88 protein-coding genes and 2 tRNA genes are annotated in these 101,652 nt (G+C 37.7%); 59 read left to right on the forward strand and 31 right to left on the reverse strand.

The features are described from left to right. The first annotated feature begins 31 nt into the window (after window positions 1–31). A tRNA-Lys gene (locus tag WC743_RS19775) sits at window positions 32–104 on the forward strand. A gap of 149 nt (window positions 105–253) precedes the next feature. Next, a complete protein-coding gene (locus tag WC743_RS19780) occupies window positions 254–1,330 on the forward strand; it encodes a hypothetical protein (protein ID WP_373014801.1) in 1,077 nt (358 codons plus the stop codon). Window positions 1,331–1,372: 42 nt separating this feature from the next. On the opposite strand, the gene WC743_RS19785 is transcribed toward WC743_RS19780, so the two are convergent. The 7 genes from WC743_RS19785 to pyrE all read right to left on the reverse strand — a co-directional run bounded on the left by WC743_RS19785 (window position 1,373) and on the right by pyrE (window position 8,407). Next, entirely contained in the window at window positions 1,373–2,422 is a 1,050-nt protein-coding gene (locus WC743_RS19785; protein WP_373014803.1) for an acyltransferase family protein, read from the reverse strand. Window positions 2,423–2,567: 145 nt separating this feature from the next. After that, window positions 2,568–2,858 (reverse strand): hypothetical protein, encoded by a 291-nt coding sequence (locus WC743_RS19790; protein ID WP_373014805.1) that lies wholly within the window; start codon window positions 2,856–2,858, stop codon window positions 2,568–2,570. A 447-nt stretch (window positions 2,859–3,305) separates the two neighbouring features. Next, window positions 3,306–4,328, reverse strand: a complete 1,023-nt coding sequence (locus tag WC743_RS19795) for an LLM class flavin-dependent oxidoreductase (RefSeq protein ID WP_373014807.1) — start codon at window positions 4,326–4,328, stop codon at window positions 3,306–3,308. A 207-nt stretch (window positions 4,329–4,535) separates the two neighbouring features. Then, a complete protein-coding gene (locus WC743_RS19800) occupies window positions 4,536–5,351 on the reverse strand; it encodes a carboxypeptidase-like regulatory domain-containing protein (protein WP_373014809.1) in 816 nt (271 codons plus the stop codon). 29 nt (window positions 5,352–5,380) lie between these two features. After that, the gene (locus WC743_RS19805; RefSeq protein ID WP_373014811.1) at window positions 5,381–7,009 is read right to left on the reverse strand and encodes an ABC-F family ATP-binding cassette domain-containing protein; all 1,629 of its coding nucleotides are present in this window, start codon (window positions 7,007–7,009) and stop codon (window positions 5,381–5,383) included. 359 nt (window positions 7,010–7,368) lie between these two features. Beyond that, on the reverse strand, window positions 7,369–7,764 hold the full coding sequence (locus WC743_RS19810) for an SRPBCC family protein (RefSeq protein ID WP_373014813.1): 396 nt from the start codon (window positions 7,762–7,764) through the stop codon (window positions 7,369–7,371). A 1-nt stretch (window position 7,765) separates the two neighbouring features. Beyond that, window positions 7,766–8,407, reverse strand: a complete 642-nt coding sequence (pyrE, locus tag WC743_RS19815) for an orotate phosphoribosyltransferase (protein ID WP_373014815.1) — start codon at window positions 8,405–8,407, stop codon at window positions 7,766–7,768. Here pyrE and WC743_RS19820 point away from each other — a divergent pair. After that, entirely contained in the window at window positions 8,406–9,044 is a 639-nt protein-coding gene (locus WC743_RS19820) for an NUDIX hydrolase (protein ID WP_373014817.1), read from the forward strand. The two genes, pyrE and WC743_RS19820, sit on opposite strands and share 2 nt — an antisense overlap. On the opposite strand, the gene coaD is transcribed toward WC743_RS19820, so the two are convergent. From coaD to nudK, 3 genes are all read right to left on the reverse strand, one after another. After that, a complete protein-coding gene (coaD, locus tag WC743_RS19825; protein WP_373014819.1) occupies window positions 9,013–9,474 on the reverse strand; it encodes a pantetheine-phosphate adenylyltransferase in 462 nt (153 codons plus the stop codon). The genes WC743_RS19820 and coaD overlap by 32 nt on opposite strands. Before the next feature lie 68 nt (window positions 9,475–9,542). Beyond that, window positions 9,543–9,911 carry a DUF4406 domain-containing protein gene (locus WC743_RS19830; RefSeq protein ID WP_373014821.1) on the reverse strand — a complete coding sequence of 123 codons (369 nt, stop codon included), beginning with the start codon at window positions 9,909–9,911 and terminating at the stop codon, window positions 9,543–9,545. After that, on the reverse strand, window positions 9,908–10,486 hold the full coding sequence (gene nudK, locus WC743_RS19835; protein WP_373014822.1) for a GDP-mannose pyrophosphatase NudK: 579 nt from the start codon (window positions 10,484–10,486) through the stop codon (window positions 9,908–9,910). Before nudK ends, WC743_RS19830 begins: the two co-directional genes overlap by 4 nt. A 53-nt stretch (window positions 10,487–10,539) precedes the next feature. Here nudK and WC743_RS19840 point away from each other — a divergent pair, with 53 nt between their 5' ends. Continuing rightward, window positions 10,540–11,292, forward strand: coding sequence for a DeoR/GlpR family DNA-binding transcription regulator (locus tag WC743_RS19840; RefSeq protein ID WP_373014824.1), 753 nt, complete (start codon window positions 10,540–10,542; stop codon window positions 11,290–11,292). Here the strand turns inward: WC743_RS19840 and rsmD are convergent. Continuing rightward, window positions 11,289–11,828: a 16S rRNA (guanine(966)-N(2))-methyltransferase RsmD gene (rsmD, locus tag WC743_RS19845; RefSeq protein ID WP_373014826.1), complete on the reverse strand. Its 540-nt coding sequence runs from the start codon at window positions 11,826–11,828 to the stop codon at window positions 11,289–11,291. The two genes, WC743_RS19840 and rsmD, sit on opposite strands and share 4 nt — an antisense overlap. Continuing rightward, on the reverse strand, window positions 11,804–12,616 hold the full coding sequence (locus tag WC743_RS19850) for a DUF3822 family protein (RefSeq protein ID WP_373014828.1): 813 nt from the start codon (window positions 12,614–12,616) through the stop codon (window positions 11,804–11,806). Before WC743_RS19850 ends, rsmD begins: the two co-directional genes overlap by 25 nt. Before the next feature lie 64 nt (window positions 12,617–12,680). On the opposite strand from WC743_RS19850, the gene WC743_RS19855 reads away from it, so the two are divergent. Then, window positions 12,681–14,111 (forward strand): ATP-dependent RecD-like DNA helicase, encoded by a 1,431-nt coding sequence (locus WC743_RS19855; RefSeq protein WP_373014830.1) that lies wholly within the window; start codon window positions 12,681–12,683, stop codon window positions 14,109–14,111. A gap of 38 nt (window positions 14,112–14,149) precedes the next feature. Here WC743_RS19855 and WC743_RS19860 read toward each other — a convergent pair whose 3' ends face one another. Then, a complete protein-coding gene (locus tag WC743_RS19860; protein ID WP_373014832.1) occupies window positions 14,150–15,487 on the reverse strand; it encodes a sensor histidine kinase in 1,338 nt (445 codons plus the stop codon). 182 nt (window positions 15,488–15,669) lie between these two features. Between WC743_RS19860 and clpB the strand changes: the two genes are divergently transcribed. Together clpB and WC743_RS19870 are read left to right on the forward strand one after the other, a co-directional pair. Further along, a complete protein-coding gene (clpB, locus tag WC743_RS19865; RefSeq protein ID WP_373014834.1) occupies window positions 15,670–18,261 on the forward strand; it encodes an ATP-dependent chaperone ClpB in 2,592 nt (863 codons plus the stop codon). Window positions 18,262–18,517: 256 nt separating this feature from the next. Then, the gene (locus tag WC743_RS19870) at window positions 18,518–20,125 is read left to right on the forward strand and encodes a hypothetical protein (RefSeq protein WP_373014835.1); all 1,608 of its coding nucleotides are present in this window, start codon (window positions 18,518–18,520) and stop codon (window positions 20,123–20,125) included. 108 nt (window positions 20,126–20,233) lie between these two features. Here WC743_RS19870 and WC743_RS19875 read toward each other — a convergent pair whose 3' ends face one another. Beyond that, window positions 20,234–21,067, reverse strand: coding sequence for a hypothetical protein (locus tag WC743_RS19875; RefSeq protein ID WP_373014837.1), 834 nt, complete (start codon window positions 21,065–21,067; stop codon window positions 20,234–20,236). Between the two features lie 152 nt (window positions 21,068–21,219). Here WC743_RS19875 and WC743_RS19880 point away from each other — a divergent pair, with 152 nt between their 5' ends. After that, a complete protein-coding gene (locus tag WC743_RS19880) occupies window positions 21,220–21,564 on the forward strand; it encodes a phosphoribosylpyrophosphate synthetase (protein ID WP_373014838.1) in 345 nt (114 codons plus the stop codon). Window positions 21,565–21,615: 51 nt separating this feature from the next. On the opposite strand, the gene WC743_RS19885 is transcribed toward WC743_RS19880, so the two are convergent. Continuing rightward, complete coding sequence (locus WC743_RS19885; protein ID WP_373014840.1) at window positions 21,616–22,179, reverse strand: hypothetical protein; 564 nt, start codon at window positions 22,177–22,179, stop codon at window positions 21,616–21,618. A 71-nt stretch (window positions 22,180–22,250) separates the two neighbouring features. On the opposite strand from WC743_RS19885, the gene WC743_RS19890 reads away from it, so the two are divergent. From WC743_RS19890 to WC743_RS19920, 7 genes are all read left to right on the forward strand, one after another. Continuing rightward, window positions 22,251–22,556 (forward strand): DUF3175 domain-containing protein, encoded by a 306-nt coding sequence (locus WC743_RS19890; protein WP_373014841.1) that lies wholly within the window; start codon window positions 22,251–22,253, stop codon window positions 22,554–22,556. A 120-nt stretch (window positions 22,557–22,676) separates the two neighbouring features. After that, window positions 22,677–23,945 carry a M16 family metallopeptidase gene (locus tag WC743_RS19895; protein WP_373014843.1) on the forward strand — a complete coding sequence of 423 codons (1,269 nt, stop codon included), beginning with the start codon at window positions 22,677–22,679 and terminating at the stop codon, window positions 23,943–23,945. Between the two features lie 18 nt (window positions 23,946–23,963). Next, window positions 23,964–25,247, forward strand: coding sequence for a M16 family metallopeptidase (locus WC743_RS19900; protein WP_373014845.1), 1,284 nt, complete (start codon window positions 23,964–23,966; stop codon window positions 25,245–25,247). A gap of 179 nt (window positions 25,248–25,426) precedes the next feature. After that, window positions 25,427–26,896 carry an IMP dehydrogenase gene (gene guaB, locus WC743_RS19905; RefSeq protein ID WP_373014847.1) on the forward strand — a complete coding sequence of 490 codons (1,470 nt, stop codon included), beginning with the start codon at window positions 25,427–25,429 and terminating at the stop codon, window positions 26,894–26,896. 71 nt (window positions 26,897–26,967) lie between these two features. Continuing rightward, window positions 26,968–27,255 (forward strand): hypothetical protein, encoded by a 288-nt coding sequence (locus WC743_RS19910; RefSeq protein ID WP_373014849.1) that lies wholly within the window; start codon window positions 26,968–26,970, stop codon window positions 27,253–27,255. A 32-nt stretch (window positions 27,256–27,287) separates the two neighbouring features. Then, window positions 27,288–27,872, forward strand: a complete 585-nt coding sequence (locus WC743_RS19915) for a TIGR00730 family Rossman fold protein (protein ID WP_373014851.1) — start codon at window positions 27,288–27,290, stop codon at window positions 27,870–27,872. Between the two features lie 187 nt (window positions 27,873–28,059). Next, window positions 28,060–29,688 carry an acyl-CoA carboxylase subunit beta gene (locus tag WC743_RS19920; RefSeq protein ID WP_373014852.1) on the forward strand — a complete coding sequence of 543 codons (1,629 nt, stop codon included), beginning with the start codon at window positions 28,060–28,062 and terminating at the stop codon, window positions 29,686–29,688. A 1-nt stretch (window position 29,689) separates the two neighbouring features. On the opposite strand, the gene WC743_RS19925 is transcribed toward WC743_RS19920, so the two are convergent. Then, a complete protein-coding gene (locus WC743_RS19925) occupies window positions 29,690–30,832 on the reverse strand; it encodes an FAD-dependent oxidoreductase (protein ID WP_373014854.1) in 1,143 nt (380 codons plus the stop codon). A 117-nt stretch (window positions 30,833–30,949) separates the two neighbouring features. On the opposite strand from WC743_RS19925, the gene WC743_RS19930 reads away from it, so the two are divergent. From WC743_RS19930 to WC743_RS19965, 8 genes are all read left to right on the forward strand, one after another. Beyond that, window positions 30,950–32,125, forward strand: coding sequence for a dipeptidase (locus tag WC743_RS19930; RefSeq protein ID WP_373014855.1), 1,176 nt, complete (start codon window positions 30,950–30,952; stop codon window positions 32,123–32,125). Between the two features lie 80 nt (window positions 32,126–32,205). Continuing rightward, on the forward strand, window positions 32,206–33,162 hold the full coding sequence (gene trxB, locus WC743_RS19935; protein ID WP_373014857.1) for a thioredoxin-disulfide reductase: 957 nt from the start codon (window positions 32,206–32,208) through the stop codon (window positions 33,160–33,162). A gap of 163 nt (window positions 33,163–33,325) precedes the next feature. Continuing rightward, window positions 33,326–35,641: a family 20 glycosylhydrolase gene (locus WC743_RS19940; protein ID WP_373014858.1), complete on the forward strand. Its 2,316-nt coding sequence runs from the start codon at window positions 33,326–33,328 to the stop codon at window positions 35,639–35,641. 15 nt (window positions 35,642–35,656) lie between these two features. Beyond that, on the forward strand, window positions 35,657–36,361 hold the full coding sequence (locus WC743_RS19945) for a PliI family lysozyme inhibitor of I-type lysozyme (protein ID WP_373014860.1): 705 nt from the start codon (window positions 35,657–35,659) through the stop codon (window positions 36,359–36,361). A 377-nt stretch (window positions 36,362–36,738) separates the two neighbouring features. Continuing rightward, on the forward strand, window positions 36,739–38,793 hold the full coding sequence (locus WC743_RS19950; protein ID WP_373014862.1) for a BatA domain-containing protein: 2,055 nt from the start codon (window positions 36,739–36,741) through the stop codon (window positions 38,791–38,793). 28 nt (window positions 38,794–38,821) lie between these two features. Next, window positions 38,822–40,075 (forward strand): dihydroorotase family protein, encoded by a 1,254-nt coding sequence (locus WC743_RS19955; RefSeq protein WP_373014864.1) that lies wholly within the window; start codon window positions 38,822–38,824, stop codon window positions 40,073–40,075. A 6-nt stretch (window positions 40,076–40,081) separates the two neighbouring features. Further along, window positions 40,082–40,750, forward strand: coding sequence for a hypothetical protein (locus WC743_RS19960; RefSeq protein ID WP_373014865.1), 669 nt, complete (start codon window positions 40,082–40,084; stop codon window positions 40,748–40,750). A gap of 31 nt (window positions 40,751–40,781) precedes the next feature. Then, window positions 40,782–41,327 (forward strand): DUF4199 domain-containing protein, encoded by a 546-nt coding sequence (locus WC743_RS19965; RefSeq protein ID WP_373014867.1) that lies wholly within the window; start codon window positions 40,782–40,784, stop codon window positions 41,325–41,327. Between the two features lie 75 nt (window positions 41,328–41,402). Here WC743_RS19965 and WC743_RS19970 read toward each other — a convergent pair whose 3' ends face one another. Further along, window positions 41,403–42,395, reverse strand: coding sequence for a phytanoyl-CoA dioxygenase family protein (locus tag WC743_RS19970; RefSeq protein ID WP_373014869.1), 993 nt, complete (start codon window positions 42,393–42,395; stop codon window positions 41,403–41,405). A gap of 127 nt (window positions 42,396–42,522) precedes the next feature. Between WC743_RS19970 and WC743_RS19975 the strand changes: the two genes are divergently transcribed. The 29 genes from WC743_RS19975 to WC743_RS20115 all read left to right on the forward strand — a co-directional run bounded on the left by WC743_RS19975 (window position 42,523) and on the right by WC743_RS20115 (window position 77,142). After that, window positions 42,523–43,377: an AraC family transcriptional regulator gene (locus tag WC743_RS19975; protein WP_373014870.1), complete on the forward strand. Its 855-nt coding sequence runs from the start codon at window positions 42,523–42,525 to the stop codon at window positions 43,375–43,377. 218 nt (window positions 43,378–43,595) lie between these two features. Continuing rightward, entirely contained in the window at window positions 43,596–44,927 is a 1,332-nt protein-coding gene (locus WC743_RS19980) for a nucleotide sugar dehydrogenase (RefSeq protein ID WP_373014872.1), read from the forward strand. Window positions 44,928–45,047: 120 nt separating this feature from the next. Continuing rightward, entirely contained in the window at window positions 45,048–46,091 is a 1,044-nt protein-coding gene (locus tag WC743_RS19985) for an FAD-binding oxidoreductase (protein ID WP_373014874.1), read from the forward strand. An 8-nt stretch (window positions 46,092–46,099) separates the two neighbouring features. After that, entirely contained in the window at window positions 46,100–46,873 is a 774-nt protein-coding gene (rfbF, locus tag WC743_RS19990) for a glucose-1-phosphate cytidylyltransferase (protein ID WP_373014876.1), read from the forward strand. A gap of 3 nt (window positions 46,874–46,876) precedes the next feature. Next, window positions 46,877–47,971, forward strand: coding sequence for a CDP-glucose 4,6-dehydratase (rfbG, locus tag WC743_RS19995; protein ID WP_373014878.1), 1,095 nt, complete (start codon window positions 46,877–46,879; stop codon window positions 47,969–47,971). Beyond that, on the forward strand, window positions 47,958–49,013 hold the full coding sequence (locus WC743_RS20000; protein ID WP_373014880.1) for an NAD-dependent epimerase/dehydratase family protein: 1,056 nt from the start codon (window positions 47,958–47,960) through the stop codon (window positions 49,011–49,013). Before rfbG ends, WC743_RS20000 begins: the two co-directional genes overlap by 14 nt. Before the next feature lie 19 nt (window positions 49,014–49,032). Continuing rightward, window positions 49,033–50,850 carry a thiamine pyrophosphate-binding protein gene (locus WC743_RS20005; protein ID WP_373014882.1) on the forward strand — a complete coding sequence of 606 codons (1,818 nt, stop codon included), beginning with the start codon at window positions 49,033–49,035 and terminating at the stop codon, window positions 50,848–50,850. Between the two features lie 9 nt (window positions 50,851–50,859). After that, a complete protein-coding gene (locus tag WC743_RS20010) occupies window positions 50,860–51,744 on the forward strand; it encodes an acetaldehyde dehydrogenase (acetylating) (protein WP_373014884.1) in 885 nt (294 codons plus the stop codon). A gap of 2 nt (window positions 51,745–51,746) precedes the next feature. Beyond that, on the forward strand, window positions 51,747–52,688 hold the full coding sequence (locus WC743_RS20015) for an FkbM family methyltransferase (RefSeq protein ID WP_373014886.1): 942 nt from the start codon (window positions 51,747–51,749) through the stop codon (window positions 52,686–52,688). A 45-nt stretch (window positions 52,689–52,733) separates the two neighbouring features. Continuing rightward, on the forward strand, window positions 52,734–53,741 hold the full coding sequence (gene dmpG, locus WC743_RS20020; RefSeq protein WP_373014888.1) for a 4-hydroxy-2-oxovalerate aldolase: 1,008 nt from the start codon (window positions 52,734–52,736) through the stop codon (window positions 53,739–53,741). A 1-nt stretch (window position 53,742) separates the two neighbouring features. Further along, window positions 53,743–54,795 carry an NAD-dependent epimerase/dehydratase family protein gene (locus WC743_RS20025; RefSeq protein WP_373014890.1) on the forward strand — a complete coding sequence of 351 codons (1,053 nt, stop codon included), beginning with the start codon at window positions 53,743–53,745 and terminating at the stop codon, window positions 54,793–54,795. Between the two features lie 41 nt (window positions 54,796–54,836). Next, window positions 54,837–56,144, forward strand: a complete 1,308-nt coding sequence (rfbH, locus tag WC743_RS20030) for a lipopolysaccharide biosynthesis protein RfbH (RefSeq protein WP_373014892.1) — start codon at window positions 54,837–54,839, stop codon at window positions 56,142–56,144. Window positions 56,145–56,386: 242 nt separating this feature from the next. Then, window positions 56,387–58,906, forward strand: coding sequence for an SLBB domain-containing protein (locus tag WC743_RS20035; RefSeq protein WP_373014893.1), 2,520 nt, complete (start codon window positions 56,387–56,389; stop codon window positions 58,904–58,906). A gap of 8 nt (window positions 58,907–58,914) precedes the next feature. Further along, complete coding sequence (locus WC743_RS20040) at window positions 58,915–59,997, forward strand: lipopolysaccharide biosynthesis protein (protein ID WP_373014895.1); 1,083 nt, start codon at window positions 58,915–58,917, stop codon at window positions 59,995–59,997. A gap of 314 nt (window positions 59,998–60,311) precedes the next feature. Continuing rightward, a complete protein-coding gene (locus WC743_RS20045) occupies window positions 60,312–61,100 on the forward strand; it encodes a hypothetical protein (protein WP_373014897.1) in 789 nt (262 codons plus the stop codon). A gap of 54 nt (window positions 61,101–61,154) precedes the next feature. Then, window positions 61,155–62,600 carry a flippase gene (locus WC743_RS20050; protein WP_373014898.1) on the forward strand — a complete coding sequence of 482 codons (1,446 nt, stop codon included), beginning with the start codon at window positions 61,155–61,157 and terminating at the stop codon, window positions 62,598–62,600. Next, window positions 62,600–63,373, forward strand: coding sequence for a glycosyltransferase family 2 protein (locus WC743_RS20055; protein ID WP_373014900.1), 774 nt, complete (start codon window positions 62,600–62,602; stop codon window positions 63,371–63,373). Before WC743_RS20050 ends, WC743_RS20055 begins: the two co-directional genes overlap by 1 nt. 121 nt (window positions 63,374–63,494) lie before the next feature. Next, window positions 63,495–64,571 carry an EpsG family protein gene (locus WC743_RS20060; protein WP_373014902.1) on the forward strand — a complete coding sequence of 359 codons (1,077 nt, stop codon included), beginning with the start codon at window positions 63,495–63,497 and terminating at the stop codon, window positions 64,569–64,571. 7 nt (window positions 64,572–64,578) lie between these two features. Continuing rightward, window positions 64,579–65,664: a glycosyltransferase family 4 protein gene (locus WC743_RS20065; protein ID WP_373014904.1), complete on the forward strand. Its 1,086-nt coding sequence runs from the start codon at window positions 64,579–64,581 to the stop codon at window positions 65,662–65,664. Window positions 65,665–65,669: 5 nt separating this feature from the next. Beyond that, complete coding sequence (locus WC743_RS20070; RefSeq protein WP_373014905.1) at window positions 65,670–66,452, forward strand: glycosyltransferase family 2 protein; 783 nt, start codon at window positions 65,670–65,672, stop codon at window positions 66,450–66,452. A 1-nt stretch (window position 66,453) separates the two neighbouring features. Next, window positions 66,454–67,026 (forward strand): DapH/DapD/GlmU-related protein, encoded by a 573-nt coding sequence (locus tag WC743_RS20075; RefSeq protein ID WP_373014907.1) that lies wholly within the window; start codon window positions 66,454–66,456, stop codon window positions 67,024–67,026. Between the two features lie 9 nt (window positions 67,027–67,035). Continuing rightward, window positions 67,036–68,169 carry an NAD-dependent epimerase/dehydratase family protein gene (locus WC743_RS20080; RefSeq protein ID WP_373014908.1) on the forward strand — a complete coding sequence of 378 codons (1,134 nt, stop codon included), beginning with the start codon at window positions 67,036–67,038 and terminating at the stop codon, window positions 68,167–68,169. 1 nt (window position 68,170) lies between these two features. Next, window positions 68,171–69,184 (forward strand): hypothetical protein, encoded by a 1,014-nt coding sequence (locus WC743_RS20085; RefSeq protein ID WP_373014910.1) that lies wholly within the window; start codon window positions 68,171–68,173, stop codon window positions 69,182–69,184. Continuing rightward, a complete protein-coding gene (locus WC743_RS20090; RefSeq protein WP_373014911.1) occupies window positions 69,184–70,098 on the forward strand; it encodes an NAD-dependent epimerase/dehydratase family protein in 915 nt (304 codons plus the stop codon). The genes WC743_RS20085 and WC743_RS20090 overlap by 1 nt, the downstream gene beginning before the upstream one ends. A gap of 37 nt (window positions 70,099–70,135) precedes the next feature. After that, window positions 70,136–71,092 (forward strand): UDP-GlcNAc--UDP-phosphate GlcNAc-1-phosphate transferase, encoded by a 957-nt coding sequence (locus tag WC743_RS20095; RefSeq protein ID WP_373014913.1) that lies wholly within the window; start codon window positions 70,136–70,138, stop codon window positions 71,090–71,092. A gap of 62 nt (window positions 71,093–71,154) precedes the next feature. Then, window positions 71,155–73,092 (forward strand): polysaccharide biosynthesis protein, encoded by a 1,938-nt coding sequence (locus tag WC743_RS20100; protein WP_373014914.1) that lies wholly within the window; start codon window positions 71,155–71,157, stop codon window positions 73,090–73,092. After that, a complete protein-coding gene (locus WC743_RS20105) occupies window positions 73,093–73,734 on the forward strand; it encodes a hypothetical protein (RefSeq protein ID WP_373014916.1) in 642 nt (213 codons plus the stop codon). Beyond that, on the forward strand, window positions 73,731–75,425 hold the full coding sequence (locus tag WC743_RS20110; RefSeq protein ID WP_373014917.1) for a capsule assembly Wzi family protein: 1,695 nt from the start codon (window positions 73,731–73,733) through the stop codon (window positions 75,423–75,425). The genes WC743_RS20105 and WC743_RS20110 overlap by 4 nt, the downstream gene beginning before the upstream one ends. Before the next feature lie 13 nt (window positions 75,426–75,438). After that, window positions 75,439–77,142 (forward strand): capsule assembly Wzi family protein, encoded by a 1,704-nt coding sequence (locus WC743_RS20115; RefSeq protein ID WP_373014919.1) that lies wholly within the window; start codon window positions 75,439–75,441, stop codon window positions 77,140–77,142. Here WC743_RS20115 and WC743_RS20120 read toward each other — a convergent pair. The 3 genes from WC743_RS20120 to WC743_RS20130 form a co-directional block, all read right to left on the reverse strand. Further along, entirely contained in the window at window positions 77,139–78,203 is a 1,065-nt protein-coding gene (locus tag WC743_RS20120; protein WP_373014920.1) for a hypothetical protein, read from the reverse strand. The two genes, WC743_RS20115 and WC743_RS20120, sit on opposite strands and share 4 nt — an antisense overlap. 1 nt (window position 78,204) lies before the next feature. Then, window positions 78,205–80,466 (reverse strand): SLBB domain-containing protein, encoded by a 2,262-nt coding sequence (locus WC743_RS20125; RefSeq protein WP_373014922.1) that lies wholly within the window; start codon window positions 80,464–80,466, stop codon window positions 78,205–78,207. Between the two features lie 173 nt (window positions 80,467–80,639). Beyond that, window positions 80,640–81,872 carry a glycosyltransferase family 4 protein gene (locus WC743_RS20130; RefSeq protein WP_373014924.1) on the reverse strand — a complete coding sequence of 411 codons (1,233 nt, stop codon included), beginning with the start codon at window positions 81,870–81,872 and terminating at the stop codon, window positions 80,640–80,642. Window positions 81,873–82,259: 387 nt separating this feature from the next. Here WC743_RS20130 and WC743_RS20135 point away from each other — a divergent pair, with 387 nt between their 5' ends. After that, window positions 82,260–83,201 (forward strand): NAD(P)-dependent oxidoreductase, encoded by a 942-nt coding sequence (locus WC743_RS20135; protein ID WP_373014926.1) that lies wholly within the window; start codon window positions 82,260–82,262, stop codon window positions 83,199–83,201. Between the two features lie 16 nt (window positions 83,202–83,217). Next, window positions 83,218–84,321 (forward strand): glycosyltransferase, encoded by a 1,104-nt coding sequence (locus WC743_RS20140; protein ID WP_373014928.1) that lies wholly within the window; start codon window positions 83,218–83,220, stop codon window positions 84,319–84,321. On the opposite strand, the gene WC743_RS20145 is transcribed toward WC743_RS20140, so the two are convergent. The 6 genes from WC743_RS20145 to WC743_RS20170 form a co-directional block, all read right to left on the reverse strand. Continuing rightward, window positions 84,318–85,442 (reverse strand): glycosyltransferase family 4 protein, encoded by a 1,125-nt coding sequence (locus WC743_RS20145; protein WP_373014930.1) that lies wholly within the window; start codon window positions 85,440–85,442, stop codon window positions 84,318–84,320. The two genes, WC743_RS20140 and WC743_RS20145, sit on opposite strands and share 4 nt — an antisense overlap. A 2-nt stretch (window positions 85,443–85,444) precedes the next feature. Further along, window positions 85,445–86,143, reverse strand: coding sequence for a DapH/DapD/GlmU-related protein (locus WC743_RS20150; RefSeq protein WP_373014932.1), 699 nt, complete (start codon window positions 86,141–86,143; stop codon window positions 85,445–85,447). Next, the gene (locus WC743_RS20155; RefSeq protein WP_373014934.1) at window positions 86,133–87,527 is read right to left on the reverse strand and encodes an O-antigen ligase family protein; all 1,395 of its coding nucleotides are present in this window, start codon (window positions 87,525–87,527) and stop codon (window positions 86,133–86,135) included. The genes WC743_RS20150 and WC743_RS20155 overlap by 11 nt, the downstream gene beginning before the upstream one ends. A 15-nt stretch (window positions 87,528–87,542) precedes the next feature. After that, on the reverse strand, window positions 87,543–88,469 hold the full coding sequence (locus tag WC743_RS20160; RefSeq protein ID WP_373014936.1) for a glycosyltransferase family 2 protein: 927 nt from the start codon (window positions 88,467–88,469) through the stop codon (window positions 87,543–87,545). Continuing rightward, the gene (locus tag WC743_RS20165) at window positions 88,462–89,724 is read right to left on the reverse strand and encodes an oligosaccharide flippase family protein (RefSeq protein WP_373014938.1); all 1,263 of its coding nucleotides are present in this window, start codon (window positions 89,722–89,724) and stop codon (window positions 88,462–88,464) included. The genes WC743_RS20160 and WC743_RS20165 overlap by 8 nt, the downstream gene beginning before the upstream one ends. A 111-nt stretch (window positions 89,725–89,835) precedes the next feature. After that, window positions 89,836–91,926, reverse strand: a complete 2,091-nt coding sequence (locus WC743_RS20170) for a heavy metal translocating P-type ATPase (protein WP_373014940.1) — start codon at window positions 91,924–91,926, stop codon at window positions 89,836–89,838. Between the two features lie 118 nt (window positions 91,927–92,044). On the opposite strand from WC743_RS20170, the gene WC743_RS20175 reads away from it, so the two are divergent. Both WC743_RS20175 and WC743_RS20180 read left to right on the forward strand, forming a co-directional pair. Further along, a tRNA-His gene (locus WC743_RS20175) sits at window positions 92,045–92,118 on the forward strand. Window positions 92,119–92,580: 462 nt separating this feature from the next. Then, window positions 92,581–93,333: a carbonic anhydrase family protein gene (locus tag WC743_RS20180; protein ID WP_373014942.1), complete on the forward strand. Its 753-nt coding sequence runs from the start codon at window positions 92,581–92,583 to the stop codon at window positions 93,331–93,333. A gap of 243 nt (window positions 93,334–93,576) precedes the next feature. Here WC743_RS20180 and WC743_RS20185 read toward each other — a convergent pair whose 3' ends face one another. The 3 genes from WC743_RS20185 to WC743_RS20195 form a co-directional block, all read right to left on the reverse strand. Next, window positions 93,577–93,954, reverse strand: a complete 378-nt coding sequence (locus tag WC743_RS20185; protein WP_373014944.1) for a chorismate mutase — start codon at window positions 93,952–93,954, stop codon at window positions 93,577–93,579. 283 nt (window positions 93,955–94,237) lie between these two features. Next, window positions 94,238–95,287, reverse strand: a complete 1,050-nt coding sequence (locus WC743_RS20190; RefSeq protein ID WP_373014946.1) for a serine hydrolase domain-containing protein — start codon at window positions 95,285–95,287, stop codon at window positions 94,238–94,240. A gap of 145 nt (window positions 95,288–95,432) precedes the next feature. Then, on the reverse strand, window positions 95,433–97,130 hold the full coding sequence (locus WC743_RS20195) for a tol-pal system YbgF family protein (RefSeq protein WP_373014948.1): 1,698 nt from the start codon (window positions 97,128–97,130) through the stop codon (window positions 95,433–95,435). 374 nt (window positions 97,131–97,504) lie between these two features. On the opposite strand from WC743_RS20195, the gene WC743_RS20200 reads away from it, so the two are divergent. Continuing rightward, window positions 97,505–97,705, forward strand: coding sequence for a hypothetical protein (locus WC743_RS20200; RefSeq protein WP_373014950.1), 201 nt, complete (start codon window positions 97,505–97,507; stop codon window positions 97,703–97,705). Between the two features lie 156 nt (window positions 97,706–97,861). Continuing rightward, a complete protein-coding gene (locus WC743_RS20205) occupies window positions 97,862–99,247 on the forward strand; it encodes a tetratricopeptide repeat protein (RefSeq protein ID WP_373014952.1) in 1,386 nt (461 codons plus the stop codon). A 48-nt stretch (window positions 99,248–99,295) separates the two neighbouring features. Here WC743_RS20205 and WC743_RS20210 read toward each other — a convergent pair whose 3' ends face one another. Beyond that, window positions 99,296–99,988, reverse strand: coding sequence for a hypothetical protein (locus tag WC743_RS20210; protein ID WP_373014954.1), 693 nt, complete (start codon window positions 99,986–99,988; stop codon window positions 99,296–99,298). 486 nt (window positions 99,989–100,474) lie between these two features. Here WC743_RS20210 and WC743_RS20215 point away from each other — a divergent pair, with 486 nt between their 5' ends. Beyond that, window positions 100,475–100,852 (forward strand): hypothetical protein, encoded by a 378-nt coding sequence (locus WC743_RS20215; protein WP_373014956.1) that lies wholly within the window; start codon window positions 100,475–100,477, stop codon window positions 100,850–100,852. Between the two features lie 54 nt (window positions 100,853–100,906). Here WC743_RS20215 and WC743_RS20220 read toward each other — a convergent pair. Continuing rightward, window positions 100,907–101,652 (reverse strand): hypothetical protein (locus tag WC743_RS20220; protein ID WP_373014958.1); only part of this gene is annotated, 746 nt, incomplete at its 5' end.

A 101,652-nucleotide genomic window follows, 5' to 3' on the forward strand; every position in this document is an offset into this window, starting at 1 on the left:
TTTTCGTTTCTTTGCCATCCCACAAAACAATGACTTGGTAGCTCAGCCGGTAGAGCAACTGACTCTTAATCAGTGGGTCGAGAGTTCGATCCTCTCCCAGGTCACCTTTGAAGCCTTTCAGCGTAAGCTGAAAGGCTTTTTTTGTTAGGATAATGTTTGTATAATGTTGAGTTTGTGGCTATAATTTCATTATTAATTCTCATTGTAGTAATATGTAATTTATCTTCTTGTAATACCTTACAAGAAAAATTACATGAATTTCCAAGCCGTTAGTATTCCAAGTGTTATCGAGCGATATAACCAAACGCTGATAAATGTATCTTCCGATCCTGAAAAATGTATCCAAATTTATGATGCTTCTGCCGGTTACCTGATTGGCGACCTTGCACTTACACAAGGTTATGCGCCATATCGTAATTTAAATAGTTCACCTTCAGAGCTTGATTATCAGTTATTGGCTAAAGCGGGGCTGTTAGTGGCTTCGGGCGCAAAATCTGGTGAACTGGTGCTTACAACCGGATTCCCATACACAACATACGAGCTATATAAACAACAGGCGGTTGATTTTTTTACCCCTAAGGATGTATTTATCGAATTTAATTCAGATACCTATTCTACCAATATACATAAGAGAATACAACTTACAATTCGTCATTTTGAAGTAATGCCCGAAATATTGGGATGTATTATGGCTATTAGAAAAGGCCTTAAACAGCAGGGTAATTTTTTTGTAGTGAGCCTGGGCTATGGCACCTGCGAGACCGGGTTAAGCATGGATACAGGTTTAATTACCCGTACCTGCATGAGCGTAACCGGTTTGCGTTATGCCGTTAATAACCTTCATGCAGAATTAAGCAAAAGTTATAATTTGGGGATGAAGAACGAACATATGGTTAATCAAAGTTTCCAAAGTGGTAAAATAGTTTTGGACCGTAAGCGGAAAGACCTTGTGGAAATCCGACGGAATCATTTAGCTAATTATTATGATGAGGTAATATCGCCCACATTAAAAAAAGCGTTTATAGATGCTGATTTTGAAAAAGCTGACACATTATATCTTGTAGGAGGTGGAGCGAGATATCCCGACCTGGTGGATTGCTTTAAAGCGGAATTTGATGGTATAGCAGAAATAGTTGTCCCGGATGCGGCTGAGAACATGGCTAGCTGGGGTTATTACCTACGTTCTGCACAATGGTGCGGACCTGGTCTTTCAGGCCAGGCGGTTGGTTTAGATATTGGTAATGCTTATACAGTAATAACCAAAGCGAAACTTAAAGCTGAAGAAACCAGTTATAGAACAGAGAAACAGCCATTTATCCTGAAAGTATAGATATGTTGAATGCTTAAAAAACTGCCTTATTTCTATATTAAATTAAATTCCCCGGGAAACTTCTGGTGAGGTTTTAGGATTTTTTTTATTAGATGGAAATGTAAATAACCATGACAGGTAAGGTGTTTTAGATATCGGCCTGAATATTACAGATGGGATAATAATACCGGCTATTGTTGCTATAGAAATATTCATTACAGGATTATATATTTTGAATATCTTGAACAAAACAATTCTCATTCCGCTTATTACCAAAATATGTGAAAGGTATATGGCTAACGATAATCTTCCGACTCCAATAAAGAATTCTGACAGCTTTTTAGAGGTTGCCCAATGAGAAATTTGCATAATGAGCAATGATCCTGAAATAGCCACTATAATAAACAGGTAGTTATAATTGAAAGTGTGTGTTTGATTGGTTGCAAAATATAAATATTCAATAACACAAAAAGCAATTGCATTTACCAATAAATACATATTACTTTTTAATATTAGTAAAAAGCGGTTGTTGAACTGTGAAAATATAATCCCTGCATCAAAAAATATTAGGTTCTGAAAAATGTGTGCAAATGGTCCTAAAGTTGGGTTTAAAATAAAATAGCCCAGCCAAAGTATTAACGATAAAAACAGGCCATATTTTAAACTTATTTTAAAGCTGACAAAATTGATAATGCAGATAAAAAACAGGGCATACAAAAACCAAAACTGCGCCCTGGGTATAAATATGCACCATATTAACATATCCGGAGATGTTTTGTGGGTAGTGAGATTACTCAACAAAATTTCAACAGCGGTTTGCAACAATGACCAAACAACAAAAGGGTATACCAGGGTTTTAAGCTTACCTGGTATAAATCCTGCCTGATTTTTTATAAAGGAATTGTAGAAAGTGTATCCCGACAATATAAAAAACAGCGGCATGTGAAAGCTGTAAACAAATGTATCGGAGTTAAAATAATAAGTTGCGTTAAGCGCGTGTGCATCATATAACCCCCTTACAACATGCCCATATACAACCAATATAATTCCAATTCCTTTTGAACAATCAATCCATAATAGTCGTTTGGTAGTGCCATTCTTTTTAATTTCCATTTAGTTGTTATTGTAATATCAGCGGGTGTGCTGGTCAATAACATTTAAAACCAAGGCCTTGTTTGATACCCAATGAAAAATAATTAACTAGTAGAACATTTATGGTTGTATAAATATATAATTTAACCAATGGGGCAATGTTTTATCACTTGGAGGTATTGCACTGATTTGATGAAGCAAGCTTTATTGCCTTATTCAGTAGTTCGGTATTATACCTCTCCAGTAAATTTAAATACTTATCCTTCCAATGATCATCGCCACCGGTTTTATTGTTCACCTCCAAAAATACAACGGAAGACTTTGGCGCATACATTCCTTTAAAATCTTCACTGGTAAACAATAAAGGAAACTCTTTAGAAAAGTCATGCCTTATAACGTATCCTATTCGGTAAATTACATCCCATTTTAGTTCTTTTTGATTGAACCAATTATACATAGATCTCCGATTTACCTCCAAAGCTTTGGCTAAATCACTTATACTATATCCGTTTTTCCGTACTATGTATTCAACTATTTGTCCTTGATGAGTGTTCATTAAACTTTATAAATGAAACTACACTAACACAAATTAACACCCACTTTAAAAGACATACAACTTTAGGTTGTTAAATATTTATAGGTAATGATAATATTTAAATGTGCTGACATTTAGGCTATTATTATTAATTATTGGTTAAATGGCCTCATTTAAATTGTTTAGCTATTTAAAATGGTTGTATTACAATTAATACAGGTGTATAGTTTAATATATACACTAAAAAAGAGTAATTCATTAACTGAAAGGACTAAAGTCAATTTTTTGGGTATTTATTGTAACTCTTAATTTCAAAACCATCATCAAAGCACTCGCGGGCATTCATAACAAAACGCCATAAATACACCTTTACGCCCTATTTAGTAACGGCTTTACCTTTTCGCCTAATAACGCAATGGCTTTCATGATTTTTTCATGCGGCAGTTTGGCATTATCCATTTGAAAGGTAACCCGTGAAATACCGCCCAGTGCTTCGCTGTGCCGCATTATCTTAGCGGCTACTTCTTCCGGTCCGCCAATTATGATGGCGCCTTTGGGGCCGGATACGGCATCAAAAGCAGGGCGTGTTACTGGTGGCCATCCACGTTCGCGGCCAATTTTTGTGAAAGTTTCGGCATAGCCAGGATAATATTCTTCAATGGCCTGTTCTGTGGTTTCTGCTACATAACCAAGCGAATGCAAGCCTACTTTAAGTTTTTCGGATGCATGCCCGGCTCTTTTACCGGCCTCCCTATACAAATCAATAAGTGGGCGAAAACGGTGTGTTTCACCACCAATAATGGCTACCATCAGCGGCAAGCCAAGCACCCCTGCACGTACAAATGATTCTGGTGTGCCACCCACGCCCAGCCATACAGGTAATGGATTTTGAATAGGTCTGGGATATATACCTTGTCCGGTTAAAGCAGGCCTGAACTTGCCCGTCCAGTGTACGTGTTCATTATTTAAGATCTTTATTAACAGTTCCAGCTTTTCAGAAAAAAGCTGGTCGTAATCATGTAAATTAAAACCAAATAAAGGGAAGGATTCGGTAAAAGATCCCCGGCCAACCACCATTTCGGCGCGGCCGTTAGAGATCAGATCAAGTGTGGCGGCATTTTGGAAGACCCTTACAGGGTCGGCAGCGCTTAATACGGTTACTGCACTTGTAAGGCGTATTTGTTTGGTGCGTGCAGCAGCAGCAGCCAGTATCACAGCAGGAGCAGAGTCTAAAAACTCTTTACGGTGATGTTCGCCAATGCCAAATATATCAAGGCCTACGCGGTCGGCTTGTTCAATACGGTCAAGCAATTGGCCCATGGCCTCCGCATCAGTAATATTTGGCCCGGTGCCCTTAAATGCGGCTGCAAAACTATCAATTCCAATTTCCATAGGTATATATAATATTTATTGCAAAATACACTTAAATAAAAATAGTTGTGCTTGCCATTTAGCAAAATGACACCGGATAAACTTAGGGAGATAATGTATGCTAATGAGTATGTTAACCCGTAAAGAGCTTATAAAAGTCGAAGAATTTTTAACCTCAAACTTCGTATTTAATATCGGCGTTTAATATAATAATGTTGTTGTGACTGATTAATATTCGGCTAAAACATTAAAGCCAATACCGGCAATTCCCACCTTTTCCCATTTATCCTGGCTTGTATCGCGGGATATAATAGAACCGCTTAATAAACTTGCAGAGAACATAACTCCATGGCCGCGTGCATTTTGGATCCATTCAAGGCTTACAAAAAATTTGTCTTCAACTATAATATTATAGGGCTCGAGATTAAGATTTATCTTCTCCTGTCCTTTTCGTATCGTCAAAAAGATGTTTTGATTCTGTAACAGCTGGTCGGGCATACCGTCCTTCACAGTATAAAAATTAAGGCGAAGCATAACCGAATCAACTATTCCGCTTGCAATAGAGGCGTTAAACTGTTTAAGAAAGGTAGGAGATTTTTTTATTTTAATGATGGTTCCTATTTCATTACCAAGCCTGTTGCTCTTAAAACCGGCATTGCCAGATTTTGATTGTGTGGTATTGCCCAGTATAACTTGCTTCCATTTATGGTTATTTACCTTTACTTCCTTTAACTGGGTAATGGTTGGTTGCAGCAAAAGGGTTTTATATGAATCAGCATTTTTAACAAAATCTGCCACCTGATAGGTGAGCGGTTTATAGCCTATCATAGATAGTTTTAAACTATCGGCATCATGGTTAGCTAAATTAAGCTTATAACGGCCCGCACTATCGGTAACAGTACCTACACTTTTACCTATAATACCCACATTTACATAGGGCAGGGGCTGGTCGGTTTTAGAATCTTTAACTACACCGTCAAAAACCTGTGCATGAGCAAATAATGCCGGGAAAATAAATAAGGCAATAAAATATAAATGTTTCATGTAGTTATGACGCGCCGCTATTTGGTTCGTTACGCCATCGCGTACATTTCTTCGCGTTGTTTTTGAACTACTTCGCTGTTAATGTATTCATCATATGTCATAAGCTTATCAATTACACCGCCCGGGGTTATCTCAATAATTCGGTTAGCAACAGTTTCAACCAATTCATGATCTCGTGAGGTAAAGATAATATTCCCTCTAAAGTCTTTCATGCCGTTATTTAATGCGGTAATTGATTCCAGGTCAAGGTGATTGGTTGGTTCATCAAGCATCAAAAGATTGGCCGACTGTAGCATCATGCGACTAAACATGCAGCGCATTTTTTCACCGCCGCTTAATACATTGCTTTTCTTCAACACTTCTTCGCCGCTAAATAACATACGGCCTAAAAAGCCACGGATGAATTGATCGTCCTTATCGCCGGTTGAATACTCACGTAACCAGTCTATCAGGTTAAGATCCTTGCCTTTAAAATATTCGGCATTATCAATAGGGATATCTGCAGCGTTTACCGTAACGCCCCATTTAAAGCTGCCCTGGTAGTCTTTATCACGCCCGGTTAAAATATCATAAAGGGCCGATGTGGCTAAACTGTTTTGTGACAGAACAGCAACCTTATCACCTTTATTTAGCATGAAATTTATGTTAGCAAAAAGCATTTCACCGTTCAGGCTTTTCCCCAGCTTTTCAATTTGCAATACCTGGTCACCAATTTCGCGGCCCTGGTTATTGAATATAATCCCAGGGTATTTGCGGTTTGAGGGTTGTATCTCATCTAAATTAATTTTATCAAGCGCTTTTTTACGACTGGTTGCCTGCTTTGATTTAGATGCGTTGGCACTAAAGCGACGAATAAATTCCTGTAATTCTTTTACGCGGTCTTCAGTCTTTTTATTCTGATCTGAGCGTTGTTTTAAAGCCAGCTGGCTTGATTCATACCAGAAAGTATAGTTACCGGTGTAGATGGTCATTTTAGCAAAATCAATATCTACTACGTGGGTACAAACTGTATCTAAAAAGTGCCTGTCGTGAGATACTACCAATACAATAGCTTCGTACGATGCCAGGAAATCTTCCAGCCAGGTAACGGTGTGTATGTCCAGATCATTGGTAGGCTCATCCAATAATAAAATATCGGGTTTGCCAAACAAAGCCTGCGCTAATAACACACGTACCTTTTGAGTGTTATCTAAATCTTTAACTAATTTATAATGGAATTCTTCTTTTATGCCCAGGTTACTTAATAGGGTAGCTGCATTGCTTTCAGCATTCCAGCCATCCATTTCAGCAAAAAGATTTTCAAGTTCACCTGCACGCTCGCCATCAGCATCTGTAAAATCCTCTTTTAAATAAATAGCATCCTTTTCTTTCATAACGGCATACATTTCCTTGTATCCCATCATAACTGTTTCAATTACAGTAAAATCATCAAAAGCATAGTGATTTTGGCTTAAAACAGCCATACGTTCGCCCGGCGTAAAACTTACCGAACCGCTGGAAGGATCAATCTCGCCTGATAATATTTTTAGAAATGTTGATTTCCCCGCTCCGTTTGCCCCGATAATGCCATAGCAGTTTCCCTGGCTAAATTTTAGGTTAACATCTTCAAATAATGTTCGTTTTCCGTAACGTAGAGATAAATTAGATACCGTAATCATGCTGCACTTATAATTTGTGCAAAAATACGGTAAATACTTAATTTAATTAAATGGGAGGGTGTTTTACCCGGGGAATTTTTTATCGGGCTATTATTCTACAATTAGCAACATTTTATCCACATTTATTTAAAAGTTTATTGCAGTATGACTTATTCTACGTATAATTAAGGATTATAACGCTCTGGAATAGGATTTGCTAAAATTCTATCAGATAACCAATTTTTTATAAACCAATTATTCTAACACCCCCGAAGTCATGATAATTACTATTGTAGTTTGCCTGTTCGTAATAAATGCAGTTATTATGATATATGATGTAAAAGTCAATAAAGACATTTAAGCATATATCATACAAACGATTATTTAAACAGCCCGGATAAGTTCTGCGTCTCCTCGTTAGCAAGTTTTTGTAACGGGCCGGATGCCATCATCCTCATAAGCATATTAAGATCTGCTGTGATGGTAAACTTCGCCTGCGCGGCTTCGCCGCTTGCAAATAATTCCCATTTAAGCTGCATATCAAATGGCGGCTTTTCGGCAGGGATGATAATTATCTCGCGGTTTGTGATGCGTCCGCTTATTTTTAAGGAAAGCCTGGTAATATTCTCAATATTAAAGCTGGCTTCATTATTTGTTGATTGCCAGTCAGTTATATTATCCGGCATTAGCTGCCTGTGATTATTCATATCAGCCAAAAAGGTGTAGATCTGGTCAACAGGCCTGTTAATTGTAACAGTACTTTCAAAAACATTCATGTTATTGTCCCCAGGTTGATGGTTGTTCGCGCCATTGTTTAAGCATTTCTACATCGCCGGCAGATATATACTGGTGCGCTTCAGCGTATTTTATTAAAGCGTTGTAGTTAGATAATGTAAAAAACGGGCATTTTGCTTCTTTAAAATTCTCGGTTGCAATATCAAATCCATAGCTAAAAATAGCAGCCAGGCCGGCAACCGTATAACCTGCTGCCCGTAAAGCATCCACCGCTTGCAGGCTGCTCTTACCGGTAGATATCAGATCCTCAATTACTACCACACGTTTTCCCGGAGAAATTTCGCCCTCAATTAAATTACCTGTGCCGTGTTCTTTAGGTTTAGCGCGTACATAAATAAATGGTAACCCTAATTCTTGCGCTACCAATGCGCCTTGTGGTATGCCTGCTGTAGCAACACCGGCAATACAACCAACAGAACCAAACATTTCTTGTATAGCAGAGGTTAATTGCTGGCGGATATAGGTACGAATAGTAGGGTGCGAAAGAGTGATGCGATTATCACAATATATAGGCGATTTCCAGCCCGATGCCCATGTAAAAGGATTATTAGGTTGTAATTTAATTGCTTTAATTTGCAGCAGAAATTCAGCTACTTGCTCTTCTGTTTCACTATTAATAAACATGGCTCAAAAATACAGAATTTATATTAACGAAAAAGTAATTTTGCTTACTTCAGTACCGCCTGCACACGCTGATAGATTTCAATTAATTGATAATGAGTATTTTGATTTGAAACTTATTTATCATTGGGTTGATAAACATGATGCTAAACTTTTTTATGTGCTTTGCGATAATGCGAAGAAATTGCTCAATAAGGTTATCAAAAACATCACGTTGATTGAGGCCGCCGGCGGACTGGTAAAAAACCAAAAAGGCGAACATCTTTTTATTTATCGCAATGATAGATGGGATTTGCCAAAAGGGAAAATAGAGAAAAACGAAAAAACAAAAGTTGCTGCTGTACGCGAAGTAGAAGAAGAATGTGGTATAAAGGTAGACAAGTTGGAAGATAAGATTTGTAAAACCTATCATGCCTATATTTACAAAGGCGAGGTAGTATTAAAAAAATCACATTGGTTTAATATGAAGTATACAGGTAAAACCAAACTTGTACCGCAAATAGAAGAGGGCATAACCGATGTGCGTTGGTTTAACCACGGGCAGGTAGAAATGATAGTTCAGAATACGTTTCCATCCATAATGGATGTACTGGAAAAAGCCGAACTAATTAAAGATAAGGCAAGGCTTCTTTTGGAATAAACTGTGTTACATCGCCGTTATAACGGATAATTTCACGTACTATGCTTGAACTTATGGATGAGTAACCCGGTTTACTTACTATAAAAATGCTTTCAATTTCGGGCTCTAAAGCATGGTTCATTTGGGCAATGGCTTTTTCATACTCAAAATCTGATACGGTACGTATGCCGCGTATCATATAATCGGCACCAATGCTCTTGCAAAAATTTACGGTTAACCCGTCGTAAGCAACAATATGTATCCTGTCGTCATGTGCAAAAACGGCCCGCAGCATATCCTCACGTTTGGCAACAGTAAGTAAGCCCTGTTTGTTGCTGTTAACGCCAATACCAATGTATACCTTATCAAACAGGCTTACAGATCGTTTTACAATATCTACATGGGCTTTGGTGACCGGATCAAACGAGCCAGGAAAAAGGGCTATTTTCATATACAGGATAACAAAATTGCTTTACCAAAAGTAATAATGATTTTTAATGTGTTGCAAAATAAGCAATATTAATTGTTGGCGATAAGTTCTTCCACACTATAATATATCTTCAGACCTGCAGCTTTGGCAACCTCTATATCTCCGTCGGCCCCTTTTGATGCACCGGGTATCCTTAAAACCGCGTCGCATTTAGTTAGTAACCGCCTGGCAATGGGGTATGATATTTCTTCATAAGCCTCATCACCGGGATGTTTTGAACCAGCCTGGTTCAGAAGGGGTAAGGCAAACCATTCGCCTATAACCGGTATATGCCCGGCCCTGAAGATTGGGAGAGCAGCTTCTTCCATTCGCCGTAAATTTTGGGCCATAAGTATCGAGTCATCATTTGTGCCCGACCGGTAAGGGCCTGCTATTAATATGGTCAATATTTTTTTCATGCTACCAGTGAGTTTAATTGAGCGTATTGTAAAAGCATTATTGTTTTAGCATCTTTTATTTCGCCGGTTTTTATTTTATTCAAGGCATCAGCTAACGGCACTTCTAATACCTCTATGTTTTCGTTCTCGCCGGCCGCACCGCCGCCTTCGTTAACTTTCATGTCATTGGTATACTCTGCTATAAAAAAATGTAATATCTCGGTAACAGACCCCGGCGACATGTAAGCTTCAAACACTTTTTTTACGTCGGTAATTTGGTAACCGGTTTCTTCTTCAGTTTCTCTTTTAATGCATTCTTCGGGGTTATCATTATCTAATAATCCGGCGCAACATTCTATCAGCATCCCGGTTTCGTTGCCATTAATATAAGTGGGCAGCCTAAATTGTTTAGTTAATATTACTGATGATTGCTTTTTATTATATAACAAAATTGTTGATCCGTTGCCCCTGTCATAAGCTTCTCGTTCTTGTGTAATTACAGCACCGGTATTGTCTGTAGCATCAAATGTTACTTTTTTTAGCGTGTACCAGTTGTTTGACAGTATCTCCGTTTTAAGAATATTAATGTTTTTCAATTGATTGTTTTTGATTAATAATGATTATTTTTGATCAAAATAAAACTATTAATATGAACTTTCAAAAAAGAAAGCAGAAAATATTTGATGAGTTAAATAAACATGGTGAAGTAGACATAAAAAAATTGGCATCGGATTTTAATATTTCAGAGATTACAGCCCGGCGAGACCTTAACCAAATGGCCACAGATGGTATGCTTTACCGTACTCACGGTGGAGCAGTAAAAGTAAATCCGCTTGAAAAGCCGCATAGCTTTGCAAATAAAGCCGCTCAAAACTATGAGGTTAAAGATGCCATTTGCCGTAAAGCAGCTACACAAATAAATGATGGGGATATCATTTTTATGGATTGTGGCAGTACCGTTTTTAGGTTATGCCAGTTCATTAAAAATAAAAAAATAAAAGTTATAACAAATTCATTACCTGTTATTTATGAACTACAGGATTGTGCTGTAAGCTTAAATGTAATTGGCGGCGAGCTTGATAAAGAGAGGCAGGCTGTACATGGTACTACCGCAAATGAACATATATTAAAATATAGGGCAAACAAGGCTTTTTTAGGTGTGGATGGGATATCAGAGAATGGGCTTTTTGCCAATAGTGAAAATGAGGCTGCTATAACTACAGCATATGCATCAAATAGCGCGTACACTTATATATTATGTGATGCTGGCAAAATAGGAAAGGAAACCTACTTGAAATTTGCCGGGCTTGATTTAATCAACGCTGTAATTACCAATGCCGATGTAAACGAATTGAAAGGCATTGAAGAACAGGGCGTAGCTATATTAAGCGTGAAAGTTTAATTATCCGCTTTAAAAAATGAGAAGGACGAATGCCCGTATTTGCGTTGCTCTGTAAAGGCAGGGTGATTGCTCAAATTTTGCATGGATTGATGCTCAACTATCAGCATACCATCGGGCTTAAGGAGTTTTTTATCAAATATGATCTTCGGTATCTCGGGTATCTTATTCAGGTCATACGGTGGGTCGGCAAATATCAGGTCATATTGCTCGGTTTCCATATCCAGGTATTTAAAAACATCGGCCTTAAAAGCTTCAATTTGTGTTAAACCATGCTGGCGAGATGCATCTTTAAGGTAATGTACACATTGAATGCTGCGGTCAACCCCGGTTACTTTTTCCGCTCCGCGCGATGCAAATTCCATAGCAATGTTACCTGTGCCGCTAAAAAGATCAAGCACAGTAATGTTATCAAACTCAATTTGATTTTGCAGGATGTTGAACAGCGCTTCTTTTGCAAGATCAGTTGTGGGGCGTACGGGTAGGTTTTTAGGCGGATTAAGCCTCAGGCCCTTTAGTTTTCCTCCGATGATGCGCATAACGACAGGGCAGCAAGGGTTAATATTTTATGTGGATCAACTTTCTGCGGAAGTTCTAACAACTCTATAGTATTTAATTTTACCTCATTAAAAAACTCCGCCAGATAGGTAACGCATTTATCGGCCTGGTTAACATCTCCGCTCATAATAATGGTTATATTTTGTGCATCTAAATTTAGTTCCTTAGCAACAAAAGCACTATAATAAGCCAGCTCTTCGTGGTTTTTGTATGTAAAGGTGTTATAAAAACGAAGATTGGTATTAGAGAAATTCAGAAATTCGACAGTACCATCTGCAATATTAACGTACAGGTTTGTATCTGCCGGTTCGCTATTTGCAATAGCGGTTATCCAGCCTTTAGCTTTATAATTTACAGCCGGGTTATTAAACACAGACAGGTTGGCAGTCAAATTCTGGTTAACCTTATAAATAATTATGTTATCATTATCTACCGGCTGAAAATGTACATTTTCATTATCCTGTACATCAAGCAAACGCGCAATATCAGCTACATAATCTTTATCAAACAAGTTATTTGGTAATAAAGTAAAGCCGGTTGAGGCCAGGCCGATAATTACTTGCTTATAATTTGCTGTTAAAATATCCTGCAAAGCCTGCAGGTCTTTCAGCTCATCTAATGGATAATCTTCTACCCATGAAAGCAGCAGTTTATTAAAAGTTATTGCGTAATTAAATGAGTTCGCGTTAATCTGCAGTAACAAATTATAGCTATTTGCCTGGTTAAGGTTTAAACTCTCGTCGGTAAAATAATGTCTGTGCTTGCTCATGCAGTTCAGCAAAAGTAATATTTTTTGAATTACTTAATTAACATACTTATAACCATTTTTGCATGTGCCTTTAATTGATCATATAAGTAAATCTTTTCCGCATGAGCCAACGCCCCAGCAGCAGGAGTTGTTTGGCAAGTTGCATGCTTTCTTATTAAGTGATGATGGCGACGAGTGTTTTATTCTGAAAGGCTATGCCGGTACAGGTAAAACTACCGTGTTAGGCGCATTGGTAAAGGCATTGCCTAATTACAATTTAAAATTTGTATTGCTGGCACCAACGGGCCGTGCCGCTAAGGTTATTACCAATTACTCGGGCCGTAAGGCGTTTACTATTCACAAACGCATCTATCGTAAAAAATCAGCCTTAAATGTTGATGAATCTTTTATGATAGCCGATAACTTAAGCACTAATACGTTATTCATAATAGACGAGGCCTCCATGATATCTGACGAACTAACGGGCAACAACCGCGAAACTTTACTGCATGACCTGGTTAACTACGTTTATAATACTAAAAACTGTAAGCTAATGCTGGTGGGCGATACGGCACAACTGCCACCTGTAGGAGCAGACGATAGCCCCGCGCTGGATGAAAAATTAATGAAGGATCAGTTTGGATTGACTATACATGCTTACGAACTAACGGATGTATTGCGCCAGCAAAAGGATTCGGGCATATTATTTAATGTGACCAAGGTGCGCGATATTATTCGTGAGGGTAAAGAAAGCATGCCGCAGATTGTTACCAAAGGTTATAAGGATGTGTTTAGAATGGGAAGCGACATGCTGGAAGAGGGATTGAACTATGCTTATAATAAGTATGGTTACGATAGCACACTCATCATTTGCAGATCAAACAAGAATGCCAACCTATACAACCGGCAGATCCGCGGCAGGATATTAATGCGTGAAGAAGAACTTACCGGTGGCGACCAATTAATGGTGGTGCGTAACAATTATTTTTGGCTGCAGGATCAGGAAGAGGGCAGCACCGGTTTTATTGCCAATGGCGATATTGCACGCGTGAAAAAAGTGCGCCGTTTTGAGGAGATGTACGGTTTTAGATTTGCTGATGTACAACTGGAGTTTATTGATTATGCCGAAGACCCGGTACTGGATTGCAAGATATTACTGGATACGCTTTACTCCGAAGCCCCGGCCCTGCAATCAACCGACCAGAAAAGATTTTACCTGGAGGCAATGAAAGATTATGACCACATCCCTAATAAGCGGGCCAAACATGAAGAGTTAAAACTAAACCCGTATTATAACGCCCTGCAGGTAAAATTTGCCTATGCCATTACCTGCCATAAAGCCCAGGGTGGCCAATGGGGCGCTGTATTTGTTGACCAGGGATATCTTACAGATGAAATGGTCAACACCGATTTTCTGCGCTGGTTCTATACTGCCTGCACCCGCGCCACTGATGAGCTTTATTTAGTGAACTTTAACAATAAGTTTTTTAAGGAGGCAGCGAGTGATAAGTTTTAATATTGTAGCAAAGCGGTCATATCTTAAAGACTTACCATCTAATTTGCGTTAGGCAGTTCAATAATGAACGTGCTGCCCATGCCTTCCTGGCTTTGTACGCTTATTTTACCCTTGTGGCTTTCAATAATTTCCTTTACAATACTTAGGCCAATACCGGTAGACCGTTCGCCTTTAAGGCCTGTGCGCCCCGCGCCAGAGAAGCGTTCAAACAAGTTAGGTATCATGTGTTGAGGGATACCCAGGCCACGGTCTTTTATTTTTATCATAACATTGCTGTTAACAAGGCTCAGATGTACCTCAACTTTATCATCGTCTTTTGAAAACTTTAACGCGTTACTTAACAAATTATCAATCACTCTCGGGAATTTTTCATGGTTAATACGGGCATAAGCGGTTTTAGTATTGCTTATAAACGCAATATTCTCTTTGCTGCCTTGTTGTATCTTCCAGGTATCTACAACACCCTGTAAAAATTTATTCAACTCGGTTTTGGTAGTGTCTATGCTGCCGCCGTTTAAGTTTTCATTCCGGGCAGCTTCTAACAAATCATCAATAATAGTACGTGCCTTCACACATGATTCACGCATCATAGTTAAATTATCCTGGGTATCTTCGTCAATGTCTTCCATTTCCATCAGCATCGCTAAAGATTCCACTGCTGCAATAGGGTTTCGCAGGTCATGTGCTACGGTACCCAGCACCTGATTTTTAAATGTATTGGCTTTTTCAATTTCTGTATTTTTTTTGCTGATCTCAATAATTTGCCCGTAATAGCTTGCCTTATAGGAGAAAAAATAACGCGATGTAAGGTAAAAGCAGCAAAGCAATATGGCAGATATCATTTGGTTATGCGTCATTTCTGTAGGACCCGCTTGCGCATGGAAAAGCAGCATGGTGAACATCATTTCTATACCCACCAGTAGTACCATAGTTTCATACCATTCAAATATAAATAAGAAGCTTACTATACTTAAAGCAATCAGGTAAAGGGTAAGTGCATTGCTGGGGTCTGAGGTAGATATAAAGCTGGAGTACATGCCGCATACAATAATGTACAGTGCAAAAACAAAAACAAATAAAGCCATCTCTGCCGATGCTTTTTTTGTTTTTTTTAACTGTTGTACAAGCAGGTGACTAAACAGGTAGAAGAAGGGGGTTGCAATTATAAATACCCAATTAATGTAGTTAAATTCCGGAAAGTTTCGTGCTTTTGTAAGGCTTTCAGGAAACACATAGTAACATATCCTGATTATTAAATTAAGCGTTAAAAATATAAAGCTTGCTGTGCGTACACTTAATAAATTTTGATAAGTATAATAGTTGCGAAAGGCTGTACTATATTTATTAGGTAATTTGGTAAAAAAGTGGGTTTCCAATGCTTTATTGTGTGGTTTCCAAAAATATTAATTATTTATAAGCCTCTCAAAATTAATATAATTCCTGAAAAGGACTTATGGGGCAAAGCATGATTTTGACAAAATGACGGATTGAATACATTTTAAATGCCAATTGTTCAGAAAACAATGTGTGGCAAACGTTTTGAGCGGATATTAGTACTATGAATTTTAACAACTTTACCATAAAAGCACAAGAGGCCGTACAAAAGGCATCTGAAATTGCAACCGGTAATCAACAACAAGCCATTGAAACCGCACATTTGCTAAAAGGGCTGTTACTGGTTGATGAAAATGTTATTACTTACCTACTAAAAAAATTAAACGTTAACCTTAATAGGTTAAATGATATACTGGATACACAGATCTCGTCTTTCCCAAAAGTTAGCGGAAGCAATGTTTATCTGTCATCAAACGTAAACTCTGTTTTACAGAAAGCAACAGGCTATTTAAAGGAATTTAAAGATGAGTTTGTATCTGTAGAGCACATTCTGCTGGGCATTTTATCTGTGAACGATAAAACATCGGAAGCTTTAAAAGACTTTGGAGTGAACGAAAAAGATCTGAAGAAAGCTATTGTTAGTTTGCGCGGCGATAACAAGGTAACCGACCAGAATGCCGAAGCTACTTATAACGCGCTAAATAAATACGCACGTAACCTAAACGAGTACGCGGAATCGGGCAAGCTTGATCCTGTTATTGGTCGTGACGAGGAAATTCGCCGGGTTATACAGATCTTATCGCGCCGTACAAAAAACAACCCTATACTGGTTGGTGAGCCCGGTGTTGGTAAAACCGCTATTGCCGAAGGTATTGCCTTCAGGATAATAAAAGGTGATGTACCCGAAAGCCTGAAAACCAAAACCGTTTACTCGCTGGATATGGGCGCGCTTATAGCTGGTGCCAAATACAAAGGCGAATTTGAAGAGCGCCTAAAAGCCGTTATAAAAGAAGTTATACAAAGCGATGGCGAGATAATACTGTTTATTGACGAGATACATACCCTGGTTGGTGCAGGAGGTGGCGAAGGTGCTATGGATGCTGCAAACATCCTGAAACCGGCCCTTGCCCGCGGCGAATTAAGAGCTATAGGTGCAACAACCTTAAATGAATATCAGAAGTACGTTGAGAAAGATAAGGCGCTTGAACGCCGTTTTCAGAAAGTAATGGTTGATGAACCTGATACTGCCGATGCTATATCCATTTTGCGGGGATTAAAAGAGCGCTACGAAGCCCATCACAAAGTACGCATTAAAGACGAAGCGATAATTGCTTCGGTTGAGATGTCACAGCGTTATATATCTGACAGGTTTTTGCCGGATAAGGCCATCGATTTAATGGATGAGGCTGCTTCTAAACTCCGTTTGGAAATGGATTCGGTGCCGGAGGCCGTTGACGAACTGGAACGCCGCATTATGCAGCTGGAGATAGAACGTGAGGCTATTAAACGTGAAAAGGATGACAGTAAGGTTAAGGAACTGAGTGAAGAGATAGCCAACCTATCTGCAGAGCGTGATTCTTTACGCGCCAAATGGAAAGGCGAAAAGGACCTGGTTGATGGCATTAACCAAAAGGTTGAGCAAATTGAAAATTACAAACTGGAAGCCGAGCAGGCCGAACGTGCGGGTGATTACGGTAAAGTAGCCGAATTACGGTACGGAACCATTGTGGAAGCACAGCAGGAGGTTGAAAAATTAAAAGCCGCTTTACTGGAAAATCAGCAGGATAGCCGCATGCTGAAAGAAGAGGTTACTGCCGATGACATTGCCGGTGTGGTTTCCCGCTGGACAGGCATCCCGGTTAGTAAAATGATACAAAGCGAGCGCGAAAAGCTGCTGAGCCTTGAAGATGAGCTGCACAAACGGGTAGCAGGGCAGGAGGAAGCGATTGAAGCTATTAGCGATGCGATACGCCGCAGCCGTGCCGGTTTACAGGATAAACGCAAACCAATTGGTTCGTTTATATTTTTGGGCACTACAGGTGTTGGTAAAACAGAGCTGGCTAAAGCACTGGCTGAATACCTGTTCAATGATGAAAATTCATTGGTGCGTATTGATATGAGTGAATACCAGGAACGTCATTCTGTTTCAAGGCTGATAGGCGCCCCTCCGGGATATGTGGGTTACGACGAAGGCGGACAGTTAACTGAAGCCGTTAGGCGCAAACCATACAGCGTAGTATTGTTGGATGAGATAGAAAAAGCGCATCCGGATGTGTTTAATATCCTGTTACAGGTATTAGATGATGGCCACCTTACCGATAATAAGGGCAGGGTGGTGAATTTTAAGAATACAATCATCATCATGACATCTAATATCGGCTCACATATCATTCAGGAAAACTTCCAGGAGTTAGAAGATGATAATAGGGAAGAGGTGATAGCTAAAACAAAAAATGAATTGTTTAACCTGTTAAGGGCAACCATCCGTCCGGAGTTTTTGAACAGGATAGATGAAATTATTATGTTCACCCCGCTGAGCCGTGATGAGATCACAGACATTGTTAAGCTTCAGTTTAAACAGGTGCAGCAAACCCTTGCCGAAATGGGAGTGACCATTGAAGCATCAGATGAGGCGCTGGATTGGCTTGCACAACTAGGGTACGACCCGCAATTTGGTGCAAGGCCGCTTAAACGTGTTATACAAAAGAAAATTCTGAACGAGCTATCAAAACAAATACTGGCCGGTAAGGTAGATAGGGACAGCAAGATAAAGCTGGATATGTTTGATAATAACTTTGTGTTTCTAAACTCTTGATAATAACCAGGGTTTGGCCCATGGAGAGTGAAAATTATAACGCTATCATATATTAAAGGAGTTGCCCCGGAACGGGCAACTCCTTTTTTGTTTTAGGTAATATTTTGATTGTTTTTTTAATTAATAGTGTAAAAAATTAAAATCACAAAAACTTAACAATAAGTTAATCACATTCAACCGGTTAACTGTAACTTTTTTGTGGGTTTTAAACGTATAATTAAAAGTTAACTAAAACACACTCTCACAAAAAACATTTATGAATTACTTTACTAAAATTAAATTTTCTGCGCTTGCTTTTATGGTGACCGGATTATTGATCACAGGCTGCCAAAAATCTGAAGGTGTTAAAACTTCAGAACCGGTTTCTGTATTATCAGCTAATAGTACAGTTAGCATTCAGGCTGTATCATTAACTCAGGGATTTGAGGTTGGTGCAACCAGCCCCAAAACAGCTTATGATGTTTCGCCAAGCGGCTCATCAAGTGGAGACAACGTTACAATTTCAGGGAATTCATGGAACATGTATGAGGCTTTGATAGGCAACTTAGCTGCTGATCAAAAAGCAGGCTCATGGTCGGCGCGTATGCGTAACAGCGGAAAAATTACAATGCTTTTTGATGTAACTACCGGTATCAGCACAGTAACTTTAAAATCTGCAACTTACAGCGGTGATGTGGCAAGTACCTGGGGATTATTCTACTCGATAAACGGTGGCAGCAGCTGGACACAATCCGGCGCCGCAGTTACTACAACATCAACCCTAACATTAAAAACTTTTACCATTACCCAAACCGGTAACGTTAGGTTAGAGATCCGCAAATTGAGCGGTGGCACAAACCGTATCAATATTGATGATATTACCATTAATGATAATGGTGGCGGTAGCGGTGGTACAGTACTTACCGGCAAAAAGTTTCTGTTTGATGCCAGTCACTTAGAAAATGCAGGCAGCGCCGATTGGCAAATTGATGCAGACGGTACCGAAAATGTTCCGATGTATACGGGCGGCACAACTGTTGAAACCAAAGCACAACGTTTTCCTACACCATCATATACTGGTATAACTTCAACTACTGCAGAGAATTACTGGAAAGGTGCTATGTCTGCATGGGCGGTTGAACTGGTTAAAAAAGGTGAGTTAGTTGAATCATTACCTGTAGGTATAGCTATTACTTATGGCAATGCCTCAAACGTACAGGATTTGAGTAATTATGATGTATTTGTAGTTGTTGAACCTAACCGTTTATTTACAGCTGCCGAAAAAACCGCTATTATGAACTTTGTATCGAACGGCGGCGGGCTGGTTATGATAGCTGACCATACCGCAGCAACAACAGCAGGTACCGATGCTAATGGCTACAACCCATCAGATCGGGATGGTGATGGCTTTGATTCGCCCCGTGTTTGGAATGATCTGATGACCAACAATGGCATCAACAATAATAATCCGTTCGGCTTCACCATAAATTATGTTGATATAAGCGAAGGCCCATCAACCAATGTTTACACAGGCGCCAATGCCAATGCAGCAAAAGTATTGAACGGTGCGGCTGGCACAGCTTCAAAACTGGCTTTCTATAATGGAGCTGTTGCAACATTAACACCGGCAACAAATGCCAACGTACAGGGCTTGTTTTGGCGTAATAGTGCTACCAATGGCGGTAACACTGGTGTTATGTCATTATTAGCAACGTATGGTACAGGCAGGGTATTCTTTGTTGGTGATAGCTCACCATCTGATGATGGTACCGGCGATACCGGCGACAACTTGTTTAACGGTTGGTCTGGCGATTCACCTTCAGGCTTTACCTCGCACCCGGCATTGCATTTAAACGGAGCGCTATGGGCTGCCAAGGCACAATAAGTAAGAATTTTTTAGTTTCAGTTTTCGTTAAATAGTGTGAGCGGTGAGGGTAAAACCTCACCGTTTTTTTTATCGCTCTTCTCTGCAACCTATGATTTACCGTGCTTGTTATTTTGCATCTATATATTTGTACACGTATTTAGTATCAGAAATGGGGCCACCATCTGTCGATGATTTGATAAGTTGTGTAATTGGATATCCTTGCTTGTTGTAAGTATATGTAGAGGTTCTAATTGTAGTGCCGGGAATGCCTACACTGGTTTCTTTTAATTGATCATTTTTATTTGCAAAAGTGATGCCTGGTAATCTCCACTTATATCCTGTGTAAATGAATGGGTTTTTATTTATGCCATACTCAGTGTTTGTGGTATTACTTACTTTTCCTCCAGATTCCGGAGGGAATAACATTATCTGTGATGTTGAATTTTGATTTTCATAAATGTATTTTGATGTTGTTCCTTCTTTTTCAGGAAGTGTCGCTGAAGAAAATTCTGTCCAGTCTGTTATTTGTGAACCGTTGTTCTTTAATTTTATAATCAAGTTGTTTTTTGGATTTGATGCATCAGCGTAGGTGACTAATACCGGTATTTTGTTCTCATAAGAGAAGTCGTATGTTGCTATTGTACGATCTGTGGTGACGACAGATCTAATTAGTTTATTTTCATCGTCGTAGGTGTAAAGATAGTCGGCATCGGTAATGGTACTTCCACTTGCTCTTAAATGCAGATCAATAAGCCTGTTTTTATTATCGTAATTGTAGTCGAATTTATTTACCCCGGTACCAATATAAAGAGTTACGCTATCGATAAGCTGTTTGTCAGATATTGGTTCCATATCATCCTTCGTAGTGACTGGTATTATAGTGTGCTCAAATGTAGGCGTGTCTTTTGAGCAAGATATTAGTAATATTAATGTCGTTGTAAGAAGGAATAGCTTTTTCATATAGATAGTGCTGGTTTAGTGTTCAGGGTTTAGATCAAAAGTTTTGAATATATAATAAATAGCTATCATCAACAAACTAACTAAAACAACCTTTCTGCTTTGGGGTTTAAAAGGATATAATCCAGATCACAATAAAATTAAACATCTGAAACATGAAAAATTTTGAAACCTTAGTGGATGCCACTAACGACTTAACCAAAAGAGGATATACGGCTAATTTAAGCCTTGAAGGCGATACCATAGATGATAAATCACAGGATGTTCATATGACCGCTGACGATTTTGAAATAGATGAATTTTACCGTTTCGAGGGTCAAAGCAACCCCGATGACATGGCCATAGTTTACGGTATCAGTTCATCTAAATACAACTTAAAAGGGATACTTGTAAATGCCTATGGTGCGTATGCTAATGACAGTTCATCAGCTATACAAGCCAAATTACACCATAATCAGGTTAGTGATAACCTGCATGGCAGCGACAGGCCAACTCAATAAACTTGCAGTTACCAGTGGGCAGTTTTATGCATGCTGCCCACTGCAAACTGCTTACTGCAAACGTGCTAAAAGATCTCTTCCTTTTGATTGTATTGCCGGGCTTCCGGTGCGCATCATAAATTGTATCTGATTGGCCAGTTCTTCGGCTATCCAGTTGTAGCGTGGGCTTAAATTAAACAAGGTATCCGCAGCAAAAGCCTTAACTGCTACTTTTACTTTCGGATCTATTATCCAGTCGAAAAACTGTTCTACAACATCTTCCAGATCAAGCGATTGTAGCTTTAATTTTATGGATTCGGATGCATTGGGTGCTGTTAAGTGCATCATTATGCGCGCGTATTGCCTTTTGCAGCTTTCATTACTTACATCTTTTATCCGTTTAACTAAATATTCTAAATTTTGTATGTATAACTCAGGATTATATAAAATAGTAACATCCAATAACCATGCAGCCCTAAAGGCAGTTTGTTTATCGGGATGAAAGGTAATATCTATCATTTCATTCAAATCAAAATCCTGTGCTCTCAGTGTGGCAGATAGCCTTTCAATATACCCCCTGGTAGGGTCTGCCTTTAGTTGTTTTATCAACTCTTCCTTTGTGAATTTGCTATTCATTTATAAAATAAATTTATAAAAACTTTCTTTTATCTCATTGGCTTATAATTAATACCAATATAAACTATGTCATGTCAGTAAAGCAAAAAGCAAAAAAGAGTGTAAAAAAATGGTCGGCCCGCGTAACCGATACAAGTAATGCGCTTGATCTTGAAAATAATGTATTCAAATCAAAAGATCCTGAAGAAATAGCCGAATCATTAAAAGAATCGGCCGATAATAGTCATCGACGTAAGGGTTCGCCTTTCCAAAGTGCTATGTCCATGCTTAACTTTTACATTAACAGGGCGGGCAAAAACCTTACAAAAACACAAAAAAAGCCATTAGAGCGGGCAAAGAATAAATTGCGCAAACTGTATGGCCGGGAAGAAAAATAGCGTCAGTAAATTGCAACATTGCTAAGCCTTTTGGCGTCTTTAACCTTTATAACAGTAAGAATAATTATATCCTTTAAACAAAAATTATACATTTGCTGACCGTAAATTAATCGTAAATAAATGGTTAAATTCAATAGATTTAAGTTAGACAATGGCCTGCGCGTTATTGTTCACGAAGATAATACTACCCCAATGGCAGTGCTAAACATTTTATACGATGTTGGCGCCAGGGATGAGGACCCTGAGCAAACCGGCTTTGCTCATTTATTTGAGCACCTCATGTTTGGCGGCTCTGTAAATATTCCAAACTACGATGGCCCGTTGCAGCGGGTAGGTGGCGAAAATAACGCCTTTACCAGCAATGATATTACCAACTATTATATCACCCTGCCATCGGCCAATTTAGAAACTGCTTTTTGGCTGGAAAGTGACCGTATGCTAAGCCTTGCGTTTAGTGAGAAAAGCCTTGAGGTACAGCGTAATGTGGTTATAGAAGAGTTTAAACAACGCTACCTTAATCAGCCTTACGGCGATGTTTGGTTAAAGCTAAGGCCAATGGTATATAAAAGCCATCCGTACCAATGGGCTACAATTGGTAAAACCATCAAGCATATTGAGGATGCTAAAATAGAGGATGTAAGAGCCTTCTTTAAAAAGCATTACAACCCGCAAAATGCTATTATGGTAGTTGGCGGTGATGTAAAAACAGAGGACGTTAAAAGACTGGCCGAAAAATGGTTCGGGCCAATACCTGCAGGCGAGAAGTATAACCGCGATTTACCGCAGGAAGCACCCCAACAGGAAGAGCGCCGCCAAACAGTTACGGCCAAGGTGCCTTTAAATGATGTTTACATAGCCTTCCAGATGGAAGGACGTATGGATAAAAGTTATTATGTTATTGAACTGATGTCTGACATCCTTTCGCGCGGTAACTCATCACGTTTATACAAAAGTTTGGTTAAGGATAAGCAATTGTTTAGCGAAGTGCATGCCTACATTACGGGCAGTATGGATAGAGGGATGTTTGTGCTGGAAGGTAAACCATTAGAAGGCATAAGCATTGAACAGGCCGAAGCTTCGTTATGGCAGGAGTTGGAAAAGATCAAAGCTGAAGAAGTACCTGCGGATGAACTGACTAAGGTGAAGAACAAAACAGAATCGACCATGGTGTTCTCAGAAATGTCACTATTAGATAAGGCCATGAATCTGGCACATTATGAACTGATGGGTGATGCCGAAGAATTTAACCATGAAACAGAAAAGTTTTTGGCTGTAACATCAGCGCAGATCAAAGAGCAGGCCAATAAATTATTCAGAAAGGAAAATTCCTCCACACTGATCTATTTGGCCGAAGGCGTAGAAGAACCTACGGAAGTTGTTAACGAATAATGCATCAAAATATATAACATGAGCATTTTAGATAGAAGAACAGCACCAGAATTTAACGGTGTAGATAATATAAACCTGATACGGCCACTGCAAACCAGGTTAACCAACGGATGTAATGTTTTTACATTTGATTCCGGCGACCAGGACCTGGTACGTATTGAATGGGTGTTTGGCAATTTGCGTTTCAACCCCAAAAAACCACTGCTGAACGTAGCTGTTAATACCATGCTTACCGATGGTACAAGCAAATTAAATGCAGCACAAATTGCAGATAAGATAGACTTTTACGGTGCCTTTTTGCAGGTAGATTACAGCTACGATAATTCGCAGATAACACTTTATACATTAACAAAGCATCTTAAAACAACTTTAGATGTTATAAAAGATATCGTTACTGACTCCATATTTCCTGAAAAGGAACTGGAAACATTTGTACGTAACCAGCAGCAAAAGCTGCAGGTAAGTATGCAAAAAAACGATTTTGTTGCCCGCCGTATTTTTAACAAAGCTTTATATGGCGAAACCATTTACGGTTTAGGTGCCGAGCCGGAAGACTTTAAATCGCTAACAAGGGAAGATTTGCTGGCTCATTTCAAACAAATGTACCAGCCATCTAACTGTACCATCATTATTGCTGGCAAGGCTGATCCTGAGATACTGGAAGCTGTAAACCAGGCTTTTGAAGGTGCCTGGGGCGATGTTACATTACCTGCTGATATTTCACAGCCCGATCTGGAACCATCTGCAGAGCGTTTCTTTTATTCGGAAAAGGCGGATGCCTTACAATCTGCTATTCGCATAGGTACGCCGTTTGTAAACCGTATACATCCGGATTTTCCGGCATTACAAGTTTTAAATACTGTTTTAGGCGGATATTTTGGTTCAAGGCTAATGGCCAACATCCGCGAGGATAAGGGTTATACTTATGGTATTGGATCGGGCATGACTTCATTTAAACAAACCGGCGCGTTCTTTATCGCATCAGAGGTAGGTGCTGATGTTTGTAAATCTGCAGTAGAAGAAATAGAAAAGGAGATTAATCTATTAAAAGAAAATTTAATAGATGAGAAAGAACTTTCTTTAGTAAGGAATTACATGCTGGGTGCTTTATTAGGTAGCCTGGAGAATGTTTTTTCGCATGCAGATAAATTTAAGAACCTGTATTTTGCTGGTTTAGATTACGATTATTATGATCGTTACACTCAAACCGTAAAAACCATCACCGCTGAAGAATTGCAAATTTTAGCAAATAAATACTGGAATTTTGCAGATTTCTACAAAGTTATAGTAGGTAAATATTAAAAGGGTTTATTATTGTTGAATTACGATTTTAGAGAGTTATACAAAGAAATCTCCTTATCTAAAATCGTAATTCTATCAACCAATTGTAATCATTATAAAAATCCGAAATCGTAATTCTAAAATCCGAAATAAAAATCTATCTTTGCCCGGCAAATAATAACTCCAAATAATTATTTGCTATGCAGTTAGACCCATCCAAATTTGTCGCCGAAGGATTAACCTATGACGACGTACTTTTACTCCCCGCTTATTCTGAAGTTTTACCACGCGAAGTTAACACGAGCACTTTTTTAACAAAAAAGATCCGTTTAAACATCCCGATCATATCGGCCGCTATGGATACCGTAACCGAAGCAGGCCTGGCTATTGCCATTGCCCAGGCAGGTGGTATTGGTATGCTGCACAAAAACATGACCATACAGGCACAAGCCGACGAGGTGCGTAAAGTAAAACGTTCTGAAAGCGGCATGATCCAGGAGCCGGTTACCCTGCTGGAGAACGCGCTACTGTCTGACGCTGTAAACATTATGCGCGAAAACAGTATTGGGGGTATCCCGGTAATTGATGCCGATGGCAAACTGAAAGGCATCATCACTAACCGCGATCTGCGTTTTCAGAAAGACCTGACCGTGCCTGTTAGCGAGATAATGACCAAAACAAACCTGATAGTAGCGCCGCAAGGCACAACCCTGCAGGATGCTGCTGCCATATTACAGGATAACAAAATTGAAAAACTACCGGTTGTTAATAAGGATGGTAAACTGGTAGGGTTGATCACTTATAAGGATATCCAGAAAGTAAAAAACTTCCCTAACGCCTGTAAAGACGAGTTTGGCCGTTTGCGTGTAGGCGCCGCTGTTGGTGTTGCTGCTGATAATATTGACCGCGTTACGGCCCTTTATAATGCCGGGGTTGACGTTATAACGGTTGACACTGCCCACGGTCACTCAAAAGGGGTTATTGATATGGTAAAAGCCGTTAAACAGCTTTATCCTGATCTGCAGGTGATAGCGGGTAACATTGCCACTGCCGATGCTGCCATGGCCCTTGCCGATGCAGGTGCTGATGCCGTTAAAGTGGGTATTGGCCCGGGTTCTATCTGTACAACACGTATCATAGCAGGGGTGGGTGTACCACAGTTATATGCGGTTTACGAATGTGCCAAAGCACTTGAAGGTACCGGTATCCCGGTTATTGCCGATGGCGGTATCAAACAAACCGGAGATATTGTGAAAGCGATAGCCGCCGGTGCAAGCACCATTATGGCAGGTTCGCTGTTTGCAGGTGTGGAAGAAGCACCGGGCGAAACCATTATATATGAGGGTCGTAAATTTAAATCGTATCGTGGTATGGGCTCTATAGAGGCGATGGCAAAAGGTTCAAAAGACCGCTACTTCCAGGACGAGACCGACGTGGTAACCAAACTGGTACCCGAAGGTATTGTTGGTCGTGTACCGTTTAAAGGCAATATGGCCGAGGTAGTTTACCAATACATAGGCGGTTTACGTGCCGGTATGCACTATTGCGGGGCTGCCAATATCGAAGATTTGCAAAAAGCCAAATTTGTACGCATCACGGCTGCCGGTATGCGCGAAAGCCACCCACACGATATTACTATCACTAAAGAAGCACCAAACTATACAAGATAATTGATGTAGTTTAAATAATAATATTTTAGGCAGGTGGTTTAATGTTAAGCCACCTGTTTTATTTTAAGGATATGATATTAATAGATTTCTTAAATCGCCTTAAACAGGAATACGGTACTTTAGATTACCTGAACCAGGAGACTTATTATGGCCGCCTGTCCAGCTTGTTTGTATTGCTGGAATTGGATGGTGCACGCCTGGATGCCGAATATGAACTGGGCCTTTCCAAACTACTGGATAGGATGGGCGATATCAACGAGGAGGAACTGGAAATTGACCTTTCGCCAGATGAACTGAAACCGCTTATCCATAAAATAAAGTTGGGCCTGGCGCTTATCATCAATACAATAGAAGAATAATTCATTTTATATTTAGCGCTTAATAATTTTGTATGAAATCTATCTGTGTATTCTGCGGAGCTAATTTTAACGGCGATCCGGTACTTAAGCAAGCTGTTGAGCAACTGGCACAGGTAATGGTTGCTAAAGACATCAGCCTGATATATGGCGGCGGCAAGGTAGGGGTAATGGGCCTGCTGGCAGATGCGTTTTTGAGCAAAGGCGGCAAAGCTATCGGTATTATCCCACAGTTTTTAATAGATAAGGAAGTTGGCCATACGGGGTTAACCCAGCTGCATATCGTTGAAAATATGCACCAGCGTAAGCAAATGATGAATGACCTATGCGACGGGATCATTATGCTGCCCGGCGGTTTTGGTACACTCGAAGAATTTTTTGAAGTGCTAACCTGGTTGCAATTGGGCTTGCATAGCCATCCGGTGGGCGTGTTAAACGTAAACGGTTTTTACGATCATTTGCTATTGCAGATGGATGTAATGGTTGAGCAGCGTTTTTTAAAACAAACCAACCGCGATTTGGTGCTTACATCTGCCGATGCCATTGAACTGGTAAACCTGATGGAAAACATCGACATTAAACCCGATGAAGTTTGGTTCAGGGATAGGAATTTGACGTAGCTTTCGTTTTGTGGAAACCTTTATTTGTAATTGTTGCGGTATATGTCAATATCCGCCCAACAGCACAAGGATAATTAAAGTTTTTTAACACCGAATGGTTAATTATTATGCATGCATAATAAATCGGCTAATCTTAGGTTATTTCTGTTTAATTTTCCTAAAATTACACAACCTATTATAAATACGTATGGATCTGGAATTCAATAAAAATGAGGATGTTAACAAACAACTTGTTTACGAATTTAATACCAAGCTTAAAAAAATATACTTAGGTGGCGGTGAAAAAGCTGCTGCCAAACAAAAGGAAAAAGGCAAAATGCTTGCCCGCGAGCGCATTGCCTACCTGTTGGATGAAGATAAACCCTGGCTGGAAGTTGGTGCTTTTACTGCCGATGGCATGTATGCCGAGCATGGCGGCTGCCCAAGTGGCGGCGTAGTTTGCGGAATTGGTTATGTGAGCGGCAGGCAATGTGTGGTAGTGGCTAATGATGCCACCGTTAAAGCTGGTGCATGGTTCCCTATAACAGCCAAGAAAAACCTGCGCGCTCAGGAAATTGCAATGGAAAACCGCCTGCCCATCATATATTTAGTGGATTCTGCAGGGGTGTACCTGCCTTTGCAAGACGAGATCTTCCCCGATAAAGAACATTTTGGCCGCATCTTTCGCAATAACGCCATAATGAGCAGCATGGGTATCATCCAGATAGCTGCAATTATGGGTTCGTGCGTTGCCGGCGGCGCTTATTTGCCTATTATGAGTGATGAGGCCATGATTGTGGAAGGCACTGGTTCTGTTTTTTTAGCAGGATCATACCTGGTTAAATCGGCCATAGGCGAGGATGTAGATAATGAAACATTGGGCGGCGCAACCACGCAATGTGAAATATCAGGCGTTACCGATTACAAGCATCCAAACGATAAAGCCTGCCTTGATTCTATCCGCAATATCATGAACAAGGTTGGTGATTATAATAAAGCCGGGTTTGACAGGATCAAATCATCAGCCCCAAAACTAAAAGAAAAAGATATTTACGGCATATTGCCGGATGCACGGGATAAGGCCTATGATATGTATGAGATCATAAAGCGTTTACTTGATGATTCGGAATTTGAAGAGTACAAAGCCGGTTACGGGCAATCTATCATCTGTGCGTTAGGCCGTGTTGATGGTTGGGCAGTAGGTATTGTTGCTAACCAGCGCAAGGTTATCAAATCCAAAAAAGGAGAAATGCAGTTTGGCGGGGTCATCTATTCCGATTCGGCAGATAAAGCCACCCGCTTTATCATGAACTGTAATCAAAAGAAAATACCGTTGGTTTTTTTGCAGGATGTTACCGGATTTATGGTTGGCAGCCGGTCAGAGCATGGCGGCATTATAAAAGATGGCGCCAAAATGGTGAATGCTGTAGCTAATTCGGTAGTGCCAAAATTTACCATCATTATAGGTAATTCCTACGGAGCGGGTAACTATGCCATGTGTGGTAAAGCGTATGATCCAAGACTAATTTATGCCTGGCCATCGGCAAAAATTGCGGTGATGGGCGGCGCGCAGGCAGCTAAAGTACTTGTACAAATGCAGGCCGCCGGGTTAAAAGCCAATGGCGAAGAAGTAGACGATGTAAAAGAAGCCGAACTGCTTAAACAAACTACCGACCGGTATAATGCCCAAACCACACCATACTATGCAGCGGCAAGGCTTTGGGTTGATGGTATAATAGACCCGCTGGAAACGCGTAATGTGATATCAATGGGGATAGAAGCCGCTAACCATGCACCGATAGACAAGGCATTTAATGTGGGGATTATACAAACGTAGGTCAACCCATTACGCTTAGCATAAAGCCAATAGCATACGGCGAGTGTAATGCCTCCGTAGCTTGCATGGTTTGTTCTGCTGTTTCAGAGGCCCTTGTACGCATTTGTCTTTCGTAAATGGCAATTGCCGATTTGGTACCTGTAAACTCATCATTCAACAAGCATTTACTTAACTCTAATGCATCCAGCATAGCCATATTTACACCTTCGCCGGCGTATGGCGGCATCAAATGCGCGGCGTCGCCCAGTAGGGTTAAGTTAGGTAAAGCTTCCCAGTTTTGGTCAAGCGGCATGCAATATTGCGGCCGCGGTATAAAAGCGGTATTTGCATTCTCAAATAATTCTTGCCAAATTTCGTCCCAGTCGGCAAATTCCTGTTTAAACCAGGCAAGTACCTGTGCTTTGTTTTTAAAGTCTATTCCACTTTCCTGCACCCAATTTTCCTGAGTTTTGCAACTTGTATAAAACACCAGGCTACCATCGCCCTTAGAGCTTACTATAAAACATTTATTATTGCCAAAAGCAAATATTTTACCTCCATTTAATAGCTTGTGTATTTTTGGACTGCCTGTTTCAGAATTATATATGGCACCTTCAATTGCAGTTACTCCGGCATAAAAGGGTTTGATGGATGTAACATATGGGCGAATTTTTGAATTTGCACCGTCAGCACCTATTACAATATCGGCAGTGGCCGAAAGCCCGTTTTTAAAGTTTAATTGCCAGCCATCAGCGGATGCTTCCATATTTAAGAATTGGCTATCCCATACAACTGTCTCTGTGTTTAAAGACTCCAGCAAGATGTTTTGCAAAGGTCCCCGATCAATTTCGGGTCGCGAACGGTCATTTTGAGCATTAGCATGATCATCAAATACGATCACCGCATTTTCATCGGTAATGCGCATTTGATCGGCACCCGGCCTGTAGTTTGCCATAAAAGCACTCATCAAACCGGCTTCTTTTAACGCTAATAATCCTGATTCTTCATGAAGGTCGAGCGTTGCGCCTTTAGCACGGGCATCTTTATGTGCATCGCGCTCATAAACTTTTACAGCTGCTCCATTCATTTGTAAAAGCCTGGCAAGGGTTAAGCCACCCGGTCCGCCGCCTATTATCGCTATATTTTTATTTTCGATGATATTCATACTTGTATGCATTTAATAAGGGAGACGATTATGCTTCAATAATATTTGAAATAAAAAGCAAATGGCAATTTTTACACTCGTTTAATTTTTTTTGCGTGAAATTTTATATCTTCCAAAATGAAATATCTTTTGCTTCCTGCATTGTTCCTGCTTACTTTATCTGTTTCCGCGCAAAACGTTCAGAAAATTCATCAAAAAGCTATTTTGGTTGATACCCATAACGATGCGATATCTAACCAATTGATAACAAAAACTGATTTGGGGAAACTTCAAACCACTGGTAATTTTGATTTAATACGTGCAGAACAGGCCGGGTTAGATGCGCAGGTTTTTTCTATTTGGTGCAGTGGTCAATATGGAAACGGTACGGCCTATGCCTTTGCCAATCGCGAAATTGATTCATTATATGCATTGATAAACCGTAACCCGGATAAAATTGCGTTGGTACGAACCGCATCTCAGCTGAAAAAAACAGTCAAACATAAAAAGTTAGCCGCCATGATAGGGGTGGAAGGCGGCCACATGATAGAGAGCAGGCTTGATTATATTGATAGCCTGGCCAAACGCGGCATGACTTATCTTACCCTAACCTGGAATAATAGTACCCCATGGGCAACATCTGCCAAAGACGAAGAACTGCACGGAGATACTTTAAAGCATAAAGGTTTAACAGAATTTGGCAAACAGGTAATTAAGCGTCTAAATGACCTGGGAGTGATGATAGATCTGTCGCACCCCGGCGAAAAAACCTTTTATGATGTAATGGCCACTACTACCAAGCCGGTAATTGCGTCGCATAGTTGTGCTTATGCCCTGGCTCCGCACCGGCGTAATTTAAAAGACGATCAGCTTAAAGCTATTGCTGAAAACGGGGGAGTGGTATTTGTGAACTTTTACAGCGGCTTTGTAGATACTGCTTATACAGAAAAGCACGAAGCTTATCTGGCTAAGCATAAACCAGAACTGGATTCGCTTATCAAAATTTATAACGATTATGATTTGGCAAGTATCCGTCTGAATGTCATTCATAAAACCGAAGCCGACCAGTTTCGGCCCCCATTGAGCATGCTGATCAAACATATCGATTACATGGTAAAACTAATGGGTGTTGACCATGTAGGCATAGGTTCTGATTTTGACGGTGCCGAGTCCTATCCGCTTGGGTTGGATAGTGTAACCGACTACTATAAGATCACTGATGAATTGTTGAAATTGCACTATAAAAAAAAGGATATCAATAAAATATTGGGTGGGAATTTTATTAGGGTATTAAAGGCAAATGTGGGTAAGTAAGCAACGTTGATAAGTTTTACTGATAGCTGACCAACGTCTTTCTTCTTTTTATTAAATTCGCACCATAATTTAAGAATTAAATGTCACAAGATATTGAACATGTTAAATGCCTTATCATAGGTTCTGGTCCGGCGGGTTATACAGCTGCAATTTATGCATCAAGAGCTGATCTTCACCCTGTTATGTATACAGGCATGCTTGCCGGCGGGCAGCTTACCCAAACTACTGATGTTGAAAATTTCCCCGGTTACCCTGATGGTGTCATGGGGCCCGAAATGATGGAAGATTTTCGTAAACAGGCAGAACGTTTAGGTACCGATATCCGTTTTGGCTATGTAAGTTCAGTTGATTTTTCATCATTGCCGCATAAAGTAGTAGTTGACGAAAGCAAAACCATACTGGCAGATACAGTTATTATATCAACAGGTGCATCAGCCAAATGGCTTGGTTTAGAGTCTGAGCAAAAATACAGTGGTTTTGGTGTTTCGGCATGTGCTGTGTGTGATGGTTTCTTTTTTAAAGGACAGGATGTAGCTATAGTAGGTGCCGGTGATACCGCTGCAGAAGAAGCAACTTACCTGGCCAAATTAGCCCGTAAGGTATATATGATCGTTCGCCGTGATGAGTTCCGTGCATCAAAAGCAATGGTTCACCGGGTATTGAATACGGCCAACATCGAGATATTATATAATACCGAAACCCTTGAAATAATGGGCGACGGGCAAAGCGTAAATGGAGTAAAGGTTTTAAATAACCAAACCCAGGAAGAAAGAAACCTGGATGTTACCGGTTTCTTTGTTGCTATTGGTCATAAACCCAATACTGATATTTTTGAAGGCTGGTTGCATATGGACGCAACAGGCTATATTGTTACCAGGCCGGGTTCAACAGAAACTAATGTTGAAGGTGTTTTTTGCTGTGGCGATGCTCAGGATCATATTTACCGCCAGGCGGTTACAGCAGCAGGTACAGGTTGTATGGCGGCTATTGATGCCGAGCGTTATCTGGCAGCTAAAGAACATATAGTTACTGCTTAAGAAAAAAAGCAGCAGTTAAGATACAAACCAAGATATTAAGCCGTTTCCTTAAAAGGAAGCGGCTTTTTTGCTGTTTGAATTGTATTTTTTGCGATATAGTAATGCATTTTTTTTAAAATATGCTAAATTCACCACCTCATTATAACCTGGTTAACTTTCTGCTATGAATAAAAAGATCTTTGTTGTGCTTTTTACTGTACTAACCCTTGCTTCAGTTATTGTAAATGCACAAGATGCAAATCCTAACCTGGGTATTATTCCTGCGCCGGTATCTGTAAAAAAATCGGCCGGTCAGTTCATATTAAGCCAGCAAACTATAGTACAGGCTGATACGCCCAATAATAAAGCGGTTTTATTTTTCTCATCATTCCTGGCAAATAATATGGCTTATAACAGGCAGGTGGGTTTAAGAAATGCAACCGCGGAATCAAACGTTATTTATTTAACATCAGCAGGTACAGAAAACTTACCTGCCGAAGGTTACCGTTTAACCATTACACCACAGCAAATAACCGTTGCCGGTAAAGGAGCAGGTTTGTTTTATGGTATACAGACCCTTATCCAGCTAATGCCTGCAGAAAGAGCCGCGACTGCCAGGTTCCCTTGTGCTGTAATTGAAGATTATCCGCGTTTTGGTTACCGTGGATTGATGCTTGATGTTTGCCGTCACTTCTTTTCTGTAGAGTTTGTTAAAAAGTATATTGATCTGATGGCTGCGTACAAACTGAATACATTTCACTGGCATTTAACAGACGACCAGGGCTGGCGTATCGAAATAAAAAAATATCCTAAATTAACTCAAATAGCCAGTCAGCGTGCGCAAACTGTAATAGGTAATTACCGTGATCGTAACCCGCAGCAATTTGATAATACCCCTTACGGTGGCTATTACACACAAGACCAGATCCGTGATGTGGTTAAATATGCGGCAGACCGTTATATTACTGTGGTGCCAGAAATTGAAATGCCGGGCCACTCACAAGCTGCACTGGCCGCTTATCCCGAATTAAGTTGCGACCCCGGCCTTACCTATAAAACAGCCGAAACATGGGGCGTTTTTAATAATATCTATTGCCCTTCAGAAAAAACATTCAGCTTTTTGCAGGATGTATTGACAGAGGTGATAGACCTTTTTCCAAGTAAATACATCCACATTGGTGGCGACGAAGCACCCAAGACGGTTTGGAAAGATTCCAAATTTTGTCAGGATCTCATTAAAAATTTAAAACTAAAAGATGAGCACGGTTTGCAAAGTTATTTTATCCACAGGATGGAAAAGTTTGTGAACTCAAAAGGGCGCAGTATTATTGGCTGGGATGAGATTTTAGAAGGCGGGCTTGCACCCAATGCCACTGTAATGAGCTGGAGAGGCGAAGAAGGTGGTATTGCCGCAGCAAAACAGAACCATGATGTAATAATGACACCCGGCAATGCTGGGTTATACATAGACCATAGCCAGGGCAAACTAAACCAGGAACCATTGAGCATTGGTGGTAACGAGCCGGTTTCAAAGATTTATAGCTATAACCCAACCCCGGCCGCTTTAGATGCCGAACAGCAAAAACATATTTTAGGTGTGCAAGCCAACTTGTGGACGGAGTACGTAACTACAGATAACAAAGTGCAATACATGCTGCTGCCACGCATGCTCGGCTTATCTGAAGTTGCATGGACACCGTTAGCTAACAAAAACTTTAAAGACTTTTCTGAAACCCGCCTGCCTGCTCATTTTGCATGGCTGGATAAAAACGATTTTAACTACCGTGTTCCGCAGGCTATTGGTGCTGTGGACACTACTATGATAGGTTCACAATTAAAAGTGAATTTAAAGTCGCCGGTTTTGGGCGCAAAAATTTATTATACTATTGATGGTTACACACCGCGCGAAACCGACAATGAATACACCATACCTATGACGTATATGGTACCTATTGACCAGTACCGCGAGTTGCAGACCATTGTTATTACCCCCTCAGGTAAACGCAGTGCTGTAACAAAAACAGTTATGTATAATAAGGCGCCAATGGCTCCGGTAATTTATACCGGTACAGCAACCGGGTTAAAATATCAGGTATCTGCAGGTACTTATGTGAACACCACACAGATCAACCCTGCCGCAGTAATTGATACAGGTATAGCAAAAAGCTTTAGCACTGCAACATCGGCCTTTAAAAAAGCGTTTGGTAAATATGGCGTTGTATTTAATGGTTATATAAAGATTGATACTGATGGTAATTATGGTTTTTCAACCCAGTCAACCAATGGTTCGGTATTATTAATTGATGATGTACCGGTTGTTGATAATGACGGTAAGCATGGCGCTTATGAACAGGGTGGTGCTGTACCATTGTTAAAAGGTTATCACCGCATTACTATAAAATATGTAGATGCAGCGCTTACAAACAGTACTTTACGTTTATATATGACTATACCGGGTAAGCCAAAAGGCGAACTATCGCCGGATATGATGTTTAACTGATCAATTATAATTTAAATGGATTTAAGACATTGTTTATTGGTATCGGCGGTTTGCATTGTTTTGGCAAGCTGCAGCAACGATGATAAAAAACCGGCTGCAAATACTGCCGCTGCTGCTAAAGCTGCCGTTATGCCGCCTTTTCGTTTTCATAAAGCAATAGAAGTATCTCCGGGGCAAACTTATGATGTAGTAAGCTGGGGCAGGGGATCAACCGCTGTAGGGTCATTCGCCATATTACACTCTGATTCTGCCGGGATGAAGTATACCACTACCACCGGCGACCTGGACGGCACCATCACCGACGCGTACAACGCCGATATGGATACGGACGGTAATCCCGAGATACTGATCCAGTCGAAGGGAAAAGACACGGTAAACTATGCAAAAGTGTATGCTTTTGAGTTTAATAATAGTGGAGTTAATAAGCTTGATTTCCCCAGGCTAACCAACTCGCAAAAGAAGGGTTATCGGGGCGATGATAACTTTTATATAAAGGAGGGAAAGCTTATCCGGGAGTTTCCTATATATGATAGTAACGATAAGACTGCCAAACCAACAGGTGCAAAACGCCAGTTAGAGTATAGTTTGCGTAGTAATGATTTTACTGTTAAGCAGTTAAGTAAAGATTCAACCACTGTAAGCAGCGGTAAATCCGGTGTGAACGAGGAACCTAAAAAGACAGAAAAACAAAAAAAGAAAAAGCGTAATCGCAGAGGGTAGATCATTCTGTTCCGCTGTTCCGTTCCGTTAAAAGCGGAACAAAACGGAACAACAGCGGAACAGAGCACCAAATTCTTCTAAAAATCTCTAATTATCTCTAATTACCATTGCTATATTTCTTCTGCATTGCTTATGGCGCATGTTTCCACATCATTATTAAAATAAAACCAGCCCTGGCCGGTTTTTTTGATTTTAGATATCCTGGTACATTAAGTTGAGGTAAAAAATAATTTTCATGCAAATACGCAAAGTGTCTTTCGCGTCTTTGCGTGATGCAGCTTGCCTGGTTAACAATTGATCTGTATTGTTAAAACCCACCCTGAAAATCTCCACATAAATTTGCAAATTTGCAGTATATCCAATCGGCATAAATATTAATGCACTTTTTATATCCAACTTTCCTGTTTGCATTATTAACACTGGCCATACCCGTACTGGTGCACCTGTTTAATTTTAGGCGGTATAAAAAAGTGCTGTTCAGTAATGTGCAGTTTTTGAAAGAAGTACAGGAGCAACAGGCAAGCCGTAGAAATTTAAAAGAAAGATTGATCCTTGCGGCACGTATGCTGGCACTGTTATTTTTGGTGTTTGCTTTTGCAAGGCCTTATATATCATCCCAAAAGGATGATGCGAATACCGGCAAACAGCAGGTGGTAAGCATTTTTGTAGATAATTCTTACTCTATGCAAACCCTTAACCGCGAGGGCAGCCTCCTTGATGAGGCAAAGCAAAAGGCCAAACAAATAGCTTCGGCCTATTCCATAAATGATCGTTTCCAGTTACTAACACAAGATTTTGAAGGCAAGCATCAGCGATTATTAAACCGCGATGAGTTTAATGATGCGGTAGACGCGGTAAAAATTAGTCCGCAAAGCAGGAGTATCAGTCAAATAACGGCAAGGCAGCAAAGCTTGCTTAATATGCAGCCCGGAGCAGTTAAAAGCAGTTATATCATATCAGATTTTCAGAAAAACATCACTGGTAAATTAGCCGGCAAGGTAAACGATAACATTCCGGTTAACCTGGTACAGCTCAAAGCAAGTACGTTGCCCAATGTGGCTGTTGATTCGGTTGAATTGCTAAATGCTACCCACCGGCCGGGTGAAAGTGAAAAGCTGATAGTAAGGCTTCGTAATTATGCAGATAAACCGGCAGAGCAAATACCATTAAAGCTAATCATAAATGGTGTGCAAAAAGCCATTGGCAGTTTTACGGTGAACGCACGTTCGGCTCAAACAGATACGCTTACCTTTTCGGGTTTGCAGGCAGGCTGGCAGCGCGGCGAGATACAACTGCAGGATAACCCGGTAACGTTTGATAATAAATTTTACTTCGCCTTTAATATTAACAAGCAATTGCCCATTCTTTTAATTGATGGCGGCATACCCAATAAATACCTCAACGCCGTTTTTGCCACAGATCCGTTTTTTATTGCCAAACGTGTACAGGATGGCAATGTAGATTATGCCGGCTTAAATACATATCCGCTTATAATTGTAAGCGATATTAAAGTTATTTCGGCAGGGTTGGCACAACAGTTAAAAAGCTATGTAAGCAAAGGTGGCACACTAATGGTATTCCCTTCGGCAGAGGCGGATATAAGTAGTTACCGGGCCTTATTGCAGCCCATGGGGGCAGCCTATCCTGAAAAGATAGTGACCGAAGCTACCAGGGTATCGTCAATTAACCTGCAGAGCCCGGTGTTTAAAAACACTTTCGAGGCGTTTCCTCAAAACCCTGATCTGCCCCAGGTAAAAAAATATTATAGTTTAAGTCCATCAGCCAGGTCTGGTAATTATTTGATGCGGTTACAAACCGGGCAGCCGGTATGGGAAGGGTATAACAGCGGGAAAGGCACTGTATATTTATCTGCTTTACCGTTAGATGAAACTTTTAGTAACCTGCCTGTACATGCTCTTTTTGTACCGGTAATGTTTAGGATAGCTATACTGAGCGGGCACTATCAGCCTTTGTTTTATACATTAGGTAATAACCAGGCAATTGAAACCGCAACGCTGCAATCCACAGAAAATCAATTATTAAAAATGGTTAAAGGTTCGCAAACCATTATTCCTGATGTACAGCAACAGGAGGGAAGTACACTTCTTTACCTGCCAGATCAATTGAAGGAGACCGGTATTTACGATCTGAAAAAACAGGATAGTACAGCAGCAATACTGGCTTTTAATGATAACAGGAGCGAATCTGACCTGAGTTATTTGAACAATAGCGAACTTGGAAATTTATTTGCCCAACAAACAACCTTGCTACAGGGAAACAAGCTAAATACAAATAGTATTAACGGCGCGGCAAATTCAGGGCTGCAATTATGGAAACTTTGTATAATTTTGGCACTGTTATTTCTGGCTGCCGAAACATTGCTGATACGGTTTTACAAAACCGATAAAAGCAAGGCCACGCAACCCGTTTAACAATATAAACCCACCTTAAACAGCGATAATGAATTTGCTTATCAAATCCGCTACTGTTATTGATCCTGCATCGCCTTTTAATAAACAGGTAACTGATATCTTAATTAAAGATGGCGTAATTACTGAAATTGGTGCATCGCTAACCGCCGATGCCGAAACCATTGATGCAAAAGGCAAATACCTGGCCCCCGGTTTTTTTGATTTGAACTGTAACATAGGCGAACTTGGTTTAGAAACCAAGGAAGACCTGCAAACCGGTACGGCAGCAGCAGCAGCAGGCGGCTTTACAGGCATTGCGCTTACTCCTAATACCCATCCGCCGGTACATTCAAAAGCCGAAGTAGAATATTTGCTTAATCGCGCCAGCAACAACCTGGTTGATATTTATCCGCTGGGAACGATATCCAATAAGCGCGAAGGTAAGGATATGGCCGAAATGTATGATATGTATAAAAGCGGTGCAAAGGCATTTACTGACGGTAACCGCCCGGTACAGGATGCAGGCTTAATGGAGCGCGCTATGCTTTATGTACAGGGTTTTGGCGCTAAAGTAATATCCTATCCGGAAGATACTTCTATTGCAGGTAAAGCCAAAGTACACGAAGGAGTGGTAAGCACTATGCTGGGCATGAAAGGCATCCCCTCACTGGCCGAAGAATTAATGATTGCCCGCGACCTTTACCTTGCAGAAGATACCGGTTCTGAAATACACTTTACCACTATATCAACAGAACGTTCTGTTGAACTGATAAGGGAGGCAAAACGGAAAGGGTTAAAAGTAACCTGCGATGTTGCCGTGCATAATTTGATACTTACTGATCAGGCCCTGATGGGCTTTGATAGCCTGTATAAGGTTAAACCCCCGCTGCGTACGCAGCGCGATGCTGATGCGCTGATAAACGGTTTAAAAGATGGCACTATTGATGCTATTGTATCGCAACACACCCCGCATGAGATAGAATTTAAAGATGTGGAATTTGAAGTGGCCGAATATGGTATAATTGGCCTGCAAACGGCATTTTCATTAGCTATAAAAGCCGGTTTACCGCTTGAACTGATAGTAGAGAAGCTGTCTGTAAATCCGCGTAAAATATTAAACATTGAGGTGCCTGTAATTGCCAAAGGGCAACAGGCTAATTTTGTACTGTTAGATACCGAAGCCGAATGGGAATATACCCGCGGTGTAAACCGGTCTAAAAGTTATAATTCTCCTTTTATGGGACAGAACTTAAAAGGTAAAGTTTTATTCACCTGTAATAACGATCAACTATCTAAATTTTAAGAAACTATGACTGACCAAAAAGTAACATCAGCTATTGCAAGTTCATTACAAGCATATTCAAAATATGGGAGCTTTAACGCGGCAGTGCTTACCGCGCAATTTGAAGAGGTGTTTTCATCTGATGACGATTTTTTAACCAAGGTAGATTCGCTTGATGAATTGTTTGATAATAACCCTCAGGTTGAGGAATTGCGCGAAGTGTTTTTTGATTTGCTGATGATTAATTTTTTTAGCGAAGATGTAAAAAAGCTTGAAGACGATTACCTGGAAACCCCTGAGTGGGAAGGTATTGAGGAACAAACCCTTGACCGTGGTACCGAATTATTAAACCTGTTATTGTACCTTAACGAGTGCGAGGATGAAGATATTGATCCTGAACTGGAAGATTACCTGAAAGAATTTTTATTGGTTGATGAAGATGAGTTCCAGGATGAGTACCGCATATATGAGCCGGTTATTGCCAACCAGATATTGATTGAGAGCCCCGCGGCTGAGATAAAAAAGGTAGCAGCAACCGTTGCTGATGATTCAGAACTTAAGGAATTGTTTTACCCAATGATGTGTTTTTTCCAAAATCCCGAACTAGCTGAACAAGATAAAGAAGTAATTGCAGCCAACGCTGTAAATAAATCATTTGATATGGCAGTTTTAGAAATATTAGTTAGCTTTAAATAATTAATTTTAAACCTTAACTAATTAAAATAAAATGGAAAATCTTGCGATTAACCCTACAAAAATTGCCACTAAGTGGGCTTTGTTTTATGTAGTAGTCTCTATTGTACTTACTTACACTTTTCAACTCCTCAATATTGATCCAAACTCTGCCGTAAAATATGTAGGTTACATACCTTTTATAGCATTTTGCGTACTGGCTCAAAAGGAATTCAAAGATGCATCTGGTGGCTTTATGACTTTTGGAAAAGGGTTTTCTGTTGGGTTTAGATATTCCCTTTTTTCGGGCATAATATTGGCCGTATTTGTTTTTATATATCTTAAATTTTTAAGTCCGGATGTTTTGGTAAAATCTATGGAGGAGCAGCAAACTGTGATGGCCGATAAAGGAATGTCACAAGAGCAAATTGATAAAGCTTTGGAAATGGGAACCAAATACGGAGCCATTTTTGGTGCAGTTGCTACAGCTATTGGTTCGTTAATATTTGGAGCAATAGTAGCTTTAATAGGTGCTGCCATACTTAAAAAAGAGCGCACAGCCTATGATATAGTGGATTCGGCAGAAGACCCGGCTGTATAATCAGATCTTATCTTAACACAATAAAAACAGGCCGCCCAATTTTGAGCGGCCTGTTTTGTTAAAATGCTTTTTGCCTTAATCCCATTTATCCAACCCTAAAAGCTTTCTGCCTAAAGAAGATAGTTCGGCAACCGGGTTTTTCTTTTCGCGCTCCAAAGGGTCACCAGGGAAAGCATAACCTTGCATAGCCTCACGATTCTTCCAGCTGTTTACGCGCCATTGTCTTAATTCTTCATTGTCGTCCTGAGCAGGCATCATGCTTACATATTGTGCTATACGTACCTTATTGCCGCTGTTATTTGGCCGTATGCCATGTGGCTGCGAGCTATTAAATATCAGCAGGTCACCGGCTTCCATTTTTACTTTTACAATATTAAAGCCCGTTGTATTTGGTTTAAAATGATCACGGTCTGCAGGTTGGGTTAGTTTCCAGGTGTCATAAGTCTTAAACAGATCTGGGATGCATTGAAAACCGCCCATGGTTTCATCAGTTTGGTCGGCCAATGCCAAAACACCCTGTACGTTCTGTGGCTTGGTTTCCGGGTCGTAATCCCAATGGATAAAACCTTTGTATTCAAAACCCGGCCGTAAGGGGAAATTCAGGTTTGCCCTGTCAATATTTGCCCAAAGTTTTTCTGTGCCCCAAATATCAGCAAAGGCGGCATGCACTTTTGGATATTGCCTGTTATCCCACAGGTATTGGTGATTGTATATTTCAACCATGCCGGTATTATTAAGTTCGGCCATTTGCATTTGGGCATTGGGTTTTTTATACCAGGTATCCATATCGTTTTGGTCTTTGCCCTCGTATTCCCAAAGGTAATCGGCCAGTTTTTTTACCTGTTCTTTTGGTACGGCATTTTTAATGATCACGTAACCATTGGTTATCCAAAAATTCCAGTCGGCTTCGCTTAACACACGCAGCGGTTCGCCGTTGCTGCGGTCGTTCAGGCGGATAGCGCTTGATGTTGCTACTGATGGGTTGCCCGGTATTTCGTTATGGGCCTCGTTTGCTTTCATGTTAACAGCCGTTGTCATTGTGGCGGTAGTTTCGGGTTCCATTTTCATACTATTATTGGTTTTAATAGTTCAAAGGTAGGGTGGTATTTAGGCCTGTTTATACTTTGTAATGACCAGTATTTGCTCTGTATTGATTTATTGGATATATTTAAATAGATTTTTAGTGCAATGCAGGATGAATGAGATACAACTGGAACGGGTGGAGTTTGAACCGGGCAAATCTTTTAAGCTATTTTCGCCACGGTTACGTAATACCTTTTTATGGCATTATCATCCGGAAGTGGAGCTGGTTTATGTTGAGGCTGATGCCGGTATCCGCCATGTGGGCTCGCATATATCGGGTTATACCCAAAGCGACCTGGTATTTATTGGCGGTAACCTGCCTCATTTGAATTTTGATTACCGCTTACGCAGCGATTATCATCAGATAGTGATACAGCTCCGTACCGATTTTATGGGCGCGGCCATCAGCACATCACCGGAATTTGCGGCAATTAACCGCCTGTTTAAAAAAGCCGGGTTGGGCATTGCTTTTAATGGCGAAACAAAAGCAATAGTTGCTGAAAAGCTAAAAACTTTGTCTGGCATGAACTCATTTGAACAATTGATAGCACTGATGGATATTTTTCAGATACTGGCGGCATCGAATGAAATGGTTATTTTAAATAACGATGAGACCAGTAAGGAGTTTATTCTGAAAGACAAGATAAGAATGGGGGCCATCTATGAATACATTGATGCTAATTATCATCAAAAGCCGGATGTTAATGTTGTAGCCGGTAAAGTTCATTTAACAACGGCTGCGTTTTGCAGATATTTTAAGCGCCAAACCAACATAACCTTTACCGATTTTGTGAATCAATACCGCATTGAGCGCGCCAAGAACCTGCTAATGCAAGGCAAAAACATTACTGAAACCTGTTACGCCATCGGCTTTGAAAGCCTCTCGTATTTTAACAAGCTGTTCAACAAAATAGTGGGACAGAACCCCTCTGATTTTAAACGGAATTGGTTAAACGATAAAAAGTAAACGCCCATTCCTTTTCAATCACCGGAGGATAAAGTTTTCACTCGGGTTATAAGAGGTGAAAGTGATTGATCGTCAAATAAAATATCAGCAGTAAAACATTAACAGGTTGTTACCGTTAACATGCCAATTATATTGTTTAAACAGCTCAATAATTAGTTGTTTATTACACATTATATATAAAGTATATATTTGCAACTTGTTGTGATACTATCTTAAAAATGCCTGATCAAATACCACTAAATACCTTTAACTTATTAACGCCGGATAATATAAATATAGCTGTTATAGGCTTAGGTTATGTTGGTTTACCGCTTGCCGTTGAATTCTCAAAAAAATATTCGGTAGTTGGTTTTGATAAAAAACAGGCTCGGATTGATGAGTTAAACGCCGGCAACGACCGTACGCTGGAGATTGATAGCAATGAATTAAAGAAAGTTAAGCGTGCTTCGGGCAGCAATAATGGATTGCTTTTTACATCGGATGTAGGTGATATAAAAAATTGCAATATCTATATCATATCGGTACCAACACCTACCGACAAGCATAACCGCCCCGACATGCATATGCTTAAAAATGCCTGTGAACTAATAGGATCGGTCATTTCTAAAGGCGATATTTTCATATTGGAATCAACCGTATACCCGGGTGTGACAGAAGAAATTTGTGTGCCGATCATTGAAAAGATATCAGGTCTTAAACTAAACGAAGGTTTTTATGCAGGTTATTCTCCGGAACGGATAAACCCGGGAGATAAGGTGCATACGTTAACCAATATTTTAAAAGTAACATCGGGTTCAACACCTGAGGCGGCCAATTTTATAAATAACCTGTACGGCACTATTATTACAGCCGGCACGCATAAGGCGCCAACTATAAAAGTAGCCGAGGCCTGTAAGGTTATTGAGAACTCCCAGCGCGATATTAATATTGCATTTGTTAATGAGCTTTCAAAAATTTTTAACCTGATGCAAATTGATACCCAGGCAGTTTTAAAAGCGGCAGGTACTAAATGGAACTTTTTAAATTTTAAACCCGGTTTAGTAGGAGGGCACTGTACGGGCGTTGATCCGTACTATCTGGCACAGCGGGCGCAAGAAGTAGGATATCACCCGGAAATTATTTTAGCAGGCCGAAGACTTAATGATGGCATGGGTACTTATGTTGCCATGGAAGTTATAAGGCTTATGATTAAGAAGGATATTGTTGTAAAAAATGCCAATGTTTTAGTATTGGGCTTTACTTTTAAGGAGAACTGCCCGGATGTACGTAACACACGGGTAATTGATATTATTAAAGTTTTAAATGATTTTGAAATTATTTGTGACATTTATGATCCATGGGCAAACCCTAAAGAGGTAGCTGATGAGTACCAAATAAATACCATCAATATGTTTGAAAATGTAAGGGCTAATTATGATGCAATTATATTAGCTGTTGCCCATGATGAGTTTTTGAAAATAGACATCAGCAGTCTAAAAAAGGCACATTCATCAGTAATTTACGATATAAAAGCGGTGCTGGATGAGGGTATAATAGATGGGCGTTTATAAGTACATTAATGTTTAAACCTGCAAAAGTCAGAAGGTTATAATACCTGGTGTGGTTTTATTTTATTTTTAACTGATTTTTTAATTGTTTCTCAATATTTTTAAAAAAAATAATGGCTTAAGATGCAAGTTTTTACTTTAAAGGTCATAAATCTGCGTTTTGAAACAAGGGATACACTCACGGTTTCATTCAAGCAACCAGCTTTAAAGAAAATTAAATATCTGGCTGGGCAGTACCTGACCCTTATTTTTCGTATCAACGGCCGAAGATATATCCGGCCATACTCGTTTTCATCAGCCCCTGGTGTTGATGCCAATCTTGAGGTTACCATTAAAAGAGTACCGGGAGGAGTTGTTTCAAACCATATTATAGATCAATTAAAGGTTGATGATCTGGTTGAAGTTATGGAACCTATGGGAGATTTTGTTTTAACTGAAAACAATCTTTTACCTAAAACACATATTGTATTATGGGGAGCAGGTAGTGGTATAACTCCGCTCATGTCAATTGCAAAATACGCATTACATAAAAATTTGGCAAATCATGTTACACTTGTGTTTGGCAACCGTAATGAAGAAGACGTAATTTTTAGCAGTAAAATTGTAGAACTAAAAGAACAATATAAAAACCAATTTTCGGCCATACATTTTTTAACACAAGCTGTAATAGCAAGTAACAATCCTTACGTTGTTCAAGGTCGTATAAACCCGGATAATGTTTTGTCTGTGATGCAGAGCGAGGGTGATATTTATGACACGATACATTATATTTGTGGCCCTGCAGGCTTAAAAGAATCTGTGAAAGCAACATTATCAGAATTGAATATTGCGCCTGAAAAAATATATTCAGAAGATTTTGAAATATTGCGTGATCCTGCAGAATTTGAAAATATAGTTACAAGGATAGTAACGATTAAAAAGGATGGTTTACGTTTACCCGTTGAGGTAGTTAAAGGTAAAAGTATTCTTGAGGCTGGTTTAGATGCCATGATTGATATGTCGTACTCTTGCCAAACCGGGAATTGCCTGGTTTGTAAAGGACGTTTAATAAATGGGCAGGTGAAAATGATAGGTATTGAAAAATTACCTGAAGGTTTGCAGCAACAGGAATGCTTGTTATGCAGCAGTTTCCCGCTTACAGATAATGTTGAAATAGAAGTTGATTAGATTAGAATATGAAAGTTGTACTATTAGCGGGCGGATTAGGTACCAGACTATCTGAAGAAACTACACTGAAACCAAAACCAATGGTTGAAATTGGTGGTATGCCCATATTATGGCATATAATGAAAATTTATTCAACATACGGTTATAATGACTTTATTGTTTGCCTGGGCTATAAGGGGTATGTTATAAAGGAATACTTTGCCAACTATTTTCTGCATAAATCTGATATAACAATTGATTTAAAAGACAACTCCATAAAGGTGCATGATTCACAGGCCGAACCATGGACAATTACCCTTGTAGATACAGGGAATGAGTCCATGACGGGCGGTAGGATAAAAAGAATTAAGCCACACGTAAACAACGAGCCCTTTATGCTAACATACGGTGACGGCGTTAGTGATGTAAACATTGCCGAACTGGTTAAATACCATAAAAGCCATGGTAAGATGTGTACAGTAACTTCGGTACAGCCATCCGGCCGTTTTGGTGCATTAGATTTAAATGAAGATATGTCTGTGAAATCATTTTTAGAGAAACCTAAGGGTGATGGTTCATGGATAAATGGAGGTTATTTTGTATGCCAGCCAGAAATTTTTGATTACATAAAAGACGGTGACAGTACCGTTTGGGAACAAAAACCTATGGAAGAAATAGCCAGTGACGGCCAGATGAAAGCTTACAAGCACGATGGTTTTTGGCGCCCAATGGATACGCTGAAAGACAAGCACGATTTAAATGAAATGTGGGATGTTGATAAAGCTTCCTGGAAAATCTGGTAATCTATGATACAGGATTTAAAAGATGTTTATAAAGGAAAAAAAGTTTTTTTAACCGGGCACACTGGTTTTAAAGGCTCGTGGCTGGTTAAAATATTTAGTTTACTTGGCGCCGAGGTTAAAGGTTATGCCTTAGCACCAGAGAATGAACTGAACCTTTATAGCATTATAAAAGGTGATGAACTTTGTGACTCGGTAATTGCTGACCTGCGCGATAGAGCGAAACTAAATGAAGCTGTAGGCAGCTTTCAGCCCGATTTTATATTTCATTTAGCCGCACAGCCCCTGGTAAGGCTTTCTTATCAGATCCCGTCCGAAACGTTTGAGGTAAACGCTATTGGTACTGCAAATGTGCTTGATGCCATGAGGCTGTTAAACAAGCCTTGTAATGCTGTTTTAATTACTACAGACAAAGTTTACCACAATAACGAATGGATTTACCCATATCGTGAAACAGACCGCCTTGGTGGCTACGATCCATATAGTGCGAGTAAGGCCTGTACAGAACTGGTTATTGACTCGTACCGTAATTCCTTTTTTAATACCAATACTTATAGCACTCATCAAAAAGCAATAGCCGTAGGGCGTGCAGGCAATGTAATAGGTGGTGGCGATTGGTCTAAAGACAGGTTGATACCCGATATTGTAAAGGCTTTGGCAGCTAATGAAGATATAGAGGTAAGAAATCCAAATTCAATAAGGCCATGGCAGCACGTACTGGAGCCCTTATTTGGTTATTTATTATTAGGAGCAAAGTTAGCCGGTGATCCAATACATTATTCACAAGCCTATAATTTTGGCCCCGATGCAAATGACACTTTACCGGTAAAAAAAATGGTTGAACTGGCTATTGCAAAATGGGGTAGTGGCCAGTATTTTACCAATATAAAGGATACCCAGCTGCATGAAGCCGGTTTATTGAAACTGGATATAAGTAAGGCTATTGATGAATTAAAATGGAAACCTTTATTTAACGCTGAAAAAGCAGTTGAATACACAATTAAATGGTACAAGATCTTTTATTCCAATAAAGATATGGCCAGTGAATACACCAAAGAACAGATACTTGCATTTTTAAATAATTTTAATGACAACCAATAAAATTGTTTTAGAAGATCTGGAGGCAATACGTAATTCAACTATTGATTGGCAGCGCTTTGCTGGTAAAACGGTATTAATTACAGGGGCCAATGGTTTTTTGCCGGCATATATGGTAGAAACCTTACTTTATATTAATGCAAAAATAGGTATTGATGTTAAAGTGATTGGGTTGGTGCGGAGCATAGAAAGAGCTAAAAAGCGGTTTATTGAGTATGCCGGAGATAAAAATCTTACATTTATTGAGCAGGATGTAAGTAAGCCTGTTAAAATTGATGAAAATCAAACAATAGATTTTATAGTACACGCTGCAAGCCAGGCAAGCCCTAAGTACTATGGCACTGACCCGGTTGGTACCTTAAGCGCTAACGTGCTTGGTACGCTAAACCTAATGACCCTTGCGCGCGAAAAAAATATAGAATCGTTCTTGTACTTTAGTTCGGGAGAAGTTTATGGGCAAATTGATAACGAACATAACCCTGTTAAGGAAGACTATTATGGATACCTTGATCCTATGCAGGTACGTTCCTGCTATGGTGAGAGTAAAAGGATGGGAGAGAACATTTGCGTAAGTTATTATAAGCAGTACAACATAAGCGCTAAAGTTGTACGCCCCTTCCATACCTATGGGCCTGGCATGCAATTGGATGATGGCCGGGTATACGCCGATTTTGTTGCAGATATTTTGAATGAACGCAACATTGAAATGAAAAGTGACGGATCTGCAAAACGGTCATTTTGTTATTTAAAAGATGCTACTATTGGTTTTTTTATAGTTTTATTGAACGGTACCCCGGGCGAAGCTTATAATGTAGGCAACCCTAATGAAGAACATAGTATTTTAGAACTTGCAGAAGCCATAATTAAATTAGGCAATGCTAGTTTAAAGGTTATAAAAGTTGATATTACTGCTGATAACCAGTATTTGAAAAGCCCTTTATTACGTAATACCCCTAATATTGATAAACTGCTGGTTTTAGGATGGAGCCCGCAAACCGATATTATGACCGGGTTTGAAAGGACCATTAAAAGTTACCTTGTATAAATAAGATTTAATACTACCAATGAAAATAAGTGATGCTATAGCCGACTTTTTAGAAGAAAAAGAGATAAGGCATGTTTTTGGAATTATTGGCGCAGGCAATGCACATATATTCGATTCGATATACAGTAAAGGTTATACTGAAATAGTTTGTGTGCATCATGAACAGGCTGCCTGTATGGCTATGCAAACTTATTATCGTATTACCGGTAAAGTTACTGCAGTGCTTTTAACAACAGGTGCAGGTTCTACAAATGGTGTAACCGGTGTAGTTAGCGCCTGGGCCGATTCAATACCCGGCCTGATCATTTCAGGAAATGAGAACTCTAAATTTATCGATCTGCATAAAGATTTGCGTATGTGGGGTGTTCAGGGATATGACAGTTCGCTAATGGTTGATAAAGTGACCAAATATGCAGGCCGCGTTTTAGATCCTAAAGATATTACCAGGGAATTAAACAAAGCTTACGATATTACTACAGAAGGCCGCCCGGGCCCGGTTTGGCTGGATATTCCTATGAATATCCAATCGTCGGTAATTGATGAAACTGCTATTTTGCCCTATGAAAAACCAGAAGCTATTAATAATACTAATGACACTTTAAGCAATCAGGTTGGTGAAATTGTAGCTGATCTTAAAAAAGCTAAGCGCCCGCTGTTATGGCTTGGCCATGGTATTAGGCTGGCCAATGCAGTTGATTTGTTAGAACCTCTGTTAGATCAGTTAAAAATACCTGCACTGGTAACCTGGGCTGGTATAGATATGGTAGATTCATACCACCCGCTTGTATATGGCAGGGCGGGCACGTATGGGCAAAGGTGCGCTAATTTTGTACTGCAAAATTGTGATTACTTATTATGCATAGGCACACGCATGGCTATACCACAAATTGGTTATGAAATAAACGAGCTTGCACGCGATGCACAAATTGCAGTGGTAGATATTGATGAACACGAACTGTTAAAATACAAAGCAAGGTACAAGCATAGTGTAGCCGCCGATGCAAATTTGTTTTTAACCGAATTGTTGGAACAAACAACAAATTTTAAAACAGATATAAGTCAATGGGTAACTATATGCGATAAATACAGAACAGAATATCCATGGGTAAATTCATCTGACCATCCGGATAAAGAAGGTTTTATTAATTCATATCCATTTATGGATAAATTAAATGCCCATTTAAAGGATGATCAAATTATAGTTACTGATATGGGTACTGCTTTACTGAGTGGCCATCAGGCATTAAAATTAAAAAAAGGCCAGCGCTTAATGACATCTACAGGTTTAGGTGAAATGGGATATGGCCTGCCGGCTGCTTTAGGTGCATCATTTGCTACAAATAAAGGTGAAGTAATTTGTCTCAATTGCGATGGTGGTATGATGATGAACCTGCAGGAACTACAAACTATGGCACATCATCAGTTACCAATTAAGCTGTTTATATTTAATAACGATGGTTATTTAATGATAAAGCATACGCAGAAAGCATTGTTTAAGGGCAGGGCTGCCGGTACAGACCAAAAATCGGGAGTAAGCTGCCCGGATTTTACTGCTTTGGCAGAGGCGTTTAAATTTAAAAGTTTCCAGATAAGAACCTGGGAAGATTTTGATGCATATATCCCTCAGATACAGGCCCATAATGGCCCTGTAATATGCGAAGTATTTATGCATCCGCAGCAAACATTTGTGCCAAAATTATCTTTAGCAATTCAAAAAGATGGAACATTAATATCTCCGCCACTTGAAGACCTTTCACCATTTATCTCAAGAAAAGAACTTAAAGCAAATATGCTGAGTGGTTTACACTCAAAATCACTTGAAATTGAGGTGCAATAATTATTCGAAATGAGTAAATTAAAAGTAGCCATATTAGGCAGTGGAAACATCGGGACAGACCTGCTGATTAAAATTCAACGTTCTGAACATCTTGATTGTGTACTTTTTATAGGCAGGAATCTTTCTTCTCCAGGTATGGCAAAAGCTATCAGCCTGGGCGTAAAGGTATCCGACCAAAGTATAAATGCTATTTTAAAAGATCCTGATTGTTGCGATTTAATATTTGACGCTACATCGGCTAAAGATGCACAGCACCATTGGAACATACTTGAAAAGCTGGGAAAAATAGTAGTAGACATGACCCCTGCAAAAATAGGCCGCCTTTGTATCCCGGCTGTAAACCTGAACGATGCCATCGCGCTGCGAAATGTAAATATGGTAACATGCGGCGGGCAGGCATCTATACCCATCGCTTACCTTATTGGCCAAACACACCCCGAAGTGGAATATATAGAGGTGGTATCCAGCATTGCATCGCGCAGTGCCGGGCCGGCTACACGGTTAAATTTGGATGAGTACATTGAAACTACAGAAGAAGGCATACGCATGTTCTCTGGCGCTAAGAAGGCCAAGGCTATTTTAAATTTGAACCCGGCTAACCCCTGCATTGACATGCAGACTACTATTTTTGCAAAAGTATCCAATCCAAATATCGAGGCATTGACACTTGCTGTTGAAAACATGATAAAAAGCATTAATACATACGTACCAGGTTACCAGTTGCTGGTAGCACCAATATATGAAAATGGCCGTATAGTAGTAATGGTAAAAGCACAGGGGCTAGGCGATTATCTGCCTAAATATGCAGGCAACCTGGATATTATCAATTGCGCGGCTATTGCTGTGGCAGAGGAGTATGCAAAAAAACAACAGGAAGGTAACTTAATAAACTAATAATGAAATTGACTGAGTTGAAAGAGCTATTTTCAAACGGAGAGATTAGCAAAATGGATTATATTGATAATATGCATAGCCTGCATTTATTACTGTTTGACTATACAGAATTCTTAAAAAAATCTGACATTTCTAAAATAACTATTCAGGACGATTTATTAATAATGACCTCCCGTGAAACTGATTATCATAAAGGTGGGTTGAGTTTTTATTGTGACTTATTGGATAAAAGGAATACGCCTATAGAGGTTCTGAATTTTGGCACCTATGAACCGGAAGAATCGGCTATGCTATACCGCATTATTGAAGAAAATTACACCGTATTTGATATAGGCGGCAATTTAGGCTGGTATACTAATCATATCGCTCCTTTATTAACAGAAGGAGAAATATATGCTTTTGAGCCCATACCAGAAACTTTTGAAAAGCTCGTTAAAAATGTTCAGCTAAATGGCTTTGATAACATTACATTAGAAAACTTCGCTTTTTCAGATAAGCAGGATAAAATTAAGTTTTTCTATTCTCCGGCTATGCCCGGTGCATCTTCGTCACAGAATATAACAGGTGGCAATAATATGCAAGAATTGGAATGTATTACAAATACGGTTGATAATTATGTCGCAGATAATAAAATCAGCAAATTAGATTTTATTAAATGTGATGTTGAGGGAGCAGAGTTTATGGTGTTTAAAGGCGCTAAAAATACTATTCAAAAATACCATCCTATTGTTTTTTCAGAAATGCTGCGAAAATGGTCGGCTAAATTTAACTATCATCCCAACGATATAATTAACTTTTTCCGTGAGTTAGGTTATGAATGTTATACTGCCAATCAAAAAGGTTTGGTTGCTTTTGATATTGTGGATGAAAACACAATAGAAACAAATTTTTTCTTTTTACATACTGATATTCATAAAGAAAAAATTAAACAATTGTTAGCATAATACTGAAAATATCAAATGATAATCAGTTAATGAACCGTGCATTAAATGAAACATATACTTATAAGTGACCCTACATTAAGAGATGGTAACCACGCCGTTTCGCATCAGTTATCAGCTAAACAAATAGCTGTATACTGCGAAGCTGCGAACAAAGCGGGGGTACCAATTGTTGAAGTTGGGCATGGCAATGGTTTGGGGGCATCTTCATTACAGGTAGGCGAAAGCCTGGAAACTGATGAGGTATTGCTAACTACCGCACGCAAATATCTTACTGAAAGCAAGTTAGGTATACATGTAATACCCGGTTTTGCTACCATTCAGCGCGATTTAAAAAAAGCAATTGAATGGGGGGTTGATGTTATACGTGTAGCATCGCACTGTACAGAAGCAGATATTACGCAGAGGCATATTGGTTACTCGCGCGAAAAGGGTAAAGAAACCTATGGGGTATTGATGATGACCCACATGGCGTCGCCTGAACTTTTAGTAGAAGAGGCTCATAAAATGGAGCTTTACGGCGCCGAAGGGATCATTATAATGGATTCTGCAGGTGCATATTTACCACTGGATGTTACAGAACGCATAACCGCTTTGGTTGATGGACTGGCTATTCCGGTTGGTTTTCATGGTCACAATAATTTGGGCATGGGCATAGCTAATAGCATTGCTGCTATTCAGGCTGGCGCTACTATGTTGGATGGTACCGCACGGGGCTTTGGCGCAGGTGCTGGTAACGCTCAGTTAGAAGTATTGATAGCCGTTTTAAACAAAATGGGTTATACAACGGGAGTAGACCTGTATAAAATCCTGGATGCGGCAGATATTGCCGAGAAAGAAATTATGCCGTTGGTACCGGTAATTAAATCGGAAAGTGTAGTGAGTGGATTAGCAGGCGTGTTCTCGGGCTTTTCAAAACATGTTAACCGGATATCTAAAGAATATAATGTTGACCAGCGCGATGTTTACTTTGAACTGGGTAAGCGTAAGGTAATAGCAGGGCAGGAAGATCTGATAATAGAGGTTGTTTTAGATATTGTTAAACGCCAGAATTAAAATGAAGAAAGAAGCTATAAACGATATAAAGGCCGATTGCAGGCAATCTTTAGCCGGATACACCAGTTCGCTGGAATGCCTGCGCGATCAAAGCATTTTAGTTACAGGTGGCACCGGCTTTATTGGTAAATGGATAACTGAAGTGGTTTCTGTATTAAACGATGAAGAAGGCTTTAATATAAAGCTCTATCTTTTGGCCCGCGATATGGAAGATTACCGCGCAGAGGTGCCGCATTTGGCCGCTTTAAAGTACGTTACATTAATAGAACAGGATATTAGAAATGTAAGTGTATTACCGGAGGATGTACGCTGGATAATCCATGCTGCAGGTTCGCCTGATAACCGCACCCATGTAAGCAATCCGCTTAAAACCATCGAAACTTTTTACAGGGGTACACAAGCCTTGTTAGATGCCTGCCTGCGTTTACAGGGGCTAAACAAATTTGTGCATTTAAGTTCAAATACAGTATATGGCCATCCTTTAAAATCGTCAGAATTTGGTATTAAAGAAAACGAGATAGGGGTGTCTGACTGTAATACTGTAAATGCAACATACAGCGAAGCCAAACGTATGGCCGAGACGATATGTGCGGTATACCGCAATCAGCAAAAGCTACCAATAGTTATAACTCGTCCGTTCTCATTCATTGGCCCTTACCAGGATCTTGAAAAACCGTGGGCTATTAATAATTTCATCAGAGACAGTATTTTAAACGGCCCTATCAGAATATTAGGTAACGAGAATACTGTACGCAGCTATATGTATGGCAGTGATATTGCCTGTTGGTTACTAATGGCGCTTGCCAAAGGTAAAACCGCGGCCACATATAACATAGGCGGAGATCAGCCTATATCATTGAAAGACCTTACCGGTAAAATCACCTCCAATTTTTCTAATAAAATTGATGTGCTTTTTAAATATTCCAAAGCTTATCCGGCGCAATCATCTATATCCATACCAGATACTTCGGCTATAAAAAACGACCTTGGCGTTAAGCAACAAATCAGCTTTGAATCGGCGCTAAAAAGAACAATTGACTGGTATAAAAAATAAGGCAGGAACTAAACCTGTGTTACATAAACTAAAATATTACAATGCAACCTTTTAAAAATATCGACTCAAATATTAAAGATCAGTTATCTGCTATCATTAAAAAGAACACCACTAAGGAAATCATTGCGGGTAAAAATTATATACCGGTAACCGGTAAAATAGTGGATGAAGAAGATATTTTATATGGAGTTGATGCCGCATTAGATGGCTGGTTGACCGCTGGCCGTTTTGCTAATTCTTTTGAATACGATTTTGCCAAATACTTTGGAGCACCCAAAGCATTACTGGTGAACTCTGGCTCATCTGCCAATTTGGTAGCCTTTTACGCACTTACTTCTACAAAATTGGGCGACCGTGCAGTAAAACCGGGTGATGAGGTGATTACGGTTGCCGCGGGTTTCCCAACTACTGTAAACCCAATGATCCAGTTTGGTGCTATCCCGGTGTTTGTTGACGTTGATATTGCAACACATAACGTAAAAGCCGAAGATATTGAGGCGGCTGTATCACCCAAAACAAAAGCAATAATGATTGCGCACTCCCTGGGCAACCCATTTAACCTGGATGAGGTGATGCGTGTAGCAAAAAAATATAACCTTTGGGTAGTTGAGGATGACTGTGATTCGTTAGGTGCAACTTACAGAGGGCAGAAAACCGGTACGTTTGGTGACATATCTACTTTCTCTTTCTATCCGGCCCATCACATTACTATGGGCGAGGGCGGTGCCGTTTTAATAAATAATCCTGAGCTGGCCAAAGTTGCCGAAAGTTTTAGGGATTGGGGCCGCGATTGTTATTGCGAACCCGGAAAGGATAATACCTGCGGATGCCGTTTTTCTCAACAATTAGGATCATTGCCTTATGGGTACGATCATAAATATACTTACTCGCATATTGGGTTTAACTTAAAAGTTACTGATATGCAGGCGGCATTTGGTGTATCACAATTAAAGAAAATTGATTATTTCGTACAGCGTAGAAGGGAAAATTTCAAGGCCCTTTATGAACGTATGAAAGAATTGGAAGAGATATTTATCCTACCTGAGCCAACTTTGCATAGCGATCCATCATGGTTTGGCTTTCTTTTAACCTTACGGGAAGGAGATGCCGCTGACAGGCATATGTTAGTGCAACATTTAGAAGAAAAGATGATTGGTACCCGCTTATTGTTTGGGGGTAACTTATTACGTCAGCCTGCTTATGCCAACATAAATCATCGTACAATTGGTAACCTTGAAAATACTGATATTATTATGAATCAGTCTTTTTGGCTGGGGGTTTGGCCAGGGTTAAATGAGAGCCACTACGATTATATGTTGGACGTTATTAAGGCTTATATTAATAATTAAGTGAGTATTAGAAGGTGAAGATTATTGAAAACTTGTTGCCCATGATGATTTTAAAAAATAAACATCAGCAGTCTAAAAAAGGCACATTCATCAGTAATTTACGATATAAAAACGATGTTAGATGAGGGTATAATAGATAGGCGTTTATAAGTACTTTAATGTTTAAACCTGCAAAATTATCTTAACTTTGCCCAAATTTAAATAAAGCTATCTTTATAAGATAATAGATTTAAAAACCAAGTATGAGACTACTGTACAAAGCCAATTTTAAATATAAATATTTCCTTTTATCGGTTTTATGTTGTTTTGCAATGTTGCTTGTAAGGCCGGCATTCGCCCAAACTATTCCTTCTAACCTGTCTAATGTAAATGTTAACGAGTTATCTGATGCTCAGATAAGGCAAATAATGCAGCAGGCGCAAACAAATGGCTTAACCGATGACCAGTTAATGCAAACTTTAGAAGATCGTGGCCTGTCATCAGAACAATCAAAAATACTGCAAAACCGTATTAACGGTATTAAAAAGGCTAATGGTGCAACCAATGATAAACCCTTAAAATCAAAGCAGGAGGACAATGAATTTCAATCACAAAGCAGGGGGTTGAATTATAAACCTGATACCCTTATTGATACACAAAGAACCCAAAAGATAGTGAACATGTTTCAACCAAAAATATTTGGTGCTGATATGTTTAAAAATACTAATTTAAAGTTTGAGCCTAATCTAAAAATAGCCACACCTGTAAATTACATTGTGGGCCCCGAAGATCAATTAAATATCAGCGTTTATGGTAACTCTTTAGTAAACTGGAAGCTTGATGTATCGCCGGAAGGTAATGTTAATATACCCGGCGCTGGTATATTGAATGTTGCAGGTAAAACTATTGAACAGGCTACCGCATCAATAAAAAGTAAATTAATTGCAAATAATTATGCAATTGGCAGGGGTACAGACGTGCAGGTCAGTTTGGGTAATATCCGGAGTATAAAAGTAATAATGGTAGGAGAGCTTGTAAAGCCTGGTACTTATACACTACCATCATTGGCAACGGCATTTAATGCTTTGTCTTCTGCAGGCGGGCCAAATGATATAGGTTCATACAGAAAAATAGAAATAATAAGAAATAATAGGGTTATAAGAACTTTAGATATTTATGATTTCCTGGTTAAGGGCAGTCAGAAAGATAATATTTCATTACAGGATCAGGATGTAATACGTGTGCCATCTTACCGTATCCGTGTTGATTTAAGAGGCGAAGTAAAAACGCCCGCACTATTTGAGGTTTTACCCGGCGAAAATTTAGATGATGTTATCAGATTTTCCGGAGGTTTTTCTGACCAGGCGTACACTGCACGCATAAAGGTTACACAAGTGAGTGATCAGCAACGCCGTATCACCGATGTTTTTGAAAACGACTATAAAAACTACATCCCGCTGCGCGGTGATAAATATGTAGTTGACAGGATACTAGACAGATATACTAATCGTGTAACTATTTTAGGCGCAGTTTTCAGACCCGGTGAATTTGAATTGCAAAACGGATTAACTGTATCACAATTAATTAAAAACGCAGGTGGTTTAAAAGAGGATGCCTTTACGGGGCGGGGAAGTATTATCAGATTAAATACTGATAATTCAACACAGCAGCTTTCATTTAATGTAAATGATGTGTTAAATAAGGCTTCGGCAGATATACGTTTGCAAAGAGAAGATAGTGTAACCATATCATCAAAATTTGATCTGCGTAATCAATACAAGATCACTATTAAAGGTGAAGTAAGAAAGCCCGGTGATTTTAATTATGCCGATAGCATGAAAGTTGCCGATCTTATAATCAGGGCCGGAGGCTTTACAGAAGGAGCAAGTGCAAAACGTATTGAAGTATCGCGCAGAGTATTTGACAGTGATCCAAGAGCGATAAACACTAAAGTTGCACAAGTTTATACCGTTAATGTTAGTGCCGATCTTAAAACGGAGGATACAAATTTTTCATTGGAGCCTTATGATATAGTTTCTGTTTACAGTTTACCGGGATATGAAACACAAAAAACGGTTAAAGTTGAGGGTGAGGTGATATATCCGGGTTGGTATACGATACAAAAGAAAAATGAAAAAATTTCTGATGTGATTGCACGTGCGGGTGGCTTAACACAATCGGCAGATGTTGAAGGCGGTAGCCTTAAACGTGATAATGCAGCAGTATTAGGTATAGATAAAACTAAAATTGATACAAACGCACTAAACAAAGAGCGTACTGACCGTTTAAGAAGGCTTCAACGAACTTATAAAGATTCAACAACTACTGATACAACCCAATTAAGAAATAATTATGTAGGTATTGATCTTAAAAATATATTACTTAAACCCGGTGCAAATCAAGATCTTATTTTAGAGAATGGAGATGTCTTAAGGGTACCTAAACAACAGCAAACAGTTAGAGTGAACGGCGAAGTGCTTTACCCAAGTGCAGTAGTTTATACTAAAGGGAAAAGTTTTAGAGGTTTTGTTCTGAATGCCGGTGGGTTCTCACCCAATGCTTTAAAAAGCGGAGCATATGTTGTTTATCCTAATGGAACGGTTAAGGGTACAAGAAAATTCTTATTTTTTAATAGTCATCCCAGTGTTAAACCCGGCAGTGAAATTTATGTTCCTAAGAAGCCTGAAAAGAAAGGAAACACTACTCAGGAAATTTTAGCTTTTACAACAGGTTTAGCTTCATTAGGAGCGATTATATTAGGAATATTAAACTTATCAAAGTAAGTTAACTAATGAATAATCAAGAAAATATTAAGACAGATTTTGATGGTATTACTTTAAGAGATTGGCTTTATAAATTACGCAATCTTTGGATTTATCTGTGTACTAAATGGCTTTTACTTTTTACTGCATGTATTTTAGGAGGCATTTTAGGCTTTACCTATGCTTTGTTTGAGAAGCCGATTTACAAAGCAGAACTTAGTTTTGCACTTGAAGATGAGAAATCGTCAGGCGGAGGAATTGGTGCTGCCTTAGGTTTAGCTAGCCAATTTGGAATTGATTTGGGTGGAAGTGGGGGTGGGGCGTTTTCAGGTGATAACTTGTTAATGCTAATGAAATCTCGTTCAATGGTGGAGAGTGCATTATTAAGCCCTGTGTACGTTAATAAAAAGCAACAAACATTATTAGAGCTTTATATATCATATAATAATCTTCGGAAAGGTTGGAAAAATAATGTCCAATTGAAAAACATCCAATTTTTATTACGCACCGAACGTTCCAAATTTACCATACAACAAGACAGTGTTATGGGCAGCATTTACAATAAAATAGTTTCATCAAATTTATCTGTAGATAAGTTTGACAAAAAATTAACTATAATTACGGTTGCTGTTAAGTCTGAGAATGAGTTATTTTCAAAACAATTCACAGAGGCCTTAGTGAAGACAGTATCCAACTTTTATATAGAAACTAAAACAAAAAAATCTACACAGAATGTTCTAATACTACAACGTCAAACAGACTCGGTAAGGCGTGAGTTGAATGGAGCAATTAATGGTGTTGCAACATCAGTAGATGTTAACCCAAATGCAAACCCAACATTACAGATTTTAAGGGTTCCATCCCAACGACATCAAGTTGATGTTCAGGCAAACCAAGCTATTTTAACTGAATTAGTTAAAAATCTTGAGATTTCTAAAGTTTCTTTGAGACGTGAAACACCTTTAATACAAATAATTGATAAACCAATATTGCCGCTTGAAAAAAATAGACTTGGAATAGTTAAGGGAATTATTTTGGGTGGGTTCTTATTTGGATTTTTATTTACATTGTATCTGGTCATTTCTAAAGCAATCAAAGATGTTATGATTTAAATACAATTAAATGTAGTAGGTCGTTTATAAATGAAACAATCGTTAATAGTCGTGTTTTTGTTCTACTTTTTACTTTGTTAACTTAGCTACAGTGGGCATGTAAAAGCATTATTAAAATCCTATTAAAATAGCACCGCGTTGGTTGTATTTATGATGTATTCACGCCTAATGCCCAATTCTTAGTTAAATCTTACTAAGGTCTTCACCCTGAATGCAATGTCAGGAAAAAATAATGGACAGCTATATAATTGGTTGATTATTTGAATAAATTAATAAATGTACAACAAGAAGAATCAACAAAACAACATTTGAATATGGGAATCAAAGTATCAGCAATGGTTGTTGGAAGGAATGAGGCAAATAAATTGGACGCATGCTTAAAATCCTTGTCCTTTTGCGATGAAATCTTATATGGTGATTTAAATTCGAGCGATAATTCAATATCGATTGCTTCAAAGCACAATTGTAAAATATTTGAGTTTAAAACTTTTGGGCCGGCTGGAGAATATACACATTCGGAACTGATAAAATACATATCAAATGATTGGGTAATATTTATTGATCCGGATGAAGTGATCGATAATGCGTTGGCTATTGAGTTACAATGTCTATTACCAGTAATAGATAATGATCAGAAAATAGGGTCTGTGAGCGTACCATGGCAGTTTTATTTTGGTAAGTTGAGGCTTAAGGGTACAGTTTGGGGTTACAATAAATTTAAGGAGGTTATTGCAAACAAAAAAAAGTTTGATTTTTTTCCTATCACTCATTATGGCCGAAGGCTTAAACCGGGCTTTCAAACATATACCGTTATAAATACAAGCAATAATGTACTACATCATTATTGGATGGACGATATAAAAAGTTTTATCAAAAAACATAAGAAGTATTTGAAAGACGAGGGAAAAGATAAATATAATTTAGGGCAACGTACTAGCATAATACGTATTTTATTAAGTTTTTTTTATCAATTTTTTTTCTGTTTTATTATGAAAAAGGGATACAGGGACGGTTTCGTCGGGTTTTTTTTGAGTGTTTTTTGGACATGGTACACCACCAGTAGTTATATTTCTTTATACCAGACAACATTAAAGGCTAAATGATATTGAATTAGATTTTGAACGAATTAGTTATCAAAAGTTAAGTATATACATTCGATGAAGTCGGTTAAAAAGAATTTTTTTTATAATTTAATGCTTACAGTAAGTAATATTCTTTTTCCGGCTATTACTTTTCCTTATGCATCTCGAGTTCTTGGCCCGGAGGGGATAGGCAAAGTTCAATTTGTAAGTAGTTTTGTTCAGTATTTTATTTTTTTAGCAGCTTTAGGAATTCCTGTTTACGGTATAAGAGAAGTGGCTAAAGTGAAAAACCAGCCTATTGAATTACGGAAGTTGTTCACAACCTTGCTAATTTTAAATTTATGCACTAGCGTTCTATTTTGCATAATTTATGGCTGTGGCATAATCGTAATACCTATGTTGTATGCCGATAAGGCGTTTTATGCGGTCGCCATATTGATGCTTGCATTAAGTTTTTGTAATATTGATTGGTTTTTTTCGGGATTAGAGCAATTTAAGTTTATAGCAATTCGATCATTAATTGTCAAAATTCTATTTTTGGTTGTATTGCTGTTTTTGGTTAAGAATAAATCAGACGCTATTTATTACTTGTGGGTAACTGTTGGAGCTTCTATTTTGAATAATATTTGGAATATATTTTCAGCCAAAAGTTATTTTGATCCCCAACTATTTAATTGGACATATATAAAACCACATCTAAAACCTCTTTTTTATATATTTAGTACGGTAATAGCAGCAAGTATTTATGCGTCATTAGATACAATTTTTTTAGGTTTTTATAAAGGATTTAAAGATGTAGGTTATTATTCTTCGGCATCTAGAATCAATAAAATAACTATACCCTTTCTAACATCGTTGAGCACTGTAATGATGCCTCAAATTGCTCATGCTTTTAAAGAGAACGATTTTGAACAAGTTAAAAGTTTGTCAAAAAAAAGCTTTGATTTTATTTTTTTGCTTGGCATACCGATGACAGTAGGTTTAATAGTTCTAGCGCCCGAACTAATAATTTTATTTTCAGGCCATGAGTTTACTCCGGCAATAATATCCATGCAAATTATGGCTCCGGTGGTGCTAATTATAGGGTTAAGCACAATTTGGGCTGTACAAATACTTACGCCTGCATCACGGGATAAAGAAAATTCCATATCTGTTGTTATCGGACTTGGTTTAAGCTTAATATTGAATTTTTCGTTAATTCCTAAATTTGGGTATATTGGAGCTACTATATCTAATTTGCTTGCCGAATTTTGTGTAATGTGTGGTTTTGCATACTTTGCGTCTAAAGTTGTTAAGATTGATTTTAATTATAAACTTATAATTAAAACATTGATAATATCGTTGCTATTTATACCAGTTATTTACTTTTTAAGATCCTTCTTAAAAAACCAAGAAATCAAAGTATGCTTAATAGGAGTACCTATTTGTAGTATATTATATCTTTCAATACAAATGTTTGTATTGAAAAATGCTTTATTAGTTAATCATTTACAAACCTTTAAAAAAAGAGTTAATTTATAATGACTGGTGAATGTCCATTAATCTCGATAGTTACGGTAGTTTATAATGCTGTAAAAACCATAGAGCAAACCATTCAAAGTGTTTTACAACAATCTTATAATAATATTGAATATATTATTATTGATGGCGGATCAACGGATGGTACAGTAAAACTTGTTAAAGAATATAAACAGCTTTTTGCTCAAAAGGGGAGAAAATATAAATTTGTTTCCGAATCTGATAATGGTATATATGATGCCATGAATAAAGGTATCGCATTAAGTACAGGAGACTGGATCGGAATAATTAATAGTGATGATTTTTATGAAAAAAATGCAATACAATATGTCGTAAATACAATAGCGTCTAATCCAAGTGCAGAATTGATACATGGGAATTTGAATTTCATTGATGAGGTAGGTAACGTCAAATTTGAAATACCAAAAGAAGATTTAAATTTATTGACAAATACCATGACGATATTTCACCCGACAATTTTTATAAAGAAACAGGTGTACGAAAAATTCGGCTTATTTAATTTAAAATATAAACTTTGCGCAGATTGGGATCTGGTTTTAAGATTGTATATGGAGCGAATTAATTTTTGCTATTTAAATGAACTACTAGCTAATTTTAAGAATGGTGGTGCGGGTTCCGGGTTTAAGTTAATTCATTTAACGGAAAGATACAAAATTAGGCATACCTATAAAAATAAAAGTAGATTGCGGTTTGACCTTAAGGATATTTTAGTCTATCTATATTTTAGAATACACTATAATAAAACTTCAATGTAATTAGATTACAATCTCTTCATTATAATAGCTTGAAAAATCATTTTTTTATAAAAAATATAGCCATTATACACGTAGATGCCGCTCTTCTAGCATGTTTTATTGAACATAGCTAAACATAAATATGGTATATTTTTTAATATTTATATTTTTTTCTTTATTAAGTTTGGTAAACGTTGCCAAGTTACCTGCAAATATTTCTCTGCTCATTTTTTTTCTATCAGCATTAATATTAGTAAGTTTTGCCGGTTTTAGAGGAGATATAGAAGGTGACTATGCAAGTTATAAGGATGTTTTTCAACAAACATTAGGCAAATATACCCCTAGTTCTAACATTGAGCCAGGGTATTATTATTTTAATCATCTAATAATTACGTTAGGGTTACCCTTTCAAATAGTCATTATTTTTATGGCTATTTTTTCTATAGTACCTAAGCTGTATTTTTTTAATAAATATTCCTATAATTTCGCTCTTTCAGTATTAATTTATTATTGCACCACATTCTTTATTTTCGATTTTATTCAAATAAGACAGGCCGTAGCTATCGCGATTTTTATGATATCGCTGAAGTTTATAAGGGACAAAAAAATTTGGTTTTATTTATTTTGCATAGTTTTAGCTGCACAAATACACATATCAGCAATTATACTAATTCCTGGATATTATTTCTTCAACCGTACGTATTCAAAAAAAATATTATATGGTTTAATTGGGATTTGTAGTGTAATAAGCATTCTGCATATTACGGTTCCTTTGGTGACATTTCTTTTAAGTATCATACCTATACCGGGCTTTACAGAAACAAAATTAACATTTTATCAAAATTCTACTGATTTTTCAGGCGTGTCAATCAAACAATTGCTTTTAGCGATTTTATTTGTATTTATCAGAGATAAATACAGTTCAAACGATAGAATGATTAATATATTTATTAATCTGTTTGTTATAGGACTCGTGCTGGCAACATTATTTAACGGTATATCTGAATTATCGTTTAGAATTAAATGGTATTTTCTTTGGACAGAATCACTATTGATGGTGTATGTTGTTCGTTATATATCAAAATACAATTTAACAATAATTTATACAGCCTATCTTTTTATATTTATTTTATATGGATATAGCTTAATCTCTTTACTAAATGAATTAGCCTCTAGAAGCGGTACCTATATATTTCCTTACAAATTCTTTTCCCAATAGCACATTCATGAAACGAATATTATTTTATTTAAATAGCATGCAACCATCTGGAGGCATAGAGCGTGTAGTAGCAACTTTGACTAACAAATTATCAAATAATTTTGAGATTACTATTCTTGTAAAGGATGAAGCAATCTCTTTTTATAAACTTAATAATTCTGTAAAGTTTGCTAGCATTAATAATAAGGTGTATTTTAATATGCATAACAGGTTTAGCAGGATGTATTACGTTGTGTCTACAATAGTTACTACACGCAAGCTTTTAGCTTCTTACTTGGAAATCAATGATTTTGATTATTATTATGTTACTCATCCTATAAATGCATTAGAATTTAACTTAGCAGGAGCAAATACAAATAAATTAATAATATCCGAGCATGCTGCAAGGTCACATTACAACATTGTATACAAAACTTTGAAAAAACTGTTATATAAAAACTGTTATAAATATGTCGTCCCTACTAAAAAAGATGCTATAACTTATTATCAGGAAGACCATTTTCCGGCGGTGAACATTCCACATTTTCGATCTGAATTACTATATACGCTTGCGAAGAAACAAGATAAGATAGTTTTAAATGTTGGCCGTTTTACAAACGATAAGCAACAGCTGTTACTTTTGAAAATATGGGAAAAGATTAAGCTGAATGAAAATTACCGTAATTGGGTATTGCATATTGTTGGTTCTGGCGAATTGGATAATGAGTTGCGAAACTTCGTAAAAACTTACAATCTTGAAAACTCGGTTGAATTTTTACCACCTATATCGCAAGTTGAAAGGTATTATTCTCAAGCATCTATTTTTGTGCTTACGTCGAAAAGCGAAGGATACGGAATGGTATTATTAGAGGCAATTTCATTTGGATTACCATGTGTTAGTTTTGATTGCCCAGCTGGCCCACGTGATATTATTGAAAACGGATATAATGGGTATTTAGTGAATTTGGATGATGAAAACGAATTTCAAGTTGGTTTAATGAAGCTTATGAACGATGAAAAGTTTTTAGATGAAATGGGGAATAATGCCTATAAAAGCAGTGATAAATGGTCAGATAACGCCATACTTGAAAAATGGCTTAAAATATTAAACTAGATTCGATGAATATTTCAGTTATAATTCCTCTTTACAATTCTGAGGACACAATTATTCAAGCGATAAATTCTATATTAAAGCAAACTTATGAAACACAATTAGAAATCATTATTGTAAATGATGGTTCAAAAGACAATTCATTACAAGTAGTGACCGATTTTTGTCGAGATTTGCCAAATGTTATAATTATTGACCAAGCTAACGGTGGAGCCCAGATGGCCCGAAATGCAGGGCTAAGAATAGCGAAGGGAGATTGGATTGCACTTTTAGATGCTGACGATTGTTGGTTGCCTAATAAATTAGAAAAGCAATTTGAAATATTAAATGATAATATTCACATTGATTTTTTAGGATGCAACAGAAACGACGAAGTTATAAAAGTGCTATGGTCTAAAAAAGATAAACTATCCAAAATAGAATTTAAAGATTTATTGGTTAAAATGTATCCACAAACATCAACTGTAGTTTTTAAGAGAAATGTGTTAAATGATGTAGGTTTATATGATGAAACATTAAGGTACGGCGAGGATGGTGATTATTGGCTTAGAATAAGTTTGAAAAAGCAGATGTATTTCATGCCCGACAGTTTGGTTATTACCGGTAATGGTAAACCTAGTTTTGGTTTTAGTGGAATGACTGCCAACCTTGCCAAAATGGAAAAAGGGAATAATTATGTTTTATACAAAAATTTAATGTTAAAAAATATCAACATAATGGATTTTGCTTTATTAAAAGGATTTTACTTTATAAAATATCTAAGAAGATTGTTGATTACAAAAATTAGATAATATGATTTATAAATTATATTGGGGAGTGATAACACTTTGTTACGCAATTTTCTTTAAAAAAATTAGATTTCCTTCGCATATCGGAGTTCCCATATTTACACATGGCCTAAAAAGGGTAACCATAGGGAATAGAGTACGAATTTTACCGGGCGTTCGAATAGAAACTCACTATGAAGGAACAATTACTTTTGAAGACAATATTTCAATTGGACAAAATTTTCATATTACTTCTGCAGGTGATCTTATAATTGGATCTAATACCACTATTTCTGGAAATGTCTTTGTGACCAATATAGATCATGATTATCAGGAAATTGGTAAACTTATTCTGGATCAAAAAATGATTGTAAATGAGACAAGGATTGGGAGCAACTGTTTCATAGGTTATGGAGTTGCCATACAAGCAGGAACGGTTTTGGGAAAGCAATGCATAGTTGGTGCAGGAGCTGTAGTGCGAGGTCATTTTCCAGATTATTGTGTAATAGTAGGTATTCCTGGTAAGATCGTAAAAAGATATAATATTAAAACTAATACTTGGGAGAAGACCAACTCAGACGGTACATTTAAATCTTAATTACTTACTTTGAAAAATATATTAATAACAGGCGGAGCAGGCTTTATCGGTAGTAATCTGGCTCTGAAATTAATCAAATTGGGATATAAAATAACAATTTTAGATTGTCTATCATCTCAAATCCATGGGTCGGATCCGGAGAATACATCTGAACTTTATTTAAGTGTAAAAGACGTAACCAGGTTCATTAAAGGCAATGTTGTTTCGCAAAATGACTGGTACGATGCAATACAGGGCCAGGATATAATAATTCACCTGGCAGCTGAAACAGGCACTGGACAGTCCATGTACGAGATAAAGAAATATGTAGAGGTGAATGTTTCAGGAACGAGTATAATGCTGGACATCTTGGCAAATTCTCCTCATACAATTACAAAAGTGATAATTGCATCTTCTCGATCTATCTATGGAGAGGGAAAGTATATAGCCTTAAACAATGAAATAGTTTATCCTGCGCATCGTACAAGTGAGTACATGGATAAAGGAGATTTTGAAGTTAAATATGGCCATCATGAACAGCTTATAGCATTACCAACAGATGAAGAATCTAAAATTCACCCATCATCTGTTTACGGAATTACAAAACAGAATCAAGAGCAAATGGTAATGACAGTTTGCAAATCTTTGGGCATTGATTCCGTTTCCTTTAGGTATCAAAATGTATATGGGCCAGGCCAGTCATTAAAAAATCCATACACTGGTATTTTGTCTATTTTTTCTACTCAAATAAAGAACGGTAATTCAATAAATATCTTTGAAGATGGAAAGGAAACACGCGACTTTGTATATATTGATGATGTGGTGAACGCGACAATATTAGGAATTACCAATAAACAAGCAAATAATGAAATTTTTAATGTGGGGTCAGGAGTAGGAACTAATGTATTAGATGTTGCTCATGAACTTGTGGCCAATTATAAAACAGATACCCCAATTAAAGTTACCGGAAATTATAGATTGGGTGACATTAGACACAATTTTGCCGATTTAACGAAAATTAAGGAAAGATTGAACTTCGAACCTCAAATTAATTTTAAAGAGGGAATTAAAAAGTTTGCTAATTGGGTAAATACGCAAAAAATTGAAAATGATAATTATTCAGAATCCATTAAAGAAATGAGATTGAGAGGATTATATAAATAATATGGCTTTAAGTTTGTCGAACAAAAATATAATTCTAATTTCTCCACGGTATTTCAACTACGAAAAGGAAGTTAAAACTGAATTGGAAAAACGAGGTGCATTTGTATATTTTATTGATGATAGAATGAAAAATAGCACCGTTAACAAGGCTCTTTTTCGATTGAAACTTAAAGAGAAATTAGATCGAAAGAGGGTCTTTGATTACTTTAAAGGACATCTAGACAGGAATATAGATAAGAAAATTGATTACTTGATTGCAATTATCCCTGAAGGCTTCTCAAAAGACATACTTGAGTACTATAAAGCACAATTAAAAAAAACTGTATTTATTTTGTATATGTGGGATAGTATTGATAATAGACCATATATAATTGATACTTTAAGTTTATATGATAAAAAATTCACGTTTGATAAAAGCAATGCGATCAAATATGGTTTAACCTTCAGGCCGCTTTTTTATACAGACGAGTATAAAAAGATAGGTTTTGTGAAAAAGGACTTTTTAGATTATAAGTACGCCCTTTCATTTATTGGCACTGCTCATTCTGATAGGTACAATGTAGTTCAAAAACTTATTGGTTCATCAAAAAGGAATTTAAGCACTTTCTTTTTTTTCTATTTACAAAATCCAATTCTTATAATTTATTATCGTATTGTTGATCCTAAATTTCGTAATATAAAAGTTAAAGACTTCTCCTTTAAAGGATTATCAAAACAAGAAGTTGTTTTTATAATAGAAAACTCTTTGTGTATTATAGATATTAATCATCCCAGGCAAACTGGGTTAACTATAAGGTCAATTGAAGTACTTGGAGCTAAAAGAAAGCTTATTACAACTAATCATGATATAAAGAATTATGATTTTTACGACCCTGGAAATATACTTTTAGTCGATAGAGATAATCCAATATTAGATGATGCATTTTTGAAGAAGCCATATCAAGATATAGAACAGGCGGTATATGACAAGTATTCTATTTCACAATGGGTAAATGATCTTTTAACAATAAATTAATGGATGTATTTATAACCGGCTCGTCTGGTTTTGTAGGTAAGAACCTTACGAGTTATTTAGCGGGTAGCGTTACGCTTAGATGTTGTAACAGGGACGAATTAAACAAGATTTCAAAAGACTCGTTTGTTAATGAGGACGTTATAATACATTTGGCAGGCAAGGCACACGATTTAAAAAAAGCATCGAACGCTAATGAATATTATAAGGTCAATTTCGAATTGACCAAGCGGCTATATGATGCTTTTTTAGAATCAAATGCTAAGAAATTCATTTTCATTAGTTCTGTGAAGGCCTCAGCTGATACAGTTGTAGGGGTGCTAACTGAAGATGTTGTACCCGATCCTAAAACAGATTATGGTAAATCTAAATTAATGGCCGAACAATATATTCAAAGTAGGCCCTTACCTTCGGATAAATCATATTACATATTACGCCCCTGTATGGTACATGGGCCCGGAAATAAAGGTAATCTCAATTTGTTGTATCAATTTGTGAGAAAAAATATTCCATATCCATTAGCAGGTTTTATAAATAAACGATCATTTTTAAGTGTAGATAATTTATGTTTTGTTATACAACAATTGCTGATGGGAGACGACATTGCTTCTGATGTATACAATGTTGCTGATGACGAAGCACTGTCAACAAGTCAAGTGGTATCTGTATTGGCATCATCATTAAACGTAAAACCCAGTTTGTGGAAAATTTCTCCTTATTTTATACGACGTCTTGCAAAAATTGGGGACTTTCTTCACTTGCCGTTAACAACGGAGCGGCTAAATAAACTTACCGAGAATTACATAGTTGATAATATGAAAATTAAATCGGCATTAAAAAAAGAGCTACCTATATCTACCAGACGAGGATTGGAAATAACTGCAAATTCGTTTATTAACAATTATCTTACCAAATAATTTTTTTATTTTAATGAGTCTATTTATGGTTTTGATCATGTTTATTATATTATTTGCAATAGAGTTAATCTATTTCAAATTAGCCAATAGATATAATATTATTGATCATCCTAATCATCGCAGTTCACATACCAAAGTAACCATTCGGGGCGGGGGAATAATTTTTAGTATGGCCCTATTGTTAAGTCCTGTTTATTTGGGGTGGCATTATGGCTATTTTCTAATCGGCTTATTTTTGGTAAGCGCAATTAGCTTCATTGATGACATAAAAACGATAGGTAACGGTATACGAATTAGTGTTCATTTAATAGCAGTTATATTGTTGTTTTACCAACTAAACATGTATAGTTTACCATTATATTGGGTAGTTATAGGCTTTGTAGTGGTTATTGGTACTATCAATGCTATTAACTTTATGGATGGTATTAATGGCATTACTGGTGCTTATGGTCTTATAACCTTGGGTATGTTATATTATATCAATGCCTCTGTTATTAATTTTACATCTTCTGATTTTTTACTGTTAGCTATATTAGCTGTGTTGGTTTTCATTTTTTTTAATTTCAGGACTAAGGCAAAATGTTTTGCTGGTGATGTTGGCAGTGTGAGCCTGGCATTCATCATACTTTTCTTTTTATTGCAGCTTATTTTAAAAACAAATAATTTAAATTATATTCTATTATTATTGGTTTATGGTTTGGATACAGCTACAACTATTTTTTTTAGAATTATAAGAAAAGAGAAAATATCAGAAGCACATAGAAGCCATTTTTACCAGTTTTTAGTAAACGAAAAAAAGCTTCCACATTTATTGGTTGCTGTAATTTATGCAGTTAGCCAAGGATTAATAAATATTATATTAATTGTCTTTTTATCTCAAACTATTTATACCTTATTGGTATTAATATTTATTTCAATTGTATTGTTTATTTGTATTCGTATAATAACTGAAGGCCCGGCTCGGCTTTTTAAAGCAAACCCGGTTCAATTTTGAATAGTTTTATAAATACGATATAGTTGTTACATTTGTTTTTTGAAAAATAAATCTATACACCCTTGTTCAATCAATTAAATATAGTACCCCGCTGGATAATATTTACCCTTGATATACTCATTAGCTGCGTTTCATTAACAGGTGCGTATTTTATTAAACATAATTTTGACTTGTCTACATTAAATTACGTAGAGTTTAGTCAAAATGTTTTAATAGTGTCTGTTATAAATACGATAGTCTTTTTTACAGTAAGAACCTATTCAGGTATTATACGGTATACCAGTGCACAAGACTCATTTAGGATTTTGTTTGCGGTATTAATTAGCAATGGATCATTTATTTTAATAAATTTTTTAGTAATAGCACTTGGCAAGCCCCAATTAATTTCAAACAGTTTGCTTGTTGTAAATGGCCTTACTTGTTTTTTATTAATGGTTACTTATAGAATTTTAGTGAAATACTTTTTCTTGTATATAAAGAACCTGAAATTGGATAAAAAAAGAGCTATTATATACGGTGCGGGTGAAGCTGGCGTGGCCACTAAAAGAACATTTGATCATGACTATACAGTTAATAAAAATATAATTGCTTTTGTTGATGACGACCAGCGTAAAGTGGGGAAAACGATTGATGGGATTAAGATTCTGGATGCTAAAGAGCTTCCTCAGCTTATAGAACAACATGAGTTAGATGAAATTATTTTTGCATCTTATACTATCCCAATTGAACACAAGAACAAAGTAGTGGATATGTGCCTTGAAAATGATATTAAGGTGTTAAATATACCCCCACAAAATGTGTGGGTAAGTGGCAAGCTCCAGCCTACTCAAATACAAAAGATCAATATTGAAGATCTTTTAAACAGAAAATCAATAGAAATTGACATAACGAGTATCCAAAACGAATTAAAAGGAAAGAGAATTCTTATAACCGGCGCTGCGGGGTCTATTGGAAGTGAAATAGTAAGGCAGCTTTTAAAGTTTGATGTGGGCCTGATAATCATGTGCGACCAGTCTGAAACGGCTTTACACCACCTATATCTTGAAATTGAAGAAACACATACTGATTTGAATTTTCATGCGTACATAGGCGATGTGAAGGATGAGAACCGGATGCAAAACTTATTTGATACGTATAAGCCCCACTACGTGTACCATGCTGCAGCCTATAAGCATGTACCCCTAATGGAAGATAATGCGGCTGAGTGTGTTAAAACCAATGTGCTTGGCACAAAAACCATAGCAGACCTGGCTGTAAAGCATGGTGTATTAAAATTTGTAATGATATCTACAGATAAAGCAGTAAATCCTACAAATGTTATGGGAGCATCAAAAAGAATTGCCGAAATCTATGTACAGTCATTAAACAAATCAATACATACAAAAGATTTTAGATATAACAACGGTTTTGGTGAATTAAGTCAGGCAATACCTGTTACGAAATTTATTACCACACGTTTTGGTAATGTTTTAGGATCTAATGGTTCAGTGATACCGCGGTTTAAACAGCAAATAGAAAAAGGGGGTCCCATAACCGTAACACATCCTGAAATCACGAGATATTTCATGACCATACCAGAGGCCTGCCGCTTAGTACTTGAAGCAGGTTGCATGGGAAATGGAGGTGAGATATATATATTTGATATGGGGAAATCTGTAAAAATTATAGATCTGGCTAAACGCATGATACGGCTTGCCGGGCTTATTCCTAACCATGATATCAAAATTGAATACTCAGGACTAAGACCCGGAGAAAAGCTATTTGAAGAACTATTAAATAACAATGAAAATACAATGCCTACCCATCATGAAAAAATTATGATTGGGCAGGTTAGAGAGTATTATTTCAATGAAGTTGAGAATCAGATATATGGTTTAATAACTCATGCCAAAAATAACGATGACTTACAGGTAGTAAAATCTATGAAACAAATTGTTCAGGAATTTAAAAGTAAAAATTCAGTTTTTGAAGAGTTAGACCTGGCATTAAATATCTTATAGATGCTTAAAAATATACTTTTAGTGCTTGCGCTTATTTTTATAGTCTCATGTAAAAAGAATGTTAAAGACGAAGTTGAGGTTTACAATAACGACTTTGAATCAGCCGATCTTTCTAAAATTAATAATGGCCGCTTAATCCAATTTAATGGGTCAACGGTATTAGGAAATTATAACAACGATAACTTTGCTTTAACTGTTACCAATTTACCTAAACATGATCTTATCAGGATATCGTTTGATTTGTATTTACACGACAGTTGGGACGGCAACAAACTTTCACCAGACGGCCCGGATATTTGGCAAATGCTTATAGATGGTAACCCTTATATCAATGCTTCCTTTTCAAACTCACCCTGTGGTGCAGGCACATTTTGCCCGCCGCAATCTTACCCTTTAGATTATCCTAATAACTATCATAACCCTAAAGACGGCGCTTACCGTACCGATTTACCAGGGCTTTGCCATTGGAGTACTGACCCCAATGGAACAACTTTATATAAAATAGAGAAAATTGTAAGGCACTCAAATAGTACTTTAATACTTCAATGTATTGATAAACTTGTTCAAACTAACACTGCTGATCCAAAATGCGATGAAAGCTGGTCGGTAGATAATATTAATATCAAAGCAATTACATTATGAAGCTCGTAAAGCTAATAGCTATTGGTATATTAATATTATCTGTAAAATTTAGTGCTTATTCTCAATCACTACCTGTTGGTACTGTTTCGGTTGAAGATTATTACAGGAACGCTCAGCTAATGGGTACTGTTGATACAAACGTTTCATTTACTGTTCGCCCTATCTTTCCGGGCCTTCTTAAAAAGCATAACGATGCATTTTATCCGGATAGTACAGAAAAACGATACAATTTATTAAATACAATTGGCTCGGGACAATCTAAAGACCATAAGTTTAAATGGAGCTTATTACCCTTAAGCTTTCAAACACAATTAAATACACATCATCCGTACGGTTGGAATGATGGCCCAATGATACCTTCTAAGGGTTTGCAAACTTTAACCAGTGCCGGTATTTACATGGAATACGGGCCTTTAACTATCCAATTTAATCCCCAGTTAGTAACAGCAGCGAATTCTGATTTTGAAACTTTTAACAAGGGCCATTATGATGTTATTTTTGCCCGTTATTACGATATCTATAATAACATTGATCTGCCTGTAAGATTTGGCACTGAAAGTTATACCAAGTTATATTTGGGCCAAAGTAGTATAAGGCTAAATTATAAGGCTTTATCATTTGGTTTATCAACAGAAAATTTGTGGTGGGGGCCGGGAATACGTAATTCGCTGTTAATGAGTAATTCGGCTCCTGGCTTTGCACACTTAACATTAAATACGTTGCGCCCTATTCAAACTCCGTTAGGCTCGTTCGAGGGCCAGCTGATAGCAGGACGGTTAGAAAATTCAGGTTTTCCTCCATTAGTGCCGGATCATAGTTTCTTTGGCACAAATTTGTACATTCCTAAACCTAACGACTGGCGTTATCTTGCAGGTATAGTTTTAACATGGCAACCCAAATGGGTACCGGGCTTATTCTTAGGTTTTGATCAAACTTCACAAACCTACGGTAAAGATTTAAGTGGCATAAGGGATTATTTGCCCCTGTTTTCTTCCAACAAACAAGTTAAAGCCCCCAATGATGCTATAAATAAGCAAGATCAAAGAAGCGCGGTATTTATGCGCTGGATCTGGACACAAGAACATGCCGAAATATATTTTGAATTTGGGCATAATAATAACACGAATGATTTTACACAGAATTTGTTATCACCTGATAAATCACGTGCTTATATATTTGGTTTAAGGAAAATGTTACCGTTCAATAGGTCACGAAATGAAAATATTTTAATTGGAGTTGAAGTTACACAGCTCCAGGAAAATGATATTAACAATATAAAAGAAGGATACGAGTGGTACGTCAATAAGAACATCAGGCAAGGATATACTAACCATGGTGAGGTATTGGGTGCCGGAATTGGCCCGGGAGGCAACTTACAATCGTTAAATGTTAGTTGGATAAAAGGATTGAAAAAATTGGGTATTCAAATTGAGCGCTATGCCCACAATAACGATTTTTATTATTATGCATATTATGATAGTTTTGATTTTAGGCGGCATTGGGTTGATTTGAGTTTTGCAATGAATGGCGAATGGAATTATAAAAACTTAATTTTTAATGCTAAACTACAAGGGATTCAATCTTTAAATTATCAATGGTATTTAAAGCAAAATCCAGATGACCCATATTTTGTAAATGGAGTTAATGCTTTTAATGTACAAGTTCAATTGGGCGCAGCGTACAGGTTTTAAACACAATAGTTAAATGATGAAAAGATATTTTTTTGTGTTAAATATTGTGTGTGTGTTTACATCTGTAGTATTACGCAACAGTGCATTAGCACAATCACTGCCGATTGGTACGCCTGTACTAGATGACTATTATAGAAGGCAGCAGCTGCTTGGCCAAATAGATTCAAACGTTTCTTTTACTATTCGTCCACTCTTCCCTGTCGCGGCATTTAAAGTTAAAGATGTATTTGACCCGGATAGTTCATTTAGAAAAGACAGCTATACAAAAACAGGACCTGTTACCTTCGGTAAAGGCGCAGGCTTAATTCAAATATTACCTTTAACATGGCAGCAGCAATTTAATTCAGATCATCCTTACGGTTGGAATGACGGGGCAATGATCCCGGCAAAAGGATACCAAACTATGATTAGTGGCGGGATATTTTTTAAATATGGCCCGTTAAGCATACAATTAAGGCCGGAGTTTGTATATGCTGCTAACTCAGAATTTAATGGTTATAATGCCAGCCACAGCGGGCAAGATTTAGTAGCATATTATAACTATTTCAATTATATAGACCAGCCTGAGCGCTACGGGAATGGCGCATACAGTAAGGCTTTTTTAGGCCAAAGCAGCATAAGATTAACATTTGGGCCGGCATCAATAGGGTTGTCAAATGAAAACATATGGTGGGGGCCCGGAGTACGAAATTCTTTGATATTAAGCAATAATGCGCCGGGTTTTAAACACCTTACCCTAAATACTGTTCGTCCAATAAAGACATATATTGGATCTTTTGAAGGCCAATTGATCGCAGGACGTTTAGATGACTCAGGATACCCATTGTTAAGTGTGAGTACATTACCTGATGGAACAGACTTAAATATTCCTAAAAGAGATGACTGGCGGTATTTTACAGGCTTTAATTTAAACTATCACCCAAAGTGGGTTACTGGATTAACACTTGGCTTAATAAGAACATTTGATGCTTATAGAAAGGATGTAACAGGCTTTAGTGGCTATTTCCCTTTTTTTGTTCCATATCAAAAAGAAACAATTATTAATGGAGATCCTTTTCCTCGTGATCAATTGACATCGTTATACGCAAGGTGGTTATTTACAAAAGCACAGGCCGAAGTATATTTTGAGTACGGCTTAAATGATAATTCTTACAACTTTAGAGATTTTATAGGCTCGCCGGAGCATTCAAGGGCCTATATATTTGGTTTGAGGAAAATGATTCAATTAAGTGGATATAAAGACCAAAATATTTTATTTAGCGCTGAAATTACCCAGTTATCGCAAACCCCGGATAGGCTGGTAAGAGATGCCGTTGGTTGGTACTTACATAGCGGTGTAAGACAAGGTCATACCAATCAAGGTCAAATACTTGGAGCCGGTACAGGCTCTGGTGGTAATTTGCAATCAATGGATGTAAGCTGGGTATCCGGATTGAAAAAACTAGGGGTAGGGTTCGAACGCTATGAACATAATGTAGATTTTTACAGAACCGCTTTCCCTGATATAAATGGTAACAGCCGCAACTGGGTTGATTTTGCTGTCGCTCTAAATGGTGAGTGGAATTATAAGAATTTATTATTCAATGCAAAGCTGCAAGGAATAAAATCATTTAATTATATGTGGGTATTAAAAGATTATGATCCTGCAGAATATTATATCCCTCATAATGACGTGTTTAATTTTCACGGAGAATTAGGTATAACTTATAGATTTTAAGCAGCCTTTTTTCTGGTAATTAACGCATAAAAACTAAATGCTAATCCTGAAAGTATCAGACCTGCTAATATTGCTATAGAATACTTTAATTTATTCTTTTTAAGTGGAAATTCTGGTTCATCAACAATTTGCACTGTTGGTGTTTCCTGGGCCAGCATTGTCTTGCTAGCTTCTAAATTTTTAACCGTTTCAGAAAAAATTGTTGTTAAAACAATCTTATCACGCTCCTTTACCTCAACATTAGCATTAACGTTTGTATAAGCCGGGTTAAGATCCAATAGGTTTTGGTTAGCTGCAGACAATGAATATGTTTTACGGTTAAGTATTTGCCCAATGCTATCTGCACGATGCTGCAGGCGCTCTACATTGCTTCTTAATCTTTTAGTTTTTGTAGTAATGAAAAAATCAGTTGATTGCTTTATCATCCTTGTACAAAAAAGTTGAGCCAGTTTTTCATCCTTCATGGTTGTATTCACTTCAAAGAACCCCAGCTTTTTATCCGTTTTAGCAATGCCAAACTCACCTGACAGTATTAGAGTGGTCATCTCATGCAAAAGACTGTCCTGGAGCCTCGTATTATGCTTGTCGTCCATTGGGAAACGGGTTATCTTACCATCCGGACTATACTTTAACCATTTCTTGTTTAATTTATAAACCGCAGCATATTTATCAGCAAGTGTTTGGGTATTATCGTAAGGTGTTAATAACGTTTTTTTGATAAGCTTTTGACTTTTTATTAACTCCTGAACGTTATCGCCGGCTAATACACCACTGGCTCCGCCCAAACCATCTAAATTAAAGCCAAACTGCCCTGCCAATGCAGATAGCCCACCCGCAGCCCCCGATGATTTTGCATCATCAACTACAAACGTTAGCCGGGCTGTATAAGTAGGTGTCCATAACCAGGCGGTTAATGCACCTAATAATGCACCGGAAATTAATACTATTGCAAGTGATTTTTTAAACTGAAGTATATATTTAATATCACCTATACGGTCATTGAGCAGTTTACTAAATGAAAATTCAGGCTCGTAAGGATATGGCGTATTTTCCTGGTTCATGTTATTTGTATAAAATAGCAAACAAGCTCACTAAAGCGGTTAAAGCAGTGGCAATAGGGGCTATATCTCCAAAGCCTACTTTAAACCTGCTATCGGGCGTTTTTTCAGGAACCACAATTTTACTTCCGGGTTTTACAGAAGGATATATACGGAAAAACAAGAAATGCCTTACCGGTTTATTCAAGCCATCAGGGTATTTAATATAAGCGCCTTTTAACCTTGCATTTTCTGTTGTGCCTGCTGCCGAGTTGATATAGTATTTAAAGCTACTGCCATTGTAAGTTATGTATTGGGGGTTATTAACAGCCCCGGCAACCTCAACATATGATATAACACGCGGTACATAAATGCTATCGCCCGGTAAAAGTATCATATTGCTTTTAACTTTTTGGCTGTTATTAGTGGTGGTCAGGTCGAGATTTACCCTAACACCACGCCTGTAAACTTGCGTATTTTCAAGCGAACCATATGGTGTTAAACCACCTGCCCGTTTCAAAAAGTCAAGCGCTGTTTCGTCTCTTTTTTGTACTGCATAATCGCCGGGGAATAAAATTTCGCCTTTGATACTTACATTACCTAAAGATCGGTAGTTTACTAATCGCGGAACATATACAAAATCCATAGGCTGTAATTCAACATCTGGAGGATTTGCAGCAGTTTTATCCATATCTACAGTAAAAGTATTAACCAATTGGTTGGCTACACTGTCACTCTCATTTTTAATTATTCTTGACACTTCAACATGATGGTCGGCTGCTTCATCATCAAAACCACCCGCCATCGCTATCAGATCAGCCAGTTTTAAACCTTTGCGATAAGTGATCACAATTGGTTTTCTAACGTAACCGCTAATAGTGATCTTTTGATTTGATGTAAACACATCCCTATCCAAAATAACTACAGAATCTTCACGCAACAAAGGGATGTCGTTTCGGCCGTTAATGATATCTGCAAGCTTAAAAGAAATAGATTCTCTTTCAAGATTAGGAAGCGTGCGTTTAATATAGCCGCTTTCCATATAAGCTTCAGGCTTTACTCCCTGTGCCTTTTTTAATAAAGCCGCTAAAGTAAACCCGGCAGAAAGTTCATACACCCCCGGGCGATAAACAGCTCCTTCTAAAGTTATCCGGTTTGTATACCGGTTTGTTATGGCACCAATACTTACTATATCACCATTGTGCGGTATATAATTCTCAAAAAGGTTAGCCGGCACATCTTTTACTTCACGTTCCAGGGTGTTTATCTGATCAATTTTCGCGATACCTTTATAAGCGATATCTGTATAGCCGCCTGCATATTTGATCAGGTCATCTAACTGCTCATTGTCTTTCAGCTCATATATAGCAGGCCTTTTAACTTCGCCGCTAATGCCTACTCTTTTTTTGTAAACAGGTATTCTAATCACATCCTGATCTTCAAGGCGTATATTGCCGCTTAATAAACCCTGTTGTAAAAAGCTATAAAAATCAACCGTTTTATAAACTTTATTGTTTCTTATCAGCTCAATATTTCTTAGTGAGCCGTTTGCATTAGGGCCCCCAGAATTATATAATGCATTAAATAAGGTTGATAGAGAAGATAAAGTGTATGAGCCTGGTGTTTTTACTTCACCTACAATAGTGATCTTAATACTGCGCGTATTACCTAAATTAATGGTTAACTGTGTTTGTCCGGAATTTAAACCGGGATAAACCCTGGTCATTTTACCTCTTATTAAGTTGGTGGCTTGTTCAATAGTAAAGCCGTTTACATATACTATACCTGCATAAGGTATTTGTAAATTACCTTCGGGGGTAACCTTTGAGCGTACACTGCTTTCATTTAAACCTGTTAAAAGTACAATCACTTCATCACCAGGGCCCAATACATAGCCTTTTGGTGTAGCTACAGAAAAATTAGGTTCGAACTTTATGGCCGATTGATTAAAAAAATCAGTACCATAAACACTTAATGCCGCCGGTGCCGGGCTTGCAGGAATTGGAGTAACTGGTTTTGGGGTAATAACGCTATCATTCTCGTCCCTTGAAAAATCTATCTTCTCTTTTTCAGATTTGGATGTAGTTTTTGTAGCTGTTTTTTTGTTTAAGCCTAATAAAGTTACCCTATCTTTAAATGCCTGCACTTCGCCGGGAGGCAAACCCCTTTGCTGAATTAATTTATAGGCTTCCTGCTCGGATACCCCCGAATCCTGTAATTTTTTCCATACCTCAGTTATTTGTTCATCAGATAACTGGCTTACCTTAACGTTTTGGATATTGCTCATAGAAATATTTTGAGCAAAAACTTGTTTTGAGTGTATAATTAAAGAAAAAAGCAGGATGTATAATAGGTACTTAAAACGCATTTATTATTGATGTTTAAACTAAGCGTACAAATATAAAATATTAAATCAGTGAAAAGCTATAACTCAATGCTTGTTGAGTTAGTACACACAACTTATAAAGAAGGAATTAGTTTTTGTAATCCGTTATAATGCTTTTGTGTGTTTATAAGCTTATTAATATGTATTTGAGCATTTGCCCCCATTTTTGTAATTAATTTTTCATTATTGTATAATAAAGATATCGCGGCTGCCAGTTGTTTGTCATTACCGGCATCAAACAATAAGCCTGTTTCATTATTAATAACCATTTCTGGTATCGCACCAATATTTGATCCTATAACGGGTTTGCCCAAAGCCATGGCTTCAACTACTGTAAAACCTAAAACCTCATACCATTCAGATGCACAAACCAGAAAATCTGAACCGTTAATTATCTGTAAAGTTTCCTGTTTGCTTTTTTTATTTAAAAAGGTAACGTTATATAATTTATGAATGTCTTTAAATTCTTTTAATTCAGTTTCCTGCGTGCCGGTACCAATAATTTTTAGATTAATGTTTGGGCAGGCCTGCATTGCTTTTAATAGGGTATGAGCGCCCTTTATCTTTTCGAGCCGGCCAACAAAAACTATATACCTTTCTTCAATTTTATTTGGCGCCAGTTTCGCGGCCTCAATTTCGGCATAATCATAGCCATGGTATAATTGTACCAGTTTATCTTTGAAGAAATTAAATGATTTAAATTTTTCATACAAAAAAACCGATGGGCATACATAATAATCTACGTACTTATAGTAATTAAGAAATTTATGGGTATAGTTCTCCAGGGCAGCAACAGTACTGGCCAATACCGATCCTTTTTTGCAAGTATGGGTAATGCAATTATAGAATGCCCCACCATAACACCGTTCACATATCTGACCATGACTTATAAACGTACTTTCAGGACAAATTGGAGTGTACTCGTGCAAGGTCCAGATGATGGGGATATTTTTTTCTTTTAAAATTTTTAAAATAGTAGGGGTGATGTAATGATGGATAACATTGATATGAGCAAAATCTATTTTAACTTTCTCCAATAGCCGTTCTAAATTCTTTTGTGCCTCAAATGAATATATACTTTTACTAACTACTTTTACTCCGGCGGTTAAACTGCGCTTATTAACCTTTTTATAATCAATGTTTTCAATAAAAAAATCAGCATATTCTGAGGGATAATTCCTGTCGTCTTTCATTGAAAACGGAATAACAGTATGTCCTTTTTGTTGGTATAGGTTACTTACATTTTCAACATAGGTCCAATCGCCGCCACTTGGGTACCAGGTCCAGTTTACTACAAGAATATTCATTTGATCCTGTTATTATTCATTAGAAAACTGCGTAATTATTTTGATTAATAAACTAAAGAAAACAAAATTCAAAGATGCTTGTATTAAATGATATTAGCATCTATAAACTTAAAATTTTGATAAAACTTACAAATAATACGCCTTCTTTTAATCATTATTTTATTGTTTAATATTCTGGCTAAAAACAAAAACACATTTGCTATGTATCAAAATAAAATAGGTTGATAGACCTATAATGTAAAATAATATTAATAAAAACCTGTTTGAAAAAAATATACTGTTAGTAAAGCAAAAAAAGTTAATTTTGATGCGAAGTGTGTTATTAACATACCAGGCAGCAATTTAGTATATCTACCAGGTTTGCTGATAATGACTTTAACGTTTTATATGAAGAAAAAAATCTACATTGCTGGTGCTGGAGGAATGCTTGGCGAAGCTTTTTACCGCATATTTAAAGATGACTACGAACTAAAATGTACTGATAAAGATGTAAATGAAAAATGGCTTAGCTTTTTAGACTTTCGTGACTTTGAAAAATACAAAAGCGAAGTAGAAGCATTTAAGCCAGATTACTTGTTTCATTTAGGCGCCTATACCGATCTTGAATATTGTGAACTCAATTTAGATGATACTTATCTTACCAATACTACTGCGGTAGAAAATGCTGTTTACATTGCAAATAAATTAAATATACCGGTACTTTATATAAGTACTGCAGGCATATTTGACGGCACAAAAGATTTTTATGATGACTGGGACGAACCCAACCCACTAGGACATTACGCACGTTCAAAATATATGGGCGAACGCTATGTACGGGAAAATGCGCGTAGATACATCATTTGCCGCGCTGGCTGGATGATGGGAGGTGGGCCTGATAAAGATAAAAAGTTCATTAGCAAAATTATTAAACAATTAGCAAGCGGTAAACGTGACCTGCATATTGTTAATGATAAAGATGGTACACCCACATTTACCGTTGATTTTGCAAAAAACGTTAAATTGCTAATTGAAAAAGAATACTGGGGCTTATATAATCTGGTTTGCAATGGTGAAACAAGCCGTTATCAAGTAGCAGAAGAATTAGTGAAAATTTTGGGATTAGATAACGAGGTTACCTTTCATAATGTTACATCAAGCTATTTTAAAGATACATACTTTGCACCAAGGCCATCTTCAGAGCGCTTAATAAACAGGAAATTGGAATTAAGGAACATGAACATTATGCGCGATTGGAAAGTTGCTCTTAAAGAGTACGTTGAAGATTACTATACGGATTATTTGAAAGATAAATTTAGTCCTGCAAAAGAGGATATCACCGTAATATAAATACTACTTTAAAATAATGCGTATTGCTGCATTTGGCTTCCGGTCAATACCTCCTTCTAAGGGTGCTGCGGGGGCCGATAAGTTTGCCATTGAATTATTTCCTCGTTTAGTTAAAAGAGGGCATAGTGTTGTAGCCTATAACAGGCGCTATCCTGATGTATTTGTTGAGGTAAACGAGTATAAAGGTGTAAAGGTTAAGACTATTAAAACCACCAGTAGTAAAGGGTTCGATACCTTATGGCACTCTTTTAGGTGCACATTCGATATTATTTTTAATAACACTGCCGATATTGTACATATTCAAAACGGTGGTAATAGTATTTGGGCGTTACCGCTTAGGCTTTTCGGAAAAAAAGTATTTATTAGTCAGGATGGGGTTGACTGGAAGCGTGACAAATGGCCATGGTATGGTAAGCTGTATTTAAAATTATCATCATTTATCACAGCACACATTCCCAATGAGGTGATCTTTGATAACGTTATTGCCAAAAAACTTTTTGAAGACAGATTTAAAAAAAACTTTAAGTTTATCCCATTTGGCAGTGAGGTTGAAACGGGTGCGGGTGATACAGATATCTTAAACAAGCTTAATCTTGAAAAAGGCAGCTATTATTTATTTGTAGGCCGGTTTATACCCGATAAAGGGTTGCATTACCTGATACCCGCATTCAAAAACTCCACTTCAAATAAAAAATTGGTCATGATAGGTGGATCACCAAATCCATCGCCATATGAAAAGCAATTGTTTGATATGGCCAGTGACCAGATCATTTTTCCTGGTTATGTGTACGGCGAAGATGTTAATACACTTATGTTAAATGCTTATTGCTACATTCAGCCATCAGATGTTGAAGGGTTATCGCCGGTTGTATTAACTGTAATGGGTTTAAATGTACCACTTATTGTGAGTGATATTGAAGAGAATGAGTATGCTGTTTTAGATACAGCCCGCAAATTTAAAAGAGGAAATATTAACTCGCTAACCCAAGAGATCAACTATTGTGAAGCGCATTACCCTGAAATGCTTGCCCTTGCAAAAAAGGCTCAACAGCGCGCCTTAAGTGTGTTTAACTGGGAGAAAGTTGCAGATGAACACGTGGAAGTGTTTATGAATAGCTAAACCGCTTTACGGAATACATCTACCAACTCCAGTGCCGCTTTTTCCCACGAGAATTTTTTTAAGCGTTCCTGTCCTTTAATGATCATGTTTTCCCTTAGTTCAGAATTATCCAGCACAATTTTGATTTTGGCGAAGATATCATTAACATCAAATGGATCAAATTGTAAAGCAGCATCGCCGCCAACTTCAGGTAAGCTTGTGTTATTGGCAGCAAGTACCGGCAAATTATATTGAAATGCCTCTAAAACTGGTATCCCAAAACCTTCGTTTAGTGAAGGGAACATATACATTAAAGCGTTTTTATATACGTGAGCTAATTCTTTATCGGATAAATATCCGGTAAATATTACATCGTCATGCAGGTTGTTTTTTTTGATGGCCAATAAGATCTGAGCATGGTCACTTTCTACATTTGCCGGTGAGATTGAACCAACAAGTACTAACTTCAAATCAGGATAACCAGTGTCTTTAATCTTTCCGAATGCCTGTATAAGAGCAGGTATGTTTTTCCTTTTAAACATGGAGCCCGCATGCAACAGATATTTCTTCTGTTTTAACGAAAATTGATTTAGTAGGGTGTCGTTGTAAACATCATCACCGCTTAATTCTTTTGGCCCTTCATGAATAACAACCAACTTTTCGTTAGCAATATGTGTAAAGTAGTTGATCTGTTTCTTTGCGTATGCGGAAGGCGTAATTACAAAAGGAGATCTTTTAGCGGCGGGTATAGCTGTTACTTTATAAAGCCATAGCCAAAGCTTGCCATAATGCTCAGGACTTTCAAAAAAGAAGGCATCATGGAAAACAGGAATAGTTTTATATCCTAAATGGATTAGTGGTACTATATTATCTGTACAAAATATTATATCGCAACCTTTAAAAAGGGCCTTAAATGGTAATACCAATTGTTTCCATAGTTGATATCTCAAATGTTCAATCAGCTTAAGCAATTTATTGTTACCTGTATAAACAGGAATGCTGCTATCTATAAAATGGAACTGCAGCCCACTATTGTTTAGTTTTTTAAATTCTTTACAAAGCTCTTCCAGGTAGGTTTTCGTCCCTGTTTTCGCCACCTGCAGGTCACGTATATCAACTCCTATAGTTAATGGTTTGGGCATATTTAAACCTCTTCCCGGTTTTTGATAATCCTGGCAGGTACACCAGCTACAATTGAATTTGCAGGTATAGATTTTACTACCACGCTGCCAGCCGCAACTATACAACCATCGCCAATATTAACTCCGGATAAAATTGTTGCACCACCGCCTATCCAGCAGTTATTACCAATAGTAACAGCTTGTTTGGTTACACCCTGATCTTTTATAAGTATATTGATATTTGAATAATTATGGTTCTCTGAAAATATTTGAACGTTAGGGCCCATTATTACGTCGTTGCCAATAGTAATGCCACCCTGCCCCGCAAAATATGCCCTGGCGCTTATCCCGGTTCTATCACCAATGATTATACCCGTACCTTTTTGGGCAATGATACCGGTGCAAAACAATATGGAATCACGAGCTATAGAGACCTGGTCGCCCAATACGATGCCGTTTAGCGATAAGGCGTTTATACTTACATTATCTTCCAATATCAAATTTTTACCTGCTCTTAATTGATAACCATGACGCACTTTTACATTGCTGCCAATAAACAACAAACCTGTGCATTTCTTTAAGAATAATCTAAGCCATAATCCTCTTATCACCTGGGCAAACCTAATTTTGGTAACACTAAGCAGATCCCTTTCAGAGTAGGTGCTTTCCCATTTATAGTCGGGGTTACCTTTTAGTTTTCTTATTAATTTTTCAATTATCATTTGCTGCAGGTTGTAATGGAACATTTCGGGGGCGCATGATCATACTCACCAATAGCCCCGACAGGAGCCAGTTCATATACGAAATATAAGAAGATGATTCTACTTCTGATGTGAGCAGCGGAATTAAAAAACCGACCTTTAAAAGCAAAACTGCAAAGCATACTTTTCTTTCTTTCCCTTTTAATTTAGGTAGCCATTTAAAGCTTGCCCTTATGAACATAATGTAAATGGACAAATATAAAAATAACGCAATTACACCGGCTTGTACACCAATTATAATAAACTGATTTTCACCGCCTACATTTTCGCCCAAGCTACCCGCAACCCGTCCGGATGTACCTAAGCCAAGCCCAAGCGGGCTTTCAACCATTGCCATAATACCTTGTACCCATTCAACCACGTGCCCAACGCTCGATGGGTTACTAAAGTCAATGGTGTTCATAATAACCTCAATAATACCCGACTTGTTATCTTCAAAACGGGTAAATAAATATATAAGATAAACTACCCCAACGGCTATACCGAAATGCACTGTATTGGTAATGAATTTACGTTTGGTAAGCAGCGCATATACATATATGATTAAAAAATAGCTTGCCAACGGTGCACGGGATAATGCGAATATTATAGATATAAACGAGGCGCCTAACGCAAACGTCCCTACCACATTAATATTAAAACGGTTATTGTCTCTTGTGTACAGAGCAAGTATTATAGATAAAGCAAGTAAGGTAGCGGCAGCATGCTCAAGCGGGTTAGCAAAAAAACTGGCAAAGCGCATATAACCACCTTCCGATTCAAACGTCCAGCTTAAGCCGTAGTTCCCGCCTGGTTCAAAGTTGAAAAAGTAATAGCTGTAATCGGCATAGCCGGTCATGGTTTGTAGCTGGCGCTGCATAACTAATTCAAATATCAATACGGCACCCGCGGCAATGGTTAGTAGTACTATATAATTAAAGTATTTGTTAATGTAGATGTCTTTGGGATCAAAAAGCCGACCGGTAAAGTAAACTACCACAAAAAAAGATGTGCTTTTAAAGGCTATTAATCTGTTTATAAAACTCTGTTCACCAATGGGTAATATGGCATACGCTAAAGTATAAAGTAAGAAACCCAGTATGGCATAATCAATTAAATTAAAGCGGGGGCGATATTTTAAAGTTACAATATTTAAAATCAATGTACTAATAATAAGCACCTCTTTAAAAAACTGAAAAGCCGGAATAATATCCTTCAACCCCAGGAGAAAGGCAACAGACATTGCCGTAGTGTACATAGATAGGCCGAAAATTAAAAATAAAAGTACAGCCTGCCTGTTTCCTTTAAAAACTTCCCGTATAGCTACAAAAAAAGAAGTTATATAGATCAGTGGAAAAATGAACATTCTTTATGGTACTTATTAATAATTGTCGGGCCAAATTAGGTTTTTTGGAGTGGAAATCCCCTCTTTCAATCCTTTAATTAAATAACCGGCTTTTTGGTTACGGCCACGCAGTTTAAAATATGCCAATACAGCCGCATAGTAAATACCATAATAAATTATGTAGATAGGATAAAATACAGGCTTCCCATATCTACGCAATATCCAAATATGATTGCGGCTGGTATAATAATGTATAACCGGGCTCAACGTACCTTCTTTTTTGGGGACTGCTACTTTAGCCGATACCCCAGCCTCATGATACATTTTACATGACGGTAAATAATGAAGGTCATACCCTGCATCCCGCAGCCTGAAGGAAAGGTCTACATCTTCGTAATATAAAAAGAATTGCTTGTTGAATAAGCCGCTTTTAACCAATGCGCTGTTCCTTATGAGCATGCAACAACCCGTAACCCATTCTACCTGGCTAAAAGCCTGGTTTGAAGCCGGTACTTTAGTATCAGAAATTATTGATCCTGTTAGTTTGTTAAAACTTCCTTCACCGTTCCATATTCTGGCTCTATCGTGCATCCAATAAATAGCTGGCTGTACTGCCCCCGCACCAGGATATTTGTTTAAATGTATGCTAAGCTTAGTAACGATATCCTCATCAACAACCGTATCGGTATTGAGTACAAGCGAGTAATTATATCCCTGGTTGATGCTGTATATTAATGCCCTGTTATTACCTTCAGCAAAACCGAGGTTTTCACCATTATCAATAAATAATACATCGGCAAACTGACGCTGTAACGTGGCTAATGAACCGTCTGATGATCCATTATCGGCAACAATAATATTATACAATTCCGGGTTGCAGTGTTGCCTTAGCGATGCAATACAATTAGCGGTATGCACGGGCGTGTTCCAATTTAAAAGAATTACTGCAACCTGCTTAGACATTTTGGATGGAAGATTTTTTAATAACGTATTCGTACATCATCAAGGCACATAACTCAACTATCAAGGTAAAGGCCCCAACAAACTTGCTATGTCCGGAATTTAATAGTAAGAAAGTCACCATTATTGAGGTAAAGAACAGGATCACCGCTATCCTGAATATATAAATGGTATTGTTTTTTAAAAGCTGATCAAGCACATTTAAAACATTCAGGGCGGATATGGTGGGTACAAATGCCATAATCCTCAAAAATAGTATAGCTGTTTCATTGTGTTGTTTGGTCAGTATGAAAACTATAAAATCGGCCAGTATAAATATCAGTAACGAGCCTGCAAAGAATATACCTGTTATAAGATATTTTGTTTTGCGGCGGTAGATATTCCACTGTTCAATACTCTGCTTATAAATAATTGCAGCATTAGGGTACAATGCGTTAGATATGGTGATCAGCAAAATACGGCATTGCCCAATAATTCTGTCGCACAGCGTATAGGCGCCCAATAAGGCTGCATTACCCCATAGAGGTAACACAAATATAATAATGGTTTGCTGCAGGTTTACAGACACATTATTTATGGTGAGATAAAAGTTATCCTTTACTATTTTAAGTAATCCTGATATTACAGGTATTTGAAACGGTAATTTTTGAACTGATTTGAAATAAATGAGTAAACCTAAATACATTAAAGTATTAGCTATGCCCAATATAAAGTTAACCCAACCAGCATGTTGTGAGCCTTTAATAAAAAGTATCAACGATAGTAAACAAATTACATTTGATAACAAATTGTAAATATTAAAGATCTTCAATTTTTCGATACCGTTAAAAAAGCACAATGGATTAAAAACCTCTGCTAAAACCATGGGCGTAGAAAGCACAATATAGATGTAGTAAGGCACAGGTGTAAATTGCAAACAAAATAGTACCACCAGGTAAAGTGCAAAAATGAGCGCCCTTATCCATAAAGTGCTATAAAATACAATGCTTAGCTTATGAGTATCATCCCGGTTAAACGCGATATCCCTTATGCCGGTTTGGTTGGTGCCATAATTGATTACTGTACCTGCAAGTTGTGCAAAACGGCTGGTGAACATAATAATACCAAATTCAGTAATGCCAACTACACGGCTAATTACCAAAATGCTCAGCACTATTAATAAGGTATTGGAAAGCTGAATGCCGCTTAAGTTGAAGAAGTTAGAAATAATGTTGGTTTCCCTTAACTTATTGTAAGAGCCCATTAAGCGTTGTTTCAAATTTGCAGGTTACTAACTGTCAAATTTAGCTTATTTGTACGGCCTCTTCAAAAAAACTTAGGTGTTTATAATTACTCATTTATCACCATTGGATAAAAGGAAATAATCCGTTTAATTAACCTTCTTTATTTTCAATCTCAGGGAATTACCAATAACGATCACATCTGAAAACGCCATGGCGAAAGCGCCTACCATTGGATTGAGGAAACCCATAGCGGCAATTGGTATCGCAATGATATTATATGCAAATGCCCAAAAGAGGTTTTGTTTAATAGTTAGTAAAGTATGCCTGCTTATCTGCAAAAACTTCACCACCGACTGCAGATCCGTATTCAGCAATATAACTTTTGCCGATTGGATGGCGATATGGCTTGCATCATTCATTGATACACCCACATCAGCCTGGGTAAGGGCAGGGGCATCGTTAATGCCATCGCCTATCATAATGGTTTTGCCTTTTTTGCGATAAATATCCACTATTTTCAACTTATCATCAGGTAACATTTCGGCATGTACCTCTTCAATACCAATAGCTTTGGATACTGCTAAACAACGCGATTTTTTATCGCCACTTAACAATACCGGCGTAATGCCTGCTTTTTTAAGCTGGGCTATCAGGCTGGCGGCATCTGGTTTAATAGTATCATCAACGGCTATTTGTGCCATTAAAACCTGATTCTTGTAAAGCGACAGGTTAAAACTATCGTTGGTCTTTTGCTTAGCCGTCCCCAGAAAATAATGGTTGCCGTTAATGTCCTCTGCACGCATGCCCAGGCCTTTTTCTTCCTTAACGTTACGTAGTATCACTTTTTGCTGCAACTGGCCTTGTAAGCCCGCTACAAGCGATTTGGCTATAGGATGGTTAGACCGCTCTTCAATAGCTGTAATTACCCCACGTATGAGTTCTTCGTCAAAACCCTCTTCGGCCTTGATCTGGTTAATGCTAAACTTTCCGTTAGTTAAAGTCCCCGTTTTATCAAATAACACGTATTTAGTATTGGCAACCGCCTCAATAGTATCACCGCCCTTTATCAGAATGCCGTTTTTAGCTGCCCTGCCTAAACCTACCATTACCGCGGTTGGTGTAGCCAGGCCCATAGCACACGGGCACGAAATAACCAGTACTGCAATGGCATTCATCAACGACTGTTGCATACCCGTATTTGTAGCAAAATAAGTTATCACAAAAGTAAACAGGGCTATCAGTATTACTACAGGTACAAAAATGGAAGCTACCCTATCACCCAATTTCTGTACCGGTGGCTTGGCTGCCTGGGCTTTTTTCATCAGATCAATAATTTGCGATAACACACTATTGCTGCCAACCTTTGTAGCCATTATTTTAATGTTACCCTGTTGCACAATGGTACCGCCAATAACCATATCATATTTTGTTTTGCTCACCGGGATGCCTTCGCCGGTTATCATGGCCTCATTTACCAACGCATCGCCTGACAGCACTTCACCATCAACAGGTATCTGGTCTCCTTCATTCACCAGCAGCATATCACCAGTTTGTACTTCCCTGGCGTTAACTATCTCAATGCCATCTTTAATAATACGGTTAGCATTAACTTGCTGAAATTTCATCAAATCTTTTACTGCTGATGTGGTTTGATTTACCGAGCGTTTCTCAAGTACATTTCCAAGCAAAACTAAAGTTATGATGGTGGCACAGGTTTCATAAAACAGGTAATGTTCGCCTAAATGCTGAATGGTACCTGTCAGGCTGTAAATAAATGCCGAAGCCGAACCAATAAATATCAGCACATCCATATTAGGTACGCCGTTTTTAAGCGAACTAAAGGCGCTTTTGCCAAAGTGCATACACCCCACAATAAATACGGGTAAACACAACATTAACTGAATAATGGGGTTATGTAAAAAGTGCCATGGAAACAGCATGTGCAGCAGAAGTGGAGCGGTGAAGATGGCACAAAAGATAAATTTGTTCTCTACTTTCTCATAAAAGTAAGTTTGGTGCGGGTTAAGATCATCTATAACTTTAAAACCGAGCCCTTCAATTTCTTTAATAATTTGAGGCAGGGCGGTTTCATCAGAGGTGCTGAATTTTACCTCTTCGGATGCGAAGCTTACCAGCACGTTTTGCAAGCCTTTCTTCTCCAATAACTTATGAATGCTCATTGCACAATTATTGCAATGCATTCCCGTAACATTCAATTCTACCAATTGCTCTGACATGTATTACAAAAATACCCATTAATTAAAATCGTTCTAAATAATTAAGGTAAGCGCATTGTAATTTTAAAAAAGCTTTGCAAATTGGGTTAAGATTTCTATTTTTGCATCCTCCAAGACGGTAGATGTAGCTCAGTTGGTTAGAGCATCGGTTTGTGGTACCGAGGGTCGTGGGTTCGAGCCCCATCATTTACCCAAAAGCCTCTCATGAAAATGAGAGGCTTTTTTGTGCCCAATGCTGGCGTTAACCCCTAAGTGTTCACGTTCATAACGCCATGAACGCTCGTGAATATTGATGAACGGTTGATAATCAATGTGTTAATGTATTTTATTGTTTCAAAATGCTGTACACGAGCGGTTTAGATAAATCGTATAGGATTTATCCATGCGATCGGAAGGTGGTTTTTTACCTAAAGGTGAATATGTTTAAGAATTTAAGAAGCTGCCTATTTCAATCAATTCATCGATAGACTGGTTCGAACTTTACACTCGTTATTCGTCCAAAAGCCTCTCATGAAAATGGCAGGACTTCTTATTTAAAAATGTTGCCTGCCTTGGTGGTTAGATGTTTGGACTTTAAAACATGATTTTTTAGGGAAAGGTTAAACTGAATTGTATGATTTTTAATATGTATTTTTATTAAAAACCATTTACCTTATGAAAAAGGTTCATTCATTTAAGTTTGCAGCAATAGCAATATCCTTTTTAGCACTTTCATGCGGTAACGCAACAAATAATAAAAAGGAAATAACGGACCCCGACAGTAAAACTCCTAAAAAGCCTCTTCGTGAAAAGGTGCTGACCGCATCTGAACAAAAAGCGCTGACTCCTGAGCTTATCATTAAAGCACTTACGGACGGTAATAAAAGGTTTGTTAGCAATGATCTTACCTTACGTGATCATTCGGCAATGGTACGGGATGGAGCAGCAGGACAATATCCGAAAGCCGTAATCCTTTCCTGTGTGGACAGCCGGATACCAGTTGAAGATGTATTTGATAGAGGAATAGGAGATATCTTTGTGGCGAGGGTTGCCGGAAATTTTTCTAATGTGGATATTTTGGGCAGTTTGGAATTTGCTTGCAAGGTTTCCGGGGCAAAAGTAATCCTGGTACTTGGCCATGAATCGTGCGGGGCCATTAAGTCAGCGATAGACGATGTCAAACTGGGAAATATTACGTCAATGCTTTCCAAAATTAAGCCTGCAGTGGCGCTTTCGTCTGGCTTTACGGGTGAAAAAAGCAGTAAAAATCCTGCATTTGTTGAACTGGTGACGAAAAATAACATTCGTAATACGATTCAAACCATAAGATCTAAGAGCCCTATTCTTAAAGAAATGTCAGAGCATGGAGATATCAAGATTGTCGGCGCTTATTATGATCTGCATACGGGAGCCGTAGAATTTCTTTAATTGGGAATTTACCATGTGCCCGGTATTATTCAATTACATCCTGAATACAGATAGTTTTGCAAAACTGCCAATTTCAATGAATTCATTAATAAAACGGTGTGGCTTTTGCACTGTAATCCACTCGAAAGCCTCTCATCAAAATGAGAGGCTTTTTTTGTGCTTTGTTATAATAAGGCTTGGTATGAAATGGTGCGGTGATAACACCGACCATAGGCTGAAAATGAGAGGCTTTTTTGTTAAGTGCTATTTGTTTTCTTTCAACGCGTCTTCTATTCGCAGGCTTTCTTTATGAATGGCATTTAGTAACTCGATAATAAATGCAGGGGAGAGGTCTTCTTTTTTACCAGCTGTTATCCCTTTATCAATCACCTGTTGAAAACGTGCGGCTTGAAGAGAAGGGATATTGTTTTTTGCTTTATAAATCCCTATTTCCTTTACTACACGTTCCCGTGCTCCAAGTATTTCAATCAATTTTTTATCAAGAGAATCAATTTTTTGGCGGGCTACTTCAAGGGTAGGGTCGGTGGCTTTAGGCTGACCGGATTGTGCAAAAAGGTAACTTGTCATTATCATCGTCATTAAAAAAGTAAGGACAAATAAGCGATTAGTTTTATTTTTCATAATTGATGTTTGTATCTGTTAGTAACGAAAAAGTTTTTGGAAATGGTATATTACTAGCCCGGTAGAGCTAACCGCACCAAATGATGGTACCAACCGTATTTTCGTAGTATTATTGGTAAATAATAATTATTCTTCAATAATTTTGGGGCCTCTTTTCATGAAGATCCTGAAAGGACACAAAGGCTAAAAAGCCTTAAAACTTTCAACTTAAGGCTTTTAATTTTTTATAATTCGACATCGAACTGAATAACACACCAGGCATGTGTGTACCAACAGAGCCCTATTAATTTTCTAATTCTTTGATATGTAGAGCCTCAATTATAACGCTTCTTATTATAGCAAATCCATTATTACCGTTTGTAAATAAAATAATACCGCGTTTTGATTTTGGCAACAGGGCAACCAATGTTTTTACACCATCGTCTGAACCGGTATGCATGATCAAATATTCTCCGTTTTCCAAAGGTGTCATCACCTCCCAGCCAAGGCCCATATTTTCTTTGGGTCGCCCCTCCATTTTTACCTGGGGTGTTATCATTTGCCCGAAAAGTCCCGGCGATAATAATTGTTGGTTTAGCACCGCCATAGAAAACTTAGCATAATCATCAATGGTTGTCACCAGCCAATCTGCAGAAACCACGCTGGTATTTTTTTTCATAGGGATCAATGAACCGTCTTTGCTATGCGGGTCGGCGAAACGGGTACTATCCATTTTATCGCTCCAACCATAATGCGTATTGCTCATACGCAACGGGCGAAACAGGACCGAATCAGCCAGTTGCTGCAGGCTACGATGGAACTTTGCTTCAACTGCGCGCCGCAAATATTCAAAACCCTCACCTGAATAGCCATATTTGGTTCCGGGGGTAAACTGAAAAGCGAGCTTATTTGCCGGATTTTGCGAACGCCAATTGGGAAAGCCAGTTTGGTGGCTAAGCACTATCCGGGTAGTCAGTTTTTGGTGGCGCGGATCATCCTTTATATCCGGGTCTATCCAATACTTATCTAAGGGTTCGTCCAAGTTCCATTGCCCGGCATCAATTAGTTTTAAAACAGTCAGCGCCGTTACCGGTTTGGTCAGCGAAGCCACATTAAATAATGTGTTTGACTGGGCTGGGCTACCATTACTAAGCCTGCCAAAAAGTTTCACTTGTTTAATTTGGCCATTTTCTAAAATACAGGCTGCCACAATTGGCACTTTGTTCTTTGCCATCCATGCCGGGATGCTATCAAGGCAACTTAAAGAAATTTTTACAGCAGCCTGCCCCCACGACCGGACATTTGTTAACACAATGACGAAGAAGAGCAATATGACCACTCTCAAGTTTTTCATATGATGATGATTATACTACTAAGACAGTTAAAAGAGCAGATTGGTTACAGCCGCGTTTTTTATTGATTGTAACTCTGTTTCTCTGTTAAATTAGGCCGCAGCCTCACAGGATGCGGAAAACCAGGTTGATACCTTATGACTTTAATCACAACTGAGGATGTTCTTTAATGAACTGTTTAGCTGCTTCAAGTTCCGCTCTGCGGCAATTTTTCTGATCAACAACCCTAACTAGTTGAGTATAATAAAGCTTCGATTTTTTAAAATAGCCTAAATTTTCTGCTGCAACTGCAGCACCGTACAGGCCATTAAAACGATTTGGGTGTTTTTTCAGGTTTGTCTGGTAAGCTTCGAATGCCTTATCCCATTTTTGCATTTGCATGAGCATATCACCTAATAATTCTCTTGCAGGAATTACTTCTCCTGGCGTTACAGGATGTTTTTCTGTTTTATCTTCCAAATCTGCAGCAAAATTCATCTGCGCTATGGCCTCATCATTTTTTCCTTCTTTAAACCAGATCCAGGCCTCACCAGTTTTTATTTGTATTTCTATCTGGCCTGCTTTATAAATATCCTTCTGTTTAAGTAATTCATCATGTTGCTTCTTCAGTTCCTCTAATTCAACCTTAGCCGAATCTATATTTCCAATATTTATAGAGCCCATTAGCCGGGTAAATTGAATTATAGCTTTCTGCCATGGAAAATCCGTCCATGAAAAATGTTCATCATTCGCCTTTAGGTTAGCTGCTTCATGCCAAATTCTGTTTTCAAGCAAATAACGTGATGGAATTGCCGCGAAAGCATAAGCAACTTTAAAATTTATAGGATTTACTTCGTCAATAGTGTTCAAATAATCCCATTGTTTCTTTGCCAGGTCGTTTGCTCCCCTTTGCAAATAGGCATACATTAAATAATCCATTCCATGAAGTTCCTCGTCCCAGTGCCCTTTGATGCCTGCTGCTGCCGCATAACAACGTGCAGAAGAAACCGAAGCAATATTTGAACTGATGCTTTCTCGCCACAATCCCAGCCTCGTAAAAATATGGGACGGCATATGCAGGGCATGAGCCGAAGATGGTGCTACAGAAGCATATTTCCTGGCAGCTGGCAGGGCCAGTTGTGCAAGTTCCGGATAGTCATAGGTATGAATAATATAATGTATAATTCCCGGATGATTTGGTTCATTTGGATATAGATTATTTAAGATAGAACCTGCTTTTTTCTGTTTTGTAAATGATTTGTCGGAAGGATCAGCTGCGGCAGTTAATGACAGGGCATAGAATATTGCGGCTTCATTATCGTTCGGGTAGGCTGCATAGAGTGTTTCCATAGCCTTTTCAAATTTGATGCAGCGGCTCCGATGATCCACCTTATCCCACGAATCATAAAAAGATGCAATAGCATTTATATATCGCTCTTCTCTATCTGACTTTTGAGAAATTTCCTGTGCTATTTTAACTGCTTTTGCTCCCTTTTTTAGTTCTGATTGGGTAGGAGGGGCCCAAAGCGGATGAAAATTGCTCATAGCTACGCCCCAAAAGGCCATAGCACATTCGGGATGGTTATAAATGATCTTTGCAAAAGTTTTTTCAGCCTCGTCATACTCAAATGAATGTAGTAGCTTTAAACCAAGGGCAAAATCTTCTTTTACTTCTTTGTTGCAGGAAAATTCAAATTCAAGGGAACCTAATTGCTGATCGGTTGTACCACATAATGCAACTTCCCCTCTTTTTAAGTTCATATCCTTGATTAAAATCGTTGAAGCGGTTGTGTTTTTGTTTTTGCACGAAGCATAAATCAACGATGATAAAAGGAAAAATGCCAGTTGTATAAATAAGACTCTCATAGTATGACATCTCTTTAATTGGCCAAGAAATTATATTTATGAGGCATCTACGGCTTATAAATCCTTACCTGCAAATTATCGCTATAGATAGAGACTGAGCTGTGCCGGTACCTCATTGAATCTTCAGATTCTATATTGCATTCCGTAACATATCTCTATTATTTAAAAATATGTTTAATCTTTTCTTCGAACATTGGTTTGGTGAATAAATTTATGTTTTAAATTGCTTTTTTCAAAGCGTTTATAATATAAGCTAAATAAAAGTAATTTAAGTTAAAAACTTGTTTATTAGGTTACTATAGATTAACTTTAAACAAAATAATTGTAATGTATAGTAAATTATATAAATTATAAATATATATTAATTTTTTACCATGGCTATAATTGAAGAAAACACTTCAGAACTTCCTGAAGATGATCAGTTGAATGATGATTCTTTTGACACGAATTTAGCTAGTGCCAGAGATAAAAACACACCAATAGGTGGAGGAAGAAATCGGAACGCGGCTGATGACGGAGAGAATTTGGTTGCACGCCAGCAAAGGGTTGATAAAAATACGCCTATTGGCGGCTGAAGCTACCTTATTCTACACATCACTTATTAAATTATCGGCGCCTTAAATGGGCGCCAATATGGAGATATATGCCTTTATTTACCAGGTAAGCGTGTCTGGTTTAGTAGGAGGGTGTTACGGTAATTTTTGCCTTATTTAACTTCTTGAAAGTAGGCTATGCTGCAATTATATATAAAGCCGATTTTTATTTGCTGGCTGATTGGTTTAGCTGTGCCAGTTTATGCCCAGGACAGGCCCTCTACGCCATTAAAATCAGCAACGTCGGCAAATGATACCAGTCGGGTTACATTGTTGCTTAACTTAAGCAGAAAAGCACAACCATCTAATCCTGACAGTGCGTTAATATATGCCCAGCAAGCCCTTACTATTGCCAGAAATACAGGTAACATTGTTGGTGAAGCTAATAGTTTAAATAGGGCAGGTGTAGTGTTATGGAAAAATGGGAAATATGACCGTGCCCTGCATTTTCTTATCAATTCATTAAAAATACGTGAAAAAAATGATGATCTCCGGGGACAAGTTGCCAGTCTAAATAATATAGGCATTTTATATTCAGATCAAAACGATAATAAAAAGGCGCTATTCTATCACTTTAAGGCAAAAGCTATTGCCGAATCGCTTCAAGACAGAAAGTTATTAAGTATTGTATTATCAAACATTGGCAATTGTTATATTAAACTTAATAATATAGGTTCTGCTCTTGCTTTTGAAATGCGCGCCTATCAATTACAGCAGGGTTTAGGCGATCAGGCCATGCTGCCAAGCACACTATCAATTTTAGGGGATGTCCACTATAAAATGAACCATGAGGCGCTTGCATTAGATTATTATAGATTAAGTGCGGCTTATGCAATGCAGCAGAATGATCAGAGTAACCTGGCTGATACCTATAACAGTATGGCGTTGCTTTATAAAAATAACGGGCGGAAAGATTCTTGTTTGTTTTACGCTAAAAAAGCACTGAAAGCTGGGCAAATAGCAAAATATCCTGTGGCTATTTATAATGCGGGTAATTTGTTAACCCAAATGTATCAGGGTAGAAATGAACGCAAGGAGTTAATGTACCTAAAGGCCGCCATGGCCGCAAAAGATAGTATGTTTAATATTGAAAAAGTAAAGCAGGTACAAATTCTAAGTTTTAATGAAGCAGCAAGGCAAGAAGAGATCATTGATGAGAAAAGACGCGAATCGGAAGAAAGAATAATTAATTTACAGCTTATCGGCATTGCTATTTTTATCCCAACTTTATTTTTGATTTTATTACTGCTTAGTAAAAGCCGGACCCATCGTAAAGTAATTGAATTTATGAGCGTGATTTGCTTGTTACTGGTTTTTGAATTTATAAGCCTTTTTATTCATCCATTTATCCAGAGCATAAGCAATCATTTGCCGGTACTTGAGTTGCTTATTCTTGTACTTGTTGCGGCTATACTTGTACCATCACATCACAAACTTACAGAATGGATGCGCGATAAATTAGCCCATGCCCCAAAGCCGCAAAAATCTTTAGATACTGAAAAAATACAGGTTGATGCGGAGTAGCAATTATTAAAAAAGCTAAGCTTCGTTTATAATATATTAATTGAACCTTTACTGCAAATCCTGGCTCATAACAAAATTTATTCCTTCGCTTATAATATCACGTAATGTATATACACGTCTTTTTTGATAGGCATTCAAAAAGTCAGTTTCGCCTTTTTGAAAACTATATATTCTGTATTCCTTGGTAAGATAATCAGAAGCGTCGTCACCAAAGCTTAAATAAAATGATTGAGAATCATAATAGTTCTCCTTTTTTTTCAAAAAGCGGTGTTTGTTGCCTATATAGCTTCCGGATATATAATCTGTAAATAGAATTTGCTGCAGAAAAGAAAGGTTTAATTTATATTTTTTAGCTATAATCCATGCAAATTGATGGGTAAGTATAATTATTATATTGTTGTTCTTTAAAGTTTGGCTTGTTTCTTTATTTAATAAATTAAGATCAAGATAAACATTATCATCCTGAAAATTAGGTTTAACCAACTCTTTAGAAAACGTGATCAGACTATCATAATAATAACAGGCAGGTTTAATAAAAAAAAACGCTGATAGAGAGCCAAGCTCAAAATTAACTAAACGATTTAGGGACGTGTCTGGCGTGGAAGTGTAAAAGAAATACTTATTGGTTAACACTGATGATTTTGTGTTATTAATAAATTGAAATGATTGCGCAGTAACTTTAGTAAGTATTATATTACATATAATAAGTAAAATATATAGCCTCATGATATATGTTTTCATGAAGCTATATATATGATCGAATAAAAAATACTCTTTATTACGTATGGATACCAAAATGAGTAATTGGTATTATTTATTGCTCATTTTCTCACATTTGCAATTAGGGAAAACTTAATTACAGTGAACTTAGATAGGTTTTGTTGGAAAAGATTGAGTCCGCTTGTTGATTAATATCCGGAATAGTAATTAGTGATTTGGCCGCAGCATCTCCATATTTGAATACCATTGTAATGCATTTCATACGTTGTAAAAAATATAAGTTATTTAATGCCGGCTTACTAATTAAATAATATCTAATAGTTATTTTTGTTAATTAAAAATATTTATTAATTTAAAAGTCTCTTTTAAGTTAATTTCATCAATTTTTCTTGTGAGAATATCATAAATAAAAATTAAATTAAATTAATTTTTATTTATGAAGCTTTTTAGTGTAGTATTTATAAAATAATGGTTAAACATTTGAATTTGTCTAAATGTATAGTATTTATGGAAAAAGATTATGGTAAAATAGTTGAATATATTGTAAGGAAAAATGGGTATAATATAACTGAATTAGCCACAAACTTGTCTGTCAATAGAAGATCCATTTATAATTGGTTTAATCAAAAGGATTTAAGAACCGATATTATTTTCAGGATAGGTTATATTATAAGACATGATTTTTCAAACGAGTTTCCCGAACTGTTTACTAAAGATGATTTTAAAAATATATATAACGTGAGGCAACCATGTTTGGGTCAAATGAGCTTATCATTTCCAAATAACGATGATGAGGATTGGAAGAATAAATATATTGAGCTTTTAGAAAAATATAATACTATTCTTATCAGCAATAAACAGGTTAAAAATTTACAATTAAAATAACCATGCTATTGGGTTTAATACAAACGCATTTTCAGCTAAAATGTATAAAAGGTTTTAATTAGTTATTTGAGCAAGTAAGAAAGTTAATGTACCAATATGTCTTGCAAAATCATTGCTTGTTTGATTTGGCATTTTAAAAAATGGTTCTGCATAAGAATAGGCTAATAAAACAATAACCAAAGAACTAATTACTTTTTTTAATAAATCGTTTTCATCAACATCCAGGTTGCTGATCTTATCTGATAAGGTTTCCAGCTGTTTTAGATTTATGAAGTTGTGATTTTCAACTGCGCGGATAAATTTGCCCCGCAGTTCTGGTATTTGTGTATTATCAATAAGATATTTAAAGGCCTCTTCAGAAGTGAGCTTTACGGGTGTGTATTTTAATTGACCATTACCGTCAAAATAATCTGGGTAATCAGATTTGAACTGATTGATTTCGGCTTCAATTTCAGTAGCTTTTTTTTTGAATAAAGTGCCATATTTTTGGATGTTTTCAATTGTAGTAGCTAGTTGACCAGATTTAATGGATCTAATATTAAAAACAATATTTTCCTCATCAATTGATTTTTCAATTAAAAATATGGTAAAAACCGATTCCGAAATCAAGTTTTTAAGCAGATGCAAAACCCTATTTTGAATTAAAGGGAAATTTAATTGTTCAATAGTGCTACCAAAATCACCCAAGCCGGTACTAAGCTTATGAAACACATTATGAAAGTAACGAACTGGTTCAGTATTATTATCTGAAGTTTCAATGTGTAGTAAATAATTTTCTATGATGAAGGTATTGAACCGGG

This window comes from Mucilaginibacter sp. (assembly GCF_041660805.1).
Classification (GTDB): Bacteria; Bacteroidota; Bacteroidia; order Sphingobacteriales; family Sphingobacteriaceae; genus Mucilaginibacter.

Excerpts from the sequence above, each read along its gene's own strand:
- WC743_RS19780 (WP_373014801.1), top strand. The coding sequence starts at position 254 with ATGAATTTCCAAGCCGTTAGTATTCCAAGTGTTATCGAGCGATATAAC.
- WC743_RS19785 (WP_373014803.1), bottom strand. The coding sequence starts at position 2,422 with ATGGAAATTAAAAAGAATGGCACTACCAAACGACTATTATGGATTGAT.
- WC743_RS19790 (WP_373014805.1), bottom strand. The coding sequence starts at position 2,858 with ATGTATAATTGGTTCAATCAAAAAGAACTAAAATGGGATGTAATTTAC.
- WC743_RS19795 (WP_373014807.1), bottom strand. The coding sequence starts at position 4,328 with ATGGAAATTGGAATTGATAGTTTTGCAGCCGCATTTAAGGGCACCGGG.
- WC743_RS19800 (WP_373014809.1), bottom strand. The coding sequence starts at position 5,351 with ATGAAACATTTATATTTTATTGCCTTATTTATTTTCCCGGCATTATTT.
- WC743_RS19805 (WP_373014811.1), bottom strand. The coding sequence starts at position 7,009 with ATGATTACGGTATCTAATTTATCTCTACGTTACGGAAAACGAACATTA.
- WC743_RS19810 (WP_373014813.1), bottom strand. The coding sequence starts at position 7,764 with ATGAATGTTTTTGAAAGTACTGTTACAATTAACAGGCCTGTTGACCAG.
- WC743_RS19820 (WP_373014817.1), top strand. The coding sequence starts at position 8,406 with ATGGCTCAAAAATACAGAATTTATATTAACGAAAAAGTAATTTTGCTT.
- pyrE (WP_373014815.1), bottom strand. The coding sequence starts at position 8,407 with ATGTTTATTAATAGTGAAACAGAAGAGCAAGTAGCTGAATTTCTGCTG.
- coaD (WP_373014819.1), bottom strand. The coding sequence starts at position 9,474 with ATGAAAATAGCCCTTTTTCCTGGCTCGTTTGATCCGGTCACCAAAGCC.
- WC743_RS19830 (WP_373014821.1), bottom strand. The coding sequence starts at position 9,911 with ATGAAAAAAATATTGACCATATTAATAGCAGGCCCTTACCGGTCGGGC.
- WC743_RS19840 (WP_373014824.1), top strand. The coding sequence starts at position 10,540 with ATGAACTTTCAAAAAAGAAAGCAGAAAATATTTGATGAGTTAAATAAA.
- rsmD (WP_373014826.1), bottom strand. The coding sequence starts at position 11,828 with ATGCGCATCATCGGAGGAAAACTAAAGGGCCTGAGGCTTAATCCGCCT.
- WC743_RS19850 (WP_373014828.1), bottom strand. The coding sequence starts at position 12,616 with ATGAGCAAGCACAGACATTATTTTACCGACGAGAGTTTAAACCTTAAC.
- clpB (WP_373014834.1), top strand. The coding sequence starts at position 15,670 with ATGAATTTTAACAACTTTACCATAAAAGCACAAGAGGCCGTACAAAAG.
- WC743_RS19870 (WP_373014835.1), top strand. The coding sequence starts at position 18,518 with ATGAATTACTTTACTAAAATTAAATTTTCTGCGCTTGCTTTTATGGTG.
- WC743_RS19875 (WP_373014837.1), bottom strand. The coding sequence starts at position 21,067 with ATGAAAAAGCTATTCCTTCTTACAACGACATTAATATTACTAATATCT.
- WC743_RS19880 (WP_373014838.1), top strand. The coding sequence starts at position 21,220 with ATGAAAAATTTTGAAACCTTAGTGGATGCCACTAACGACTTAACCAAA.
- WC743_RS19885 (WP_373014840.1), bottom strand. The coding sequence starts at position 22,179 with ATGAATAGCAAATTCACAAAGGAAGAGTTGATAAAACAACTAAAGGCA.
- WC743_RS19890 (WP_373014841.1), top strand. The coding sequence starts at position 22,251 with ATGTCAGTAAAGCAAAAAGCAAAAAAGAGTGTAAAAAAATGGTCGGCC.
- WC743_RS19895 (WP_373014843.1), top strand. The coding sequence starts at position 22,677 with ATGGTTAAATTCAATAGATTTAAGTTAGACAATGGCCTGCGCGTTATT.
- WC743_RS19900 (WP_373014845.1), top strand. The coding sequence starts at position 23,964 with ATGAGCATTTTAGATAGAAGAACAGCACCAGAATTTAACGGTGTAGAT.
- guaB (WP_373014847.1), top strand. The coding sequence starts at position 25,427 with ATGCAGTTAGACCCATCCAAATTTGTCGCCGAAGGATTAACCTATGAC.
- WC743_RS19910 (WP_373014849.1), top strand. The coding sequence starts at position 26,968 with ATGATATTAATAGATTTCTTAAATCGCCTTAAACAGGAATACGGTACT.
- WC743_RS19915 (WP_373014851.1), top strand. The coding sequence starts at position 27,288 with ATGAAATCTATCTGTGTATTCTGCGGAGCTAATTTTAACGGCGATCCG.
- WC743_RS19920 (WP_373014852.1), top strand. The coding sequence starts at position 28,060 with ATGGATCTGGAATTCAATAAAAATGAGGATGTTAACAAACAACTTGTT.
- WC743_RS19925 (WP_373014854.1), bottom strand. The coding sequence starts at position 30,832 with ATGAATATCATCGAAAATAAAAATATAGCGATAATAGGCGGCGGACCG.
- WC743_RS19930 (WP_373014855.1), top strand. The coding sequence starts at position 30,950 with ATGAAATATCTTTTGCTTCCTGCATTGTTCCTGCTTACTTTATCTGTT.
- trxB (WP_373014857.1), top strand. The coding sequence starts at position 32,206 with ATGTCACAAGATATTGAACATGTTAAATGCCTTATCATAGGTTCTGGT.
- WC743_RS19940 (WP_373014858.1), top strand. The coding sequence starts at position 33,326 with ATGAATAAAAAGATCTTTGTTGTGCTTTTTACTGTACTAACCCTTGCT.
- WC743_RS19945 (WP_373014860.1), top strand. The coding sequence starts at position 35,657 with ATGGATTTAAGACATTGTTTATTGGTATCGGCGGTTTGCATTGTTTTG.
- WC743_RS19950 (WP_373014862.1), top strand. The coding sequence starts at position 36,739 with ATGCACTTTTTATATCCAACTTTCCTGTTTGCATTATTAACACTGGCC.
- WC743_RS19955 (WP_373014864.1), top strand. The coding sequence starts at position 38,822 with ATGAATTTGCTTATCAAATCCGCTACTGTTATTGATCCTGCATCGCCT.
- WC743_RS19960 (WP_373014865.1), top strand. The coding sequence starts at position 40,082 with ATGACTGACCAAAAAGTAACATCAGCTATTGCAAGTTCATTACAAGCA.
- WC743_RS19965 (WP_373014867.1), top strand. The coding sequence starts at position 40,782 with ATGGAAAATCTTGCGATTAACCCTACAAAAATTGCCACTAAGTGGGCT.
- WC743_RS19970 (WP_373014869.1), bottom strand. The coding sequence starts at position 42,395 with ATGAAAATGGAACCCGAAACTACCGCCACAATGACAACGGCTGTTAAC.
- WC743_RS19975 (WP_373014870.1), top strand. The coding sequence starts at position 42,523 with ATGAATGAGATACAACTGGAACGGGTGGAGTTTGAACCGGGCAAATCT.
- WC743_RS19980 (WP_373014872.1), top strand. The coding sequence starts at position 43,596 with ATGCCTGATCAAATACCACTAAATACCTTTAACTTATTAACGCCGGAT.
- WC743_RS19985 (WP_373014874.1), top strand. The coding sequence starts at position 45,048 with ATGCAAGTTTTTACTTTAAAGGTCATAAATCTGCGTTTTGAAACAAGG.
- rfbF (WP_373014876.1), top strand. The coding sequence starts at position 46,100 with ATGAAAGTTGTACTATTAGCGGGCGGATTAGGTACCAGACTATCTGAA.
- rfbG (WP_373014878.1), top strand. The coding sequence starts at position 46,877 with ATGATACAGGATTTAAAAGATGTTTATAAAGGAAAAAAAGTTTTTTTA.
- WC743_RS20000 (WP_373014880.1), top strand. The coding sequence starts at position 47,958 with ATGACAACCAATAAAATTGTTTTAGAAGATCTGGAGGCAATACGTAAT.
- WC743_RS20005 (WP_373014882.1), top strand. The coding sequence starts at position 49,033 with ATGAAAATAAGTGATGCTATAGCCGACTTTTTAGAAGAAAAAGAGATA.
- WC743_RS20010 (WP_373014884.1), top strand. The coding sequence starts at position 50,860 with ATGAGTAAATTAAAAGTAGCCATATTAGGCAGTGGAAACATCGGGACA.
- WC743_RS20015 (WP_373014886.1), top strand. The coding sequence starts at position 51,747 with ATGAAATTGACTGAGTTGAAAGAGCTATTTTCAAACGGAGAGATTAGC.
- dmpG (WP_373014888.1), top strand. The coding sequence starts at position 52,734 with ATGAAACATATACTTATAAGTGACCCTACATTAAGAGATGGTAACCAC.
- WC743_RS20025 (WP_373014890.1), top strand. The coding sequence starts at position 53,743 with ATGAAGAAAGAAGCTATAAACGATATAAAGGCCGATTGCAGGCAATCT.
- rfbH (WP_373014892.1), top strand. The coding sequence starts at position 54,837 with ATGCAACCTTTTAAAAATATCGACTCAAATATTAAAGATCAGTTATCT.
- WC743_RS20035 (WP_373014893.1), top strand. The coding sequence starts at position 56,387 with ATGAGACTACTGTACAAAGCCAATTTTAAATATAAATATTTCCTTTTA.
- WC743_RS20040 (WP_373014895.1), top strand. The coding sequence starts at position 58,915 with ATGAATAATCAAGAAAATATTAAGACAGATTTTGATGGTATTACTTTA.
- WC743_RS20045 (WP_373014897.1), top strand. The coding sequence starts at position 60,312 with ATGGGAATCAAAGTATCAGCAATGGTTGTTGGAAGGAATGAGGCAAAT.
- WC743_RS20050 (WP_373014898.1), top strand. The coding sequence starts at position 61,155 with ATGAAGTCGGTTAAAAAGAATTTTTTTTATAATTTAATGCTTACAGTA.
- WC743_RS20055 (WP_373014900.1), top strand. The coding sequence starts at position 62,600 with ATGACTGGTGAATGTCCATTAATCTCGATAGTTACGGTAGTTTATAAT.
- WC743_RS20060 (WP_373014902.1), top strand. The coding sequence starts at position 63,495 with ATGGTATATTTTTTAATATTTATATTTTTTTCTTTATTAAGTTTGGTA.
- WC743_RS20065 (WP_373014904.1), top strand. The coding sequence starts at position 64,579 with ATGAAACGAATATTATTTTATTTAAATAGCATGCAACCATCTGGAGGC.
- WC743_RS20070 (WP_373014905.1), top strand. The coding sequence starts at position 65,670 with ATGAATATTTCAGTTATAATTCCTCTTTACAATTCTGAGGACACAATT.
- WC743_RS20075 (WP_373014907.1), top strand. The coding sequence starts at position 66,454 with ATGATTTATAAATTATATTGGGGAGTGATAACACTTTGTTACGCAATT.
- WC743_RS20085 (WP_373014910.1), top strand. The coding sequence starts at position 68,171 with ATGGCTTTAAGTTTGTCGAACAAAAATATAATTCTAATTTCTCCACGG.
- WC743_RS20090 (WP_373014911.1), top strand. The coding sequence starts at position 69,184 with ATGGATGTATTTATAACCGGCTCGTCTGGTTTTGTAGGTAAGAACCTT.
- WC743_RS20095 (WP_373014913.1), top strand. The coding sequence starts at position 70,136 with ATGTTTATTATATTATTTGCAATAGAGTTAATCTATTTCAAATTAGCC.
- WC743_RS20105 (WP_373014916.1), top strand. The coding sequence starts at position 73,093 with ATGCTTAAAAATATACTTTTAGTGCTTGCGCTTATTTTTATAGTCTCA.
- WC743_RS20110 (WP_373014917.1), top strand. The coding sequence starts at position 73,731 with ATGAAGCTCGTAAAGCTAATAGCTATTGGTATATTAATATTATCTGTA.
- WC743_RS20115 (WP_373014919.1), top strand. The coding sequence starts at position 75,439 with ATGATGAAAAGATATTTTTTTGTGTTAAATATTGTGTGTGTGTTTACA.
- WC743_RS20120 (WP_373014920.1), bottom strand. The coding sequence starts at position 78,203 with ATGAACCAGGAAAATACGCCATATCCTTACGAGCCTGAATTTTCATTT.
- WC743_RS20125 (WP_373014922.1), bottom strand. The coding sequence starts at position 80,466 with ATGAGCAATATCCAAAACGTTAAGGTAAGCCAGTTATCTGATGAACAA.
- WC743_RS20130 (WP_373014924.1), bottom strand. The coding sequence starts at position 81,872 with ATGAATATTCTTGTAGTAAACTGGACCTGGTACCCAAGTGGCGGCGAT.
- WC743_RS20135 (WP_373014926.1), top strand. The coding sequence starts at position 82,260 with ATGAAGAAAAAAATCTACATTGCTGGTGCTGGAGGAATGCTTGGCGAA.
- WC743_RS20140 (WP_373014928.1), top strand. The coding sequence starts at position 83,218 with ATGCGTATTGCTGCATTTGGCTTCCGGTCAATACCTCCTTCTAAGGGT.
- WC743_RS20145 (WP_373014930.1), bottom strand. The coding sequence starts at position 85,442 with ATGCCCAAACCATTAACTATAGGAGTTGATATACGTGACCTGCAGGTG.
- WC743_RS20150 (WP_373014932.1), bottom strand. The coding sequence starts at position 86,143 with ATGATAATTGAAAAATTAATAAGAAAACTAAAAGGTAACCCCGACTAT.
- WC743_RS20155 (WP_373014934.1), bottom strand. The coding sequence starts at position 87,527 with ATGTTCATTTTTCCACTGATCTATATAACTTCTTTTTTTGTAGCTATA.
- WC743_RS20160 (WP_373014936.1), bottom strand. The coding sequence starts at position 88,469 with ATGTCTAAGCAGGTTGCAGTAATTCTTTTAAATTGGAACACGCCCGTG.
- WC743_RS20170 (WP_373014940.1), bottom strand. The coding sequence starts at position 91,926 with ATGTCAGAGCAATTGGTAGAATTGAATGTTACGGGAATGCATTGCAAT.
- WC743_RS20180 (WP_373014942.1), top strand. The coding sequence starts at position 92,581 with ATGAAAAAGGTTCATTCATTTAAGTTTGCAGCAATAGCAATATCCTTT.
- WC743_RS20185 (WP_373014944.1), bottom strand. The coding sequence starts at position 93,954 with ATGAAAAATAAAACTAATCGCTTATTTGTCCTTACTTTTTTAATGACG.
- WC743_RS20190 (WP_373014946.1), bottom strand. The coding sequence starts at position 95,287 with ATGAAAAACTTGAGAGTGGTCATATTGCTCTTCTTCGTCATTGTGTTA.
- WC743_RS20195 (WP_373014948.1), bottom strand. The coding sequence starts at position 97,130 with ATGAGAGTCTTATTTATACAACTGGCATTTTTCCTTTTATCATCGTTG.
- WC743_RS20200 (WP_373014950.1), top strand. The coding sequence starts at position 97,505 with ATGGCTATAATTGAAGAAAACACTTCAGAACTTCCTGAAGATGATCAG.
- WC743_RS20205 (WP_373014952.1), top strand. The coding sequence starts at position 97,862 with ATGCTGCAATTATATATAAAGCCGATTTTTATTTGCTGGCTGATTGGT.
- WC743_RS20210 (WP_373014954.1), bottom strand. The coding sequence starts at position 99,988 with ATGAAAACATATATCATGAGGCTATATATTTTACTTATTATATGTAAT.
- WC743_RS20215 (WP_373014956.1), top strand. The coding sequence starts at position 100,475 with ATGGAAAAAGATTATGGTAAAATAGTTGAATATATTGTAAGGAAAAAT.